The 81,232-nt window shown below is 63.8% G+C and carries 80 protein-coding genes, 1 pseudogene and 1 riboswitch (1 of these 82 cut by a window edge); of the genes and pseudogenes, 35 read left to right on the top strand and 46 right to left on the bottom strand.

From position 1 onward, the window contains the following. The 5 genes from AC3WTO_RS27095 to AC3WTO_RS27115 all read left to right on the top strand — a co-directional run. A protein-coding gene (locus AC3WTO_RS27095) for an ABC transporter substrate-binding protein (RefSeq protein ID WP_492463997.1) crosses the window boundary here: on the top strand, window positions 1-706 show its 3' portion. Its footprint begins 566 nt before the window's first position; 706 of the gene's 1,272 nt are visible here — the last part of the coding sequence; the start codon falls outside the window, past its left edge; it ends in the stop codon at window positions 704-706. A gap of 85 nt (window positions 707-791) precedes the next feature. Next, window positions 792-1,655 carry a carbohydrate ABC transporter permease gene (locus AC3WTO_RS27100; RefSeq protein WP_492463996.1) on the top strand — a complete coding sequence of 288 codons (864 nt, stop codon included), beginning with the start codon at window positions 792-794 and terminating at the stop codon, window positions 1,653-1,655. Further along, entirely contained in the window at window positions 1,652-2,461 is an 810-nt protein-coding gene (locus AC3WTO_RS27105) for a carbohydrate ABC transporter permease (RefSeq protein ID WP_492463995.1), read from the top strand. The genes AC3WTO_RS27100 and AC3WTO_RS27105 overlap by 4 nt, the downstream gene beginning before the upstream one ends. Window positions 2,462-2,476: 15 nt before the next feature. Next, entirely contained in the window at window positions 2,477-3,523 is a 1,047-nt protein-coding gene (locus AC3WTO_RS27110; RefSeq protein WP_492463994.1) for an NAD(P)-dependent alcohol dehydrogenase, read from the top strand. Window positions 3,524-3,525: 2 nt separating this feature from the next. Then, on the top strand, window positions 3,526-4,608 hold the full coding sequence (locus AC3WTO_RS27115) for an ABC transporter ATP-binding protein (RefSeq protein ID WP_492463993.1): 1,083 nt from the start codon (window positions 3,526-3,528) through the stop codon (window positions 4,606-4,608). Between the two features lie 205 nt (window positions 4,609-4,813). Here the strand turns inward: AC3WTO_RS27115 and AC3WTO_RS27120 are convergent, their stop codons facing one another. The 3 genes from AC3WTO_RS27120 to AC3WTO_RS27130 form a co-directional block, all read right to left on the bottom strand. Next, complete coding sequence (locus AC3WTO_RS27120; RefSeq protein WP_492464123.1) at window positions 4,814-5,167, bottom strand: DUF779 domain-containing protein; 354 nt, start codon at window positions 5,165-5,167, stop codon at window positions 4,814-4,816. A gap of 76 nt (window positions 5,168-5,243) precedes the next feature. Beyond that, window positions 5,244-6,761: an aldehyde dehydrogenase gene (adh, locus tag AC3WTO_RS27125; protein WP_492463992.1), complete on the bottom strand. Its 1,518-nt coding sequence runs from the start codon at window positions 6,759-6,761 to the stop codon at window positions 5,244-5,246. Between the two features lie 183 nt (window positions 6,762-6,944). Continuing rightward, entirely contained in the window at window positions 6,945-7,901 is a 957-nt protein-coding gene (locus AC3WTO_RS27130; RefSeq protein WP_492463991.1) for a helix-turn-helix domain-containing protein, read from the bottom strand. Window positions 7,902-8,103: 202 nt separating this feature from the next. Here AC3WTO_RS27130 and AC3WTO_RS27135 point away from each other — a divergent pair, with 202 nt between their 5' ends. Then, the gene (locus tag AC3WTO_RS27135; protein WP_492463990.1) at window positions 8,104-8,622 is read left to right on the top strand and encodes a DUF2478 domain-containing protein; all 519 of its coding nucleotides are present in this window, start codon (window positions 8,104-8,106) and stop codon (window positions 8,620-8,622) included. Window positions 8,623-8,636: 14 nt separating this feature from the next. On the opposite strand, the gene AC3WTO_RS27140 is transcribed toward AC3WTO_RS27135, so the two are convergent. Beyond that, a complete protein-coding gene (locus AC3WTO_RS27140; RefSeq protein WP_492463989.1) occupies window positions 8,637-9,602 on the bottom strand; it encodes a methionyl-tRNA formyltransferase in 966 nt (321 codons plus the stop codon). Window positions 9,603-9,701: 99 nt separating this feature from the next. Then, window positions 9,702-11,159, bottom strand: coding sequence for an aldehyde dehydrogenase family protein (locus AC3WTO_RS27145; RefSeq protein WP_492463988.1), 1,458 nt, complete (start codon window positions 11,157-11,159; stop codon window positions 9,702-9,704). A 233-nt stretch (window positions 11,160-11,392) separates the two neighbouring features. Between AC3WTO_RS27145 and AC3WTO_RS27150 the strand changes: the two genes are divergently transcribed. Then, complete coding sequence (locus AC3WTO_RS27150; RefSeq protein WP_492463987.1) at window positions 11,393-12,469, top strand: substrate-binding domain-containing protein; 1,077 nt, start codon at window positions 11,393-11,395, stop codon at window positions 12,467-12,469. 110 nt (window positions 12,470-12,579) lie between these two features. Here AC3WTO_RS27150 and wrbA read toward each other — a convergent pair whose 3' ends face one another. Continuing rightward, entirely contained in the window at window positions 12,580-13,179 is a 600-nt protein-coding gene (gene wrbA / locus AC3WTO_RS27155; protein WP_492463986.1) for an NAD(P)H:quinone oxidoreductase, read from the bottom strand. A gap of 337 nt (window positions 13,180-13,516) precedes the next feature. Between wrbA and AC3WTO_RS27160 the strand changes: the two genes are divergently transcribed. The 3 genes from AC3WTO_RS27160 to AC3WTO_RS27170 are packed head-to-tail and all read left to right on the top strand — an operon-like array spanning window position 13,517 to window position 17,104. Then, a complete protein-coding gene (locus AC3WTO_RS27160; protein WP_492463985.1) occupies window positions 13,517-14,491 on the top strand; it encodes a VOC family protein in 975 nt (324 codons plus the stop codon). 6 nt (window positions 14,492-14,497) lie between these two features. Then, complete coding sequence (locus AC3WTO_RS27165; protein ID WP_492463984.1) at window positions 14,498-15,667, top strand: iron-containing alcohol dehydrogenase; 1,170 nt, start codon at window positions 14,498-14,500, stop codon at window positions 15,665-15,667. Between the two features lie 9 nt (window positions 15,668-15,676). Beyond that, the gene (locus AC3WTO_RS27170) at window positions 15,677-17,104 is read left to right on the top strand and encodes an amidase (protein ID WP_492463983.1); all 1,428 of its coding nucleotides are present in this window, start codon (window positions 15,677-15,679) and stop codon (window positions 17,102-17,104) included. 34 nt (window positions 17,105-17,138) lie between these two features. On the opposite strand, the gene AC3WTO_RS27175 is transcribed toward AC3WTO_RS27170, so the two are convergent. Further along, a complete protein-coding gene (locus AC3WTO_RS27175) occupies window positions 17,139-18,170 on the bottom strand; it encodes a LysR family transcriptional regulator (protein ID WP_492463982.1) in 1,032 nt (343 codons plus the stop codon). A gap of 34 nt (window positions 18,171-18,204) precedes the next feature. Here AC3WTO_RS27175 and AC3WTO_RS27180 point away from each other — a divergent pair, with 34 nt between their 5' ends. Then, window positions 18,205-18,621 carry an AraC family ligand binding domain-containing protein gene (locus AC3WTO_RS27180; protein WP_492463981.1) on the top strand — a complete coding sequence of 139 codons (417 nt, stop codon included), beginning with the start codon at window positions 18,205-18,207 and terminating at the stop codon, window positions 18,619-18,621. 100 nt (window positions 18,622-18,721) lie between these two features. After that, window positions 18,722-19,219, top strand: coding sequence for a nuclear transport factor 2 family protein (locus AC3WTO_RS27185; protein WP_492463980.1), 498 nt, complete (start codon window positions 18,722-18,724; stop codon window positions 19,217-19,219). Between the two features lie 64 nt (window positions 19,220-19,283). Here the strand turns inward: AC3WTO_RS27185 and AC3WTO_RS27190 are convergent, their stop codons facing one another. Genes AC3WTO_RS27190 through AC3WTO_RS27200 form a run of 3 tightly spaced genes read right to left on the bottom strand, consistent with a single transcriptional unit; the run spans window position 19,284 to window position 22,196 of the window. Next, the gene (locus tag AC3WTO_RS27190) at window positions 19,284-20,093 is read right to left on the bottom strand and encodes an ABC transporter ATP-binding protein (protein ID WP_492464122.1); all 810 of its coding nucleotides are present in this window, start codon (window positions 20,091-20,093) and stop codon (window positions 19,284-19,286) included. Beyond that, window positions 20,090-21,133: a FecCD family ABC transporter permease gene (locus tag AC3WTO_RS27195; protein WP_492463979.1), complete on the bottom strand. Its 1,044-nt coding sequence runs from the start codon at window positions 21,131-21,133 to the stop codon at window positions 20,090-20,092. The genes AC3WTO_RS27190 and AC3WTO_RS27195 overlap by 4 nt, the downstream gene beginning before the upstream one ends. Window position 21,134: 1 nt before the next feature. Continuing rightward, window positions 21,135-22,196: an iron ABC transporter substrate-binding protein gene (locus tag AC3WTO_RS27200; RefSeq protein ID WP_492463978.1), complete on the bottom strand. Its 1,062-nt coding sequence runs from the start codon at window positions 22,194-22,196 to the stop codon at window positions 21,135-21,137. A 228-nt stretch (window positions 22,197-22,424) separates the two neighbouring features. Here AC3WTO_RS27200 and AC3WTO_RS27205 point away from each other — a divergent pair, with 228 nt between their 5' ends. Genes AC3WTO_RS27205 through AC3WTO_RS27215 form a run of 3 tightly spaced genes read left to right on the top strand, consistent with a single transcriptional unit; the run spans window position 22,425 to window position 27,907 of the window. Then, entirely contained in the window at window positions 22,425-24,590 is a 2,166-nt protein-coding gene (locus tag AC3WTO_RS27205) for a TonB-dependent receptor plug domain-containing protein (protein ID WP_492463977.1), read from the top strand. 3 nt (window positions 24,591-24,593) lie between these two features. Beyond that, window positions 24,594-25,769 carry an energy transducer TonB family protein gene (locus AC3WTO_RS27210; RefSeq protein WP_492463976.1) on the top strand — a complete coding sequence of 392 codons (1,176 nt, stop codon included), beginning with the start codon at window positions 24,594-24,596 and terminating at the stop codon, window positions 25,767-25,769. Window positions 25,770-25,828: 59 nt separating this feature from the next. After that, a complete protein-coding gene (locus tag AC3WTO_RS27215) occupies window positions 25,829-27,907 on the top strand; it encodes an ATP-dependent helicase (RefSeq protein ID WP_492464121.1) in 2,079 nt (692 codons plus the stop codon). 87 nt (window positions 27,908-27,994) lie between these two features. Here AC3WTO_RS27215 and AC3WTO_RS27220 read toward each other — a convergent pair whose 3' ends face one another. From AC3WTO_RS27220 to minC, 4 genes are all read right to left on the bottom strand, one after another. Further along, entirely contained in the window at window positions 27,995-28,171 is a 177-nt protein-coding gene (locus AC3WTO_RS27220) for a hypothetical protein (RefSeq protein ID WP_492463975.1), read from the bottom strand. A gap of 179 nt (window positions 28,172-28,350) precedes the next feature. Continuing rightward, entirely contained in the window at window positions 28,351-28,629 is a 279-nt protein-coding gene (gene minE, locus AC3WTO_RS27225) for a cell division topological specificity factor MinE (protein ID WP_492463974.1), read from the bottom strand. After that, window positions 28,626-29,441, bottom strand: coding sequence for a septum site-determining protein MinD (gene minD / locus AC3WTO_RS27230; protein ID WP_129414378.1), 816 nt, complete (start codon window positions 29,439-29,441; stop codon window positions 28,626-28,628). The genes minE and minD overlap by 4 nt, the downstream gene beginning before the upstream one ends. Before the next feature lie 29 nt (window positions 29,442-29,470). After that, window positions 29,471-30,229 carry a septum site-determining protein MinC gene (gene minC / locus AC3WTO_RS27235; protein ID WP_492464120.1) on the bottom strand — a complete coding sequence of 253 codons (759 nt, stop codon included), beginning with the start codon at window positions 30,227-30,229 and terminating at the stop codon, window positions 29,471-29,473. A gap of 321 nt (window positions 30,230-30,550) precedes the next feature. Between minC and AC3WTO_RS27240 the strand changes: the two genes are divergently transcribed. The 3 genes and pseudogenes from AC3WTO_RS27240 (at window position 30,551) to AC3WTO_RS27250 (ending at window position 32,145) form a co-directional block, all read left to right on the top strand. Next, window positions 30,551-30,925, top strand: a complete 375-nt coding sequence (locus tag AC3WTO_RS27240; protein ID WP_492463973.1) for a hypothetical protein — start codon at window positions 30,551-30,553, stop codon at window positions 30,923-30,925. Window positions 30,926-31,022: 97 nt separating this feature from the next. Further along, on the top strand, window positions 31,023-31,259 hold the full coding sequence (locus AC3WTO_RS27245) for a hypothetical protein (protein WP_492463972.1): 237 nt from the start codon (window positions 31,023-31,025) through the stop codon (window positions 31,257-31,259). Between the two features lie 196 nt (window positions 31,260-31,455). Then, window positions 31,456-32,145: pseudogene (locus AC3WTO_RS27250) on the top strand (alpha/beta hydrolase). Between the two features lie 86 nt (window positions 32,146-32,231). On the opposite strand, the gene AC3WTO_RS27255 reads toward AC3WTO_RS27250, so the two are convergent. Beyond that, on the bottom strand, window positions 32,232-32,399 hold the full coding sequence (locus AC3WTO_RS27255; RefSeq protein WP_492463971.1) for a hypothetical protein: 168 nt from the start codon (window positions 32,397-32,399) through the stop codon (window positions 32,232-32,234). A 187-nt stretch (window positions 32,400-32,586) separates the two neighbouring features. Between AC3WTO_RS27255 and AC3WTO_RS27260 the strand changes: the two genes are divergently transcribed. After that, on the top strand, window positions 32,587-32,937 hold the full coding sequence (locus AC3WTO_RS27260; RefSeq protein WP_492463970.1) for a hypothetical protein: 351 nt from the start codon (window positions 32,587-32,589) through the stop codon (window positions 32,935-32,937). Window positions 32,938-32,977: 40 nt separating this feature from the next. On the opposite strand, the gene AC3WTO_RS27265 is transcribed toward AC3WTO_RS27260, so the two are convergent. The 3 genes from AC3WTO_RS27265 to AC3WTO_RS27275 form a co-directional block, all read right to left on the bottom strand. Beyond that, on the bottom strand, window positions 32,978-33,214 hold the full coding sequence (locus tag AC3WTO_RS27265; protein WP_492463969.1) for a hypothetical protein: 237 nt from the start codon (window positions 33,212-33,214) through the stop codon (window positions 32,978-32,980). Between the two features lie 82 nt (window positions 33,215-33,296). After that, window positions 33,297-33,668, bottom strand: coding sequence for a hypothetical protein (locus AC3WTO_RS27270; protein ID WP_492463968.1), 372 nt, complete (start codon window positions 33,666-33,668; stop codon window positions 33,297-33,299). 222 nt (window positions 33,669-33,890) lie between these two features. After that, window positions 33,891-34,853 carry a LysR family transcriptional regulator gene (locus AC3WTO_RS27275; RefSeq protein WP_492463967.1) on the bottom strand — a complete coding sequence of 321 codons (963 nt, stop codon included), beginning with the start codon at window positions 34,851-34,853 and terminating at the stop codon, window positions 33,891-33,893. Window positions 34,854-35,118: 265 nt separating this feature from the next. Here AC3WTO_RS27275 and chvE point away from each other — a divergent pair, with 265 nt between their 5' ends. The 5 genes from chvE to pdxR all read left to right on the top strand — a co-directional run bounded on the left by chvE (window position 35,119) and on the right by pdxR (window position 42,238). Then, window positions 35,119-36,180 carry a multiple monosaccharide ABC transporter substrate-binding protein gene (gene chvE / locus AC3WTO_RS27280; protein ID WP_492464119.1) on the top strand — a complete coding sequence of 354 codons (1,062 nt, stop codon included), beginning with the start codon at window positions 35,119-35,121 and terminating at the stop codon, window positions 36,178-36,180. Between the two features lie 120 nt (window positions 36,181-36,300). Beyond that, on the top strand, window positions 36,301-37,839 hold the full coding sequence (mmsA, locus tag AC3WTO_RS27285; protein WP_492463966.1) for a multiple monosaccharide ABC transporter ATP-binding protein: 1,539 nt from the start codon (window positions 36,301-36,303) through the stop codon (window positions 37,837-37,839). Beyond that, on the top strand, window positions 37,836-39,095 hold the full coding sequence (gene mmsB / locus AC3WTO_RS27290; RefSeq protein ID WP_492463965.1) for a multiple monosaccharide ABC transporter permease: 1,260 nt from the start codon (window positions 37,836-37,838) through the stop codon (window positions 39,093-39,095). The genes mmsA and mmsB overlap by 4 nt, the downstream gene beginning before the upstream one ends. 164 nt (window positions 39,096-39,259) lie before the next feature. Then, on the top strand, window positions 39,260-40,252 hold the full coding sequence (araD1, locus tag AC3WTO_RS27295) for an AraD1 family protein (protein WP_492463964.1): 993 nt from the start codon (window positions 39,260-39,262) through the stop codon (window positions 40,250-40,252). A 447-nt stretch (window positions 40,253-40,699) separates the two neighbouring features. After that, entirely contained in the window at window positions 40,700-42,238 is a 1,539-nt protein-coding gene (pdxR, locus tag AC3WTO_RS27300; protein ID WP_492463963.1) for a MocR-like pyridoxine biosynthesis transcription factor PdxR, read from the top strand. A gap of 105 nt (window positions 42,239-42,343) precedes the next feature. Here the strand turns inward: pdxR and AC3WTO_RS27305 are convergent, their stop codons facing one another. The 10 genes from AC3WTO_RS27305 to AC3WTO_RS27350 form a co-directional block, all read right to left on the bottom strand. Next, window positions 42,344-42,721, bottom strand: a complete 378-nt coding sequence (locus AC3WTO_RS27305; RefSeq protein WP_492463962.1) for a hypothetical protein — start codon at window positions 42,719-42,721, stop codon at window positions 42,344-42,346. Then, on the bottom strand, window positions 42,718-43,014 hold the full coding sequence (locus AC3WTO_RS27310; RefSeq protein ID WP_492463961.1) for an autorepressor SdpR family transcription factor: 297 nt from the start codon (window positions 43,012-43,014) through the stop codon (window positions 42,718-42,720). Before AC3WTO_RS27310 ends, AC3WTO_RS27305 begins: the two co-directional genes overlap by 4 nt. A gap of 48 nt (window positions 43,015-43,062) precedes the next feature. Continuing rightward, window positions 43,063-43,653 carry a dihydrofolate reductase family protein gene (locus AC3WTO_RS27315; RefSeq protein ID WP_492463960.1) on the bottom strand — a complete coding sequence of 197 codons (591 nt, stop codon included), beginning with the start codon at window positions 43,651-43,653 and terminating at the stop codon, window positions 43,063-43,065. A 120-nt stretch (window positions 43,654-43,773) separates the two neighbouring features. Further along, the gene (locus AC3WTO_RS27320; protein ID WP_492463959.1) at window positions 43,774-45,393 is read right to left on the bottom strand and encodes a dihydroxyacetone kinase subunit DhaK; all 1,620 of its coding nucleotides are present in this window, start codon (window positions 45,391-45,393) and stop codon (window positions 43,774-43,776) included. Window positions 45,394-45,406: 13 nt separating this feature from the next. After that, entirely contained in the window at window positions 45,407-46,402 is a 996-nt protein-coding gene (locus AC3WTO_RS27325; RefSeq protein WP_492463958.1) for an ABC transporter ATP-binding protein, read from the bottom strand. Then, the gene (locus AC3WTO_RS27330; protein ID WP_492463957.1) at window positions 46,395-47,492 is read right to left on the bottom strand and encodes an ABC transporter ATP-binding protein; all 1,098 of its coding nucleotides are present in this window, start codon (window positions 47,490-47,492) and stop codon (window positions 46,395-46,397) included. Before AC3WTO_RS27330 ends, AC3WTO_RS27325 begins: the two co-directional genes overlap by 8 nt. Window positions 47,493-47,496: 4 nt before the next feature. Continuing rightward, window positions 47,497-47,685 (bottom strand): hypothetical protein, encoded by a 189-nt coding sequence (locus AC3WTO_RS27335; RefSeq protein ID WP_129414363.1) that lies wholly within the window; start codon window positions 47,683-47,685, stop codon window positions 47,497-47,499. Beyond that, entirely contained in the window at window positions 47,682-48,623 is a 942-nt protein-coding gene (locus AC3WTO_RS27340) for a carbohydrate ABC transporter permease (protein ID WP_492463956.1), read from the bottom strand. Before AC3WTO_RS27340 ends, AC3WTO_RS27335 begins: the two co-directional genes overlap by 4 nt. Beyond that, a complete protein-coding gene (locus AC3WTO_RS27345; protein WP_492463955.1) occupies window positions 48,620-49,567 on the bottom strand; it encodes a carbohydrate ABC transporter permease in 948 nt (315 codons plus the stop codon). Before AC3WTO_RS27345 ends, AC3WTO_RS27340 begins: the two co-directional genes overlap by 4 nt. A 178-nt stretch (window positions 49,568-49,745) precedes the next feature. Continuing rightward, on the bottom strand, window positions 49,746-51,080 hold the full coding sequence (locus tag AC3WTO_RS27350) for an ABC transporter substrate-binding protein (protein ID WP_492463954.1): 1,335 nt from the start codon (window positions 51,078-51,080) through the stop codon (window positions 49,746-49,748). Window positions 51,081-51,335: 255 nt separating this feature from the next. Between AC3WTO_RS27350 and AC3WTO_RS27355 the strand changes: the two genes are divergently transcribed. Beyond that, window positions 51,336-52,367 carry a LacI family DNA-binding transcriptional regulator gene (locus tag AC3WTO_RS27355; protein WP_492464118.1) on the top strand — a complete coding sequence of 344 codons (1,032 nt, stop codon included), beginning with the start codon at window positions 51,336-51,338 and terminating at the stop codon, window positions 52,365-52,367. Between the two features lie 33 nt (window positions 52,368-52,400). On the opposite strand, the gene AC3WTO_RS27360 is transcribed toward AC3WTO_RS27355, so the two are convergent. The 6 genes from AC3WTO_RS27360 to AC3WTO_RS27385 form a co-directional block, all read right to left on the bottom strand. Further along, window positions 52,401-52,778, bottom strand: a complete 378-nt coding sequence (locus tag AC3WTO_RS27360) for a hypothetical protein (protein ID WP_492463953.1) — start codon at window positions 52,776-52,778, stop codon at window positions 52,401-52,403. A 3-nt stretch (window positions 52,779-52,781) separates the two neighbouring features. Continuing rightward, window positions 52,782-53,729, bottom strand: coding sequence for a GlxA family transcriptional regulator (locus AC3WTO_RS27365; RefSeq protein WP_492463952.1), 948 nt, complete (start codon window positions 53,727-53,729; stop codon window positions 52,782-52,784). 72 nt (window positions 53,730-53,801) lie between these two features. Continuing rightward, complete coding sequence (locus tag AC3WTO_RS27370; RefSeq protein ID WP_492463951.1) at window positions 53,802-54,443, bottom strand: VOC family protein; 642 nt, start codon at window positions 54,441-54,443, stop codon at window positions 53,802-53,804. Window positions 54,444-54,507: 64 nt separating this feature from the next. Continuing rightward, window positions 54,508-55,302, bottom strand: a complete 795-nt coding sequence (locus AC3WTO_RS27375; protein WP_492463950.1) for an SDR family NAD(P)-dependent oxidoreductase — start codon at window positions 55,300-55,302, stop codon at window positions 54,508-54,510. Between the two features lie 195 nt (window positions 55,303-55,497). Continuing rightward, complete coding sequence (locus AC3WTO_RS27380) at window positions 55,498-56,253, bottom strand: ABC transporter substrate-binding protein (protein WP_492464117.1); 756 nt, start codon at window positions 56,251-56,253, stop codon at window positions 55,498-55,500. 125 nt (window positions 56,254-56,378) lie between these two features. Continuing rightward, complete coding sequence (locus AC3WTO_RS27385; protein ID WP_492463949.1) at window positions 56,379-56,666, bottom strand: hypothetical protein; 288 nt, start codon at window positions 56,664-56,666, stop codon at window positions 56,379-56,381. A gap of 289 nt (window positions 56,667-56,955) precedes the next feature. Here AC3WTO_RS27385 and AC3WTO_RS27390 point away from each other — a divergent pair, with 289 nt between their 5' ends. Beyond that, on the top strand, window positions 56,956-57,942 hold the full coding sequence (locus tag AC3WTO_RS27390; protein ID WP_492463948.1) for an MBL fold metallo-hydrolase: 987 nt from the start codon (window positions 56,956-56,958) through the stop codon (window positions 57,940-57,942). A 36-nt stretch (window positions 57,943-57,978) separates the two neighbouring features. On the opposite strand, the gene AC3WTO_RS27395 is transcribed toward AC3WTO_RS27390, so the two are convergent. From AC3WTO_RS27395 to AC3WTO_RS27405, 3 genes are all read right to left on the bottom strand, one after another. Continuing rightward, entirely contained in the window at window positions 57,979-58,266 is a 288-nt protein-coding gene (locus AC3WTO_RS27395) for a pentapeptide repeat-containing protein (RefSeq protein ID WP_492463947.1), read from the bottom strand. A gap of 181 nt (window positions 58,267-58,447) precedes the next feature. Continuing rightward, window positions 58,448-59,218 carry an ABC transporter substrate-binding protein gene (locus AC3WTO_RS27400; protein WP_492463946.1) on the bottom strand — a complete coding sequence of 257 codons (771 nt, stop codon included), beginning with the start codon at window positions 59,216-59,218 and terminating at the stop codon, window positions 58,448-58,450. A gap of 268 nt (window positions 59,219-59,486) precedes the next feature. Further along, window positions 59,487-60,581, bottom strand: coding sequence for a 2'-deoxycytidine 5'-triphosphate deaminase (locus tag AC3WTO_RS27405; protein WP_492463945.1), 1,095 nt, complete (start codon window positions 60,579-60,581; stop codon window positions 59,487-59,489). 108 nt (window positions 60,582-60,689) lie between these two features. Further along, window positions 60,690-60,767: riboswitch (SAM riboswitch) on the top strand. 82 nt (window positions 60,768-60,849) lie between these two features. Between AC3WTO_RS27405 and AC3WTO_RS27410 the strand changes: the two genes are divergently transcribed. Further along, window positions 60,850-62,037 (top strand): O-succinylhomoserine sulfhydrylase, encoded by a 1,188-nt coding sequence (locus AC3WTO_RS27410; protein ID WP_492463944.1) that lies wholly within the window; start codon window positions 60,850-60,852, stop codon window positions 62,035-62,037. A gap of 352 nt (window positions 62,038-62,389) precedes the next feature. Here AC3WTO_RS27410 and AC3WTO_RS27415 read toward each other — a convergent pair whose 3' ends face one another. After that, window positions 62,390-62,713, bottom strand: a complete 324-nt coding sequence (locus AC3WTO_RS27415) for an MmcQ/YjbR family DNA-binding protein (RefSeq protein ID WP_492463943.1) — start codon at window positions 62,711-62,713, stop codon at window positions 62,390-62,392. Between the two features lie 61 nt (window positions 62,714-62,774). Next, window positions 62,775-63,926 carry a ceramide glucosyltransferase gene (locus tag AC3WTO_RS27420; RefSeq protein ID WP_492463942.1) on the bottom strand — a complete coding sequence of 384 codons (1,152 nt, stop codon included), beginning with the start codon at window positions 63,924-63,926 and terminating at the stop codon, window positions 62,775-62,777. Window positions 63,927-64,117: 191 nt separating this feature from the next. Here AC3WTO_RS27420 and apaG point away from each other — a divergent pair, with 191 nt between their 5' ends. Continuing rightward, entirely contained in the window at window positions 64,118-64,510 is a 393-nt protein-coding gene (gene apaG / locus AC3WTO_RS27425; RefSeq protein ID WP_492463941.1) for a Co2+/Mg2+ efflux protein ApaG, read from the top strand. Between the two features lie 228 nt (window positions 64,511-64,738). Here apaG and AC3WTO_RS27430 read toward each other — a convergent pair whose 3' ends face one another. Continuing rightward, window positions 64,739-66,208, bottom strand: coding sequence for an MFS transporter (locus tag AC3WTO_RS27430; RefSeq protein WP_492463940.1), 1,470 nt, complete (start codon window positions 66,206-66,208; stop codon window positions 64,739-64,741). Between the two features lie 90 nt (window positions 66,209-66,298). On the opposite strand from AC3WTO_RS27430, the gene AC3WTO_RS27435 reads away from it, so the two are divergent. After that, entirely contained in the window at window positions 66,299-66,850 is a 552-nt protein-coding gene (locus AC3WTO_RS27435; RefSeq protein WP_492463939.1) for a TetR/AcrR family transcriptional regulator, read from the top strand. 193 nt (window positions 66,851-67,043) lie between these two features. On the opposite strand, the gene AC3WTO_RS27440 is transcribed toward AC3WTO_RS27435, so the two are convergent. Next, entirely contained in the window at window positions 67,044-67,460 is a 417-nt protein-coding gene (locus AC3WTO_RS27440; RefSeq protein WP_492463938.1) for a hypothetical protein, read from the bottom strand. 131 nt (window positions 67,461-67,591) lie between these two features. Next, on the bottom strand, window positions 67,592-68,386 hold the full coding sequence (locus tag AC3WTO_RS27445; RefSeq protein ID WP_492463937.1) for a helix-turn-helix domain-containing protein: 795 nt from the start codon (window positions 68,384-68,386) through the stop codon (window positions 67,592-67,594). 156 nt (window positions 68,387-68,542) lie between these two features. Between AC3WTO_RS27445 and AC3WTO_RS27450 the strand changes: the two genes are divergently transcribed. From AC3WTO_RS27450 to AC3WTO_RS27460, 3 genes are all read left to right on the top strand, one after another. Beyond that, the gene (locus AC3WTO_RS27450) at window positions 68,543-70,105 is read left to right on the top strand and encodes an ABC transporter substrate-binding protein (protein ID WP_492463936.1); all 1,563 of its coding nucleotides are present in this window, start codon (window positions 68,543-68,545) and stop codon (window positions 70,103-70,105) included. Between the two features lie 75 nt (window positions 70,106-70,180). Next, window positions 70,181-72,178 (top strand): CocE/NonD family hydrolase, encoded by a 1,998-nt coding sequence (locus AC3WTO_RS27455; RefSeq protein ID WP_492463935.1) that lies wholly within the window; start codon window positions 70,181-70,183, stop codon window positions 72,176-72,178. A 185-nt stretch (window positions 72,179-72,363) separates the two neighbouring features. Beyond that, entirely contained in the window at window positions 72,364-72,750 is a 387-nt protein-coding gene (locus AC3WTO_RS27460; RefSeq protein ID WP_492463934.1) for an RcnB family protein, read from the top strand. A gap of 95 nt (window positions 72,751-72,845) precedes the next feature. Here AC3WTO_RS27460 and AC3WTO_RS27465 read toward each other — a convergent pair whose 3' ends face one another. From AC3WTO_RS27465 to AC3WTO_RS27475, 3 genes are all read right to left on the bottom strand, one after another. Then, window positions 72,846-73,862 carry an Hsp33 family molecular chaperone gene (locus tag AC3WTO_RS27465; protein ID WP_492463933.1) on the bottom strand — a complete coding sequence of 339 codons (1,017 nt, stop codon included), beginning with the start codon at window positions 73,860-73,862 and terminating at the stop codon, window positions 72,846-72,848. 274 nt (window positions 73,863-74,136) lie between these two features. Beyond that, a complete protein-coding gene (gene argF, locus AC3WTO_RS27470) occupies window positions 74,137-75,048 on the bottom strand; it encodes an ornithine carbamoyltransferase (protein WP_492463932.1) in 912 nt (303 codons plus the stop codon). 12 nt (window positions 75,049-75,060) lie between these two features. Beyond that, window positions 75,061-76,257: an aspartate aminotransferase family protein gene (locus AC3WTO_RS27475; protein ID WP_492463931.1), complete on the bottom strand. Its 1,197-nt coding sequence runs from the start codon at window positions 76,255-76,257 to the stop codon at window positions 75,061-75,063. 369 nt (window positions 76,258-76,626) lie between these two features. Between AC3WTO_RS27475 and AC3WTO_RS27480 the strand changes: the two genes are divergently transcribed. Next, window positions 76,627-77,160 (top strand): GcrA family cell cycle regulator, encoded by a 534-nt coding sequence (locus AC3WTO_RS27480; RefSeq protein WP_492463930.1) that lies wholly within the window; start codon window positions 76,627-76,629, stop codon window positions 77,158-77,160. 115 nt (window positions 77,161-77,275) lie between these two features. After that, window positions 77,276-78,415, top strand: coding sequence for an FAD-dependent oxidoreductase (locus AC3WTO_RS27485; RefSeq protein ID WP_492463929.1), 1,140 nt, complete (start codon window positions 77,276-77,278; stop codon window positions 78,413-78,415). Window positions 78,416-78,497: 82 nt separating this feature from the next. Here the strand turns inward: AC3WTO_RS27485 and AC3WTO_RS27490 are convergent, their stop codons facing one another. Beyond that, a complete protein-coding gene (locus AC3WTO_RS27490) occupies window positions 78,498-79,940 on the bottom strand; it encodes an MFS transporter (protein WP_492463927.1) in 1,443 nt (480 codons plus the stop codon). A 123-nt stretch (window positions 79,941-80,063) separates the two neighbouring features. Between AC3WTO_RS27490 and AC3WTO_RS27495 the strand changes: the two genes are divergently transcribed. Next, entirely contained in the window at window positions 80,064-80,954 is an 891-nt protein-coding gene (locus AC3WTO_RS27495) for a LysR family transcriptional regulator (RefSeq protein ID WP_492463926.1), read from the top strand. Window positions 80,955-81,232: the final 278 nt, after the last annotated feature.

Here is an 81,232-nt window from a genome sequence, read left to right on the forward strand (position 1 = left end):
CGGGGCACGCGGCTCCGGCGCCAATGTCTGGCGCTGGATGCCATACTTCAAGGCCTATGGCGGTGCCTGGTTCGACGGCGACAAGCCGGTCTTCGATTCCGAGGCGGCGCTCAAGGCCACCGACACCTATCTCAAACTGTTCAAATATTCGCCTCCTGGCACGCAGACCGGCAGCTGGGACGAGTCCACCGGTGCCTTCCTGGCCGGCCAGGTTGCACTGCTGGTCGAGTCCACCCCGCTGGCTGGCATGGCTACCGATCCGAAATACTCGCAGGTGATCGGCAAGGTCGGTTTCCTGCCGCCGCCGTCGCCCCTGCCCGGCGGCGGTTATGGCCATGGGCTGGCCATCGCGACCAAGGCCAATGCGGACGAGGCTTCCAAGCGGTGCGCCGGATTGTTCATTGCTTGGGCAACGTCGAAGGAAAACGAGAAACGCCGGCTCGACGAGCATCAGTTCGGCGAACTCAACCGCACCAGCATCCTCTCCAGCAAGGAATTCGCCGACATCTATGGCGCCGATCTCGGCAAGGCGATGGCCGAGACCGGAAAGGTGACTGCCGTGAACTTCTGGCAGGACCGCCGCTGGCCGGATCTCGGCGATCGCTGGGGCATCCTGCTGGAGGAACTGGTCAACGGCACCCGCACCGACGTCAAGGGCAGCCTCGACGAACTCAAGGCATACGCGGACGAGCTGATCAAGAAATAGCTCGCCCGCACTGGCCGTGCGGCCCTGGCAACCTCCCCCGCCGGAGGCCGCACCGCGACCTGATCCGACTATTCCGAGGTCGAGTATGCTGAAGCGATCATCGCTACCAACCGCGTTCCTGGCACCCACCATGGTGATATTGCTCATCCTGGCGATGGTGCCGACCGTCTACGCCATCCTGATTTCCCTGCAGAACCGCGAGCTCAGCTCGACGACGCACAGCTTTGTCTGGTTCGCCAACTTCATCGCGCTGTTCTCGGACGCGCGCTTCCTGAATTCGCTGTGGGTCTCGCTCAAGTGGGAAGTCGTCACCGTGGTGGCCACGATGGTCGTGGCCATCGGGCTTGGCGTGCTGATGTTCGAAAACACATCGGCGCGCACCCGCAACCTGCTGTGCATCCTGTTCATCGTTCCCGTGCTGCTGCCCAGGGTCTCGGCGGCATTCGTCTGGAAATTCGCCTTCCATCCGCTCTACGGCATCGCGACCTATCCCTATCGCGCGCTGACGGGCCGCATCTTCGATCCGCTCTCGGATGCATCGACTGCGCTGTTTGCCGTGGCCGCCGTCGATGTCTGGCAATGGGGGCTGTTCTTCTCGGTCATCGTGCTCAAACTGCTCGAGACCTTGCCGTCGCAACCGCTGGAAGCAGCCCGCCTCGACTATGCGCGGCCGTGGCAGATCCAGGCCTATGTCGCGCTGCCGATGCTCAAGGCGCCGCTGATCAGCCTGATGTTCGTCAAGATGATCGAGTCGCTGCGCTCATTCGACCTCATCTATGTGATGACGCGCGGCGGTCCCGGCGTGGCGACCGAAACATTGGATATGTACGCGTTCTCCCAGGGCTTCATCGAGGCCGGCAAGGTTTCCTACGCCTCGTCGATGGCGGTGATCATGATGATCGTCACCAGCGTCACCTTCACGGTGCTGTGGAAGCGGGTGCAACGATGAACCCTGCACGTCTTATCGCGCGGCTGGTGCTGGCGTTCACGGCGTTCCTGGCCGTGTTTCCGCTGATCTGGACCGGGCTCAATGCACTCAAGAACAATGTCGACATCATCACCCGGGTGCCGAAACTCTTGTTCACGCCAACCCTGGACAATGTCGCCTACATCCTGGAACGCAACAGCGTGCTGGCCGGGCTGACGAACTCGATCATCGCCTGCGGCAGTGCGGTCGTCATCGGCCTCATGCTCGGCTTGCCGGCAGCCTATGCCGTCGCGCGCTATCCCAACCGGTGGTCAGCCGACATCCAGTTCTTCGTGCTGTCGCTGCGGTTCCTGCCGCCGGTCGCGGTGGCGATCCCGCTCATGGTCATCTGGCTGCAGCTCGGCCTCTACGATACGCTGCTTGCACTGACCATCACCTATTCGCTGCTCACCATTTCGGTCACGATGTGGCTGGCGATCCCGGCATTCCAGCGCATTCCGCCCGAGATCGAAGAGGCAGCCTTCGTCGACGGCTACGGGCCTTATGCGGTGTTTTTCCGCGTGTCCCTGCCCGTCGCTTCCCGTGCGCTGGTCGGCGCGATCGCCTTCAGCTTCGTGCTGGTCTGGAACGAGTTCCTGATCGCGCTGATGCTTTCCAGCGGCAATGCCAAGACCTTGCCGATCGTCGCCTCGGAACTTTCCCAGCAAGGCATGAACGTGCCCTGGGGCATCCTCAATGCGTCCGTCGTGCTGCTCTCCCTGCCCCCGCTGCTGTTCCTTGGCGTGCTGAGCGGGTTCCTGAACTCCGCATTCCGCAAGAAATCCTGATCTGAGAGTTGCGTCATGAAAGCCCTGGTCCTCGAAAAGATGAACGAACTGGCCCTTCGCGAGGTCGACCTGCCGGAGACGGTCGGACCGCAGGACGTGCGGATCGCGATCCACACCGTCGGCGTCTGCGGCTCGGACGTTCACTACTACACCCATGGCAGGATCGGAGATCATGTCGTGCGTGCGCCCATGGTGCTCGGACATGAGGCCGCCGGCGTGATCGTCGAGGTTGGAGCCGAAGTGACCGGCCTGAAGACCGGAGACCGGGTCTGCATGGAGCCCGGGGTGCCCAACCTTTCATCGCGGGCGAGCAAGCTCGGCATCTACAACGTCGACCCTGATGTGACTTTCTGGGCGACCCCACCCGTCCACGGCGTGTTGCGGCCGCAGGTCGTCCATCCGGCGGCCTTCACCTACAGGCTGCCCGACCAGGTCTCTTTCGCGGAAGGCGCCATGGTCGAGCCATTCGCCATCGGCATGCAGGCGGCATCGCGGGCGCACATCGTTCCGGGCGACACCGCGGCGGTGGTCGGCTGCGGGCCGATCGGCATCATGGTGGCGCTCGCGGCCCTGGCCGGCGGTTGCAGCAAGGTCTTCATCAGCGACTTCAGCGCACCGAAACTGGAGATCGCCGGACGCTACGCCGGCATCGTTCCCGTCGACCTGAACCAACAGACGCTCGCCGACGCGGTCTCGGCCGGAACGGATGGCTGGGGCGTCGACATCGTCTTCGAGGCAAGCGGCAGTCCCAAGGCTTTTGCCGACCTCTTCCAGCCGGTCCGGCCGGGCGGCACGGTGGTTCTGGTCGGGCTTCCCGTCGATCCCGTGGCGGTGAACGTGCCGGCGGCGATTTCGAAGGAAGTGCGGATCGAGACCGTGTTCCGCTACGCGAACATCTTCGAACGGGCCCTGCAGCTCATTGCCTCCGGCAAGGTCGACCTGAAACCGCTGATCACCGGCACGTTCGATTTCGGACAGAGCATCGAGGCCTTCGAACGCGCGGCGCGCGGCCTGCCCAGCGACGTCAAACTGCAGATCCTCATGAACCAAGAGAGGGCCTAGCGATGTCGGCCATCGTCTGTTCCCACATTGCCAAAGCCTATGGCACGACCTCGGTCATCCAGGACTTCAACCTGGAGATCAACGATCATGAATTCGTCGTCTTCCTCGGGCCTTCGGGCTGCGGAAAATCGACCTTGCTGCGCATGCTCGCCGGCCTGGAGCAGATCAGTGGCGGCGAACTCAGCATCGACGGGCGCGTCGTCAACGAGGTGGAGCCACGCGAACGCGGCATCGCCATGGTCTTCCAGAACTACGCGCTCTACCCACACATGACGATCTTCGACAACATCGCGTTCGGCCTCCGACGGCTGAAAGTGCCCTTCAAGGAGATCGAGCAGCGGGTGGGAGCTGTCTCGGCAACACTCGGCCTCGGCCCCTATCTGAACCGCAAGCCTTCGGAACTGTCGGGCGGACAGCAGCAGCGCGTGGCGATAGCCAGGGCGATGATCAAGACGCCGAAGGTGTTCCTGTTCGACGAGCCCCTGTCCAATCTGGATGCCAAGCTGCGCAACCATATGCGCGTGGAAATCGCAAAGCTGCACCAGAGCCTGAAGACGACGACCGTCTATGTGACGCACGACCAGCTCGAAGCTATGACCCTGGCGGACCGCATCGTGCTGATGCGATCCGGGCAGATCGATCAGGTGGCGACCCCGGAGGAGATCTACGAGCGCCCGCGCACGCAATTCGTTGCCGGTTTCATCGGCACGCCGGCCATGAACTTCCTGGATGTCACGGTGCGGAAGACGGACGGCTGGCGGCTGGACATCGCGGAATATGGTTTCGCGATCTCCGGCCATGTATTCCGGCTGCAGGACGGGACGCAGGCCGTGCTCGGTATCCGCCCCGCGGATTTCTCGCTCGGCAGCAACGCCAAGGCTGCGATCTCGCTCTCCGGCAAGGTCACGCTCGCCGAATTCCATGGCAACGACGCCTTGATTTCTGTGCCGTTCGGCTCCGGAGAGGTAACCGCGATCGTTCCGTCGGCGGCGCGCATCCGCGTCGGTGACGACGTCACCCTCACCGCGACGGAAGAGCGTCTGCATCTTTTTGACAAGGCAAGCGGAGAGACCTTGCGCGCATAGCTTGGGAGATGGGCCGCATGGTGCGGATGCACGGTCGCGACGGCAGGAGAGCGACCATCAGTTTGGCCAGTGCCAGCCGCTGCTGCCTGCTGGCAATGCCGCTCGACGCCTGCCGTGGTGGGGGCACCGTGACAGGTTCGAGATCGGCAGGCACTGGCCAAAGCCCTGTCTCAGGCTGCGACGCCGACAAGAAGCCGGCAACGCATCAATTCACCTGGCGCTGCGGCACATCGCACAGCGTCGAGCGCGTCAGGAAGCGTTTCTCGCGTCCGTTGTCGAGCGAGAACATGCCGCCACGTCCGGGCACGACATCGATGACCAGATCGGTGTGTCTCCAGGCGCCAAACTGGGATTCGCTGATGTAGACCGGCGTATCGCCGATGGTGCCGAGCAGAACATCGCGGTCGCCGACGATGAACTCGCCGCGCGGGTAACACATGGGCGATGAGCCATCACAACAGCCGCCCGATTGGTGGAAGAGCACCGGCCCATGATCGGCGATGATCTGATCCAGCAATTCGACCGCCTCGGGCGTGGCGGTGACCTTGTCCTGCGAGATCTTGTCCAATATCGGCTCCCGTCGGCGCGAGCAGCGTGGCGAAGACCGCCACGCTGCCATTGCGACCCGTTGCAGCTCAGAAGAAGCCGAGCTTCTTCGGGCTGTAGCTGACCAGCATGTTCTTGGTCTGCTGGTAGTGATCGAGCATCATCTTGTGGTTCTCGCGGCCGATGCCCGACTGCTTGTAGCCGCCGAACGCCGCATGCGCCGGATAGGCGTGATAGCAGTTGGTCCAGACGCGGCCGGCCTGGATCGCCCGGCCGAAGCGATAGGCGCGGGTGCCGTCGCGGGTCCATACGCCGGCGCCTAGGCCATAGAGCGTATCGTTGGCGATGCTCAATGCCTCGTCTTCATCCCTGAAGGTGGTGACGGCCACCACCGGACCGAAGATCTCCTCCTGGAAGATGCGCATCTTGTTGCTGCCCTTGAACACCGTCGGCTTGACGTAGTAGCCGCCGGCAAGGTCCCCGGGCAGGTCGTTGCGCTCGCCGCCGGTCAGCACGTCAGCCCCTTCCTTCTTGCCGATATCGAGATAGGACAGGATCTTCTCGAGCTGTTCGGAGGAAGCCTGCGCGCCAATCATGGTCGCCGGGTCGAGCGGGTCGCCCTGCACGATCGCCTCGACGCGCCGGATCGCCTTTTCCATGAACCGGTCATAGATCTTCTCATGGACCAGGGCGCGACTCGGACAGGTGCAGACCTCGCCCTGGTTGAGCGCGAACATGACAAAACCCTCGATCGCCTTGTCGAGGAAGTCGTCGTCTTCGGCCGCGACGTCCTGGAAGAAGATGTTCGGCGATTTGCCCCCGAGCTCGAGCGTCACCGGGATGAGGTTCTGCGAGGCATATTGCATGATCAGGCGGCCGGTGGTCGTCTCGCCGGTGAAGGCGATCTTGGCGATGCGCGGGTTGGACGCCAGCGGCTTGCCGGCTTCGAGGCCGAAACCGCTGACGACGTTGACCACGCCCGGCGGCAGGATATCGGCGATCAGTTCCAGCAGCACGTGGATCGAGGCGGGCGTCTGCTCGGCCGGTTTCAGCACCACGCAATTGCCGGCGGCAAGCGCAGGCGCCAGTTTCCACACCGCCATCAGGATCGGGAAATTCCACGGGATGATCTGGCCGACGACGCCGAGCGGTTCATGGAAATGATAGGCGACGGTGTCGTGGTCGATCTCCGAGATCGATCCTTCCTGGGCGCGCACGGCCGCGGCGAAATAGCGGAAGTGATCGATGGCGAGCGGGATGTCGGCGGCGGTGGACTCGCGGATGGGCTTGCCATTGTCCCAGGTCTCGGCGAGCGCCAGCGTGGCGAGGTTCTCTTCCATCCTGTCGGCGATGCGGTTGAGCAGCAGCGCCCGCTCGGCGACGCTCGTCCTGCCCCAGGCATCCCTGGCCTTGTGCGCGGCATCGAGCGCCGCCTCGACATCGACTGAATCGGAGCGGGCGATTTCGCACAGCACACGGCCGTTCACCGGCGACGTGTTCTCGAAGTACCTGCCTGACTTCGGCGCCACATATTGGCCGCCGATGAAGTTGTCATATTTTTTGGCGAACGGCGCTTTTGCCGAACGGTGAAATTCCACCTTGTTCATCGCATCCTCCCAGATGTGTGGACACCGCAAGCCGCGGCTGATGGGAGTGTTGCCGCTGTATGGCTGCTTGTCAGCGCGTCGCAGCAAGAGAGCTCTGCAAGGTGTCGCAGAACTGCGACAGGTTCCCGAGCCTGAATGCGCCAGGGCAACAAAAGTGCGCTGCGGTTTTTCGCCGGGTATGCGCTAGCGCGACATCTCCAGCCTGTTGAGCTTTCGATGCAAGGTCGCGCGACTGACGCCCAGCAGCCGTGCTGCCGCGGCGACATTGCCGTCGGAGCGCGCGAGCGCGCGCTGCAGCACCGCCCGCTCCGCCTCGCGCAGCTCACCGCCACCGAGCTCCCGCTTTCCGAGCAGGTCGCCGGCCGGCAGCGGCTTCGCGAGCTGGTCGGATGTCAGGCCGAGCGATACGCGTGCCGCCCGCGTTGCCCCGATCACGAGATCGTCGCGGTCGATGGCCAGCAGGCCGCCGGCATGCTTGTCCTGCGCCGGCGCAAGCAGGATGCGCGCCTCGGGAAACATCAGCCTGAAATGGTCCGCCTCGATGCGGCGTGCGGCATCCGCCACCGCCATCGAAATCAGGCTGACGAAACCCTCGGTGAGGTCGGCCCGGCACGATGACACGTCGAGCGCGGCGGCAAGATTGCCCTCGTGATCGAAGATCGGCGCCGTGGTGCAGGACAACGCAGTGTTGCGATCAAGGAAATGTTGGTCGGCATGAATGGTCAGAGTGCGCTGCTCGACGATGCAGGTGCCGATGCCGTTGGTGCCTTCGGCATCTTCGCTCCAGACCGTGCCGGTCCACAGGCCCCAGGTCTCGAATGTGGTGTCGTCACCGGCCGCGCCGCGCCGATCCACCGGAATGCCGTTGGTATCGGCAAGCAGGACACAGCAGCCGACGCCGCCGACGGCGAGGTAGAGCCGGTCGAGGCTGGCCTGGGCGGTTCGTATCAAGGGCTCGATGCGCTGGCGCGCCGTGCGCAATTCGGTGCTGGTGAGCCTGAGCGGCGGCTTGTGTTCGGCGGGATCGAGGCGATGAAGCGACGCGGAACGCTGCCACGATGCCACAAGCGCGGACCTCGCCGCATCGCTGGACCTGATGGCTGCCTGAACCTTGTCGGCATGCCGGGCGTATGCATGCATCGGCTTCTCCAGACGTCGTCTTTCGTGCCTCTGGGAAATGCTCGCTAGCTATCTGGGAATATAACGGTCAGAATGGCGGCGACACAAGCAAGCTGCCATAGGATCGCGGCAAACGCTCATTGCCATTTCGTATGAGATGGCCGCGATCGGCACAGGATCAGCAAGGATGGCCAGGATTTCTTCTCGTTATGAACAGCCGACCATGAACGAAACCAGCAACATCGCCTTTCTGACCACAACGGAAGGACAGGATTGGCAAGCCGGCCTCCTCGAAGCGGCGGCCAGATGGCGAAAGGCCGGCAGCGCGGTCGTCGGCGTGCTTTCCGCCGTTCCCGATGCCCAGGGCTCCTGTCGTGTCGGGCATCTGCGCGACATCGCTTCCGGCCGGAAATTCTCCATCCAGCTCGACAATCCGCCGCAAGGAACGAACTGCCATCTCGACACAGCCGGCATGGACGCCGCCTGCCAGTTCCTGCTTTCCCAGATCAGCACGGCCGATGTCGTCATCCTCAGCAAGTTCGGGAAAACGGAAATCATGCAGCATGGCTTGTGGGCAGCTTTCGTGACCGCCGCCGAAGCCGGCAAGCCGATCATCACCACGGTCTCGCCCAGGCAGCGCGATGCCTGGCTGGCGTTCGCGCCGGGGGCATTCGAACTGGCGCCCGATGGCCATTCGATCGACCAGTGGTGGCAGGCCGCAAGGTCACACCTGGCGGCCTGATCTGAAAAAGTGGACTACTCGCCAGCGGCTGCCTGCAACTGCCGTGCCTCGGATTCAAGGCGATCGCCCACTGAAAGCCCGTGCGATTTCGCAAAGGCCGCAGCCGAGAGTTTCTGGCCGGCCTCGGTACGGACCTTGCCGAGTTCGATCGTTCCACCCTGGACGGTGACATGCACGGTCTGTTCGCCGATCGCGGCGATCTCGCCGGGCTTGCCCTGGACGTCACCGAACCGGCGCACCGGATGCTTGCGGCTTTCGAACAGCCTCACCTTCTCGCCGAAAACAGTCGTCCAGGCGCCCGGCGCGGGATCACAGCCACGGATGAGATTGTGGATGGCGTCCAGATGCGCGTTCCAACTGATCCTGGCCTCGGCGTCGCGGCACCAGCCTTCATAGGAAGCGGCATCCTCGACCTGGACCACCTCGGTGTGGCGGCCGGCGACAACAAGGTCCGCCGCTTCCAGCATGGCTTCGACGCCGAGCGGGAAAAGCCGGTCGAAATAGACGGTTCCAAGCGTGTCGTTTTCACCGATCTCGACGGTTTTCTGCAGGATCACCGGTCCCTCGTCCAGCCCGTCGGTCGGCCGGAAAATGGTAAGGCCGGTGCGGCTGTCGCCCTTGATGATCGGCCAGTTGATCGAGCTGGGACCGCGATAGGCCGGCAGCAGCGATGGATGATACTGGATGGTGCCGTGCCTGGGGATGTTGACGAAGTCCTGCGGCGCAAACTGCAGCACATAGGCCATCACGGCCAGATCGACATCGAGCGCACGCAGCGCGCCCTCGGCAGCCTGGCTCTTCAGGTTCGGAAGCTGGAAAAGCCGCAGGCCGCGCTCTTCGGCCGCGACCCGCAAGGGGTCCGGGCGAGCACCCGGCTTCTCGGGCGCGCAGAAGACGCCGGCCACGTCGTCGCCGCGCGCCAGGAATGCCTCCAGGACGCTCTTGCCGAAAGCCTGCTGGCCAATGATTGCGATACGCATGATGCCTCCTCGAAATTGGCAAAGACCGTCCGTGCCCTCGCCCGCGGCGGGAGCCGATCCTCGACTGCTGATGGAAAGCCGGCGGCGCCGGCGCGAAACTCAACGTCCGGTGTTGATCCAGATCACCTTGGGTTCGGTGAAATTGTCGATGGCAGCCTCGCCATGTTCACGGCCGAAGCCGGAATCGCGCGCGCCGCCCCAGGGCAGGCGAATGTCGGTCGGGCCATAGGTATTGACCCAGACGGTGCCGGCCTTCAGCCGCTTCGTGAAACGATGCGCGCGCGCGATGTCGCCGGTCCAGACACCAGCGGCAAGGCTGTAGGCCGTTCCGTTGGCGATCCGCAGCGCGTCCTCGTCGTCCTTGAACGGGATGACGGCTGCCACGGGCCCGAAGATCTCTTCCTGCGAGATGCGCATGTCGTGGCGCACACCGGCAAAGACGGTCGGCTCCACGAAATAGCCGGTCGATCCATGCCTTGCGCCCCCGGCGATCACGGAAGCGCCTTCATTGCGGCCGATCTCGATGTAGTTCAGCACACGGTTCATCTGGGTTTCCGACACCAGCGGGCCCATCGCCGTCGACGTTTCGAGCGGGTCGCCGACGCGGATCGATTGCGCCCGCGCAGCCAGCCGTTCCACCACCTCGTCGTGGATGCTCTCATGCACCAGGATACGCGACCCTGCCGAGCACACCTGACCGGTGTTGAAGAAGATGCCCGAGCCTGCCGCCTTGACCGCGGTATCGACATCGCCATCCGGGAAGATGATGTTGGCCGACTTGCCGCCAAGTTCCAGCGTCACCCGCTTGAGGTTGCCGGCGGCGCCCTGAAGGATCTGCCTGCCGACGACCGGAGAACCGGTGAAAGTGACCTTGTCGACGTCCGGATGATCGACCAGTGCCTGGCCAGCCACCTTGCCGAAGCCGGGCACCACGTTGAGCACACCGACAGGGAAGCCCGCCTCCAAGGCGAGGTCGCCTATCTTGAGCGCCGTGAGCGGTGTGAGTTCGGCAGGCTTGAGCACCACGGTGCAGCCACAGGCCAGCGCCGGAGCGATCTTCCACATCCCGATCATGAGCGGGAAATTCCAGGGGATGATGGCACCGACAACGCCAAGAGGCTCGCGTACCGTATAGGTCAGCGCATCGGGCCGTGCCGGGATCACCTGGCCGTTGATCTTGTCGGCCATGCCGGCATAGTAGGTCAGCGTGTCCAGCACGGCCGGCAGGTCCTGCCGCGCGATCGCGGAAACCGGCTTGCCTGAATCGAGACTTTCCATGCGGACAAGTTCGGCTTCATCCCGCCGGATGAGCTCCGCGAGCTTGAGCAGCAGCGCGCCCCGCTCTGATGCCTTCATCTGGCCCCATGGTCCTTCGAAGGCAGCGCGCGCCGAACGCACGGCGACGTCGACATCTTCCACGCCGGCCTCGGCAACTTTGCCCAGCACCTCACCGGTCGCCGGGTTCAGTGTCTCGAAGGTGCGCCCTGAAAGAGCGGCGACGCGACGCCCGTCAATCAGAAGCCTATGTGTATCGCCCGCGATGACCCGGTCCAGCACATCTTCCTCACAAATATGAAATTGAGTTCATATCTATCGTGCACGACCACGACCTGATTGGTCGTTATCACCACGATCATGAAACTATTTTCATTGTAATTTTGAGGGAATATGAAATCTTCTGCCGAAAGACCGGCAGAGATATATGATCGGCAAGGCCTATCTTCTGCTGGCAAGATATGAAGAGAAATTCATATCTTTGAAAACAGAGACCGGTGAGCCATGGAGGAGGCATGATCCAGATCGAGATCGAACCCGTATGGCGTTTCAGCAAACGCGAAGGGAACCGCTCGCTGCAGATCATGCTGGATTTCCTGGCCGAAATTCATGCTACCGGAAAGATCACCGCTGCGGCCGACAAGGCAGAGGTTTCATACCGCCACGCCTGGAACCTGATCGAGAAATGGTCGGACTTCTTCGAGATGCCGCTGGTGGTGCGCAAGCAAGGCAGCGGAACCAGGCTGACACCGTTCGGTGAGAAGCTGGTCTGGGCGGGACAGCGGCTCGAGGCCCGGCTGAGGCCCCTGCTGCAGAACCTGTCGCAGGAACTCGAGACCGAAATCAACCAGATGCTGCCGAATGGCCCGCTGGTGCTGCGTGTCCATGCCAGCCATGGTTTCGCGGTGCCGAAGCTGCGCGAGCTGCTCAGCCGCGAGCCGGGCCTCGACGTCGACTTTCGCTATGTCAGCAACCAGAACTCGCTCGTCTCATTGTCCCATGGCGGTTGCGACCTTGCCGGCATGCACCTGCCCCAGGGCGATTTGCGAAAACGGGCGATCGCCGTCAGCAAGGGTTGGCTGAACCCGAGCGTTCACCGTGTCATCGGCTTTGTCACCCGGGAGATCGGCCTGATCGTGGCGCGCGGCAATCCCCTCGGGATCACGACGGTGGAACGCCTGCTCGACCCGCAGATCCGTTTCGTCAATCGCGATCCGGATTCCGGCACGCGGCAGCTGTTCGAATTGCTGCTCGCCCAGCACCAGCTCGATGGAACCCGCATCAACGGCTATGAACATGCCGAGTTCACCCATGCCGCCGTGGCCGCCTATGTGGCATCCGGGATGGCTGATGTCGCCTTCGGCGTGGAGGCGGCTGCTCGAAAGTTCGATCTGGGTTTCGTTCGCCTGTTGACCGAGGACTATTTCTTCGTCTGCCGCAAGGACATCCTCGAAGTCGAGGCAGTCAGGCGTATCCTGAAGGTCATGCAGGGCCGTGACTTCCACAGCGCCATTTCGCTCGTGCCTGGCTACAGCGTCAGGGACCCCGGCGTCATCAAGACGATCGCCGAGGTGTTCCGCAGGTCGGAATAGCCGACAAGCTGAGCCAAGGCTGCAAGATAAACCTCCGTCAACGGCATATCGGCGAAGGTTGGACCGTGGTGGACGCGACATGCAGATTGCATGCTTCTGCCTTGATTGCTTCACCGGCTCAACTTCAAAGCGATATCCGCGACATGGCGTCCCTGAAATCGCGCGCCTTCGAGTTCGATACGCGACGGCAGCCGGCTGTCATCATTGCCGGACAGCGTGGAGGCTCCGTAAGAAGAGCCGCCGACAATCTCGTCCATGTTGGTGAGGCCGGGATAACTGTAGGGCAGGCCGACCACGACCATTCCAAGATGCAGCAGCACGGTGTGGAAACTCAGGATGGTGGCTTCCTGGCCTCCATGCTGAGAAGCGGTGGATGTGAAAACGGCGCCTGCTTTTCCAACCAGCCTGTTCTCGAACCAGAGCCCGCCTGTCTGATCCAGGAAGTTCTTCATCTGCGACGCCATCATGCCATAGCGCGTCGGCGTTCCGAATATGATGGCATCGTATTCGGGAAGTTCGTCCACCGTGGCGATCGGGGCCGATTGATCAAGACGATACCCGGCGCTCTGCGCAATCGCTTGCGGCACCAGTTCCGGCACACGCTTTACCACGACCTCGGCGCCCGCCGCGCGAACACCTTCCGAAATAGCCAGTGCCATCGTCTCGACGTGACCATAGGCTGAATAATAAAGGACCAGAACTTTTGCCATCAGGCTCTCCCATGTAAGCCAGCGGCATGTACTGTGTTGCGTAACATCAGTGTATGGGCTGCTTTCGCATATACGTGTTTCCATTTCCGCAACAGACGACTGCTTCCGCAACGCCCCTGCCGGCCCCGTTCCCCGGATGGCAACACGGTTTTGCTTGGAGACGCGATTGTGCGGAGTGCCGGGCAGCCTTTTAATCCGGCGATCGTCGCCAGGGCGTCGAAACACGCAAACAAAAAAGCGCGCATGACAACGGGCATGCATTCCGCATGAGCGGGCACGCTCGGCTGGAAGCATCCTGCCTGTCATGCCGTCATCATCAACAACAATGGAGGAGCAAATGGCCTTGCATGCACCTGTGCGTGGCTACCATCACGTGACGTTTTGTGTTGGCAGCGCTCAAGAGGATCATGATTTCCACGTGAAGACACTGGGACTGCGGCTGGGAAAGAAGACCGTTCTCTTTGATGGGCAGGAACCCATCTATCACCTGTATTACGGCAACGGTCTCGGCGAGGAAGGTACTATCCTGACGTCCTTCCCGATGAGCTGGCGTCCTCGTGGCCGGCGCGGCTCCGGTCAGGTCTGCACCATCACTCTCTCGACCCCCACAGGAAGCCTGGCCTACTGGGAAAAACGGCTCGTCGACCATGGCTACGTCACGCAGCGTCGGCAGCGTTTCGGAGAAACGCGCATCGTCTTCGATCATCCCGCCGACATAGAATTCGAGATCATGGAGACCGCCGCCGCCGGGCCCGTCCCATGGACAGGTGCAGGCGTGCCGGCCGATGTGGCAATTCGGGAAATCGGCGCAGTAACGGTTTCGGCCCGCGACCTTCCGGAATTCGATATCTTCCTGAAAGACGGCATGGGCTTCGTCCATGCCGCATCCGACGGACGTAATCATCGTTATGTCTTCGGCGACGGCTCCGCCGGCAGGGTGCTGGAGGTGCTGCATGAACCGGACCTGCCTCAGGGTACCTGGACTTTTGCGCAAGGTGTCGTCCACCACATCGCCTTCGACATGGGTGATCGCGAAACGCAGCAGGACCTCAAGGTCCACCTGGAAGGTCTGGGTTTCACCGACGTTTCCGAGCCGAAAGACCGCAACTATTTCACGTCGGTCTACTTCCGCACTCCTGCCGGCGTGCTGTTCGAAGCGGCTGTAACCAACGAAGGCGGCTGGTTGAAGGACGAACCCATCGAAACCCTGGGCAACGAGACCCTGCTTCCACCATGGCTGGAAGGTGAGCGGGAGAGGATCATTCCTCGCCTCGAACCCATAAATGCCGGCCTGGCAGCGTTGGCAGACTAGCCCGTGATGCGCACGTCGCCCATCACCGACCCGCAGTCCTCAGAACATGACGCTGCAGGCCTGATCGGGGGTCGCTACCAGGCTCTGCCGTTAAAGGCAGTGGTCTGGGGCGAAGGCAGTCGCACGCGTCTCGGCGTGGAACTCGACCGCCTTGGGAAAAACCGCGCCCTCGTCATCACCACCAGAAGCCTGCAGACGGAAGGCAGGCTTCTACAGGAGTTGACCGGAATTCTCGATCGCCGGTTTTGCGGGCTGGGGAAGACAGTCCCCGCCCATGTTCCACTGGCCTCCGTTCTGGCCATCGCCGAGCAGGTGCGTCAGGACAACATCGATGCGATCATCGCTTTTGGCGGAGGAAGCGTGATCGATGCAGCGAAGGCCGCCGTGCATGTCCTTGCGGATGGAACGGGCCGTCATCCTCTCATCGCCGCTGTTCCGACAACGCTTTCCGGCGCCGAGTTTTCCCATTTCTTCGGCGTAACGGAAGAAGGTTCGCACGGCGTGTTCAAACGCAGTTTCGCGTGTGTGGCGGCAACGCCGGCGCTTGTCGTGCTCGACCCGGCTGTCACCGAGGCAACCCCGGAGGCGCTCTGGTCCAGCTCCGCGATAAAGGCTCTGGACCATGCAATCGAAGGCCTCGTCTTTTCACCGGCTGCGCCGGTGACGGACGTGGTGGCTCTTGCCGGGATCCGTCGGATGACCCGAGTGCTATCGTCGTCCGACCGGTACAGTTCCCGCCTGCGAATGGAGGCCCAACTCGCTGCCTGGAGCTGTTTTTTCGCAGCCGCCAACATGCAATTCGGGCTCAGTCACCGGATCGGGCATGTGCTTGGCGGGTCATTCCGGATCGCGCACAGTCTCACCTCCGGCGTCACGCTCGCGCCAGTCCTGGATGCCTTTGCGACGCTGGAACCGGTGCGCCTTCGCATGGTGGCCAATGCACTTCACTCCGCTGACAGGAACGATGGCAGCGAGCAAGCTGGCGACGCGGCGGCCAGACTGCGCGACCTCGTCGCCGGATTGCGATTGCCGACGCGGCTGAGAGAACTGGGGCTTGGACGCACGGACGTGCAACAGGTCGCGACACGGGTCGCGGAGCAATACCCCGATGCCGCGGAACGTCTGGGTCCGGCCTGGCGCCGGGATCTCATGCGGCTGATTGAAACTATGTACTAGGAATAAGAAATGTCTTCGGAACTCCATGCATCAGCACTCGAACTGATCGACCAATTTCGGGCCGGCAGCCTGTCGCCCGTCGAAGTGATCCAGGCCACGGGGCGGCGGATCGACAGCATCAATCCAGACATCAACGCCCTGACGACGCTTTGCCTCGATCGGGCATACGAGGAGGCTCGGGCCTCCGAGAGGCGCTACCAGCAAGGCGCCCCGCTTCCGCTCGATGGCGTCCCCTTCGTTGCGAAGGATCTGCTGGACACAGCCGGCGTCCGCACGACCTACGGCGCCCTTCACTTCTCCAACCACCTGCCATTGGCGGATGCCGTGGCGGTCGAGCGTCTTCGGTCTGCCGGTGCGATCCTGGTCGGCAAGTCCGCGACGCATGAGTTTGGCTGGGGCATCACCACCACGGGTTTGCTTCATGGGCCGACCCGCAACCCGTGGAATCTCGACCGCGTGCCAGGCGGTTCCAGTGGCGGATCGGCAGCGGCGCTTGCCGCGGGTTTCGTCCCAATCGCAATCGGCTCGGATACCGCCGGTTCCATTCGCATTCCTTCGGCCTTTTGCGGCACGGCAGGCCTTAAGCCGACGCGCGCTCGCGTGCCTGTCGGCGGAGCGATCGCGCTTGCCCCGAGCCTCGACCACATCGGACCGATGGCCCGCGCGCCGTCCGACCTGCCAATCGTGCTTGCGGCGCTCGACGGCAGACTGGCTCAGCCGGCTCCGGATTTTTCCCGCCACGACCCAGGCGATCTGCGGGGCCTGCGCATCGGCGTCATTCACGATCTCGACATGGTGCAACTGGCGCCCGACCATGCAGCGGTGTTCGAGCGGGCGCTGGACGGTTTGAGGATGCTCGGCGCGGAGGTTGTCGAAGCCTCGTGGCCGTTCCCCGAGACAAGAGACCCCTATGCGATTCTGGCACCGATCGTCCTGACCGAAGCCCGCAACTATCATGAGAACGTGCTTCGAACCTTCCCCGAGCGCCGAGAGGAATACAGCAAGGCCGTTCTGGACCGGCTGGAGCTCGCCGGCAGCATTCTTGCCTTGGCCTACCTCGAAGCCGTTGAGATGCGCGCGAATTTCCGTGCCGGCATGGACCGGATCTTGTCACGGGTGGATATGATCGTCAGTCCTGTCTCGGCTGGTTCCGCGGCGCCGATCGGGCAGGACTACGTCGATCATTGCGGTTCGGCAGTGGAATTTCGCAAACTTGTGATGACCTATACCGCGCCGCAGAGCCTGTCAGGTCTTCCGTCCTGTGCTGTTCGTGCCGGTTTTGATGCAGCCGGCTTGCCGATAGGAATCCAGTTCACCGGCCCGGCATGGGCCGATGATCGGGTTTTGTGGCTGGCCAGGACATTCTCAGCAGGCGATCCCGGCTTGCTGCACCGCTGGCCTGCCGTGCCGCCCCAGGCCCGGTCGCCGCTTCCCTGAAACGGTGAAACGACACAATCGAGCCTGCCGGCCGTCAGACAAAGATACGCTGAAAATGACCGGCCAGATGCTCGACCACTGCCCGTGCACGCCCGGAAAGGCGTGAACTCGACGGGAACAGGGCAAACAAGCCTGCCTCCGGCAATGCAAAGTCTTCGAGGACCGGAATGAGCCGGCCTTGGGCAACATCCTGTCGAACGACAAAGCTCGGCAACCCCACCAGTCCCCGGCCAGCGATTGCCGCCGTCAACAGCGCATTGCCGTCATTGGTACGCAGCCGGTGTTTGGCGCGGATGGCTCTCCACCCGCCGTCCATGGCAAAACGCCATTGGTCAGCGGGATTCATATTGGTATAAGCCAGGCATTCGTGATGCTGGAGATCGTCCGGCACAATAGGTCGGCCTTTTCGTGCCAGATATTCGGGGCTGCAGACGACGGTGCGGCGTACCGTGCCAAGTCGTCTGGAAACCATTGCCGAATCCTTCAGGTCACCGATGCGGACGGCGAGATCAAAACCACCTGCAACGATGTCGGTGTAGCGGTCGTTCAGATCGAGATCGATCTCCAGGCCGTCGTGCTGTTCCATCATCTCCATCAGGGCCGGCAGGACGTGGAGTGTTCCAAGGTTTGTCGGCGCGGTCATGCGCACAAGACCGCGAATGGCGGTGGCACCGGCCCCGACGACGTCCATGGCTTCATCGATGTCCTCCAGTGTCTTGCGCGCACGTTCCTGGAAGCCCGTGCCGAGTTCGGTCAGGATAACCGCGTGAGTGGTGCGGCTCACGAGCATTGCACCCAGGCTGCGCTCGAGCGCGCTCAAGCGTCGGCTGACCACTGATTTTGAAATGCCAAGACGCTCGGCAGCCCTGGTGAAGCTTCCGGTTTCGGCAACGTGCAGAAACGCTTCCAGTTCTTCCAGGCTCGGGCGCATATCCCTGCTCTTCTTTCTGTTGCTGATTATGCAACGCCATCTTCCCATTACGGGAAGTACCGTCATATTATGCAACAGATAGATTCCCGACTGCAAGGGGCTGGCGCAGATACCCGTTTTGCGACGGGTGCGCATCTCCGACATCAACCGAACGCGGGAGGATACCTTGATGAAAAAACGACTGCTGCAGATTGGCTCTGCGATTGGACTCACCGTTCTGGCAGCGGCCGCCGCCGCCAGCGGACCTTCGGTAACCATCAAAAAATTCGGCATAGCCGATGCGCCGCTGACCAGACTTTATCCCGACAAGCCGATCGAACTCGGCGACGTCATCGACAAGTTGTCCGACAGCACCATGACGGTTGGCTATGGACGCTACAAGTCCGGCGAGTCCAACGAATGGACCGTCACCTATGACGAGGCGCTCATCATCACACGAGGCAAATTCACCGTCGTCAACAACGGAACCGAATACACGGCCTCACCCGGCGAGGTGATCTACCTGAAGACCGGAACTCCCGTGCTTTATCGGGCCGATGAAGATGTCGAACTCGTCTACGTAACCCACCCCCATTGGCGCCAATAGGTTCCAGGGCCTGACAGGCGCGCAGCGGCAATCAGCCACGTTTCGCCCCTGCGCGCTCATCAAGGCGGCCGTGCAACCAGAGATCGAAGGGGGAGCTTTCATGGATACGGTACAGCCGATGAATGACGGACAACGCAAGCTCGTTGTCCTGGAATATTTCCATTCGATCGATCGCGGTCATACGTCAGACGGCCGACCTTTTCTGAACCTCTTCGCCGAGGATGCACGGGTTTTCTTCCCAAAATGGGGGATTGCGTCGGGCCGGACCGAGATCGGCCGGCTGTTCGAAGACATCGGCTCGACGCTACATCGAATTCGCCATCACACCGACGAATTGAACTGGATATTTTCCGGCTCCGAAACGCTGGTCGTCGAGGGTAGCACCAGTGGCGAACATCGCGACGGTGCCTGGAAAGCCGACCAGCCAATCTGGGGCACTGGACGGTTCTGTGATGTCTTCGAGATCCGAAATTTCCTGATCGGGCGATGTTTCATCTATCTCGATCCTGACTACGCAGGACGGGACACCGCCCGCTATCGCTGGATCAAGACTGACGAACAAAGGCGCAGCTCAAGGTCGCCCTATGCCGGTCTGTAGCCAAGACGCCGCAGCGGCGGTCGCCGATGGCCGCAGGCACTTCAGCCAGGGAAGCGGGCTGAATTCACGGCTTCCAGCGTGCGCCTCCCACGCGCGCAGCGCGCTGCAAGACAGGCACGCAAACCTGCTGCTCGATCCCGGCAAGGCGCGCAACGGCGACGTCCACGCCATAGAGCCTGGTGAGCGCCTCGGGTGTCAGCACCGCATCGGGCGGTCCCGACGCGACAATCGTGCCAGCGCTCATCAGAGCGACGGTATCGGCGCAGGCGAAGGCGTGGCCGGGCTCATGCGTCGACAGCACGACGGCGATGCCCTCGCCGGCCAGGGCCAGGATCTGGTCGAGGATGCGCGCCTGGTTGCCGAAATCGAGACTGGCCGTCGGCTCGTCCATGACGATCATGGCGGGGCGCTGCGCCAGCGCCCTCGCGACCAGAGTCATCTGGCGCTCGCCGCCGCTGATCGCTGTATAGGGATGGTCGCCCAGATGCGCGATGCCGAGCCGGGTCAGCGTGTCGTGCACGATCGCCCGGTCGCCGGCCGATGGCCTGTCGAAAGTGCCGATCCGGCTGGCACGTCCCATCAGGACGACGTCGAAGACGCTGAAGGGAAAATGCGCTGCCGTGGCCTGCGGCACGTAAGCGACACGCTGCGCGAAATGCCGGCGCGACAGGCTGGAGACAGCGATGCCATCCAGTTCCAGCCGCCCGCCAAGCGCTGGCAGCAGACCGAGCACGGTCTTGAACAGGGTGGTCTTGCCGCAGCCGTTCGGCCCGAGCAGGCAGAACACTTCACCCGCCGAAACCGAAAAGCTGGCACCGCTGCCGACGCGCTTTCCCGGATAGCCGAAGGCCAGGTCGACAGCGCTCAGCATCAGCCCCAGCCCCTTGCCGACTTCACCAGCAGCCAGAGGAAGAATGGAGCGCCAACGGCTGCCGTCAGGATGCCCAGGGGAATTTCGATGCTGGCGGCATTGCGCGCCAGCGTGTCCATGAGCACCAGATAACCTGCCCCCAGCAGCAGGCTGGCCGGCAGCAGCCGCGTGAAATCTGGACCGACGAGCGCGCGCGCCAGATGTGGCACCAGCAATCCGATCCAGCCGACGATGCCGGAGACGGAGACGGCAGCCGACGTCATCAGCGTGGCGGCAACGATCAGGACCAGCCGGATCCTTCCCGTTTCAACGCCCAGCGCCCGCGCCTCTTCATCGTCGAGCGTCATCAGGTTCATGCGCCAGCGCAGCAGCACCATCGGGATGAGGCCGACCACCATCACCGGCAGGATCGAGATGAGATCGCCGCGGGTGACGCTGGCAAGACTGCCGAGCAGCCAGAAGGTGATGGCGGGCAACTGGTTGTAAGGATCGGCCAGCACCTTGAGCAGCGAGATGCAGGCGCCCAGCAGGGCCCCGATCGCAATGCCTGCCAGCACCAGCATCAGCATCGGATCGCGCCCGCGTGCCGCGCTGCCGATGCCATAGACAAGCGCTACCGCGGCCAGCCCGCCGGCGAACGACAGGCCCTGCACGGCAAGCACCGGCAGCGAAAAGAAGATGCCGCAGATGGCGCCGAGGCTGGAGCCGGCGGAGACGCCCAGAATGTCGGGGGAGACCAGCGGATTGCGGAACAGCCCCTGATACACCGCCCCGCTGACGGCGAGTGCGGCCCCGACCAGAAGTCCGCACAGGACACGCGGCAGACGTACGTTCCACACCACCGTATCGACGATCGTCGGCAGGCCGCTTTCCGTACCTGCCAGCCTTGCCGCGACGACCCGGAAAGCCTCTGGCAGGCTGACGCCGTACTGGCCGAAGGAAAGCGCGGCCACCACCACCAGGATCAGCGCCACGCACGCGGCGATCCAGCCGGCCGTACCCTTGCCGGCCGCCCTGACGGCGGCTGCTGGAGATTGCGTCATCTTATGGTTTTGGTCGGGCATCCGCGAGCAAGGCATCCAGCTGCTGGTCGGTCAGCTCGACATGGTAGAACGATTTGTAGAAGGAGCGCACGGTTGCCGCCAGGTCGCCCGACGATTTGCCGGGATAAAGAACCGAGACCAGCCACGGCACGCCGACAAGCCGGTTGATGCCGGGCGGAGAATCGAACCAGCCGAACGGCACAGTGGGGGTCTGGTAGACACGGCCTTTCTGCACCGCCCCGATGCCTGCCCAGGAGGGATCCTCGACAAGGGACGCCCGGGCGTCGGCGTTGAGTGTCAGGATCACGTCCGGGTTCCAGGCCAGGATCTGTTCCAGGGAGACGTTTGCCAGGCTGCCCTTGCCGGCTGCGTCGGCGACACTGTGCGCCCCGACCGCACCGAGGATCTCGGTGGTGATCGATCCGGCCAGCCCGGTTTCCAGCCCCTTCGGGCCGCGCCCGTAGTAGACTTTCGGGCGCTCGTTCGCCGGGACGGTGGCCAGCAGCGCATCGATGTCCTTCAGCGTGGTTTCGGCATAGGCGGCAAGCTCCTCGCCACGCTGCGGCACGCCCAGCAGCTCGGCGGTCTTGCGCAGCGTTTCCGCCGACTTGGCGAAGGAGCCGTCGATCAGGATGTAGGGAATGCCGGTCTGCTCCTGCACCCGGTCCGCAAGCGACGCATAGGTCGCATCGACCGTGCCGACATCGATGATGATGTCCGGCTTCAGCGACAGCACCAGTTCCAGATTGGCGGTGTTGCCCTTGCCGGTCAGCCGGCCATAGGCAGGCAGGTCCCTGTAGGGTGCGGCCAGGAATTGCTTTTCCGCAGCACTCGGCTCGCGCACCCAGCCCACCATCTTGTCGGGCGCCAGCACGTACAACAGCACGGAGGCCGGCGGTCCCGCAGCCAGAACGCGCTCGACGCGCTCGGGCAGCGTGACGGAACGCCCCGCGGAATCGACGACGGTGCGGCCCGCGGCCTGCGCCGATGCCACTGCCGCAAGGCCGAGGCATAGAAGCAGAAACGCCTGCGCGAGCCGTGCCAGAAATCCCCGTCGATTCATTGCTGTCCCCCCTCTTCGAAACCAGCACGATTGTTATGTCTGTTCTGACATATCGGTCAAGGAAGGGGATTGCTGGCCTATCGCAATAAACTGTTTAACGCAGACCGTCGCCTTGACGGGATGCGTGTTCTTTGTATTTGTCCGTATATTACGACTACAAATTGGGAGGACGACCTGTCGTCACGTTGGCGGCAGGCCCGTCCGGTCGGGGCCTTGAGGGGGATTTTCATGAAGCGACTTTCGTCGACGACTTTGCTCGTCCTTTTGACAACCACTGCGGCACTGCCCGTTGCCTATGCGCAGCAAAGCGGAGTTGCCGAGCAGAAAAAGGACACTGCACCGGCAACGCCAGCCCGCACGGCCGCATCTCCGGTCTTCGAGCTGGGCGAGATCGTCGTTTATGGCGCCGCCGCCGGCACCTCCTCCGACATTGGCGGCCAGTCGGTGTCGCGCAGCGTCGTGACGGCGAAGGACATCCACAAGAGCAACCGCAACACGCTCGATGATGCGCTGGCAGCCACGCCGGGTGTCGAGGTCTCCAACACCGGCGGCAGCCGCAACGAAAGGCTGATCTATGTGCGCGGCTTCGACCGTTTCCAGGTGCCGCTCTACATCGACGGCGTGCGCGTCTATCTGCCGGCCGACAACCGCCTCGACTACGGACGCTTCCTGACGCCGGACCTCTCCGAGATCCAGGTGCAGAAGGGTTACGTCTCGGTGCTGAGCGGCCCCGGCGGCATGGGCGGCGCCATCAACCTCGTCACCAGAAAGCCGACCAAGGAATTCGAAGGCGAGCTGCGCACCGGCGTCGACATCGGCAACACCGGTGATCTTTCCGCCTTCACGACATCCGGCTGGGTCGGAACCAAGCAGGAGAAATTCTATCTCCAGGCCGGCGGATCGTTCCGCAACAGCGATGGCTGGTTCCTGCCGCAGGGCTTCAATCCGGCCCCGGTCGGCATCGGCGGGCCGGTCGAGGATGGCGGTCGCCGCGACTTCTCCAACGTGCGCGACTGGCGTGCCAACTTCAAGCTCGGCTATACGCCGAACGAGACCGACGAATACGTCATCAGCTACACCAAGCAGCAGGGCGAGAAAGCCGCGCCCTACAGCATCTACGAGCCGGTGCGCGGCATCACGCGCACGCCGCTGCCGGCGGGTGCTGCCTATCAGCGCGACTGGGAATGGCCGCGCTGGGATATCGGCTCGCTGGCTTTCTATTCGCACACGCAGCTGGGCGATGAGTCCTACGTAAAGACCAAGGCCTACTACAACACCTTCTACAATCTGTTGTCGGCTTATGACGACTCCACCTTCACCAGCCAGAAGCAGGCGCGCGCCTTCAACAGCTACTATGACGACAGCGCCTACGGCGTCAGCGTCGAGGCCGGCACCGAACTGATCCCGATGAACACGCTCAAGGGCGCCGTTCACTACCGCCGCGACGACCATACCAACTGGGATCACAACCAGCCGGGCGCTTCAGCCTTCGTCGACCCGAAGCAGACCAAGCTGGAGGACACCTGGTCGGTGGCGGTCGAAGACACGTTCCACGCCACCGAGAGCTTGGATTTCGTCGGCGGCATCAGCTACGACAGGAACAAACTGGTCAAGGCGCAGAAATACGACGCAGCCAGCAAGAAGATGTCCGAATACCCGCATGGCGGCAGCTCGGCCTTCAACTGGCAGGGAGCGGCGATCTACCGCTACAGCGACGCTTCGGAGTTCCACGCCAGCATCTCCTCGCGCACCCGCTTCCCGACGCTTTTCGACCGGTTCAGCACCCGCTTCGGCGACGCCTTGCCGAACCCTGACCTGAGCCCCGAACGTGCGGTGAACTACGAACTCGGCTGGACCGGCAGACCGACCGAAACGCTGAAGATCGGCGGCTCGGTGTTCTACAGCGACGTCTCCGACGTGATCCAGTCGGTGAGCATCGGCGGCGGCAAGGTGCAGAGCCAGAACATCGGCGATGGCCAGTATTACGGCGCGGAAGTCTACGGCGAATGGGATGTGCTTTCCAACCTGACCGTCGGCGCCAGCTACACCTATCTCAAGCGCAAGCTGGTCGATCCGGTCCGGCCCGGGCTCAAGCCGATCGGCACGCCGGAGCACAGCGCCTACCTCTATGCCGACTGGGTGCCGTTCGAACAGTTCACCGTGTCCCCCAACGTCGCCATCTACAGCTCGCGCTGGTCGACGGACCGGCTGGAGACGGCGTTCTTCGAAACCAAGGGCTTCGCGCTGGTCAATCTCAACATGAACTACAAGCTGAACGACAATTTCGAGTTCGACTTCGGCGTGAGAAACATCTTCGACAAGAACTACCAGCTCGCCTACGGCTTCCCTGAACAGGGCCGTACCTTCTACCTGAACTCGGCGATGCGGTTCTGACCGATGACGAAGCCGGCGAAACCGCGCGCGACGAAAGTCGTGCGCGGCGCCGGCCCAGACGTGCCTGTCCAGGCAAGCCAAGGCGAACCGGCGCCGGAAGTGCCGGCGCCGCTGCCTGACAACACCATTTCGACCACCGTCGCGCCGCAAGCCGAACCCGGCGAAGAACCACCAGGCGATCGCAGCGAGGTGAAACGCTGGTTGCTGGGTGGCATCATCTCGCTGGCAGCGCATGCCGGCATAGGGCTCTATCTCGCCGCACTGACGCTGCCCCCTGCCGCCGATCCGGGCATGGTCGAATCCATCGCCGTGGAATGGGTGCCGCCGGAAACCTCCGAGGCCGCGCCAAAGGCGGAGCCACCTGCGCAAGCGGCCGACGAACCGGCAAGCCCGGCTCCCGACATCGACAAGGCGCCGGAAAAGCCTGCGCGGAACGAACCGGTTCAGGCGCAGCCTGCTCTCGAACAGGACAAGTCTCCAGCAACCGAACCCGAGCCACAGCCACAGCCGCAGCCGCAGCCGCAGGAGGAAGCAGCGGAGGCTAAGACGGAGGTACAACCGAAAGAAGACACCGCTCTGGCGCCAGACATTCTCCGCTCGATGCAGGAGGACCTGTTGAAACAGCCTGCCCTGCCGACCATCGCGAAAGCGCCGGAAAGGAAACGCGCTGCCCCGGTTCAGAAGCCGGCTGCCGCACGCCATGAAAAGCCGGAAGCCGAAAAGAAAAGCCAAGCTCGCAAGCCAGCCGAACCCGCAAAGCCGGCCCGGCAGGAGCGCAAAAACTCTCCAAAGAAGACCGTGACAGCCGCCAGCGTATCCGACCAAGCCGGTCGAGCAGCCGCGGCTTCACCGAAGCAACCCGCTTCGACGGGATCCCCGAAGACCGCCGCCCGCAGCCTGGTGTCACCGGCGAAGTGGCAGGCCGAGGTCAATGCCCATATCCGTCGCTTCAAGCAATATCCGGCCGGTGCCAGCGGTTCTGCGGTGGTTCGGGTCCAGTTCCGCATCAATGCCCAGGGCGTCGTGAAGTCGGCCTCGGTCGCGGGTTCTTCCGGCAACGCGGCCCTCGACCGCGCCGCGGTCGAAACCGTGAAACGCGCCTCCCCGGTGCCGGCGCCGCCACCGGATCTGGCAAGAGCCTCGATGACGCTGGCCATTGCGATCAACTTCAAGCGCTGATCACGGCGGGTCCGGCGCCGGCCATTGCGAACGAAACGGAAACGATGCTTCATGCCCGCATGAACATCGCCGTCCGTGATTCGACCGAGCCCCCTGCCTATCTGTCGCGCCTGAACGACGGCCAGCGGGCGGCGGTGCTGCATGGCGACGGCGCGGTGGGCGGGCCGCTGCTGATCATCGCCGGCGCCGGCTCGGGCAAGACCAACACGCTGGCTCACCGGGTGGCGCATCTGATCGTGCGCGGCGCCGATCCGCGCCGCATCCTGTTGATGACCTTCTCGCGCCGCGCTGCCACGGAAATGAGCAAGCGCGTCGAACGCATCGCCGCCGAGGTGATGAAGGAGCGCGCCGCCAGCCTGACGGAAGGGCTGACCTGGGCCGGCACGTTCCATTCGATCGGCGCGCGGCTGCTGCGCGACTATGCGCTGGAGGTCGGGCTGGAGCCGGGCTTCACCATCCACGATCGCGAGGATTCCGCCGACTTGATGAACCTGGTGCGGCACGAGCTCGGTTTCTCCGAGACCGAGAACCGCTTCCCGACCAAGGCGACGTGCCTTGCGATCTACTCGCGCGTCGTCAACGCGCAGGATGCGCTGGAGAAGGTCGTCGCCGCCAGTTTCCCGTGGTGCGTCGGCTGGTGCGAGGAGCTGAAGCGGCTGTTCGGCGCCTATGTCGAGGCCAAGCAGCGCCAGAACATCCTCGATTACGACGACCTGCTGCTCTACTGGGCGCAAATGGCGACGGAACCGGATATAGCCGCGCATCTGTCTTCACGCTTCGACCACATCCTCGTCGACGAATACCAGGACACCAACCGGCTGCAGGCCTCGATCCTGACCGCGATCAAGCCGGACGGCAGCGGCCTGACGGTGGTGGGCGACGATGCCCAGTCGATCTATTCCTTCCGTGCCGCGGAAGTCCGCAACATCCTCGATTTCCCATCGCTGTTTCCCACGCCTGCCGATGTCGTCACGCTCGACCGCAACTACCGCTCGACCGACGCCATCCTGAATGCCGCCAACGCCGTCATCGGCGAGGCGAGCGAGCGCTTCACCAAGAACCTGTGGACCGACCGCTCGTCGCACGAAAAGCCGGCCATCGTCACCGTGCGCGACGAGGCCGAGCAGGCGAGCTACATCTGCGACGAAGTGCTGAAGGAGCGCGAGACAGGAACCCTGCTCAAGCAGCAGGCGGTGCTGTTTCGGGCATCGCATCATTCGGGACCGCTCGAGGTCGAACTGACCCGGCGCAACATCCCCTTCATCAAGTTCGGCGGGCTGAAGTTCCTCGACGCGGCCCATGTCAAGGATGTGCTGGCCGTGCTGCGTTTCGTGCAGAACCCGCGCGACCGCATCGCCGGCTTCCGCGTCATGCAGTTGCTGCCGGGCATCGGGCCTTCGGCTGCGACCCAGGCCATCGACAGCATGGAGCAGTCGCTCGACCTGGAAATGGGCCTGGCGCGCTTCGTGCCGCCGGCGCGCGCCGCCAAGGACTGGCCGCAATTCGTCGACCTGTTCTGCGACCTGCGCCGCAGCCCCGGCTGGCCGGCGGAGATGGAGCGGGCAAGGCTCTGGTACGAACCGCATCTCGAGCGCAAGCACGAGGATGCGACCGTGCGCCGGGCAGACCTGTTGCAGCTCGAGCAGATCGCGTCGGGCTATCCGTCGCGCGACCGCTTCCTGACCGACCTGACGCTCGACCCGCCAAGCGCCACCAGCGACGAGGCCGGCCCGCCGCTGCTCGACGAGGACTACCTGATCCTGTCGACGATCCATTCGGCCAAGGGCCAGGAATGGACCAAGGTATTCCTGCTCAACGCCGTCGACGGCTGCATCCCGATCGACCTCAGCGCCGGCGAGCGCAAGGAGCTGGAGGAGGAACGCCGCCTGCTTTATGTCGCGATGACACGGGCGAAGGATTCCCTGCACCTGATCGTGCCGCAGCGTTTCTACCCCTCCGGCCAGGTCGCGCGCGGCGACAGGCATGTCTATGCCTCGAAGACCCGCTTCATCCCGTCCCACATCCTGCAGCACTTCCAGCAGACGTCCTGGACGAGCCAGGCGCTGCGCGACGAGCAGTCGGCGCGTCCCCGCACCAGTGTCGACCTCAAGGGCAAGATGCGGTCGATGTGGAAGTGATCGGGGAACGATCGTATCGGAACGCCATAAACAAAAGCCCCATCCCGAGGGATGGGGCTTTGACAACACCGCTCGGAAACGCTCTGGTTATGCGGCCTGGCCTTGCGGACGCGGCGCGAGACCGGCGCCCTGCTCGCAAACCTCGATGTGCTTGGCCAGCGCCTGGTTCGACAGCACCGCACTGATGGTGGTGATGTCGCGGCCCTGGTAGCGCGGCATCTTCTGCAGTTCCTTCAACCGTTCCAGAAGTGAAATGCGGGTCATGGCGTAACTCCTTTGTTGGTAATCCGTGCGCGGCGTTCGCACCGGCCGATGCATCCGCCGGTCGTAACGCCGACACTGTCTGTCCCCCATGCCCCCAAAAACATATGGAAGGCAGCCCGGTGCCCGCCACGGTCTCTCTAACGCGCTCTTTGCGTTTCCGTGAAAGACGGAAACGCTCGTCAGGCCGCTTTCTTCCTGGCTGCCGCCTTGACCGCGTTGAACGGAAGTTCGACGTCGACGGCCAGCGTCGAGACCTGCTCGCCGCGTTCCATCTTCACGCTGACCTTGTCCTGGTCGATCTGCATGTGCTTGGAGATGACGCGCAGGATCTCGTCCTTCAGCTTGGCGACCAGATCGGCGCCGCCGGCGCTGGCGCGTTCATGGGCAAGCAGCACTTGCAGACGCTCGCGCGCCGCGGGCGCCGACTGCGTCTTGGAAAAGAACCGGAACAGATTCATGCCGCTTTCCTCCCGAAGAGCTTGCCGAAGAAGCCGCGCTTCTCGCCCGGGATGGTGACCGGCAAGGCCTCGCCGCGCAGCCTGCGCACCGCGTCGAAATAGGCTCGCGACGGCGCGCTGTTCTCGTCCGCCAGCGTAACCGGCGAGCCGAGGTTGGAGGCGCGCAGCACGTCCATGCTTTCGGGAATGATGCCGAGCAGCGGGATCGACAGGATCTCCAGCACGTCGTCGACCTTCAGCATGTCGCCGCGCTCGGCCCGGTTGGAATCGTAGCGTGTCAGCAGAAGGTGCTTTTCCATGCGCTCGCCGCTCTCGGCCTTCAGCGTCTTGGAATCGAGCAGGCCAATGATGCGGTCGGAATCGCGCACCGAAGAGACTTCCGGATTGGTCACCACGATGGCGATGTCCGCATGGCGCATGGCAAGGGTGGCGCCGCGCTCGATGCCGGCCGGGCTGTCGCAGATGACCCAGTCGAAGGCTTTCTTCAGCGACGCGATGACCTTCTCGACGCCCTCGGGCGTGAGATTGTCCTTGTCGCGCGTCTGCGAGGCAGGAAGCAGATAGAGCGTCTCCACCCGTTTGTCGCGGATCAGCGCCTGGGTGAGCTTGGCTTCACCCTGGATGACGTTGACGAGGTCATAGACGACGCGCCGTTCCGCGCCCATGACGAGATCGAGATTGCGCAGGCCGACGTCGAAATCGACGACCACGACCTTGTCGCCATTCTGCGCCAGAGCGGCGCCCAGCGCGGCCGAGGACGTGGTCTTGCCCACGCCGCCCTTGCCCGATGTCACCACGATAACCTTGCCCATTGACCTCTCCTTTATGGACCTTCGTCGGGTCAGCTTAAAATACCAGTTTTGAGCGCATGGCCTTCCAGCCACACTTGCACTGCCCGCCCCCGCAGATCCGGCTCCATGTCCTCCGCCGTGAGGTAGAAGCCGTCGATCGCCATCATTTCCGCCTCGAGCTTGCGGCAGAAGATGCGCGCCGAACCGTTGCCGGTGGTTCCGGCAAGCGCACGCCCTCTCAGCGTGCCGTAGACGTGGATCGAGCCGCCGGCGACGACTTCCGCGCCCGATGCGACCGAACCGATGATGGTGACATCACCTTCCGGAAAGAAGATCGACTGGCCGGAACGGACCGGTTCGGAAACCACCAGCGAACCGGTGACCTGGACCGACGGCCCGCTTGCCGCGATCGTTTCGACGGCCGGCGCTGCCTGCGCCTCGAGCGATTCGCTCGCCTCGGCTGATTCGTCTTGGTTCGCCGGGTCGAAATCCGAGGCCGGGCGGCCGTCATTCATGGGCGGCGGCATGTCCGGGCCGAGCAGCGAGTGCCGCGCGCCTTCGAGGCCCATGACGCGGACGTTGCGCTGGCTCAGCTCGTCGACCAGCGTGCGCAGTTCCGCCTTTTTGATGTCCAGGCCGGATATGTCGAGCACCACCGGCCGCCGCAGGAAGAAGCCGGCGGAGCGGGCAGCAAGATCGTCGAGCCCGGCCAGCCAGTCCTCGAAAGGCAATTCCGGGGCAAGCGACAGGGCAAGGAAGGAGCGCCCCTTGAGGCGGATGGGCCGGGGTTTGGTTAACACGATGGTGATCTTGGTTAATTTTCGGTTTCCAAGGTGTAGGAGCGAAATGGTTAACAAAAGGTTAACGCGATGCGTACGAACACGGTTTGCCGCGGTCAAATCCGATAGTCGGCTGATCGCCAGGCAATCGGCGAAAGCGCTGCGGCGGAACCGCTTTTGTCAGCCATGGCGCATCGCGCATCTTCAGGCTGCCCCGACGGCAATGCCTGTAACCCGAAAACAAGACTCCACCGCCAGCGAAGAAGCACATTTCTGCCGCCTCGAAGACTCTGCTTGACATTTTTGTTCTCTTTTTGTTCACTATTGTTCTAGAAGCCGTAGGAGGCTGGAATGTGGACTCTCACGATCAGGATGGATGGCGCGACGAAGGAAGAACTCCAGAGCGCGTCGAAAGCAGCGGAAGCCGTCTTCATGCGCGAAAAGATACATCCGCTGGATGGACTGGCTGGACGCTCCCTGCTTGAAGACTGGGACGAGCGTGGCTGCCATGATGACGACCCCGGTTATACGGACGCGGATGCCAGGAACGCCAACACCTGGATCGGCGCCGAAGAGGCCGCGATCCTGGCGTTGAGCAGGGGCCGCTCCTTTTTCGAAGTCTCGCGCATCTTCGAGATGACGGTGATCGAGATCAGCGTGCCCGCCAATGCGCTGCCGGCAGCGGCCAACTGGGAAGTCGACCTGCCTGTACGCAAGGCTGCCTGACGCGTTCGCGCCTTACTCCGAAATACGAGAACGCTACTTTTTCAACGCAATTCCGGAAGCAAGAGCGCTCTGCGCTTTTGCTCGCTCAGATTGGAACATGACCATGACCAAACCGGCGCAAGCACCGGACGATGAGACACGCCTGGAGATCGACAGGGCGGCCGATGCGCTCATCGCGGCGACGGACGGCGATGCCCGCTCTGCCGTCGTCGCCCTGCTGATTGCGAACAAATTGCAGGAACACGAGTTGCACATGACCCGCATGGCGGTATCGTCCGGCTATTCGCGCCAACGCCATGTGAAGCGGGAAGAGGCCTCCCAGGCTGAGCTTTGACTGTTTCGCGAAGGCGCTGCCTGGCAATCGGATGAGCGGGTCCAATATTAGTCCCGGCTGTTTTTTCTTCGCCTGGAGGGCTGGTACGATCGCTCAGGTTCCGGCGGCCTAACCGGAGCTTAGGCCGGCGCATCGGATTCGACCCTCAAGCGCCGGCCGCACTCCCTTCAACCGGAACAGGACGGACGAGGTTCGGATGAACAAGCTTGCGATCATTCTGGTGCATGGATTTTGGGGCGGCGCGGCTCATTGGGCCAAGGTGATCCCGCAACTCACGAACAAGGGCTACACAGATCTTCATGGTGTCGAAGTGCCGCTCACGTCGCTGGCCGACGATGCCGGACGCTTACGCAAGATGATTGCCTAGCAACCGGGCAAAGTTCTGCTCGTCGGGCACTCCTACGGCGGCGCGGTGATCACCGAAGCTGGCAGCGCAAGCAATGTGGCCGGGCTGGTCTACATTGCCGCGTTCGCGCCGGATGCGGGCGAAAGCCCGGGTGGCATCAGCCAAAGCAAACCACCCGCCGCTTTCGAGAACATCGCGCCCGACAGCGACGGCTATCTCTGGATCAGGCCCGACAAATTCCACGAGAGCTTCTGCCAGGATCTGACGCCTGAGGAGGCGCTGGTGATGGCAGTGACCCAGAAGGCACCGCTCGGATCGACATTCGGCGATGCCATCACCGCGCCGGCATGGAAGAGCAAACCAAGCTGGTACCAGATCTCGAGCCAGGATCGCATGATCCATCCCGACAACCAGAAAATGATGTCGGCGCGATTGAATCCCAAGGGCCTGATCACGCTCGACGCAAGCCATGCCTCGCTGGCATCAAGGCCGAAGGAAATCGCCGACTTCATCGCGACAGCGGCGCAGGCTGTCGCCTGATCTTTCAGCAATTCCAGCAAAGCGCTGGCCTTTTGCTGGAATTGCCCGGGCTGGACCGATTGGGCGACCGGATCGCAGTCACGGCGTCAGCTGCCTTGCCGCTGCGCCGGTTTCGGCGCCTTCACAACCCGCTGTGTTTCGGCCCGCATCTGCGCCATCCGCAGCAGTTGCGCATAGTGCCTGGTGAATTCGGTATGCAACCCTTCGCCACGCGTGGCGACGTGGCTGTTGATGGCCAAAAGAAACGGTATCATCTGCGTGACCTCCTCCGTTGACTGGCGACAATCATCGCAAGAGCCCGCCCGGCCACCCACCCGTTTCATGGCCACTTCCCCTGGAGATGAAGCCCGCCGGACCTTCCGAGAGCCAGGCAAGAAACGGGTGGCTGTTTGACCTGACGATGCTGAACTAGGGCGTGCCATGTCTTGATAGGAGCGCGTTATGGAAGCTTTGTCCCCGACGATCGAACAGACCGGACTGCAGCGGCGCAGGTTCCTGGCGCTGCGGCGCAAGGAGCGCGAAGAGCGTCGGCTCGATCTGCTGAATGCCTGCATCTCGGACTATGAGAGAGCCGCCCGGATCCGCGAATGGGCCGAGTGGGTGTCGCCGGCGATCGAGGACGATCCGGAAATCGCGCGTCTTGTCGACTGGGCGAAAGACAATGCGGCGCAACTCGAGGCGAAGTCTTCGGCTGCGATGAGCCAGATGGGCCTCAAGGAGCTTTTCCCGGCTGTGGATGACCTTCGCGATCCGCTCGGCGATCCGGCGCCCAAGCATCCCTGGGGTCTGTAGTGTTAAAATGCCGCCCCGGCGAACCGGGGCGGCATTTGCTTCAGTTGTTCTCGGGGCTGGTCTCGGCCTCGTAGCAGAGCCAGATGATCCGCCACATCAGGATCAAGGTCGGAACAGCCAGGATGCCGGCCAGGACGAGCTGAGGCACGAGCGGCAGGTCCAGCAACGCCGCGATCACCCAATGGATGACGCCGACCGAGATCAGGAGTTTGGCGGACAACAGCAGTGTCGCAGCCGCGACGCCGAACAGCGAATACGGGGTGAGGATACGGTTCATTCGAAATGCCCGTGTGAGCGCCGCTGCCGAAAAAGGGCAGCGCGCATGAAAATCGTAAAATGTGGAGTGATGCCCTGAGGGCCTAAGCCACGGCCGCCGGCGGGTCGCGAGCCTGCGGGCGCTCCGGTTTCTGCCCGGCAATGCGGTCGGTGGGCAGTCGGTCGACACGGGAAGACAGCGCCGGTGCTTCCAGCGCATCCGGGCCGGTCAGTATCGCATCGAAAGCCGAAGTGTGGAACTTCGCGCGGATCGAGCGGGCGCTCTCCAGTGCGAGCGCCGGTGCCTTGTTCGGCAGGCCGAGCTTCAGGTCCGGCTGGGCAACCGAGATCCGCGGCAGGCCGTCGGCTGCGACAACCGCGGCAGCAGGCTGTCCGTACTGCCAGAAGAACAGCACGAGCAGGACACAGAGAAGTCTCTGCGCCAGCGCCCGTGTGCCGTGCTGCGTTGCCATCATCCGGGCATCGCTACGGCATCGCGACCCAACAGGCAAGGCAAGCAAGAACGACGTCTCTGGCCCGAACATCTACCACAGCCGTAGAGATCGTCTCAAAATAGATCAGGCCGGAGCGAAAATGACGAGAAGCGAGCACCGAAGCGGAGCGTACTTCAGTACGTGAGCATCGGAGCGCAGATACTCGCCATTTGCAGCCCGGCTTCATCTATTTGGAATGATCTCTCAGCTCACCTCGCGCAGGATGAAGTCATAGAGCATCTTGGCGGCGGGCGAGAGCACGCGCTGCTTCATGGTGATCAGCGAATAGGGCCTGACTTCGATATCGAAATCCGTCGGCAGCACGTCGATGGCGCCGGCGAGTCCCTCGGGGCTCTGGATGAATTTCGCCACCTGCACCGAGACGGGCGCGATCGCATCTGACTGCGCCACCATCACCAAGGTGAGCAGCAGCGAACTGGTGTTGAAGATGCGTTCCGGCAAGCCGATGTTGCGGTTGAGGAAATTCGCTTCCATCACCTGGCGCAGCGGCGACGAGCCCGACTGGAACACCCAGTCGTAGCCGGCGGTCTCCTCGAGCCGCACCGTCCTGTTCAGCATCAGCGGGTGGCCGCGCCGCACGATCAGGCAGGCTTTCTCGATGCCGATGACGCGGCTTTCGAACAGGCGTGGATTGAGGTCGTCGGGCACGCGCGCGATGATGAAATCGTGGCGCATGGCGATCAGCTCGCGCGCCAGCACGTTGCTGGTCTCGACCTGCATGGTGATCTCGATGCGCGGATAGAGCCGGCGGATCTCGCGGATGGCCGGCACCGCCAGTTCGATCGCGGGTGCGGTCACCGCGCCTAGGAACACCGAACCGCCCTTGCCCGCCTTCAGTTCGGCGATCTCGCGATCGGCCTCGCGCATCTCGATCAGGATGATGCGCGCGCGCCTGGCCAGTGCCTTGCCGTAAGGGGTCAACACGATGCCGCGCGGCAGCCGCTCGCACAGCGTGACGTCGAGAATGGCCTCCATCTCGGCGATCATGCGCGAGGCTGCGGGCTGCGAAATGTTCATCACCTGGGCGGCGGCGCTGACCCGGCCGTGATCGTCGAGCGCCACGATCATGCGCATGTGGCGTAGGCTGAGCCCGCTGTGCAGCAGCGCCGCGCCATCACCACGGCCAATCTCTCGCTGGCTATCCATCCGCGCCTCCTTGCCGACGGCCGAAACACATATACCATTTTCGATATACCAACCAGCGAAGATCGAATTTGACAGTTATGGCAAAGGGAACCACCCTTCGCACGCTCGTTGCCGTGCACTTAGCCGGCGTTGCAAGAACGGCCGCAGGCGGCAACGGGGCGACTGGGAGGTTAGCAGGGATCGACGGGCCGCCATCTGGCGGCATTGCGCGAGCGCCGGATTCCGGCGTGGCATTCTTCAACTCAGGGAGAGAACAGTGAAGCTCATGAAAACGTTGATCGCCACGGTGGCGATCGGTTTCGCAGCCATGACCTTCGGCGCGCACGCCGAAGACAAGGGCCTCGTCGGCATCGCCATGCCCACCAAGTCCTCGCTGCGCTGGATCAGCGACGGCAACGAACTGGTCAAGGCGCTGGAAGCCAAGGGCTACAAGGCCGATCTGCAATATGCGGAAGACGATATCCCGAACCAGCTCGCGCAGATCGAGAACATGGTCACCAAGGGACCGAAGGCGCTGATCGTCGCCTCGATCGACGGCACCACGCTCTCCGATGTCCTCAAGAAGGCGGCCGAGCAGAACGTCAAGGTCATCGCCTATGACCGCCTGATCAAGCAGAGCGGAAATGTCGACTACTACACCACCTTCGACAACTTCCAGGTCGGCGTGCTGCAGGCCAATTCGATCCTCAAGGGCCTCGGCTATCCCGAGAAGAAGGGGCCGTTCAACATCGAGCTGTTCGGCGGCTCGCCGGACGACAACAACGCCTTCTTCTTCTATGACGGCGCCATGTCGGTGCTGAAGCCGCTGATCGACAAGGGCGACCTGGTCGTGAAGTCGGGCCAGATGGGCATGGAAAAGGTCGGCACGCTGCGCTGGGATGCGGCGGTCGCACAGGCACGCATGGACAACATCCTGTCGGCCAACTACTCGGACGGCAGCCGTGTCGACGCGGTGCTGGCGCCTTATGACGGCCTGTCGCGCGGCATCATCTCCTCGCTGCGCGGCGTCGGCTACGGCACCGGCGACCAGCCATGGCCGATCATCTCCGGCCAGGACGCCGAAGTACCTTCGGTGAAGGCAATGATCGCCGGTGAGCAGTACTCCACCGTCTACAAGGACACCCGCGAACTCGCCAAGGTGACCGCCGAGGTGGTCGACCAGGTGATCCAGGGCAAGGAGCCCTCGCAGATCAACGACACCAAGACCTACAACAACGGCGTCAAGGTGATCCCATCGGTGCTCCTGAAGCCGGTCGAAGTCGACAAGTCGAACTACGAAGAGCTGCTGGTCAAGTCCGGCTACATCAAGGCTGAAGAGCTGAAGTAAGACAGGCTCCCGGGCTCCGCGCGCCAACCGGTCGCGGAGCCCCTTTTAGCCCCTTGAGCCGTTCTGTATCATGGTACCCCAGCCCTCCACCGGCGGGCTCCACAGGCGTCGGGTTTGGCAATGGCAAAAACCATTCTGGAGATGCGCGGCATCACCAAGACGTTTCCCGGGGTGAAGGCCCTGCAGGACGTCAATCTGAGCGTCGCGGAAGGCGAGATCCACGCCATCGTCGGCGAGAACGGCGCCGGCAAATCGACGCTGATGAAGGTGCTTTCCGGCGTCTATCCCTATGGCAGCTATGAAGGCGAGATCCATTTCGATGGCCAGGAATGCCGTTTCGGCGGCATCCACGACAGCGAGCGCGTCGGCATCGTCATCATCCACCAGGAACTCGCGTTGGTGCCGCTGCTGTCGATCACCGAGAACATCTTCCTCGGCAATGAACAGGCGAAATTCGGCATCATCGACTGGCACGCGGCGCGCAGCCGCGCCAAGAAATTGCTGGCGCGCGTCGGCCTTGCCGAGAATCCCGACACGCTGATCACCAACATCGGCGTCGGCAAGCAGCAGCTGGTGGAGATCGCCAAGGCGCTGTCGAAGGAAGTCAGGCTGCTCATCCTGGACGAGCCGACCGCCAGCCTTTCGGAAAAGGACAGCCACGCGCTGCTCGACCTTTTGCTGGAATTCAAGCGCCAGGGCATGACGTCGATCCTGATCTCGCACAAGCTCAACGAAGTGAAGAAGGTGGCCGACCGCGTCACCGTCATCCGCGACGGCCGCACCATCGAGACGATGGACCGCGACGACGTCAGCGAAGACCGCATCATCACCTCCATGGTCGGCCGCACCATGGAAGACCGCTATCCGACGCGCACACCGAAGATCGGCGAAACCATCTTCGAGGTGAAGGACTGGGTGGTGCACCATCCGCTGCACCCCGAGCGGCAGATCATCAAGGGCATCAACCTGTCGGTGCGCAAGGGCGAAGTCGTCGGCATCGCCGGCCTGATGGGCGCCGGGCGCACCGAATTCGCCATGAGCGTGTTCGGCCGCAGCTACGGAACCAAGGTCAGCGGCGAGGTGCTGCTGCATGGCAAGCCGGCCGACACCACGACGGTGGAGAAGGCGGTAGCCGCCGGCCTCGCCTACGCCACGGAGGACCGCAAGACCTACGGCCTCAACCTGATCGACCACATCAAGCACAATGTGACGGTCGCCAATCTGCCCGGCGTGTCCTCGAAGGCCGGCGTCATCGACGACATGCGCGAATTGAAGGTGGCCAAGGATTTCCGCAAGCGCACCAACATCCGCTCTTCCAGCGTCTACCAGGTCACCGGCAATCTTTCGGGCGGCAACCAGCAGAAGGTGGTGCTTTCGAAATGGCTGTTCTCCAATCCCGACGTGCTGATCCTCGACGAGCCGACACGCGGCATCGACGTCGGCGCCAAATACGAGATCTACACCATCATCAACAAGCTGGCCGATGAGGGGAAAGGCATCTTGGTGATCTCGTCGGAGATGCCGGAACTGCTCGGCATCTGCGACCGCATCTACGTGCTGAACGAGGGCCGCATCGTCGGCGAACTCGCCGGGCACGAGGCCAGCCAGGAAAAGATCATGCGGGCGATCGTCCGCGGGGAGGAGAAAGCGGCATCATGACCACAGAAACCGCGACGCCCACCGAGACGGCTCCAGCCAGGCAATCCATGCGCGACGCGCTGAAGGAGAACCTGCGCGAATACGGGCTGGTGCTGGCCCTGATCGTCATCATGGTGTTCTTCCAGGTGATGACCAACGGCATCCTGTTCCTGCCGGTCAACCTGACCAATGTGGTGCTGCAGAACTCCTACATCATCGTGATGGCGCTCGGCATGCTGCTGGTCATCGTCGCCGGCCATATCGACCTTTCGGTCGGCTCGGTCGCCGGCTTCGTCGGCGCCGTGGCGGCGGTGCTGATGGTCGACTACGGCTGGAACCCGCTGCTTGCCGCGATCGCCTGCATCGCGGTCGGCGCCGTCATCGGCGGCGCGCAGGGCTATTTCATCGCCTATATGAAGATCCCCTCCTTCATCGTGACGCTGGCCGGCATGCTGGTGTTCAAGGGGCTGCTGCTGGCTCTGCTCGGCGGCCGCTCGGTCGGCCCCTTCCCGACCGAATTCCAGATGCTGTCGGCCGGCTTCATTCCCGACCTCATCGGTCGCTGGACCATCGTGGAGCCGGCTCTCAACGCCTCGGGCGCCGCGATCCCGAACAGCGGCGTCGCACTGCATTCGACCACCATGCTGATCGGCGTGCTGATCGTGCTGGGCATGTTCTACGCCGCGACACGGGCACGGCGCGCGCAGGAAAGCCACGGCCACGAAACCGAGCCCTTCGGCCTGTTCGCGATCAAGAACGCCATCATGGCCATCATCATCATGTTCCTGATGTACAAGTTCGCGTCCTACCGCGGCCTGCCCAACGTGCTGATCGTCATGGGCATCCTGACGGCGTTGTTCGTGTTCATCACCAAGCGCATGACCTTCGGCCGGCGCATCTTCGCCATGGGCGGCAACATCAAGGCGGCGGCGCTGTCGGGCATCAAGACCGAACGGCTCACCTTCTACGTCTTCGTCATCATGGGCATGCTGGCAGCACTGGCCGGCCTGATCTATGCCGCCCGCCTCAACCAGGCGACGCCGAAGGCGGGTGCCGGCATGGAACTCGACGTGATCGCGGCAGTGTTCGTCGGCGGCGCTTCGGCCATGGGCGGCGTCGGCGAAGTGGCCGGCGCGGTCATCGGTGCCTTCATCATGGGCGTCATGAACAACGGCATGGGCATCATGGGCATCAACATCGACTGGCAGCAGGTCATCAAGGGCCTGGTGCTCCTCGGCGCTGTCGCCTTCGACCTCTACAACAAGAAGAAGGCCTGACACCCGGAACGAAGGTGCCAGGACAGCTCGCAGGCCGGTAACCGGCCGTACATTCGGGGCAATGAAGCCCCGCGGGCAACATCCGAACCGACCATTTGAACGCGGGCCGCCAGCCGGATCGCGAAGGAAGCAATTTGCCGTGTCGACGGCGGAAAGAGGCCATCATGCTGATCTCCCAGTTCCTCGACGAGAGCGACGCCATCCGCGTGGTGGCCCGCAATGGCGGCAAGGCCCGCGTCGTCACCGGCGCCCGCAGCGTCTATTCACTGGCAACGGAAGCGGCGCGCACCGGCAGCGGGCTGGAAGCGCTGATCGAGAAGAAGGGGTATGGCGATACGGTCGACCTCGAAGCGCTCTACCGCAAGGGCCAAATGCTGTCGCCGATCAACCATCCCGACCCCGCGCATCTGCACCTCACCGGCACCGGCCTCACCCATCTCGGCTCGGCGGCGACGCGCGACGCCATGCACAAGAAGCTGAACGCCGAGGGCGAGGAGCAGCTGACCGATTCCATGAAGATGTTCCGCATGGGGCTGGAAGCCGGAAAACCCGCCAATGGCGAGGCCGGCGTGCAGCCGGAATGGTTCTACAAGGGCAACGGCACCATGGCGGTGGCGCCGGGCGCCGCCCTGCTCTCACCCGCTTTCGCCCAGGATGCCGGCGAAGAGCCGGAGATCGCCGGCATCTATGTGATCGGCGACGACGGCCAGCCCTTCCGCGTCGGCTTTGCGCTGTCGAACGAGTTCTCCGACCACGTCACCGAGCGGGTCAACTATCTCTACCTCGCCCATTCGAAACTCAGGAATGCGTCCTTCGGCCCGGAGATCCTGATCGGCGACTTGCCCGCCGACATCCGCGGCACCTCACGCATCCTGCGCGGCGGCAAGGAGCTGTGGCAGAAGCCATTCCTGTCGGGCGAAACCAACATGTCGCATTCGATCGCCAACCTCGAGCACCACCATTTCAAATATGCGCTGTTTCGCCGGCCGGGCGACGTGCACGTGCATATGTTCGGCACCGCGACGCTGTCCTTCGCCGACGGCATCCGCACCGAAGGCGGCGACGTTTTCGAGATCGAGGCGCGCGAGTTCGGCCTGCCGCTGCGCAACCCGCTCGAAATCGAGCAGCACCAGGCGGTAGTGGTGAAGGCGCTTTAGTCTGCGGGGTGCCAGTCGGCCCTGTTGTCACAGGTCGACGCAAGCCAGATCGGCCCGGACCGCGCCATCCTGTCGCTCATTTCCCGTTCGAGACGATCCGAGCAGACGGATCCTTCCCCGGTGCGGATGTTGCTTGATCGCCCCTTATGGGACAAAGCCGCGACTCCCCGCCCAATGGCACCCGGCAGTCTTGCAAGCAGTGGGAGAACTGTCATGTCAGGCCTCCTGTCGCCGCGCGTGCGGCCAGTGCGATCATACCATCAATCAATGTGCCGCGCACGGCCACGCCCACCAAGGCCGAAAACGGCGGACAGGGCGCCTGGCGCTGCATGCGTGACGGAAACATCTTGCTTAACCTCCTCTGAAAGTGGTTCATTATTTCGCCAGCTTTGATCGAAATTGAAGGTCCACTTCGGCAGATCGGCGCGGACCGCTTTGGAGGTTGCGATGGAAAGAGGCTCACGCCGCCATGAAGGCCCGGCGCATCTGGTCGACATCGCGCTCGAGCGTCATTCGACCGCGCCGATCAGCCGGCAGCTCTATCTGCAGCTGCGCCAGGCCATCGTTTCGGGCCAGATCGCGGCAGGAGCACGCCTGCCGTCGACACGCGCGGCCACCAGGCTCTGGACCATCTCGCGCGGCAGCGTCGTCGAAGCCTATGAGACGCTGCTCAACGAAGGCTACGTCTTCGGCCGCGGCGGATCGGGCACCTATGTCGCCAGGGACGTGCCCGAACGCCTGGTAACGGCCGCGCACACCCAGGCTGAGCGCCACGCCGTCTTGCCCCGGCTGTCGCGTGCGGCGCAGGCTTCCGCGCAGGTGCCGGCGCTGGAGGTCCCGCCGCAGGTGCCGTTCGTCACCGGCCGCTCGGCCCCCGACGCCAAGACGCGCTCCGTGCTGAAACGGCTGGCGTACCGCCATGTCGGGATCCTCTCCGACCACTACAGGGACCCGCAAGGAGAACCGCATCTCAGGGAAGCGGTGTCGTCCTATCTCGCCGCGGCGCGTGGCCTGCGTTGCTCGCCCGAACGCATCTTCATCACAGCCGGCTCCCAGCAGGCGATCGATCTCGCCATCCGCACGCTGACTGATCCCGGTGACCATGTCGCCATCGAAGATCCCGGCTATCCGCCGGCACGGCTGGCGCTGGCCGCGCACGGCACCCGGCTGCTTGCGGTACCGGTGGACGCAGACGGCATTCGTGTCGACAGCCTGGTGCAAAACAGGGAATTAGAGCGTTTCCGCGTTTCCGGAAAAGACGGAAACGCTCTGGTCGGGCACGGCGACACCATCCAGGCCGTCTATGTGACCCCGTCGAACCAGTATCCGACAGGCGTCGTGCTCTCGATGGCGCGCCGGCTGGCGCTGGTCGACTGGGCGGCAGCGAACGGCAGCTGGATCATCGAGGACGACTACGACAGCGAGTTCCGCTACGACGAGCGGCCGCTGGCAGCACTCCAGGGCATCGACGACCATCAGACCGTCGTCTACGTCGGCACCTTCAGCAAGGCGCTGCTGCCGGGGCTGCGGCTCGGCTATCTCGTCGTTCCTGACAGGGTGGTGCCGGCTTTCCGCAGCATGCGCACGCTGCTCGATCGGTTCCCGGCGCCGTTCCAGCAGCTGGTGGTGGCGGACTTCCTGCGCGAGGGGCATTTCTCGAGCCATCTGAGACGGTTGCGCGAGACCTACCGGACCTCGCGCAACCAGCTGGTGAGCGCGCTCGGCGAGCGACCGGAGTTCGAGGCGGATACGCCGCACCAGGGCGTGCACCTGATCGCGCGGCTGCCCGAAGGCATCGACGATGTCGCCTTCGCCAGGGCCGCCCGCCGCGCCGGCGTTACCGTCGGCCCCATCTCACCGATGTGCATTGGCAACGATCCGCGCCAGGGTCTGCTGCTCGGCTTCTCCGCGTTGACGGAGGCCGAGATCGAAACAGGCGTCGCGCGGCTGGTTCGCGCTCTTGGAGAGACCAAGGGCGCTCCCTAGAGCGTTTCCGTTTTTCACGGAAACGCGGAAACGCTCTAAGTTTTTGTTTTCACCGCATTCTTGTAACGCCAAATGATTCCACTTGGCTACAAAATGCTCTGAACGTCACCGCGCTTTTCCGCTGGCCTGGTTCCACAGCCAGAGGCAGTAACCCATCGTTGCGATGATACCGGCGGCCACCGCGCCGGTCCCGACACTCATCGCCAGCGGGATCGGCGCGAACGCCCAGAACCCCGCATAGACGAGGCCACTGAGGACCAGGGCCCAGCCGGAAAATCGCGCAAGCTGCCGGGCATAGGCGCTGGGTGCGACCCGCTTGGGTGCGCGATTGCCGTAATAGGCGATCATCAGCCCATTCATCGCGACGACCCGCAGCGTGGTGTCGTGGTCGATATAGCCCTGCCCGCGCAGGAATGCCGCCGCCAGCGACACCAGCAGGATGCCGGCACCCCAGGCGAAAGCGACGAAAAGCTCGTTTTTCATCGTGCGGCCTCCATCTCGGCCGGCAGCGGCTCCACTCCCAGCCCGAACGAATGCGCAAAGCCGAGCAGCGTCTCCTCCAGCACCGACAGCTTCAGATGGTAGATGACGGATTTGCCTGCCTTCTCGGCATGAACAAGGTCAGCCTCCTTCAGCACCGAGAAATGCGCGGACATCGTCGGCTTGGAGACATCGAAATGCCGGCAAAGCTCACCCGCGCTCATCGGTCCGCTCTTCAGGAGCTGCAACACGTGACGGCGGGTCGGGTCGGCGAGCGCTTTGAACACCCCATTCATAATTCGATGATTAGCTAATCATCGAATAGAAGTCAATTCGCAGCACGGTCACCCCGGCCGATAGATCTGCGCCTGCGAGCCGCGTGGAAAGGTAATCGAGCCGACCCGCGTAAGGCGCCTCGGCGCGGCGAGGCTGGCAAAGATCGGCAAGCCCTTGCCCAGGGCCAGGGGGTGCACCACCAGCCTGTATTCGTCGACCAGTCCCTGCGCGATCAGGCTGCGCGCGAAGGCGGCGCCGCCATGGGCGACGATCGGCTTGCCGTCCTGGCTTTTCAGCCTGGCGATTTCCCCGGCAAGATCCCCGCCAGCGACATAGGCCTCGCTCCAGCTTTCCGCGCCGGGCTGCAACGGCCCCGATGGAGCAGCGATCGCCTGCAGCACCGCCGGGCCCTGGCTTGAAAAGACTGCCTTGGGAATCTGGTTCATCAGCGGCGCGAACACGCCGCTGGCGCCGGGCCAGTAAGCAGCCATGCTCCGGAAGGTCCGGCTGCCCATGATGTGCAGGCCGGCACCGGACAGGTTCTCCACCTTCCAGGCCATGGCCTGCTCGTCGCCGTCGCGTATCCAGTCGGCCTCGCCGTCGGGGCCGCAGACAAACCCGTCGAGCGACATCGTCATGGTCAGGATCAGGTCTCGCATCGCGTGCTCCTTGGTTGGCTTCCCAAGGACGGGCGAGACGGCGGGATTCCGACAGGGCGATGCGGAGAAAGAGCGGCGCTTATCTCCCCCTTGCGGGGGAGATGGCAGACGCCTCGCCTCTCAGGCAGCCAGATGCTCAAACAGCCGCGCCACCGCCTCGGCGCCGGGGTCGATGTGGCCTTCGAGCTGGCGGGCGTTGATGTAGGCGGCGCGGCCGGCCTTTGCGCGCGTCAGCGTGGCGGTGAAATTCGCGCCCTGTCGCGCCGCCTGTGCCGCGTCGGCCATGCTTTTGCCGAGCGCTTCGAGCGCGGGCGCCAGCGCGTCGACCATGGTGCGGTCGCCGACATGGGCGCCGCCGATCTCCTGCATGCGCGCCAGCCCTGCCCGCAGCGCCTCGCGGATCGGCAGGCCGCTCGATGCGCCGTCGCCGGCGGCTGCGAAGAAGATGGCGAGCAGTACGCCGGAGGAGCCACCCATGGTCTGGCTGAGTTCCAGGCCGATGGCCCGCAACAGTTGCGTGTGATCCGACAGCGGCAGGCGGTCGATGGCGTTGATCAACGCGCGCGCTGCCCCGGCCAGGGTCGAACCGGTGTCGCCATCGCCGGATTTCGCGTCGAGCGCATTGAGATCCTGCTCGGCGGCGATCAGCACGTTGCAGCAATTGATCAGGAAAGCCCGCGTCGCTGCATGGTTGGACGGCATCGGCATGATCGGCGTCAGCCCATCCGGCAAAGCGGCGACGGCGATCGGGCGAACCTCGGAGACGCCCGGCCAGGCGGCGATCGGCACAGGGGTCTTCAGCAGGGCCAGTTCGGCGGCATTGGCGGCAAAGACCGAGATCGAAAAGCCCTGCATGTCGAGCGAGGTCATCAGCGGGGCCGGGCCGACGGTGTGGCTGATCCTGGCGCCGACCGACGAGCCGAGCAGGTCATGCGCGAGCACCGACATCTCCAGAACCGAGGTGCCGCCGAGATTGTTGATCAGCGCCACGTGCTGCCCCTCGCCCATCACGGCGGCGAGCCGTTCGACCATGGTCGCGACAGAGGCCCTCGCACCGGCGAAATCGATCTGCTCGACGCCGGCCTCGCCATGGATGCCGAGGCCGAGTTCGGCCTTGCCTTCGGGAATGCGGTCTTCCTTCGGCGAACCCGGCACCCGGCAGGTGTCGAGCGACATGCCGATGGAGCGCGTGCCGGCGATGACGTGTCTGGCAGCCGAGGTCACGGCGTCGAGATCGGCGCCGCGTTCGGCGAGCGCGCCGGCGATCTTGTGCACGAACAGCGTGCCGGCGACGCCACGCGCCTGCGGCAGATCGGGCAGAGCGATGTCGTCGCCGACGATCACCATGGAAACGTTGAGGCCGAAGGCGCGCGCACGCTCGGCGGCAAGGCCGAAATTCAGCCGGTCGCCGGTGTAGTTCTTGACGATGAGCAGGCAGCCGGCCGGGCCGGTGACGGCGAGGATGCCGGCGAGCACCGCATCAACGCTGGGCGAAGCGAAGACGTCGCCGCAGATCGCCGCCGTCAGCATGCCCTTGCCGACGAAGCCGACATGGGCCGGCTCGTGGCCGGAGCCGCCGCCCGAGACGATCGCCACCTTGGACTTGTCCCAGTCGCTGCGCAGCACGACGCGGATGTGCGGATAGCCGTCGAGGCGGGTCAATGCGCCGCCGGAGAGCGCGAGCACGCCATCGATCGCCTCGGTGACGACGTCCTCGCGCTTGTTGATGAACTGGGCCATGAAACTGCTCTCCCTAGATGAGGCGCATGCCGGCGGCGTCGAAATAGAGCGGCCGGGAAGGTTGGATGCGGATGGTCTCGCCGCCCCTGAGCGGCGTGTGCGCGTCGGTCACGGTGACGAGGTCGTGTCTCTTCAAGGTCAGGTGCAGGCGCGTCTGGTCGCCGAGATGCTCGACCCGCTTGACCAGCGCCTCCTCGCCATCGCCCTGCACGATGTGCTCGGGGCGCAGGCCGATGCTCCTGGCGCCCGCCGGCGCGCCGGCAAACAGGTCTGCCGGCAGCACGTTGATGCGCGGCTGTCCGAGCCTTGTCGCGGCATAGACGCTGACCGGCTGCTCGTAGACCTCGCGCGGTGAACCGAACTGCACCAGCCTGCCTTCGTTGAGCACGCCGACATGGGTCGCCATGGTCATCGCCTCGATCTGGTCGTGGGTGACGTAGAGCAAGGTGGCGCCAAGCTTGGCCTGGATACGCTTCAGCTCGATGCGCAGGTCGGCCCGCAGCTTGGCATCGAGCGAGCTCAGCGGCTCGTCCATCAGGAAGATCTCGGGGTTGCGCACCAGCGCGCGGCCGATGGAGACACGCTGCATTTCGCCACCGGACAGCGCTGTCGCCTTGTTGTCCAGCTTATGGGCGATCTGCAGGACTTCGGCGACCTCCTTGACCTTGGCGTCGATGACATCGCGCGGCGTCCGCAGCAGCGGCGATTTCAGCGGGAATTCCAGGTTCTGGCGAACCGTCAGATGCGGGTAGAGCGAATATTGCTGGAACACCATGGCGACGTTGCGCTCAGCCGGCGACAGGCCCTGCATCGGCTGGCCGCCGAGATAGACCTCGCCGCTGTCGGGCTTGTCGAGACCGGAGACCATGCGCAGCGTCGTCGTCTTGCCGGCGCCGGTCGGCCCGAGCAGCACGACGAAGGCGCCGTCGGGGACCGTCAGCGAGACATTGTCGAGCGCAACCGTGTCGCCGAAGCGCCTGGTCACATTCTCAAGCACGACATCAGCCATGACCGAGCACCCCTTCATTGGCCTGCGACAGCAGCGCCTTGCCGCTTTCGGCGTCGAACAGCGACAGCGTGCGCGGGTCGAACTCCAGCCCGACCAGTTCGTCCTCGCGCACCGCCTGGGCGGACGAGATGCGCGCCTTCAGGTCGCCATGTGCGGTGGCAAGCCTCACGATCTGGGTGGTGCCGAGATATTCGACGGCGCTGACACGGCCACGGTAGGCAGCATCGTCACGGAAGGCGACATGCTCGGGCCGCACCCCCAGGGTGAGGCGGCCGGCACGGCCTTCGCGCGCCGCCGGCACCTTGATCCTGACGCCGCGGAGATCGACGCTGTCGCCGTTGATGCCGATCATGCCCTCGAAATCGAGGAAGTTCATCGATGGCGAACCGATGAACTGGGCGACGAATTTCGTCGCCGGCCAGTCGTAGATCTGCTGTGGCCGGCCGAACTGCTCGACGACGCCATGGTTCATGACGACGATCTTGTCGCCCATCTGCATGGCTTCCAGCTGGTCATGCGTGACATAGACGGTGGTGGCGCCCATGCGGTCGTGCAGCGCGCGCAGTTCTTCGGCCATGTGCTCGCGGAACTCGGCATCGAGCGCGCCGAGCGGCTCGTCCATGAAGAAGGCCTTCGGCCGCCGCACGATGGCGCGGCCGAGCGCCACGCGCTGGCGGTCGCCGCCGGAAAGCCCGCCGACCGGCTTGTCGAGGATGTGCTCGATCCTGAGGATGCGGGCGACCTCGGCGACGCGCGTCCTGACCTCCTCGCGTTTCATGCCCTGGCTGACCAGCGGATAGGAGATGTTCCTGCGCACATTCATGTGCGGGTAGAGCGCGAACATCTGGAACACGAAGGCGATGTCGCGCTGGCTCGCCCGCTTCATGCCGACTTCCTCGCCGTCGATGAAGATCTCGCCCGAGGTCGGCAGTTCGAGGCCCGCCATCATGCGCAGCGTCGTCGTCTTGCCGCAGCCGGAAGGGCCGAGCAGCATGAAGAATTCGCCGTCCTCGATGGTGAAGGACGAGGAGCGCACGGCCGTGAACGGGCCGAACTCCTTGCGCACGTTCTGGATTCTGATCTGCGCCATCGGCCTACTCCGGGAAATGGCTGACGATGATGAACATCACCGTGCCGACGAGGGTGACGATGAAGGACCACGAATAAAGCGCCAGTACGAAGGGCTGCATCAGCATGACGACACCAGCGGCGATCAGCACCGATGCCAGCATCTCCCAGGCCCCTCGCCTGAGATGGAACAATCCGTCGAAAAAGCTGCTCATTTGCGGACGGCTCCGAAGGTGATGCCGCGCAGCAGATGCTTGCGCAGGAGAATGGTGAAGACCATGACCGGCACCAGGAACAGGGTCGCGCCGGCGGCGACGGCCGGCCAGTCCTGGCCGCTGACGCCGATGATGGTCGGGATGAAGGGCGGCGCGGTCTGCGCGTTGCCGGAGGTCAGCAGCACCGCGAAGGCATATTCGTTCCAGGCGAAGATCAGGCAGAAGATCGCGGTCGAGGCGATGCCGGTGGCGGCCTGCGGCAGCACGACCTTCCAGAAGGCCTGGAAGCGCGTGTAGCCGTCGATCAGGGCCGCCTCCTCGTACTCAATCGGGATCTCGTCGATGAAGCCCTTGAGCAGCCAGACCGAGAGCGACAGGTTGACCGCCGTGTAGAGCAGGATCATGCCGGCATGGGTGTCACTGAGCCCGAGCGCGCGGAACATCAGGAAGATCGGGATGGCGACCGCGATCGGCGGCATCATGCGCGTCGACAGGATGAAGAACAAAAGATCGTCCTTCAGCGGCACCTTGAAGCGCGAGAAGGCGTAGGCCGCGGCCGTGCCCAGCACGATGCACAGCACGGTCGAGCCGAAGCCGATGATCACCGAATTGGTGAATCGTTCGGCAAAACGCGACGGCCCGGAAATGACGAGGCCGTCCTTGCGCACCAGCCTGTCGTACCAGGTCTGCGGCTCGCCCACCGCCTGCAGCTGCTCCTCGGTCAAGCGGGTGCGTGTGGTGAAGACGTTGACATAACCCTCGACCGTCGGCGTGAAGAAGGTCTTGGGCGGATAGGCGATGGCGTCGGACGGCGACTTGAAACTGGTCGCGATGATCCAGACCAGCGGCAGGATGGTGATCAGCGCATAGAGCACCACCAGGATCCCGGCGGACCATTTCTGCCGCAGCGACGGCTCGGTGACGGAATAGCTGCTCATCGCTGTTTCACCTTGTTCAGGGCTTTGACATAGATCGAAGCCAGGCCGAAGACGGTCACGAAAAGGATGACGGCATAGGCGGAGGCATAGCCGGTTCGCCACTTTTCGAAGGCTTCGCGCTTCAGGTTGATCGAGGTGAGCTCGGTGACCGAACCCGGCCCGCCGCCGGTGAGCTGCACGACGAGGTCGAACATCTTGAAGTTCTCGATGCCGCGGAAGAGCACGGCCAGCATCAGGAAGGGCAGCACCAGCGGGATGGTAATGGTCCAGAACTGCCGCCATTTCGAGGCGCGGTCGCATTCGGCGGCCTCGTAGATGCTGGCCGGAATGGAGCGCAGGCCGGCGAGGCAGATCAGCATCACGAACGGCGTCCACATCCAGGTATCGACGATGATGATCGCCCATGGCGCCAGCGACACGTCGCCGATCATCGAGAAGGAGGACGGGTCGGCGCCGGTCAGGAAACCGACCGCATAGTTGAACAGGCCTATCTGCGGCTGGTAGAGGAAGGTCCAGAAATTGCCGACGACCGCCGGACTCAGCATCATCGGCAGCACGATGATCGTCGTCCAGAGATCGTTGCCGCGGAACTTCTTGTTGATCAGATAGGCGAGCGCGAAGCCGATCAGCACCTGCAGCACGATCGTCCAGATCAGGAAATGCGCCGTCGCCTGCATGGTCAGCCAGATGTCGCGATCAGACAGGATGTTCAGGTAGTTCTTCAGGCCGATGAACTCGACCTCGGCATTGGGCCGATTGACCCGGAAGTTGGTGAAGCTCAGCCGGATCGTCCAGATCAGCGGGAAGATGTTGACCGCCAGCAAGAGCACGATCGACGGCGCGACGAACAGCCAGGCGAGCGCCCGGTCGGACAGGCCGTGCACACGCCTGGTTATGGCGCGCGGCGTCGCCGCGGCGACGCGATCGACCGATGATTGCAACATTGATCTTCCCCTGCTTGGCAACTGCGGGATGGCCGCATCATGACCCGCCGCGTGGCGGCGGGCCAGAGCTGACACATGGCCCCGGACATCGGCATGGACCGTCGAAAGGGCAATGCGCCGGGTCACGGTGGTGGAGCGCCCCTTCCGTATGAAAGGGCGCTCGGTAGTCCAGCGGCGGTCAGTACTTGCCTTCGTCGTCGAAGACCTGCGTCCAGTCCTTGACGAGACCGTCGAGCGCATCCTGGGCGGAACCCTGGCCGGCGACGACATAGTCGTGGAAGCGTTTCTGCGCCGCCTGCAGCAGCGAGGCGTAGGACGGCTCGGCCCAGAAATCCTTCACGATGGCCATGGAGTCCAGGAAGGTCTGCGCATAAGGCTGGCTGGTGGCGAAGCCTGGATCCTCGACCACCTTGCGCAGCGCCGAATAGCCGCCCATCTGCCACCATTTCTGCTGGATCTCAGGCTGGGCGAACCACTTGATGTAGGCGAGCGCATCGTCCTTCTTCTCCGAGGCCGAGACCACGGAAATGCCCTGGCCGCCGAGCTGGGCGAAGGCAACGCCGTCCGGACCGGCCGGGTTCGGGAAATAGCCCGATTTGTCACCGCCGACATTGGCGTCGGCATTGATGCCGGGCCAGGTGAAGGCGAAGTTCATGTGCAGGGCGACCTGGCCCGACTTGTAGGCGTCGATGTCCTCGGACATGTAGGCATCGGAATGACCGGGCGGCGTGCAGCAGTCATAGAGCTGCTTGTAGAATTCGAGACCCTTCACCGCCTTGGCGGAGTTGACATAGCCCTGCAGATCATAGGGCTTGGCCGGGTTCTCATACTGGAAACCGAACGAGTAGAGCACATCCATGACGCCCATGGTGATGCCCTCGGAGCCGCGCTCGGTGTAGATGGCCGCGCCATAGACGGTCTTGCCGTCGATCTGGCGCTTCTGGAAGAACTCGGCGATGTCCTTGAGTTCGGCAAAGGTCTTCGGCACGGCGAGGTCGCGGCCGTATTTCTGCTTGAATTCGGCCTGCAGCTCGGGGCGGGCGAACCAGTCCTTGCGATAGCTCCAGCCGACGACGTCGCCGAAAGCCGGCAGCGCCCAGTAGTTCGGCGAATTCTTCGGCCATTCGGCATAGCCGACGACCGTCGCCGGAATGAAGTCGTCCATCTTGATTCCTTCCTTGTCGAAGAAATCATTGAGCTTGACGTATTGGCCGTTCTCGGCGGCGCCGCCGATCCACTGGCTGTCGCCGATCATGAGGTCGCACAGCTTGCCGCCGGAATTCAGTTCGTTGAGCATGCGGTCGGCGAAGTTCGGCCAGGGCACGAATTCGAACTTCATCTTGACGCCGCTCTTGGCCTCGAAGTCCTTGCTGAGCTCGACGAGCGCATTTGCAGGATCCCAGGCGGCCCAGCACAAAGTCAGGTCCTTTGCACTCGCCTGGCTCGTGCCGGCGACGCCGGCGGCCAGAAGCGCACCCAGGGCGGCCAGTGATGTGACATAACGAGATTTCATGGCTGGGGCCTCCCGTCCCCTGCTTCCGACCTCCATCGGAAGAAAACACCCTGTTCAGGGCACCTGACGCGGAACGACCTTCCCGGCCTCACTCCTCCGCTGTGGTCCACGCCGATCCTCCCGGCCTGCCACTGCGAGAGTCATAATTGAGGTGCGCACCTCAAAGCAAGCAAATTTTGAGGTGCGCACCTCAATTCTTGCTTTTCATCTGCTTTTGTTGGAGATATCCGGCTAACTGGAAGCGGGATGACAAGCGTGCGGCCAACCGCGAAAGACCTGGCAGAAGCCGCGGGCGTGAGTCTCGCCACCATCGACCGTGTTCTCAACGAACGGCCGAATGTCAGCCCGAAGGCGGCAAGACGGGTGGCCGAGGCGATCGAGCGCATCGGCTTCGTGCGCAACCCCGCCGCCGTGGCGCTGGCGCGCAACAAGACCTATCGTTTCCGCTTCGTGCTGCCGACTTCCGGCGACCAGTACCTGTCGGAACTCATCGCCCGCGTCGGCGAGGCTCGCGAGGCGGCGCGCGGCGATTCCACCGAGGTCGAGGTCGCCCGGATCGCGATGAACGACCCGCACCCTGTCGCGAAATACCTCACCGGCATCGATCATGACGAGCTGGACGGCGTCGCCGTGATGGCGCCGGAATCGCCGCAGGTCCGCGACGCGCTGCTGCGGCTGGTGGAACGCGGCGTCAAGGTGGTGCAGTTCCTGTCGGGCCAGGAGCGGCTTGAAAGTGCCGACTATGTTGGTGTCGACAATTTTGCCGCCGGCGCCACCGCCGGCAAGATCGTCGGCCGTTTCATCGGCGAACGGCGCGGCAAGATCGTGGTCGTTTCCGAAACCATGATGGCGCTGGACAGCATCCAGCGCCGCCTCGGCTTCGACAGCATCATTAACACCCGCTTCCCGCAGCTCGAATGCCTGCCGTCGCTGGAAACCTATGCCGACGAAAAGCGCGCCGAGCTCATCATCCAGCGCACCCTGCAGCACAATCCCGATACGGTCGCCGTCTATGTGCTGAGTTCGGAAGCGCGCATCCCGTTGACCGCCATCTGGAACGCGCGGGACACCCGCCCGCTGACCATCGTCGCGCATGAGCGCACGCCCTTCAGCGAACAGGCGCTGGTGGATGAGCGCATCGACGCGGTGATCGCGCAGGACCCCGGCCATGCGGTGCGCAGCGCGCTGCGCATCATGCGCGCCCGCTCCGACCACCGCGAGCTTCTGGCCTCGCAGGAGCGCATCCGCATCGAGGTCCTGCTCAAGGAAAACCTGCAGTTCGAATAGGTTCGCGCCAGCCGCCGCGCAGAGAGCGATCGGCTATTCATCGCTTTCGATCGCGATCTCCCACTGAAGGAACTCGGCTATTCTCGTGGAGATCTGCTCATAGAAATCTCGCCGGTCAATATCGGAGCAGACCATTTCGACCCGATTGAATTGAGCAATGTATGCGCCGTCACTGGCCCAGTCGCCAGCCGCCGTCGCGTTCACGATCGTTATGCTGAGCCATGGCCGGCCATCCGCGCCGCCAAAACTGACGGCGCCCGTCTGCCTGAGCTCGGGCTGCCCCTGGAGAAATCCTATCAACGGGCCTGTTTCGGAAAGTGTGTTCCGCGCGTGTGGAGGCAGGATCGAGATGTACCAATAGCTGGAAATGCGCTTGTCCCTCCGGAAGGCTTCTAAACGGAAATGCTGCAAGTGTCAGCTTGCCAGCGACGATTCCCGCGCGCTGCGCCGGATCGCCATCGGGGGCTGCCCGAACGCACGGATGAAGGCGCGCCGCATGCGCTCGCGATCGGCGAAACCGGTCTCGGCGGCGACCACTTCGATCGGATGCCGGCTCTGCTCCATCATGACGCGCGCCGTTTCGAGCCGCAGGTTCTCCACCGCCTTGGCCGGCGTCTGCCCCGTCTCGGCGCGGAAGGCGCGACTGAACTGCCGCGGGCTTAGATGGGCAGCCTCGGCGAGTTCCTCCACCGAAAGCGCCGAGCGCAGGTTGGTCCTGGCATAGGCCAGCGCCTTCTGGATGCGATCGGACTTGGGATCGAGGGCCAGCAATTCGGAATGCTGCGACTGGCCGCCGGCGCGGCGGTGATAGAGCACCAGCCGCTGCGCCACCGCCCGTGCAAGATCCGCACCGAGATCCTTCTCGATCATGCCGAGCGCCATATCGACGCCCGCGCTCATCCCGGCCGAAGTCCAGACCGAACCGTCGACGATGAAGATGCGATCCTCTTCCATGCGCACCTTCGGGTAACGCGCCTGCAGCTTGCTGGCGACAAGCCAGTGCGTGGTTGCCCGCCGGCCGTCGAGAAGGCCTGCCTCCGCGAGAATGGCGGCGCCCATGCAGATCGAAGCGATACGGCGCGTCGACTTGAACGCCTTGCGGGCAAACGCCACGATGGCGGGAGCCGGCTGGTCGATGACGATCCCGGTTCCGAAGATCAGCGTGTCATGACCCGACAGGCGCAGCTTGCGCGTCTCGATCGGGATGCCGAACGAATTGCTCAACAGGCCGCCCGTCTCCGACAGGATCTCCATGTCGTAGACCTTCTCGCCGGCGACCAGATTGGCGAACTCGAACGCCGAAGCAGCGGCAAGGCTCATCATCTGGAAGCCGGGCGTCAGCACGAAACCGATCCGCAGCATCAGTGCACTCCTCCGCAATCCGTGGCGCAGAAAGTGGAATAGCCGAGATTCCGGACACTTTCCATCTTGGCCTCAGAGCGGCAGTTCCGCACCGGCTTTTTCCGCCACCATGTAGGCGGCGTACCAGTCGGGCCAGTTGAAATCGTGCTGGCCGCCGTTGCGCTTCTCGTGCTCGCCATGCGCCTCTGCCGCGCGCCGAAGTGCTGCCGCCAGATCGGCCACTGAACCGTAGGCGGTGACATCCGGCTCGACGCGTCCCGGCAACCGCGCGGTGATCTCCTGGAGGATCCAGCCATTGCCGTCCGGATCGCTAAACGTGGCGAAAGAATTGTAGCTTCTTCCCTCCGGGTCGCGTCCGGGCAAGGCCGGTCCGCCGACAGCGGCGCGATGGAACGCTTCGCTCACCGCGACGCCATGCGCCTTGAGGCTCGCACGCGCGGCCTCGATGTCGCTGACGATGAGATAGAGCCCCTGCGCCGAGCCGGGTGCCGCGGGCGTCAGCCCCTTGCCGAAATGGATCGAGGCGTTCGAGCCGGGCGGCGTGAACTGCACGACCCGGAAGGCGTCGCCGTTGACGAAGTCGGCATCGAGCCGCCAGCCGAGACCAGCATAAAATGCCTTGGCGCGATCGACATCGGCGACGGGAAGCACCACGACTTCCAGTTTCAGTGCGGTTGCGGACGATGGGTTATCAGAGTGTGGAATGCGGGACATTGTCGTTTCCTTTCCCAGAAGGTTGCCGTGGACGGCGTCGCTGCAAGGGACACCGCCCCGGGGATCAGGCTGCATAACGTTTCGCGGGAGCACCCAGCGAAAGCTTGGGCCTCAGGGCATTGCGCGCGGCCTCGAAAGCCTGCCAGTCGGCAATGTCCGGCAGCGATGGAATGGTAACCAGTTCGCCGAGCTTCAGTCCCGCCAGTGCCGCGTCGACCATCGCTTCGGCAGGCATGACGATTTCGCCGGGCAGATGCTCGATGGGCGTTCCGGCGAGACCCCAGAAATCGGTTGCCGTCGCGCCCGGCAGCACGACCTGGACGCGGATGCCCTTGTCGGCCAGTTCGTGGTGCAGCGACTGCGAAAAGGCCAGCACAAAGGCCTTGCTGCCGCCATAGACGCCGTTCAGCGTTTCGGGGGAGATCGCCACCATCGAGGAGATGTTGACGATGGTGCCGCCGCCGCGCGACACGAAACCGGGCACTGCCGCATAGGCCAGCCGCATCGGCGCGGTCACATTGATATCGATCATCGACTGCATGGCATCGACATCGCTGGCGAGCAACGGCGCGGTCGCGCCAATTCCCGCATTGTTGACGAGCACGGTGATGCTGGCGTCGGTGCGCAGCAGGTTCTCGACTTTTCTCAGGTCCGTGCCATTGGCCAGGTCCGCCGGGAACACCTCGACCGAACGGCCGGTGGCGTCGCTGATGGCGCCGGCGAGGCTGCGCAATTTGCCGGCATTGCGCGCCACCAGGATCAGATCATAGCCCTGTCTCGCCAGACGATCGGCATAGATCGCGCCTATTCCCGACGATGCGCCAGTGACGAGAGCCGTACCCTTATGTTCGCTTGTCATCTTCGTTCTCCTTTGATGCTCCCATCGATGGGAGACCCGTTGAAGATAGGATGACCGGCGCTCGTCCTGAATGTCGAAGATGCCACCTTTTAGGACATGCCGCCTGAACCCTTAGCCTTCGCCTCCTGTTCGGACGCAAAAACGGGCGCCAGCGGCGCCCGTTTTCCATCAGCCTCGAAACGGCTCGAGCCGCGCTCAATAGATGTCGAAGTCGAAATACTTCGCCTGCACCTTCTTGTAGGTGCCGTCGGCGACGATGGCGTCAATGGCGGCGTTGAAACGCTCGCGCAGCGCATCCTCGCCCTGGCGGATCGCGATGCCGATCTGTGCTTCGGTGCCCTTCACGTCGCCGATCACCTTGCAGCAATCCTTGCCGTTGCCGTTCTTGACCCAGTCGACCAGCACGAACTTGTCGGTGATGATGGCGTCGAGGCGGCCGTTGACGAGGTCGGTCGCGGCGTCCTCATGCGTGGGATAGAGTTTCACTTCGGCGCCGGCTTTGGCGTACACGTCCTGCGCATAGGTGGCTTGCATGGTCGAACCCTGCGCGCCCAGCGTCTTGCCTTCCAGCGCCGCCGGCTCGGTACCGGTCACCGTGGTGTCCTTGAGCCCGGCCAGCGCCAGCGGCGTCGAGTAGTATTTGTTGGTGAAGGCGACCTGCTTCTTGCGCTCTTCGGTGATGGTCATCGAAGCGATGATGGCGTCGAACTTCTTGGCCTGCAGCGCCGGGATCATACCGTCCCAATCCTGCGCGACGATCTCGCACTCGATCTTCATCTGGGCGCACAGCGCGTTGGCGATATCGACGTCGAAGCCGGCCAGCTTGCCGTCGGCCGTCACCGTGCTGAAGGGCGGCGCCGCACCCTCGGTGGCGATCTTCAGCGTCTCGGCGGCGGCCGGCGCAACCATCAACATCGTCATAGCCGCAGCCGAGACGAGCCATTTCGAAATCTTCATTCTTGTTTTCCCTCCACGTCGGCCAGAACGGCGCAATCCTGCCAAACATGTGCTGGCAAAGCGAGGAAGCGCCAGCACCGGGCTTCGATTGGTGCTCGAAAGAGAGTTGGTTTGAGGCGCTACGATCCCGTCCCTTGTGAGGGTTGGACAACGCCTTCTTCGTATTTCTGGATGATAATATCGCAAGACTTGCGGAGCTTTTTCAGGTTCTCGATCGTCAGCATGCGTGACACCTCGGATTCACCTCGTGCATATTGAATCCAGATTATCTTCTCCTCATCGTCCATTGCCAGGAGCAGAGTGGCGATATCCTTGCCTCTGGCATCGAATATCTTCTCCCGCACATAAACGTCGTAGCCGTAGTCGTATTTGAACATCCGCCAAAAGGCTTTCTTCGTCGAAACCATGGTTCCCCTCCACTGACCAACACTTGGCCGCTTTGGGCAACCACACGCAAGGAAATTCAAACGGCATCCTGAATACCCGAAGACGAGTGACGACCCGCGCTCGAACCGGGCATTCTCCCGCGATAACACCCGGCTCACGCAAAGGTGACCCCGCCTTGGCCGTGTCGGGTTGAAGCGATGGGTCCGGCTGTTAGCCTGCCGCATGGGTTTACCCCCTGGACGTGGAACCGGTCGGCGATGAGCGCCGCCGGTCAAGGCCGCGCCTGCTGACCCTTGGAGTCCCCGATCAATGGCCAGTCTTACCCTTTCCCGCCGTACCGTCATGACAAGCGCCGGCGCCCTTGCCGCCGCCGTCACCCTCGACCTGCCTGTCGGCATCGCCCCGGCCCGGGCACAGGAGGCACCCGCGAGCCACAATCCCGGCTTCTACCGCTACAAGGTCGGCGACATCACCGTCACCGCACTCAACGACGGCTTCGGCAAGCGCCCGCTCGAAGGCTTCATCCGCAATGCCGAACTCGCCGACGTCGAGAAAGCACTGCAAGCCGCCTATCTGCCAAGCGACGCGCTTTCGATCTCCTACACCACGCTGGCGCTGCAGATCGGCGACAGGCTGGTGCTGATCGACACAGGCAATGGCGATTCCGGCGCGCCGACCTCAGGGGTCTGGATGAACAACTTCAAGGCGGCCGGCTTCAGGCCGGAGGATGTCTCGACCGTCATCATCAGCCATTTCCACGGCGACCATATCAACGGCTTCCGTCTCAAGGACGGCACCGCCGTCTTCCCCAATGCCGAGGTCATGGTGCCGGCTGCCGAATGGGCGTTCTGGATGGACGATGCCAAAATGAACGCCGCGCCGGAAGCCGCCAGGAACGCCTTCGCCACCGTGCGCCGTGTCTTCGGTCCCGTCGCCAAGGATGTGAAACAGTTCGAAGCCGACAGGGAGCTGGTGCCCGGCGTCACTGCGATCGCCGCTCCCGGCCACACGCCCGGCCACACCGTCTTCGCCATCACCTCCGGCGAAGACAGGCTGATGGCGCTGTCGGACACGACCAATCATCCGGCGCTCTTCGTGCGCAATCCCGACTGGACGGCGATCTTCGATATGGACGGGCCACAGGCGATAGAAACCCGGCGCAAGCTGCTCGACATGGCGGCAACGGAGAAGATGCAGGTCGCCTTCTACCACGCCCCCTTCCCCGCCACCGGCCACATCGCCAAAGCGGGCGACGGCTTCGAACTGGTGCCGGTGCAATGGAGCAGCGCGATCTAGGGCTCAACCCAGAGGCTTCTCCTGAGCGGGACGCAATCAAGGCAACTCGCCGTCGGCGAACACACGCCCGTAGGCGGTTGCTCCCCGAAAACTGGTGGCGCTCAGGTCGGCGCCATCGAAGACTGCTGAATCGATGGCCGCCCCGCTGAAGGTCGCGCCGGCGAGTTTCGCCCCCGAAAAATCGCATGTCTTCACATTGCAATTGCTGAAGTCCGCGCCCTCGAGCTCAGCACCATTGAAGCTGGCGAGGATAAAGCTTCCCGCAAAGATCGCGCCGCGCAGGTTGCAGTTGCTGAAGTCATGCATGCGATCATCGAGATCCATGCCCCGAAAGTCCCGCTCTCCAACAGCAAAGCGAGCGAGGACGTCATGGGATCTGGTGTCGTCTGTCATGGAGTGACAAAAACGGATGAACGCCACCGGGTCAATGGGCCCAGATAAAAGGCCGGCACACGTACCGGCCTTTTGTCGTCAGCGGTGGCGGGCTGGCGATCAGCCCCCCGGCTTAATAGATGTCGAAGTCGAAATATTTCGCCTGGATCTTCTTGTAGGTGCCGTCGGCAACGATCGCGTCGATGGCGGCATTGAATTTCTCGCGCAATTCATTGTCCTCCTTGCGCAGTGCGATGCCGGCTTCCGTCTCGGTTCCCTTGACGTCGCCGATCATCTTGCAGCAGTCCTTGGCCGAGCCGTTCTTCATCCAGTCGACCAGCACGAACTTGTCGGAAAGGACAGCGTCGAGACGGCCATTGACCAGGTCGGTGACCGCTTCTTCCTGCGTCGGATAGAGCTTCACATCGGCACCCGCCTTGGCATAGACGTCCTGCGCATAGTTCGCCTGCGTGGTCGAAGCCTGCGCGCCCACGGTCTTGCCCTTGACCGCATCGCCATCCGTACCGGTCAGCGCGCTATCCTTCAGCGCAACAAGCGCCAGCGGCGTGGTGTAATATTTGTTGGTGAAGGCCACCTTCTGCTTGCGCTCTTCGGTGATGCTCATCGAAGCGATGATGGCGTCGAATTTCTTGGCCTGCAGCGCAGGGATCATGCCGTCCCAATCCTGCGTGACGATCTCGCATTCGGCCTTCATCTGCGCACACAGCGCGTTGGCGATGTCGACGTCGAAACCTTCGAGCTTGCCATCGGCGGTGATGGTGTTGAACGGCGGATAAGCGCCTTCCGTGCCGATCTTGATCTTGTCGGCGGCAATGGCGGCACTGGCGCCAGCCACCATCAGCGTTGCGGCCGCAACCGTTGCGAACCAGCTGGACATTTTCATCGTGTTCCCCCTCGGATTGGTCTTGTTGTCCGCAGGCAGCCAAGCACGCCACCGAAGGGCAAGCAAGCGCAGGATGCGACGTGGACCTGCTGCTTTAGGCGAGTGGCGAGATGAGGCAGTCGGCAGTCGGCAGTCGGCAGTCGGCAGTCGGCAGTCGGCAGTCAAGACAGCTCGTTTCCTGCGTCGGCAATGGCAATGACCAATCTAACGAACGGACGGCTATTGTTCAGTAACCGACTGCCGACTGCCTACTCCCGACTGCCTACCCCTACCTCGCTGCCCGAAAATGCTTCGACAGCTTCAGGCCCTGCGCCTGGTAGTTGGAGCCAAGGTCGGTGCCGTAGAGCGCGCCCGGCCGCTTCAGCATGTGCTCGTAGACCAACCGTCCGACGATCTGGCCATGGTCGAGGATGAACGGCACTTCGTGGCTGCGCACCTCCAGCACCGCGCGGCTGCCGGTGCCGCCGGCGGCGGAGTGGCCGAAGCCGGGGTCGAAGAAACCGGCGTAATGCACACGGAATTCGCCGACCAGCGGATCGAACGGCGTCATCTCGGCAGCGTAGAGCGGCGGCACATGCACCGCCTCCTGGCTGACGAGGATGTAGAACTCGTCCGGATCGAGCACCAGTTCGCCGGCGCCGCTGCGATAAAGCGGCTCCCAGAAATCGACGATGTCCTGGGCGGCGCGCTTGTCGACGTCGACCAGCCCGGTGTGATGCTTGCCGCGATAGCCGACCAGCCCGTCCTTGTCACCGGCAAGATCGATCGACAGCGCGATGCCGCCATTGGAGATGTTGGGCGGATCGATCGCCACCAGCGTCTCGGCGCGGTGCAGCGTGTGCAGTTCCTCTTCCGACAACAGCGCATTGCCGGTGCGGAAACGGATCTGCGACAGGCGCGAGCCGGTGCGAACCACGATCGGGAACGTGCGCGGGCTGACTTCGAGATAGAGCTGGCCGCGATAGCCGGCGGCGATCTTGTCGAATTCCTGGCCATGGTCGGTCATGACGCGGGTGAAGATGTCGAGCCGGCCGGTCGAGCTCTTCGGATTGGTCGAGGCGGAAATGTCGCCCGGCAGTTCCAGGCTTTCCAGCAGCGGCACGATGTAGACGCAGCCCGTCTCCAGCACCGCGCCATCGGCAAGGTTGATCTCGTGCAGCTTCAGCCGGTCGAGCTTGGCTTCCACGGTGCTGTTGGGACCGGGCAGGAAGCTGGCGCGCACACGATAGGCTTTTTCGCCCAAGCGAAGGTCGAGGCTCGCCGGCTGGATCTGGTCGGCATCGAGCGCTCGCGGCGACTTCAGGCTGCCTGCCTGGAACAGCGCCGCGATATCCTGATCGGGAAGAATGCCTGTCTTGCGCAAAGCCCACTCCACAACTGGGACAACTCCACAGATGGCTCAAGCCAGCCAGCCATCCATGCTCTTAATGAAGCCGGCAATTGACGCAAGTCGCCCCCGGGTCTAAAGGGAGCTTTATCCCGTGGTGATTTGGCCGGTCGGCTTGCAGCCACGTTAAACAAGTCGCTAAAGGACCGCAGGGCCCGACAAAGCCCCTATGGACCGGTTGCGACGTCGCGGCCGGTTTTTTTGTGCCTGCCAGTCATATGGCAGCCAGTGTCGGAACGGAACGATGACCGAAAAAAAGCGCAACTGGAAACCCGCAACCCAGCTCGTCCACGCAGGCACCCTGCGATCGGGCTTCGGCGAGATGTCGGAAGCGATGTTCCTGACGCAGGGCTACCACTATGACAGCGCCGAGCGTGCCGAGGCCCGTTTCAAGGGCGAAGAGCCGGGCTTCATCTATTCGCGCTACGCCAACCCGACCGTCGACATGTTCGAAAAGCGCATGTGCGCGCTGGAAGGCGCCGAGGACGCGCGTGCCACCGCTTCCGGCATGGCCGCGGTGACGGCAGCCGTGCTGTGCAGCCTCAAGGCAGGCGACCACATCATCGCCGCGCGCGCGCTGTTCGGCTCCTGTCGCTGGGTGGTCGAGACGCTGGCGCCGAAATACGGCATCGAGGCGACGCTGGTCGACGGCACCGAGATCGGCAACTGGGAAGCGGCGGTGCGGCCGAACACCAAGCTGTTCTTCCTGGAAAGCCCGACCAACCCGACGCTGGAGGTGGTCGACATCGCCGCCGTCGCAAGCCTCGCCAATTCGATCGGCGCCAGGCTGGTGGTGGACAATGTCTTCGCCACGCCGCTGCAGCAGAAGCCGCTGGAACTCGGCGCGCACATCGTCGTCTATTCGGCCACCAAGCATATCGACGGACAGGGCCGTTGCCTCGGCGGCATCGTGCTGTCCGACAAGAAGTGGATCGACGAGAACCTGCACGACTACTTCCGCCACACCGGCCCCAGCCTGTCGCCCTTCAACGCCTGGGTGCTGCTGAAGGGGCTGGAAACGCTGCCGCTGCGTGTGCGCCAGCAGACCGAGGCCGCGGCGAAGATCGCCGACTTCCTCGCCGACCATCCGAAGGTCGGACGCCTGATCTATCCCGGCCGCGCCGACCATCCACAGGCCGACATCATCAGGAAGCAGATGACCGGCGGCTCGACGCTGATCTGCTTCGACCTCAAGGGCGGCAAGAAATCGGCCTTCGCCTTCGAGAATGCGCTCGACGTGGTGCTGATCTCCAACAATCTGGGCGACGCCAAGAGCCTGATCACCCATCCGGCGACGACCACGCACAAGAACCTGACCGACGAGGCCCGCGCCGAACTCGGCATCGGCGACGGCACGCTGCGCCTGTCGCTCGGCCTCGAAGACACCGACGACCTGCTCGAGGATATCGAACAGGCGCTGGCGAAGGCGTAAGGTCCAAGAAAAGGCCCGTCCCTGGAGGCGGGCCTTGGTTTCTCTTTGCCGGAGGACAGTCCGTACTGGTCGGTCACCATCTATGGCTGACCTTGCCTCGGCGCGCTCATCCCGATCGGCGTTCCGGAATGGATCCCCGACACTCTCTGGTCGCTTCGCTCCCTGCGAGGTCGAGGATGACGGGCTTCATTTCCTGCCAGCGCTAATTGTCACCATCGCCTCCACACTGGTGGTTAGCGGAGGCGAAAAGGGAACTCCGCCATCCTCGACCTCGCGAGCGACCGCAGGGAGCGGAGAGTGTCGGGGATCCATTCCGGAACGCCGGAGAAAACGCGAAAAGTCGACTGGCCGCTTACCGCAGCGTCTTCGGCGCGACAGAGCGCCAGCTCATCGTCATGGCGTGGCGGACGGTTTCTTCGTCCGCCTGTTCCAGCCGGACCTGCGTCCAGCCCTTCTGGCCCCAGGAGCCGGGGATCGGCTCGAACTGACCAGCCGACGTCTCCATCAGCAGTCGCTGCTCATCCGGCGACAGCTTGATGACCGCGCGGCTGTCCTTCGGACGCAGCGTGGCGAAGATCTTGCCGCGGACACGGAAATCGGTGACGTCGAAATGGCTGCTTTGCTCCGCTCCGGGGAAACCGAGCGCGATCTGGCAATAGCGATCCTCGGACAGCATGTCCAACCTCCCCTCCGCAGACCATCATGCCGCAAACCGATCGGCGGCGATACGACGGAGATCAGGCGCCCGACAGAACCTCGTCGGCCTCTTCGGACTTGGTGGAGATGTTCATGGTGTTGCCGCGCCAGTCGATGGCGCCGCCGAGCCAGCCGCGCAGCCAGATGGCCGGCACCATGATGTCGCGCACCACCATGGCCGGGATCAGACGCGGCGAGGCATACCAGCCCTTGGCCAGCGCCAGCGCGTATTCCGGAAGGTAGATGGCGGCAAGCACCAGCAACGCTGTCGAGAACATGTCGGCGTCGGAGCTGGCGGCGGCAATCAGCGCAAACAGCAGCGGCATCGCCGCGCCGACGAACAGCTCCGGCGCGAAGAACAAGGGGAAGGTGACGCGGCGCAGCCTCGCCCAGCGAGCCTGGCGCGACCACACGGCTTCGACCTTGCGGTGCCCGAGCGGCTGCTCGAACGGTGACGCCACCAGATGCACCTTGAGGCCAAGACCATTGACCAGCTTGGTGGCGGCGGCGTCCTCGGCGATCTCGGCGGCCAGCGCCCGGATGCCGCCATTGGCATCGAGCAGCGGCTTCGACCACAGCATGCTCTTGCCCTGCGCGAAGCCGAGACCGGCGGCCGCCCCGGTATACTGCCAGCGCGCCTGCAGCGTGTTGAGGAAGGCACATTCCACCTCGGCCCAGAAACCGTCCGGACGCGACCCGACCGGCGTCGAGCAGACGAGGCCGCTGTCGGGACGCCAGGCCTGCATCATGTGCTGGATGTAGTCGCGCGGCATCAGCACGTTGGAATCGGCCAGGATCACCCAGTCGTGACGGGCTGCCTCCCAGCCTTTCACACAGTTGTTCAGCTTGGGATTGCCGCTGATGCGGTCGTCGCCGAACAGCAGGCGAGCCGGCACGTCGGGAAAACGCGCCATGGTGGTGCGGATGGCCAGCGCGACAGGATCGTCGGTGTGGGCAACGCAGAAGATCAGCTCATAGTCCGGCCAGTCGAGCCGGAAGGCGCGTTCCAGGGTTTCGGCGGTAAATGGCTCGACACCCCGCGCGGGTATGACGATGGAGACCGGCGGGGCATCGCCACGCGGCGGCGCAACGGTGCGGCGCCGCTCCAGCTGGGACCAGGCCAGTCCTATGGAAACGAAATTGGTGAGAATCAGGGCGGCGGAGAAGGATGCGGCTGCGACTGTCAGGTCCATGAGGTCAGGTCACTCCCGGAAACGCGGCCTGAAAGCCTTGCAATCTGGTGTCCGGGAATCATCACGGGACCGGACACGATCGGCGCACACCATCACCGTTTCATGTCGTGCACATGACAGAAGGTTGACCATGACAGCCCGCGGGCTGAAACTCGCAACTGTCTTTGGTATCGAGTCGCATCAGGTTTCTCATGTACAGCGCAGTCACCCGCAACATCGTGGTCGAGGTGGAACCCTTCTACCTCGAGGACCGCTCGGACCCCGACGAGGGTCGTTATGTGTGGGGTTACCGGGTGACGATCGACAACCGCTCGGACGACGCCGTGCAGTTGCTGTCGCGCTACTGGCACATCACCGACGGCCAGGGACAGGTGGAAGAAGTGCGTGGGCCGGGAGTCGTCGGCGAAAAGCCGGAACTGAACCCCGGCGACACCTACCAATACACGTCAGGCTGCCCGCTTTCGACGCCGTCCGGCATCATGGTCGGGCATTACACGATGCGCAATGCGCACGGCGAGCAGTTCGACATCGCCATCCCGGCGTTCTCGCTCGATCTGCCGAACGCCAGGCGCGTGGTGAATTGAGGGAGATCCTTCTCCCCGTTCACGGGGAGAAGGTGGCCCAAAGGGCCGGATGAGGGGCAGCATCAAGTCGACGAAAGCGGGCTCCTGCCCCTCACTGCCCTGCCGGGCCGGCCCTTCGCCATCGCTCCGGGCGTTCATCACTCGAAAAGCCAAGTCGTTGGCTTTTCGTCCGCTTCGCGGAACGCTGTTCACCCCCGTAAACGGGGCGAGAAACGCAGCTTCGATGCCTCACGCCGTCGCCGTCCGCCGCCAGATCACCAGGCTGACAAGAACCAGCAGCGTGGCGGCGGCGGCGATGACGCCGAAGAAGGCCTGGTCGAAGGCAGCCCCTGCCAGCGTGGTCAGCGTCTGCGCTTCGGCCGGCGCCAGCCGCTCGGCGACAAGCAACGCTTCATCGAGGCTGTCGCCCGCCTGCGCGGCAATGCCTTGCGGCAGCACCATGGCATAGGTGTAGAGCCCCGACATCAACGAGCCGAGGAAGGCGATGCCGAGCGCGCCGCCAAGCTCGAAGGACACCTCCTCGATGGAGGCCGCCATGCCGGCGCGTTCTTCCGGTGCCGACAGCATGATGACGCTGGAGGCCGCCGTCATGGCCGCGCCGAAGCCGAAGCCCATCAGCGACAGCGTGCCCAGCCACAGGAAGGTCGCGCCCTGGTAGGTCAGCAGATAGGCGACGAGCATCGCCCCGGCCAGCAGCAGCGAGGACCACAGCACGCGCACGGCACCGACACGCGGCAGGGCCAGGCCGGTGAGAGGGCCGGCAATGAAGGCGGCGAGCGGGATCGGCAGGATGATCAGGCCGGCCTGCAGCGGCGAGAGACCAAGCACCAGCTGCAGGCGCTGGCTGAACACAAGCTCGACGCCGATCAGGGCCGCCGACGCGACCATGGCGGTGGCAACACCGGCCGAGAAGCGCGGATCGGCAAAGAGCGAGAAGTCGATCAGCGGGGTCCGGCTGGCGAGCTGGCGGCGCACGAAGACGATCATGGCAACGAGACCGACGGCAAAGGCGAGCGCGGCGATGGCCCATGACGGATCGCGCTTGGCGAGCTCCTTGATGGCATAGGTCAGGCCGACCAGGCCGACCATGATCTGGATCGAGCCGACCAGGTCCCAGGGATGGCTGCTGTTGCCTGGCCGGTTGGGCAGCAGGGTCGCGCCGGCCAGCAATGCAATGAGCACCACCGGCACATTGATCAGGAAGACCGAACCCCACCAGAAATGCTCCAGCAGCGCGCCGCCGACCACCGGACCGAAAGCGGCGCCGCCCGAGGCGACGGCCGCCCAGACGCCGATGGCAAAGGCGCGTTCCTTCTCGTCGGTGAAGGTCAGCCGGATCAGCGACAGGGTGGCCGGCATCATCATGGCGGCACCCAGGGCGAGCAGCGCCCGCGCCGCGATCAGCCATGCCGAGGTCGGGGAGAAGGCGGCGCCGAGCGAGGCGAGGCCGAACACGACGATGCCGGCCAGGAACATGCGCTTGTGGCCGAGCCGATCGCCCAGCGTGCCGACACCCGGCAGCAGGCCGGCGACCACCAGCGGATAGGCGTTGACGATCCAGAGCTTTTCCGTCGCCGTCGCCCTGAGATCGTGCGTCAGCGTGGGGAGTGCGGTGTAGAGCACCGTCATGTCGATGACGATCAGAAACAGCGCGCTCGACACGATGGCCAGAACCAGCCAGCGGTTGGACGGGGACATGATGGCTTCCTTCAGTATACGTTCAATCGCGGCCTTGAACGGCCACAGCCATGCATATAAATACGATCGTATTGAAATGGAAGGGGTCAGATGTCAGGAAGACCGCGCAGCATCGACCGCGACAAGGTGCTCGACGCCGCCGAGACGGTGGTGACCGAACTCGGCGCATCGGGGCTGAGCTTCGACGCGGTGGCGAAAGCCGCCGGCATCACCAAGAGCGGCGTGCAATATTGCTTCGGCACCAAGGACAATCTGATCCGTGCGATGATCGCGCGCTGGGCGGATGCCTATGAAACCAAGGTCGTGGAAGAAGCCGGGCCCAATCCGTCGGCGCAGGCGATGATCCGGGCGCATCTTTCGGTGACGCGCGACGAGGATGAGGAAGAGCACTCGCGCTCCGCCGTCATGATGACGGCGCTGCTGAAAGCACCCGAGCGGGTTGCGGAAAGCCGGGAGTGGTACAACGGCTTCCTCGGACGGCTCGACCTGTCCAGGCCGGCGGACCGCCAGATCGCCGTCGCCTTCCTGGCCGGCGAAGGCGCCTTCCTGCTCAGGGCGCTCGGCCTGATCAACCTGAAGGAAGCCGACTGGCACGCGCTGTTCACGGATATGCTGACGCTGATGCAGGACGGCGGGAAGTGAGCGGGCTGCCCCCTTCTCCCCTTGTGGGAGAAGGGGGATCGGCGCGCAGCGCCGAGACGGATGAGGGGTGCTGGAAGAAACGAGGCGGATCGAAACTAGGCGCGGATCGTTTGGAGAGCCGCGCTCCGTCCAACACCCCTCATCCGCCCTTCGGGCACCTTCTCCCACAAGGGGAGAAGGCAGGAGCGCAACCTTAGCCCGCAGCGTCCGCGATGAGGCGGCAGATGGAGTCGCGGGTGACGCCTTCGGGAGCGATCTGGCCGGCCTGCACCATGAACACCACATCGATCTTGCTGCCCTTGCCGGACTTGCGCACGACCACGCGCAGCGTCTGCTCGCGGCCGGAGCCGGAGGTTTCCTGTTTGGCGGTCAGCGAGCCCATCGCCTTGTCGACCTTGATGTTCTCGAAGCCCTCGGCCAGCATGGCGCGATGGGCATTGTCCAGCGCCTTCTTGGCGTCGGTTTTCGGCAGGACGCCGGAGCTCTTGTAGCTGACGGCCGTTATCGACGGCACGCCCACGACCTTGAAATTCTTCTGGCAGGACTGGGCGCTGGCTGCGGAGACCGCCAGCAGGGAAGCCGCCGCGGCTATGAAAATCTTGCTGATCATGAAAAACCTGTGCCTGAAAATTGCTCTGTTTCTGCCGGCCTCGCTTCCGGCAGCCCACAGCAATAGTCGGCTGGCCGGCAACATGCCAGCGAGACGATGCACTAGTGACCGCTGGCCAGGGCGTCACCGCCTCACAATGACGTGGTGGCGGCCGTGAAGGGCTGGGTGTCGGCCAGGAAAGACGCAACCGCCGACGGCAGGCTGGCGGAGGTCGGCGCATAGACGCTGCAGGCGGACAGCAGGTTGCGTTTGTTCGCGGTGGTGCCGAGATGACGCCAGATGGTGCGGGTTGCGTAGGGCATGTTGTTGTTGCGCCAGGAGATGCCCATGGTCAGGCCGCGAAGATAGCGGCGCTGGTGCAGTTCGAACGGCATCAGGATCGTCTGCCCGAACGTCGGCGCTTCGCCTCGGGTCAGTTCGGTCAGGAAGATGCGCTGGCGCTGGTAGGCGGCGAGGCCGACATAGCGCGAACGCTGGGAAATGCCACGCTCGGGATCGAAGATGCGCTCCAGCGTCGTGACGACAACCTGGCCGTCCCTCTCACGCATATGGGCACAGGAGCACACGACTTGGCCCGGCCAGGAAAGCGATACGTGCCAGGTCTGGTAGAAGCCGAGATGCGGCCGCAGCGCCCGCAGGTCGCCGGGAAAGGCGTCGTCCAACGGCCCGGCGTCCATGGCCGGGCGGCTCTTCTGCGTCAGCTTTCGCTGGAAGGCCGAGAGGGGCAGGTCGAAATCTGACGGATCGAGCCCGAAGGCGGCGGCGATCCGCAGCCGGTTGTGCGCCGAGGGCAAAGTGCCGGCATTGAGATAGCGGTTGAACTGCTGCCTGTTGACGCCGATGACGCGGCACAGGTCGGAAATCGAGCGCCGGGTGCTGCACGCGAATTTGAGGTTGGCTGTGAAGTTAAGCGAGGCGTCGTGCATCCGTGGGTGTCTTGCGAGATGGGGTCGGAATTAACCGCCAGCTAACAGTGTAAACTCGCTTAAAGCAGCGTCAACGCGCGAAATTGCACAGACCTCGGCGCAGATCATTATCGCTGCCGAGCGCCATTTCCGGCGGCTCCAATAAATGGGGACCCAATGATCAAGCTCGGCAACACGTTGAACCTCTCGCGCCGCACCTTCCTTCAGGGCGGCACGCTGCTTGGCCTGTCGGCCGCGGCCGGGACCTTTGCACTGCCGGCGATGGCCGAGGAGCCGGTGCGCGGCGGCACGTTGCGCATGGGCCTCGAGGGCGGCGCTTCCGCCGATGCGCTCGACCCGGCGCTGGCATCGGCAAGCGTGCTGTTCGTGATCGCGCATTGCTGGGGCGACACGCTGGTCGAGTCCGATCCCAAGACCGGCGCGGCCGTGCCCTCGCTGGCGGAATCCTGGTCGCCTTCGCCGGATGCGAAAGTGTGGACCTTCAAGATCCGCAAGGACGTGCGTTTCCATGACGGCAAGGCGCTGACGGTCGCCGACGCCGTTGCCACGCTGCAGCGCCATGCCGGTCCCAAGTCGCAATCGGGCGCGCTCGGCCTTCTGACCGGCATCGACAGGATCGAGGACAAGGCCGGCAACCTGGTCATCACGCTGAAGGAAGGCAATGCCGACCTGCCGCTGGTGCTGACCGACTATCATCTGCAGATCCAGCCGAATGGCGGCAACGACAACCCCAGCGCGGCGGTCGGCACCGGCCCGTACAAACTGGTGAAGTTCGAGCCGGGCATACGCACCGCCTTCGAACGCAACAAGGATGACTGGCGCCAGGACCGCGGTTATGTCGATGCCGTCGAGATTACCGTGATGAACGACCTGACGGCGCGTATCAACGCGTTGCGCTCAGGACAGGTCGACTTCATCAATGTCGTGCAGCCGAAGGTCGTGCCGCTGCTGAAGCGGCTGCCGGAGGTCGAGATCCTGCGCACGCCGAGCAAGGGTTTCTACGCCTTCCTCATGCATTGCGACACCGCGCCTTTCGACAACAGCGACCTGCGCATGGCCCTGAAACTGGCGATCGACCGCGAGGCGATCCTCAAGCAGGTGGTGGGCGGCTTCGGCACCATCGGCAACGACTATCCGATCAATGGCAGCTACGCGCTGGCACCGACCGACATCGAACAGCGCCAATACGATCCGGACAAGGCGGCGTTCCACTACAAGAAGTCCGGGCATGACGGGCCGATCCTGCTGCGCACCTCGGATGCCGCCTTCCCCGGCGCGGTCGATGCCGCACAGCTTTTCCAGATCAGCGCGGCCAAGGCCGGCATCAAGCTCGACGTGCAGCGCGAGCCGAGCGACGGCTATTGGACGGAAGTGTGGAACAAGAAGCCGTTCTGCGCCTCCTATTGGGGCGGACGTCCGACGCAGGATGCGCGCTATTCCACCTCCTATGTGTCGAATGCGGAATGGAACGACACCCGCTTCAAGCGTCCCGATTTCGACAAGCTGGTCGCCGAGGCGCGTGGCGAGCTCGACGAGACCAAGCGCCGCGCCCTCTACCGCCAGATGGCGGTGACGGTGCACGACGAAGGCGGCCTGATCCTGCCGGTGTTCAACGATTACCTGAACGCCTCGTCGAAGAAACTGAAGGGTTTCGTCGACGACATCGGCAATGACCTCTCCAACGGCCGTATCGCCAGCCGGGTCTGGCTCCAAGGCTGAGACCGGACTGATCTTCCTGCGTAATAACAATGGCGGTGCGCGCCGCGTACCGCCGGCACTTTCATGGTTGGTTGCATGTCGAATAAGAACTTTCATGTCATCGAGAACGAGTGGATCGTCCTCAAGGACGGCACGCGGCTGGCCGCGCGCATCTGGATGCCGGACGAAGCCGGCAAGGCTGCGCCGGTGCCTGCCGTGCTGGAATTCCTGCCTTATCGCAAGCGCAACGGCACCGCGCCGCGGGACGAATCCAACTATCCCGCCTTCGCTGCCGCCGGCATCGCCGGCGTGCGCGTCGATATCCGCGGCAGCGGCGAGTCCGACGGCGTCATCGACGGCGAATACACGCCGCGCGAACTGTCCGATGCCATCGAGGTGATCGACTGGATCACAGCCCAGCCGTGGTCGAACGGCAGCGTCGGCATGATGGGCATTTCCTGGGGCGGCTTCAACTGCCTGCAGGTGGCGGCGCTGAAGCCGCCTGCCTTGAAGGCGGTGATCTCCATCGCCTCCACCGTCGATCGCTACAATGACGATATCCACTACAAGAACGGCACGCATCTGTCGGCGCAGCTTTCCTGGGCGGCGACGATGAGCGCCTACCAGTCGCGCTCGCCCGACCCCGAGATCGTCGGCGAGCGCTGGCGCGCCATGTGGCTGGAGCGGCTGGAACAGGAGCCCTTCTTCATGGAGGAATGGCTGTCGCACCAGCGCCGCGACGACTTCTGGAAGCATGGCTCGATCGGCGAGGATTTCGACGGCTTCCCGGTTCCGGCGCTGGTGATCTCCGGCTGGGCCGACGGCTACCGCAACACGCCGCTGAAAGCCGTGGCCGGCATGCCCGCCAAGGCCAAGGCGCTGGTCGGGCCGTGGGTGCACAAATATCCGCATTTCGCCTATCCGAAGCCGCGCGCCGATTTCCATGCCGAAGCAGTCGCCTGGTGGCGCCGCTGGCTGTGCGGCGAGCACAACGGCACTGATGCCGTGCCGCAGGTGCGCGCCTACATCCTCGACGGCCCGCGTCCGGCGCGCTGGCGCGAGGCGGATCCCGGCTTCTGGATCGCCAAGGATGCATGGAGCGAGCCCGAAACCATGACGCTGGCAATCGGTGCCGGCGGGCGGCTGGAGCACGATCCGGCGCAGCGTACCGGCGGCAATGCCCTGCTCAACTCGCCACTGGACACCGGGACGGCAGCCGGCGAATTCTTCACCCTCAAGCCGGACACGGAAATGGCGGGCGACCAGCGCCTTGACGACGCCGGTTCGCTGACATTCGAGACCGAGGTCCTGACGCAGGAATGCGTCATCCTCGGCCAGCCGGTGCTGAAGCTCAGGCTGTCCAGCGACGCACCGCTTGCCAACCTGGCCGCGCGGCTGGTGGACGTGCATGCCGACGGCACCGCCACCCGCGTCTCCTTCGGCGTGCTCAATCTCGCGCATCGCGACGGCAACGCCGAACCGAAGGCGTTGCAGCCCGGCGAAACGGTCGAGGTGGAGCTGGTGCTCGACGCCTGCGGCTACCGGTTCGGACCGGGACATCGCATCCGGCTGTCGCTGTCGAGCGCCTATTGGCCGATGATCCTGCCGCCGCCTTACGACGCCACGCTGGATATCGGCCTTTCATCCATCGAACTGAGCCTGCCGCTGCTTGGCGAACACCGCCGCATCGATGTGCCGGAGCCGGCCAATCCCGATCCGCTGCCGCGCTATGAAACGCTCGAACAAGGCTCGGCCGGCCGCGTCGTCGAGCGCGACATGCTGAACGGCGTCACCCGCTACCGGGTCCGCGAGGACACCGGCCTCAACCGTCATCCCGGCAACGGGCTGAGCGCTCGTGACACCACCGAACAGGTCTGGTCGATCGTGCCGGGAGATCCGCTGTCGATGACGGCCGAAATCACCATGCAAAGCCTTGTTGCCCGCGAGGGCTGGGAAACCCGGACCCGCAGCGTCATCAGGCTGTCCTGCACCGAAACGGAGTGGATCACCTCCGAGCACATGCAGGCCATGCATGACGGCACCATCGTGTTCGAACGCGAGCGCAGCGCACGCATCCCACGCGATCACATGTGAAGGATGCTTCCGGCTTTCCGTGCTGTCCCCGGCCAGTGCGGAAAGCCGCTTTGCGAAAACCGGTCCATTCGCAATGCATAATATAACGTGCTGAATTCATTACATAATTGTAATGTCACCATTCAGTTTTGGTTCATGTTTCGAGCCCTAATCCTCCTTGTGTGAACACATGAGGAGTCACACAGATGAAACGTCTTCTTCTCTCCGGTCTGGCGGTTTCGATGCTTGCGGCATCGAGCCTGCAGGGCCTTGCCGCGCCGATCGCGGTTCCCAGCGCTCCGGACTCGAACGTGATCTCGGCGCAGTACCGGGAACCGGTCCGGAAAGACCACCGCGTCGTCAACGAACGCGTCATCGTCAAGAAACAGGTCATCACCAAGCAGGTGGTCAAGCACCGCTGGAAGAACGGCCAGCGCTACGACAGCTGGCGCGGCGCGAAGGGCATGAAGGACTACAGCCGCTATGGCCTGCACCGTCCCGGCCCCGGTCAGCATTGGGTGCGTGCCGGCAACGACTATCTGCTGGTCGGCATCGCCACCGGCGTGATCGCAAGTGTGATCGCCGCGCGATAACCGCAGCACTGCCTCCCAGCAAAAAAGGCGACCCTCGAGGGTCGCCTTTTCTGTATCGGTCGGTCCGCGCAGCACGAGCGCGGAGCCATCCGTCGTCATTCGACGGCCGTGAAGTTGGCCGGATCGAACTCGTAGCGTGTCGAGCAGAACTCACATTCGACGCGGATGTGCCCCTCTTCCGTGCTGTCCTTGATCTCCTGGGCGGTGAAGCCTTCAAGAATGCCGCGGATCTTGTCGGACGAGCAGGAGCACTGATCGGCGACGCGGACCTCGTCGAACACGCGCACGCCATGCTCGTGGAACAGGCGGTAAAGCAGCCGCTCGGTGCCGACCGTCGGGTCGATCAGTTCGGCCGGCTCGACGGTTGCCAGAAGCGCCAGCAATTCCTGCCAGGAATTGTCGATCGGATCGAGCACGGCCTCGGCGGTGTCACCGTCGCCACCCGGAAGGTCCGGCACGCGCATGCGTTCCGGCGCCTCGGGCAGGAACTGCGCGAGCAGACCACCGGCGCGCCATTGCTTGCGCCCGCCCGGCAGCACCATCTGGGCGACGGCCAGTCGCAGGTCGGTCGGGATCTGCTCCGACTGCCTGAAATAGGTGCGCGCGGCCTCTTCCAGCGAGGTCTTGTCGAGCTGGACGATGCCCTGGTAACGCTGCGTGTAGGCGCCCTGGTCGATGGTGAGCGCGAGCACACCGGAACCCAGCAGGGCCTCGGCCGTCACGTCGCCGGCAGCGGTCGCCGCCGCCAGCTTGTCGGCGTCGAAGCGGGCATAGGCGCGCAGCGCATTCGGCGTCGAGAAATCGGCGACCAGCATATCCACCGGCCCGTCGGTGCGGGTCTGCAGGATGAACTTGCCTTCGAACTTCAGCGAGGTGCCGAGCAGCACGGTGACGACGCAGGCTTCCGCCAGCAGACGGGCGACCGGCTCCGGGTAATCATGGCGCGACAGGATGGCGTCGAGCATCGGCCCGAGCTGCACGGCGCGGCCGCGCACGTCGAGCGGGCCAACCTCGAACGGCACGACATGGTCGTCGCCGGCATGGCCGAATTCACCGAGTTTGAGCCCCGTTTCAGTCATTCCGTGTTCAGTCAAAATGGTCGTATCCAACATGACAAAGTCTCCCGGCGCGGCACAACCGCCCTTTTTGGAGCATGCCTTCCAGCGCCAACAATTTGCGTGATGCCCGGGAGATAGGCATCACACTGCGTCGTATCAAGTCGCAGGCCCTGATCGCAAAACCGTGGACACTTTTGCGGGGCCTGCTGCGAGCAATTCCAAGAAAAGTGCGTAGCGGTTTTCCGTCCGGAATTGCACAAAAACAAAAGTTAGAGCGTTTCCGTGTTTCCGTGAAAAACGGAAACGCTCTGGTATCAAGCCGCAGCGATCACGCGCCGAGGCACCAGGCCAGCACGGCCTTCTGCGCATGCAGCCGGTTCTCGGCCTCGTCGAACACCACGGAGTGCGGGCCGTCGATCACCTCGTCGGTCACTTCCTCGCCGCGATGCGCCGGCAGGCAGTGCATGAACAAGGCATCGGGCTTGGCCTTGGCCATCAGCGCGGCGTTGACCTGGTAGGGCACGAACACGTTGTGGCCGCGCGCGCGATGCTCCTGGCCCATCGAGACCCAGGTATCGGTGACGACGCAGTCGACCTGGTCGACGGCTTCCTCGGCCGAACGGGTGAAGCGGATCTTGCCGCCATGCCCCTTGGCCCAGTCGACGAATTTCTGCTCCGGCTCGCTGCCTTCCGGCACCGCGACGTTCAGGTTGAACGCAAAACGCGCCGAGGCCTCGACCAGCGAATGCAGCACGTTGTTGCCGTCGCCGGTCCAGGCGAAGGTTTTGCCGGCCACCGGCCCACGATGTTCCTCGTAGGTCATGATGTCGGCCATCAGCTGGCACGGATGGGTGTCGTCGGTCAGGCCGTTGATGACCGGGACCGTGGCGCTCTCGGTCAGCTCGAGCAGGCGGCTGTGCGCGGTGGTGCGGATCATGATCGCATCGACGTAACGCGACAGCACCTTGGCGGTGTCGGCGATGGATTCCGAACGGCCGAGCTGCATCTCGGTGCCGGTCAGCATGATCGTCTCGCCGCCGAGCTGACGCATGCCGACATCGAAGGAGATGCGGGTGCGCGTCGAGGGCTTGTCGAAGATCATGGCCAGCACCTTGCCGTCGAGCGGCTTCGAGCGCTCGCCGGCCTTGAGGCGGGCCTTGCGCGCCGACGCATCGTCGAGCATGGCGCGCAGGTCGGTCGCGGAAACGGTGGACAGATCGGTGAAGTGACGAAGGCTCATACTATCGTCCGGTCACTTCGCCGCGGCCGCGACGGCTTGCGACAGGCCCTTCGCGGCGGCACGCAGACGCTTGAGGCATTCGCGGATATCGTCTTCGGTGGCGGTGAGCGGCGGCAGCAGGCGGATGACGTTGTCGCCGGCCGGCACCGCCAGCAGCTGCTGGTCGCGCAGGGCGCCGTTGACCGTGCCGTTGGGCATGGCGCATTTGATGCCGAGCATCAACCCGTCGCCACGCGCGCTTTCGATGACGTCCGGGAACTCGTCGGCCACGGCCGCCAGCCCCTGCTTGAACAGCAGCGCCTTGCGGCCGACCTCTTCGAGGAAGCCGTCTTCCAGCACGACGTCGAGCACGGCGTTGCCGACAGCCATGGCGAGCGGATTGCCGCCGAAAGTGGTGCCGTGCACGCCCGCGGTCATGCCGCGCGCGGCGTCGTCGGTGGCCAGGCAGGCGCCCATCGGGAAGCCGCCGCCAATGCCCTTGGCGATCGCCATCAGGTCCGGCGTCACGCCTGCCCATTCATGCGCGAACAGCTTGCCGGTACGGCCGATGCCGCACTGGACTTCGTCGAAGATCAAAAGCAGGCCGTGCTTGTCGCACAGCTGGCGCAGCCGCTTCAGCGACTGCAGCGGGAACGGACGGATGCCGCCCTCGCCCTGCAGCGGCTCGAGCAGGATCGCCGCGGTTTCCGGCGTGATCGCCTTTTCGGCGGCTTCGATGTCGTCGAACGGCACCTGGTCGAAACCATCGACCTTGGGGCCGAAACCTTCCAGATATTTTGCCTGTCCGCCGGCAGCGATGGTCGCCAGCGTGCGGCCGTGGAAGGCGCCCTCGAAGGTGATGACGCGGAAGCGCTCGGGATGGCCGGTGACGAACTGGTAGCGACGCGCGGTCTTGATCGCGCATTCCAGCGCCTCGGCGCCCGAATTGGTGAAGAACACCTTGTCGGCGAAGGTCGACTCGACCAGGCGTTCGCCAAGGCGGCGCTGTCCGGGAATCTCATAGAGATTGGAGACGTGCCACAGCTTGTCGGCCTGGTCCTTCAGTGCCGCCACCAGGTGCGGATGACCGTGGCCCAGCGAATTGACGGCAATGCCGGCAGCAAAATCGAGATATCGGTCGCCCTTTTCCGTCACCAGCCAGGAACCTTCTCCTCGCTCGAAAGCCAGGGGTGCGCGGGCAAAGGTCTCGTAAAGCGCCGAACCGCTCATTATATGCTGCTCCGGTACTGAAAAAATAAAAGCCGCCCAAGCGGCGGCTACCGGCAGCTTATCGTGTTTTTCGGCCATGAAGTCAACGAAAAGCTCTTTTACAGCACCGCCTGGACCAACCTGTTCCGGCTAGCGGAATTTTGAATGTCGAAACCGCTGGCACAGGCAAGTTGGGGAAAACTGCGAAATCCGATTCGTGTTGCATCCGGGACTCTTGTCACCGAGTCAGCGCATCGGTAATTGTGAATGAGAAATAGCTAGATTTCGTACGGCGGATCCAATCACCCCAGATATGTGGTGCCCGCCCGGCGCGAGCCGGAACGATTTTGGATTCCGAAACCACCGGACGGTTCAAAGGAGCGCGGTCTTATGAACTGGACTGACGAGCGAGTAGAACTCTTGAGGAAACTGTGGTCGGAGGGTCTGAGCGCAAGCCAGATCGCGGCACAGCTCGGCGGGGTCAGCCGCAATGCGGTCATTGGCAAGGTACACCGGCTGAAGCTGTCCGGTCGTGGCCGCACGACGGCGGCACCTGCACGCCAGAAGAAGGCACCGGCTGCCAACAGCGGCGCCTCGGCGTCGAAGTCGACGACACGCGCCGCCGCCAGCACCAGCCATCGCCATGTCACCGCATCGGTTGGCGCGACCGCGCTGCAGGTGCAGTTTGATGCCGAGCCGGTGGCGCGCCACTATCTGCGCCCGGTCGAAAACGTGGTGGTGCCGATCTCGCGGCGCCTGCAGCTCACCGAGCTGACCGAACGCACCTGCAAGTGGCCCAACGGCGACCCGCTGACCGAAGAGTTCCACTTCTGCGGCAACGACGCCGGCGAAAGCGGCCCGTACTGCACCTATCATTCCCGCATCGCCTTCCAGCCGGCCTCGGAGCGCCGCCGGGTGCGCTGATTTTGAGGCAATAGGCAGTCGGCAGTAGAGAAACGACAAAGGGCAGCAGGCGATTTCGCCGCTGCCCTTTTTCATTGCCCACTGCCTACTGCCTTAGTTAATACAGGAGCCGCTCGTGAGCAGAACGACCCAACTTGCGGTGATCGGACGGGGCCTGATCGGCTCTGCCGCCGCGCGCCACCTGTCGAAGATGGGGCACGACGTTGCACTGATCGGACCGGATGAACCGGCCGATCTTGCGCGCCATGATGGCGTCTTCGGCAGCCATTATGATGAAGGCCGGATCACGCGGCGGCTGGATCATGATCCCTTCTGGCTGCAGATGAACTGCGCTGCGCTGTCGCGTTATGACGAAATTGCCGCGGAAAGCGACGTGGCCTTCTATCACCAGGCCGGGGCCTTGCATGTCGGCCTCGCCGAGGACCCCGACGTCACGTCGATCGGCGACATCGCCGCCGCGGCCGGAATTGCCTGCGAGGCCTATGGCGGCACCACACTGACGGAACGCTTTCCCTTCCTGAAATCGACGACCGGCATGCTGGGATTTTTCGAACCCCGGGATGCCGGATACATCAGCCCGCGCCGCCTGGTCCGGGCGCAGACGATCGCGGCCGAACGCGCGGGGGCGAGGATCGTAAACGAAGCCGTCCTCGGGATTTCCGAACATGGTTCGGGTGTGACGATCCGCACGCGAGCGGGCGATCTCGATGCCGAGCGTGTTCTCGTCGCCGCGGGCGGGCACACCCAGTCGCTGCTCGGCAGGTCGTTCGGCGCGACCGTCTATGGGCGAACGGTGGCCTTGTTCAGGCTTGACGCGGCCGAGGTCCAGCGCCTCGCCGGCATGCCGTCCATACTCTGCATCGGCCCCAAGGGCGACGATCCCTATATCCTGCCGCCGGTGCTCTATCCCGACGGCCACTACTGGCTGAAGCTCGGCGGCGATCCGGTCGATGTCGTGCTCGAAGACGAGGCGGAGATCAGGGACTGGTTCCGCTCGGGCGGATCGCTACCCGTGGCCGACCGGCTCGAGACGCAGATCATCGAGCGCATTAGCGACCTCACATTCGAGGAACGCCGCGTGGTGCCCTGCATGACCACTTACGGCAAGACGGGACTGCCCCACATCGGTCCGCTTTCCGATCGCGTGGCGGTCGCCTTCTGCTGCTATGGCCGGAGCGCGAAATGTTCGGACGAGCTCGGCCGTCTGGGTGGCATGGCCCTGCTCGGCGAAACCCGGGCGGAGCTCGTGCCCTGAAGGTAGGGGAGTAAGGCAGTAGGGGAATGAAAAAGGGCAGCGGCGAAATCGCCTGCTGCCCAATGCCTTATCCCCTACTGCCCTACTGCCCCCGATGCCGGCGGAAATTCAACGCCACCACGATCATCAGCACGATGCCGAGGCAGATGAGAAGGATTGCATCGCGCAGGCCTTGCGCCGTCGCCGCCAGGCGCAGCGCGCCGGCGAGGTCGCCGACCGGCGCGTTGGCGACGGGCACGAGCATCGCCAGCCCGAGCGCATAGCCGATCTGTTGCGCGGTTGAAGCGAGACCCGAGGCGATGCCCTGTTCGCGTTGCAGGACATCGGTCGCCACCGCGGCGAACATGATGGTGAAGACGGCGCCCATGCCGAGGCTGAGGATCAGCAGCGACGGCAGCAGGGTCAGGAACATGCTGTCCGCGGTCAGCACGGCGCAGTACATCAGCGTCCCGGCCAGCCCGACGACCAGGCTGCCGATCAGCGATGTCCGCACGCCGAGGCGCGAAGCCAGCGTGCCGCCGATCGACGAGCCGACAAAGATCCCTGCATATGGCACGAGATAGGCAAGTCCGGTCTGCAGGGCGCTGTAGCGCAGCACGAGCTGGAAATGGATGGTCAGGAAATACAGCACCGAGCCGAAGGTGATCGCATAGAGCAGGATGGTGGCGATGCCTGCCGTCAGGTTGCGGTTCTTCAGCAGATGCAACGGCAGCAGCGGATCGCGGCTGCGATACTCGACGGCAACGAAAATGACGAACAGCACCGCTGCCGCGGCCAGGCTGGCCACGATCTGCATCGAAGCCCAGCCTGATTCCGGCCCCTGGACGAGCCCGAACACCAGCAGCGTTATCGCAGCCGTCGCGGTGGTGGCGCCGGGAAGATCGAAATGCCTGGCCTGCGCCGGATGCCGGTCCGGATGGATCAGCAGAAGCGACAGGGCGATGCCGACCAGCGACAGCGGCACAACCACGAAGAACACCGCGCGCCAGCCCCAGGTCTCGGTCAGCACGCCGCCAAGCAGGGCGCCGAGCGCCATGCCGCTGCCGCCGACGCCGGCCCAGATGGCGATGGCGCGATTGCGCTGCGGCCCCTCATGGAACAGCGTGTTGATCAGCGACAGCGTCGCCGGGAACAGGAAGGCACCGCCGATGCCCTGGACCGCGCGGGCGGCAAGCAGCACGGCGGAATTGCCGGCAAGCCCGCCGGCAAGGGAAGCGACGGCAAACAGCAGCAGGCCGAGCATGAACATGCGCCGCCGTCCAAGCAGGTCGCTGGCGCGCCCACCGAGCATGAGCAGCCCGCCATAAGGGACGACGAAGGCGCTGATGATCCATTGCTGCGACTGCGCCGAGAAGCCGAGGCTGCCGCCGATCTCGGGCAGCGCCACGAACACGATCGTATAGTCGATCGAGATGATCAGATGGGCGAAGGCAAGCAGCGCCATGACCGGAGCCGTATGGCTCCGTTCCGCGGCGAGGCCGCTCTTTTCCGGCGCAACCGCGTGCCTGGATGTGTCAGCCGACATGTCATGCTCCGTGCAGATGCATTTTGCCGACCGTTAACGCGGTGATCTTGCGCCTCACACCTAACAATTTCGCAGCGCCCCCCTACAATTCTGTATGCCGCCTTGCTGCTTTACGGAGATCATATGGATTGGGATGACCTGAAACTGGCGCTCGCCATCGCCCGGCATGGCTCGCTGACCGCGGCGGCGCGGGCCATCGGCGTCAGCCAGCCCACCGTCGGGCGCCGGCTGGAAAGCTTCGAGCGCAAGATCGGCGTCAACCTCTTCGACCGCAGCCTCGAAGGGTTGAAGCCGACGACGCTCGGCGCCGCGCTTTTCGACAGCCTGTCGCTGATGGAGGAAGGCGCGCTCTCCATCGAGCGGCGCATCGCTTCCCGCAACACCGGTCTCGAAGGCCCCATAGTGGTCACCAGCCTCGACTGGCTCGCCGATTTCCTGATCGCGCCGATCGTCGCAAGGTTCGCAGCGCTGCATCCGCTGGTGTCGGTCGAACTGCTCAACGACACGCGCGTCTTCAACCTGTCGCGCCATGAAGCCGACATCGCCTTCCGCTTCGGCAAGTTCGAGCAGGAAGACCTGGTCGTGCGCAAGGTGGCGGAGGTCGCCTACGGGCTCTACGCATCGCGCGCCTATCTCGAGCGCATGGGGCTGCCCGATATCGAAGCGGGCTGCCCCGAACACAGCATCGTCATGCTGCATCAGGCCGCCGGGCACGTCTGCTACCGGGATTGGCTGGCGGCGCTGGCGCCCAACGCCCAGGTGTTGATGCGCACGAATTCGGTCCAGTCGCATATCGCCACGGTGGAAGCCGGCATCGCCATGGGCGTGCTGCCGCGTTACGTGGCGGACCTAAAGGACGGCCTGGTCCGTATCGAGACCGGCCAGCCCGAGCCGGTGCAAAACGTGCAGATGGGAGTGCATGCCGAGATGCGCGACAATCCCCGCGTCCGCGCCCTGCTCGATTTTTCTGCTCGGGAATTCAAGCAGTTGTCCCAGGTGCTGGTTCCGGGGTGAAGGGGACGCAGGCGCCTCTTATCTCCCCCCTTGCGGGGGAGAAAGCGATTTCAGCATCTTAGCGAGCACGCCCGTCAGGGCGGCACAGCTAAATGCTAGAAATCGCAAGAGAGGGGATTTGTCGGCACGCCGCTCGCAGGCTGTTGTCCTCTGTCCCTCAAACACAAGCCCCTCAACTGAAAATCCTTTCTCCCCCGCAAGGGGACCGTTGCAAAATTAGGTGGTTGTGATTCCCTGCGTTGAGCAGGGGGATGTTTGCGATGGTTGTGAAGACGAGC

It is taken from the genome of Mesorhizobium sp. EU05-FHT14A09 (genome assembly GCF_058790995.1).

What these genes read in the sequence shown, in the direction of transcription:
- AC3WTO_RS27445 (WP_492463937.1), bottom strand. Translation starts at nt 68,386, where the DNA reads ATGCACGACGCCTCGCTTAACTTCACAGCCAACCTCAAATTCGCGTGC.
- AC3WTO_RS27175 (WP_492463982.1), bottom strand. Translation starts at nt 18,170, where the DNA reads ATGCGCACCCGTCGCAAAACGGGTATCTGCGCCAGCCCCTTGCAGTCG.
- AC3WTO_RS27440 (WP_492463938.1), bottom strand. Translation starts at nt 67,460, where the DNA reads ATGATCAGCAAGATTTTCATAGCCGCGGCGGCTTCCCTGCTGGCGGTC.
- AC3WTO_RS27130 (WP_492463991.1), bottom strand. Translation starts at nt 7,901, where the DNA reads ATGCATGCATACGCCCGGCATGCCGACAAGGTTCAGGCAGCCATCAGG.
- AC3WTO_RS27430 (WP_492463940.1), bottom strand. Translation starts at nt 66,208, where the DNA reads ATGTCCCCGTCCAACCGCTGGCTGGTTCTGGCCATCGTGTCGAGCGCG.
- chvE (WP_492464119.1), top strand. Translation starts at nt 35,119, where the DNA reads ATGAAAACGTTGATCGCCACGGTGGCGATCGGTTTCGCAGCCATGACC.
- AC3WTO_RS27110 (WP_492463994.1), top strand. Translation starts at nt 2,477, where the DNA reads ATGAAAGCCCTGGTCCTCGAAAAGATGAACGAACTGGCCCTTCGCGAG.
- AC3WTO_RS27315 (WP_492463960.1), bottom strand. Translation starts at nt 43,653, where the DNA reads ATGCGAGACCTGATCCTGACCATGACGATGTCGCTCGACGGGTTTGTC.
- AC3WTO_RS27275 (WP_492463967.1), bottom strand. Translation starts at nt 34,853, where the DNA reads ATGGATAGCCAGCGAGAGATTGGCCGTGGTGATGGCGCGGCGCTGCTG.
- AC3WTO_RS27335 (WP_129414363.1), bottom strand. Translation starts at nt 47,685, where the DNA reads ATGAGCAGCTTTTTCGACGGATTGTTCCATCTCAGGCGAGGGGCCTGG.
- AC3WTO_RS27310 (WP_492463961.1), bottom strand. Translation starts at nt 43,014, where the DNA reads ATGAATGGGGTGTTCAAAGCGCTCGCCGACCCGACCCGCCGTCACGTG.
- AC3WTO_RS27260 (WP_492463970.1), top strand. Translation starts at nt 32,587, where the DNA reads ATGGAAGCTTTGTCCCCGACGATCGAACAGACCGGACTGCAGCGGCGC.
- AC3WTO_RS27305 (WP_492463962.1), bottom strand. Translation starts at nt 42,721, where the DNA reads ATGAAAAACGAGCTTTTCGTCGCTTTCGCCTGGGGTGCCGGCATCCTG.
- AC3WTO_RS27415 (WP_492463943.1), bottom strand. Translation starts at nt 62,713, where the DNA reads ATGCTGTCCGAGGATCGCTATTGCCAGATCGCGCTCGGTTTCCCCGGA.
- AC3WTO_RS27365 (WP_492463952.1), bottom strand. Translation starts at nt 53,729, where the DNA reads ATGCTGCGGATCGGTTTCGTGCTGACGCCCGGCTTCCAGATGATGAGC.
- AC3WTO_RS27495 (WP_492463926.1), top strand. Translation starts at nt 80,064, where the DNA reads ATGGATTGGGATGACCTGAAACTGGCGCTCGCCATCGCCCGGCATGGC.
- AC3WTO_RS27385 (WP_492463949.1), bottom strand. Translation starts at nt 56,666, where the DNA reads ATGGTTTCGACGAAGAAAGCCTTTTGGCGGATGTTCAAATACGACTAC.
- AC3WTO_RS27340 (WP_492463956.1), bottom strand. Translation starts at nt 48,623, where the DNA reads ATGAGCAGCTATTCCGTCACCGAGCCGTCGCTGCGGCAGAAATGGTCC.
- mmsA (WP_492463966.1), top strand. Translation starts at nt 36,301, where the DNA reads ATGGCAAAAACCATTCTGGAGATGCGCGGCATCACCAAGACGTTTCCC.
- AC3WTO_RS27240 (WP_492463973.1), top strand. Translation starts at nt 30,551, where the DNA reads ATGTGGACTCTCACGATCAGGATGGATGGCGCGACGAAGGAAGAACTC.
- AC3WTO_RS27150 (WP_492463987.1), top strand. Translation starts at nt 11,393, where the DNA reads ATGATCCAGATCGAGATCGAACCCGTATGGCGTTTCAGCAAACGCGAA.
- AC3WTO_RS27480 (WP_492463930.1), top strand. Translation starts at nt 76,627, where the DNA reads ATGAACTGGACTGACGAGCGAGTAGAACTCTTGAGGAAACTGTGGTCG.
- AC3WTO_RS27270 (WP_492463968.1), bottom strand. Translation starts at nt 33,668, where the DNA reads ATGATGGCAACGCAGCACGGCACACGGGCGCTGGCGCAGAGACTTCTC.
- araD1 (WP_492463964.1), top strand. Translation starts at nt 39,260, where the DNA reads ATGCTGATCTCCCAGTTCCTCGACGAGAGCGACGCCATCCGCGTGGTG.
- AC3WTO_RS27185 (WP_492463980.1), top strand. Translation starts at nt 18,722, where the DNA reads ATGGATACGGTACAGCCGATGAATGACGGACAACGCAAGCTCGTTGTC.
- AC3WTO_RS27450 (WP_492463936.1), top strand. Translation starts at nt 68,543, where the DNA reads ATGATCAAGCTCGGCAACACGTTGAACCTCTCGCGCCGCACCTTCCTT.
- AC3WTO_RS27180 (WP_492463981.1), top strand. Translation starts at nt 18,205, where the DNA reads ATGAAAAAACGACTGCTGCAGATTGGCTCTGCGATTGGACTCACCGTT.
- AC3WTO_RS27195 (WP_492463979.1), bottom strand. Translation starts at nt 21,133, where the DNA reads ATGACGCAATCTCCAGCAGCCGCCGTCAGGGCGGCCGGCAAGGGTACG.
- AC3WTO_RS27265 (WP_492463969.1), bottom strand. Translation starts at nt 33,214, where the DNA reads ATGAACCGTATCCTCACCCCGTATTCGCTGTTCGGCGTCGCGGCTGCG.
- AC3WTO_RS27245 (WP_492463972.1), top strand. Translation starts at nt 31,023, where the DNA reads ATGACCATGACCAAACCGGCGCAAGCACCGGACGATGAGACACGCCTG.
- AC3WTO_RS27205 (WP_492463977.1), top strand. Translation starts at nt 22,425, where the DNA reads ATGAAGCGACTTTCGTCGACGACTTTGCTCGTCCTTTTGACAACCACT.
- AC3WTO_RS27210 (WP_492463976.1), top strand. Translation starts at nt 24,594, where the DNA reads ATGACGAAGCCGGCGAAACCGCGCGCGACGAAAGTCGTGCGCGGCGCC.
- AC3WTO_RS27330 (WP_492463957.1), bottom strand. Translation starts at nt 47,492, where the DNA reads ATGGCGCAGATCAGAATCCAGAACGTGCGCAAGGAGTTCGGCCCGTTC.
- AC3WTO_RS27455 (WP_492463935.1), top strand. Translation starts at nt 70,181, where the DNA reads ATGTCGAATAAGAACTTTCATGTCATCGAGAACGAGTGGATCGTCCTC.
- AC3WTO_RS27100 (WP_492463996.1), top strand. Translation starts at nt 792, where the DNA reads ATGCTGAAGCGATCATCGCTACCAACCGCGTTCCTGGCACCCACCATG.
- AC3WTO_RS27410 (WP_492463944.1), top strand. Translation starts at nt 60,850, where the DNA reads ATGACCGAAAAAAAGCGCAACTGGAAACCCGCAACCCAGCTCGTCCAC.
- AC3WTO_RS27255 (WP_492463971.1), bottom strand. Translation starts at nt 32,399, where the DNA reads ATGATACCGTTTCTTTTGGCCATCAACAGCCACGTCGCCACGCGTGGC.
- AC3WTO_RS27370 (WP_492463951.1), bottom strand. Translation starts at nt 54,443, where the DNA reads ATGTCCCGCATTCCACACTCTGATAACCCATCGTCCGCAACCGCACTG.
- minD (WP_129414378.1), bottom strand. Translation starts at nt 29,441, where the DNA reads ATGGGCAAGGTTATCGTGGTGACATCGGGCAAGGGCGGCGTGGGCAAG.
- minE (WP_492463974.1), bottom strand. Translation starts at nt 28,629, where the DNA reads ATGAATCTGTTCCGGTTCTTTTCCAAGACGCAGTCGGCGCCCGCGGCG.
- pdxR (WP_492463963.1), top strand. Translation starts at nt 40,700, where the DNA reads ATGGAAAGAGGCTCACGCCGCCATGAAGGCCCGGCGCATCTGGTCGAC.
- AC3WTO_RS27200 (WP_492463978.1), bottom strand. Translation starts at nt 22,196, where the DNA reads ATGAATCGACGGGGATTTCTGGCACGGCTCGCGCAGGCGTTTCTGCTT.
- AC3WTO_RS27325 (WP_492463958.1), bottom strand. Translation starts at nt 46,402, where the DNA reads ATGGCTGATGTCGTGCTTGAGAATGTGACCAGGCGCTTCGGCGACACG.
- AC3WTO_RS27165 (WP_492463984.1), top strand. Translation starts at nt 14,498, where the DNA reads ATGCGCACGTCGCCCATCACCGACCCGCAGTCCTCAGAACATGACGCT.
- AC3WTO_RS27140 (WP_492463989.1), bottom strand. Translation starts at nt 9,602, where the DNA reads ATGCGTATCGCAATCATTGGCCAGCAGGCTTTCGGCAAGAGCGTCCTG.
- wrbA (WP_492463986.1), bottom strand. Translation starts at nt 13,179, where the DNA reads ATGGCAAAAGTTCTGGTCCTTTATTATTCAGCCTATGGTCACGTCGAG.
- AC3WTO_RS27435 (WP_492463939.1), top strand. Translation starts at nt 66,299, where the DNA reads ATGTCAGGAAGACCGCGCAGCATCGACCGCGACAAGGTGCTCGACGCC.
- apaG (WP_492463941.1), top strand. Translation starts at nt 64,118, where the DNA reads ATGTACAGCGCAGTCACCCGCAACATCGTGGTCGAGGTGGAACCCTTC.
- AC3WTO_RS27115 (WP_492463993.1), top strand. Translation starts at nt 3,526, where the DNA reads ATGTCGGCCATCGTCTGTTCCCACATTGCCAAAGCCTATGGCACGACC.
- AC3WTO_RS27105 (WP_492463995.1), top strand. Translation starts at nt 1,652, where the DNA reads ATGAACCCTGCACGTCTTATCGCGCGGCTGGTGCTGGCGTTCACGGCG.
- AC3WTO_RS27390 (WP_492463948.1), top strand. Translation starts at nt 56,956, where the DNA reads ATGGCCAGTCTTACCCTTTCCCGCCGTACCGTCATGACAAGCGCCGGC.
- AC3WTO_RS27460 (WP_492463934.1), top strand. Translation starts at nt 72,364, where the DNA reads ATGAAACGTCTTCTTCTCTCCGGTCTGGCGGTTTCGATGCTTGCGGCA.
- AC3WTO_RS27215 (WP_492464121.1), top strand. Translation starts at nt 25,829, where the DNA reads ATGAACATCGCCGTCCGTGATTCGACCGAGCCCCCTGCCTATCTGTCG.
- mmsB (WP_492463965.1), top strand. Translation starts at nt 37,836, where the DNA reads ATGACCACAGAAACCGCGACGCCCACCGAGACGGCTCCAGCCAGGCAA.
- AC3WTO_RS27160 (WP_492463985.1), top strand. Translation starts at nt 13,517, where the DNA reads ATGGCCTTGCATGCACCTGTGCGTGGCTACCATCACGTGACGTTTTGT.
- AC3WTO_RS27395 (WP_492463947.1), bottom strand. Translation starts at nt 58,266, where the DNA reads ATGGATCTCGATGATCGCATGCATGACTTCAGCAACTGCAACCTGCGC.
- adh (WP_492463992.1), bottom strand. Translation starts at nt 6,761, where the DNA reads ATGAACAAGGTGGAATTTCACCGTTCGGCAAAAGCGCCGTTCGCCAAA.
- AC3WTO_RS27320 (WP_492463959.1), bottom strand. Translation starts at nt 45,393, where the DNA reads ATGGCCCAGTTCATCAACAAGCGCGAGGACGTCGTCACCGAGGCGATC.
- AC3WTO_RS27465 (WP_492463933.1), bottom strand. Translation starts at nt 73,862, where the DNA reads ATGTTGGATACGACCATTTTGACTGAACACGGAATGACTGAAACGGGG.
- AC3WTO_RS27220 (WP_492463975.1), bottom strand. Translation starts at nt 28,171, where the DNA reads ATGACCCGCATTTCACTTCTGGAACGGTTGAAGGAACTGCAGAAGATG.
- AC3WTO_RS27350 (WP_492463954.1), bottom strand. Translation starts at nt 51,080, where the DNA reads ATGAAATCTCGTTATGTCACATCACTGGCCGCCCTGGGTGCGCTTCTG.
- AC3WTO_RS27170 (WP_492463983.1), top strand. Translation starts at nt 15,677, where the DNA reads ATGTCTTCGGAACTCCATGCATCAGCACTCGAACTGATCGACCAATTT.
- AC3WTO_RS27400 (WP_492463946.1), bottom strand. Translation starts at nt 59,218, where the DNA reads ATGAAAATGTCCAGCTGGTTCGCAACGGTTGCGGCCGCAACGCTGATG.
- argF (WP_492463932.1), bottom strand. Translation starts at nt 75,048, where the DNA reads ATGAGCCTTCGTCACTTCACCGATCTGTCCACCGTTTCCGCGACCGAC.
- AC3WTO_RS27475 (WP_492463931.1), bottom strand. Translation starts at nt 76,257, where the DNA reads ATGAGCGGTTCGGCGCTTTACGAGACCTTTGCCCGCGCACCCCTGGCT.
- AC3WTO_RS27420 (WP_492463942.1), bottom strand. Translation starts at nt 63,926, where the DNA reads ATGGACCTGACAGTCGCAGCCGCATCCTTCTCCGCCGCCCTGATTCTC.
- AC3WTO_RS27490 (WP_492463927.1), bottom strand. Translation starts at nt 79,940, where the DNA reads ATGTCGGCTGACACATCCAGGCACGCGGTTGCGCCGGAAAAGAGCGGC.
- AC3WTO_RS27135 (WP_492463990.1), top strand. Translation starts at nt 8,104, where the DNA reads ATGAACGAAACCAGCAACATCGCCTTTCTGACCACAACGGAAGGACAG.
- AC3WTO_RS27375 (WP_492463950.1), bottom strand. Translation starts at nt 55,302, where the DNA reads ATGACAAGCGAACATAAGGGTACGGCTCTCGTCACTGGCGCATCGTCG.
- AC3WTO_RS27345 (WP_492463955.1), bottom strand. Translation starts at nt 49,567, where the DNA reads ATGTTGCAATCATCGGTCGATCGCGTCGCCGCGGCGACGCCGCGCGCC.